This window comes from Lentzea sp. NPDC036949, assembly GCF_055608075.1.
The window spans coordinates 338798-454140 of record NZ_JBVJRA010000002.1; the positions used below are offsets into that span (position 1 = coordinate 338798).

The 115343-nt window shown below is 72.7% G+C and carries 75 protein-coding genes (1 of these 75 cut by a window edge); 40 read left to right on the forward strand and 35 right to left on the reverse strand.

Going from position 1 to position 115343, the window contains the following annotated elements; translation table 11 throughout:
* Positions 1 to 98: 98 nt before the first annotated feature.
* From ACZ7CD_RS07615 to ACZ7CD_RS07645, 7 genes are all read right to left on the reverse strand, one after another.
* Entirely contained in the window at positions 99 to 4934 is a 4836-nt protein-coding gene (locus ACZ7CD_RS07615; RefSeq protein ID WP_470378547.1) for a type I polyketide synthase, read from the reverse strand.
* Between the two features lie 83 nt (positions 4935 to 5017).
* Positions 5018 to 6064: a ketoacyl-ACP synthase III family protein gene (locus tag ACZ7CD_RS07620; protein WP_360383737.1), complete on the reverse strand. Its 1047-nt coding sequence runs from the start codon at positions 6062 to 6064 to the stop codon at positions 5018 to 5020.
* A gap of 11 nt (positions 6065 to 6075) precedes the next feature.
* Complete coding sequence (locus ACZ7CD_RS07625; protein WP_470378548.1) at positions 6076 to 11343, reverse strand: amino acid adenylation domain-containing protein; 5268 nt, start codon at positions 11341 to 11343, stop codon at positions 6076 to 6078.
* Positions 11344 to 11352: 9 nt separating this feature from the next.
* Positions 11353 to 12348 carry a 2,3-diaminopropionate biosynthesis protein SbnB gene (gene sbnB, locus ACZ7CD_RS07630; RefSeq protein ID WP_470374034.1) on the reverse strand — a complete coding sequence of 332 codons (996 nt, stop codon included), beginning with the start codon at positions 12346 to 12348 and terminating at the stop codon, positions 11353 to 11355.
* A 13-nt stretch (positions 12349 to 12361) separates the two neighbouring features.
* Positions 12362 to 13678 (reverse strand): cation:proton antiporter, encoded by a 1317-nt coding sequence (locus ACZ7CD_RS07635; RefSeq protein ID WP_360383731.1) that lies wholly within the window; start codon positions 13676 to 13678, stop codon positions 12362 to 12364.
* Between the two features lie 15 nt (positions 13679 to 13693).
* Positions 13694 to 14188: a flavin reductase family protein gene (locus ACZ7CD_RS07640; protein ID WP_470378549.1), complete on the reverse strand. Its 495-nt coding sequence runs from the start codon at positions 14186 to 14188 to the stop codon at positions 13694 to 13696.
* A gap of 3 nt (positions 14189 to 14191) precedes the next feature.
* On the reverse strand, positions 14192 to 15124 hold the full coding sequence (locus ACZ7CD_RS07645; protein WP_470369149.1) for a TauD/TfdA family dioxygenase: 933 nt from the start codon (positions 15122 to 15124) through the stop codon (positions 14192 to 14194).
* Positions 15125 to 15269: 145 nt separating this feature from the next.
* On the opposite strand from ACZ7CD_RS07645, the gene sbnA reads away from it, so the two are divergent.
* A complete protein-coding gene (sbnA, locus tag ACZ7CD_RS07650) occupies positions 15270 to 16217 on the forward strand; it encodes a 2,3-diaminopropionate biosynthesis protein SbnA (protein ID WP_360383724.1) in 948 nt (315 codons plus the stop codon).
* Positions 16218 to 16221: 4 nt separating this feature from the next.
* Here sbnA and ACZ7CD_RS07655 read toward each other — a convergent pair whose 3' ends face one another.
* From ACZ7CD_RS07655 to ACZ7CD_RS07680, 6 genes are all read right to left on the reverse strand, one after another.
* Positions 16222 to 16968, reverse strand: a complete 747-nt coding sequence (locus tag ACZ7CD_RS07655; protein ID WP_360383721.1) for a thioesterase II family protein — start codon at positions 16966 to 16968, stop codon at positions 16222 to 16224.
* Complete coding sequence (locus ACZ7CD_RS07660) at positions 16965 to 18224, reverse strand: cation:proton antiporter domain-containing protein (RefSeq protein ID WP_360383719.1); 1260 nt, start codon at positions 18222 to 18224, stop codon at positions 16965 to 16967. The genes ACZ7CD_RS07655 and ACZ7CD_RS07660 overlap by 4 nt, the downstream gene beginning before the upstream one ends.
* Positions 18225 to 18235: 11 nt before the next feature.
* Entirely contained in the window at positions 18236 to 19324 is a 1089-nt protein-coding gene (locus tag ACZ7CD_RS07665) for an acyl-CoA dehydrogenase family protein (protein ID WP_458432385.1), read from the reverse strand.
* Positions 19321 to 20793, reverse strand: coding sequence for an amino acid adenylation domain-containing protein (locus tag ACZ7CD_RS07670; RefSeq protein ID WP_470378550.1), 1473 nt, complete (start codon positions 20791 to 20793; stop codon positions 19321 to 19323). Before ACZ7CD_RS07670 ends, ACZ7CD_RS07665 begins: the two co-directional genes overlap by 4 nt.
* A gap of 188 nt (positions 20794 to 20981) precedes the next feature.
* Positions 20982 to 21242: an acyl carrier protein gene (locus tag ACZ7CD_RS07675; RefSeq protein ID WP_360383711.1), complete on the reverse strand. Its 261-nt coding sequence runs from the start codon at positions 21240 to 21242 to the stop codon at positions 20982 to 20984.
* Complete coding sequence (locus tag ACZ7CD_RS07680) at positions 21242 to 22204, reverse strand: chlorinating enzyme (protein WP_360383708.1); 963 nt, start codon at positions 22202 to 22204, stop codon at positions 21242 to 21244. The genes ACZ7CD_RS07675 and ACZ7CD_RS07680 overlap by 1 nt, the downstream gene beginning before the upstream one ends.
* A gap of 598 nt (positions 22205 to 22802) precedes the next feature.
* On the opposite strand from ACZ7CD_RS07680, the gene ACZ7CD_RS07685 reads away from it, so the two are divergent.
* Complete coding sequence (locus ACZ7CD_RS07685) at positions 22803 to 25298, forward strand: AAA family ATPase (RefSeq protein ID WP_470369154.1); 2496 nt, start codon at positions 22803 to 22805, stop codon at positions 25296 to 25298.
* Positions 25299 to 25344: 46 nt separating this feature from the next.
* Here the strand turns inward: ACZ7CD_RS07685 and ACZ7CD_RS07690 are convergent, their stop codons facing one another.
* The 10 genes from ACZ7CD_RS07690 to ACZ7CD_RS07735 all read right to left on the reverse strand — a co-directional run bounded on the left by ACZ7CD_RS07690 (position 25345) and on the right by ACZ7CD_RS07735 (position 38752).
* Positions 25345 to 26157: a [LysW]-aminoadipate kinase gene (locus ACZ7CD_RS07690; RefSeq protein WP_470378551.1), complete on the reverse strand. Its 813-nt coding sequence runs from the start codon at positions 26155 to 26157 to the stop codon at positions 25345 to 25347.
* Between the two features lie 53 nt (positions 26158 to 26210).
* The gene (gene argC / locus ACZ7CD_RS07695) at positions 26211 to 27227 is read right to left on the reverse strand and encodes an N-acetyl-gamma-glutamyl-phosphate reductase (protein WP_470378552.1); all 1017 of its coding nucleotides are present in this window, start codon (positions 27225 to 27227) and stop codon (positions 26211 to 26213) included.
* Entirely contained in the window at positions 27228 to 27401 is a 174-nt protein-coding gene (gene lysW / locus ACZ7CD_RS07700; protein ID WP_360383697.1) for a lysine biosynthesis protein LysW, read from the reverse strand.
* Positions 27402 to 27468: 67 nt separating this feature from the next.
* The gene (locus ACZ7CD_RS07705; protein WP_470378553.1) at positions 27469 to 28416 is read right to left on the reverse strand and encodes a transketolase family protein; all 948 of its coding nucleotides are present in this window, start codon (positions 28414 to 28416) and stop codon (positions 27469 to 27471) included.
* Complete coding sequence (locus ACZ7CD_RS07710) at positions 28413 to 29228, reverse strand: transketolase (protein WP_470378554.1); 816 nt, start codon at positions 29226 to 29228, stop codon at positions 28413 to 28415. The genes ACZ7CD_RS07705 and ACZ7CD_RS07710 overlap by 4 nt, the downstream gene beginning before the upstream one ends.
* Positions 29225 to 30541, reverse strand: coding sequence for a DegT/DnrJ/EryC1/StrS family aminotransferase (locus tag ACZ7CD_RS07715; protein ID WP_470378555.1), 1317 nt, complete (start codon positions 30539 to 30541; stop codon positions 29225 to 29227). Before ACZ7CD_RS07715 ends, ACZ7CD_RS07710 begins: the two co-directional genes overlap by 4 nt.
* On the reverse strand, positions 30538 to 31398 hold the full coding sequence (gene lysX, locus ACZ7CD_RS07720) for a lysine biosynthesis protein LysX (RefSeq protein ID WP_458432378.1): 861 nt from the start codon (positions 31396 to 31398) through the stop codon (positions 30538 to 30540). Before lysX ends, ACZ7CD_RS07715 begins: the two co-directional genes overlap by 4 nt.
* 15 nt (positions 31399 to 31413) lie before the next feature.
* Positions 31414 to 32505: a M20/M25/M40 family metallo-hydrolase gene (locus ACZ7CD_RS07725; protein WP_470374028.1), complete on the reverse strand. Its 1092-nt coding sequence runs from the start codon at positions 32503 to 32505 to the stop codon at positions 31414 to 31416.
* On the reverse strand, positions 32505 to 35591 hold the full coding sequence (locus ACZ7CD_RS07730; RefSeq protein ID WP_470378556.1) for a non-ribosomal peptide synthetase: 3087 nt from the start codon (positions 35589 to 35591) through the stop codon (positions 32505 to 32507). The genes ACZ7CD_RS07725 and ACZ7CD_RS07730 overlap by 1 nt, the downstream gene beginning before the upstream one ends.
* A 146-nt stretch (positions 35592 to 35737) precedes the next feature.
* Entirely contained in the window at positions 35738 to 38752 is a 3015-nt protein-coding gene (locus ACZ7CD_RS07735; RefSeq protein ID WP_470378557.1) for a non-ribosomal peptide synthetase, read from the reverse strand.
* A gap of 128 nt (positions 38753 to 38880) precedes the next feature.
* On the opposite strand from ACZ7CD_RS07735, the gene ACZ7CD_RS07740 reads away from it, so the two are divergent.
* Positions 38881 to 39588, forward strand: coding sequence for a sulfotransferase-like domain-containing protein (locus tag ACZ7CD_RS07740; protein WP_470378558.1), 708 nt, complete (start codon positions 38881 to 38883; stop codon positions 39586 to 39588).
* A 72-nt stretch (positions 39589 to 39660) separates the two neighbouring features.
* On the opposite strand, the gene ACZ7CD_RS07745 is transcribed toward ACZ7CD_RS07740, so the two are convergent.
* Genes ACZ7CD_RS07745 through ACZ7CD_RS07755 form a run of 3 tightly spaced genes read right to left on the reverse strand, consistent with a single transcriptional unit; the run spans position 39661 to position 44983 of the window.
* The gene (locus tag ACZ7CD_RS07745; RefSeq protein WP_470378559.1) at positions 39661 to 40596 is read right to left on the reverse strand and encodes an acyl-CoA dehydrogenase family protein; all 936 of its coding nucleotides are present in this window, start codon (positions 40594 to 40596) and stop codon (positions 39661 to 39663) included.
* Positions 40596 to 41708, reverse strand: coding sequence for an acyl-CoA dehydrogenase family protein (locus ACZ7CD_RS07750; RefSeq protein ID WP_458432373.1), 1113 nt, complete (start codon positions 41706 to 41708; stop codon positions 40596 to 40598). The genes ACZ7CD_RS07745 and ACZ7CD_RS07750 overlap by 1 nt, the downstream gene beginning before the upstream one ends.
* Positions 41705 to 44983 carry a non-ribosomal peptide synthetase gene (locus ACZ7CD_RS07755; protein WP_470378560.1) on the reverse strand — a complete coding sequence of 1093 codons (3279 nt, stop codon included), beginning with the start codon at positions 44981 to 44983 and terminating at the stop codon, positions 41705 to 41707. Before ACZ7CD_RS07755 ends, ACZ7CD_RS07750 begins: the two co-directional genes overlap by 4 nt.
* A gap of 144 nt (positions 44984 to 45127) precedes the next feature.
* Between ACZ7CD_RS07755 and ACZ7CD_RS07760 the strand changes: the two genes are divergently transcribed.
* From ACZ7CD_RS07760 to ACZ7CD_RS07785, 6 genes are read left to right on the forward strand one after another with little or no spacing between them, the layout of a single operon-like run.
* Positions 45128 to 45994, forward strand: coding sequence for a GNAT family N-acetyltransferase (locus ACZ7CD_RS07760; protein WP_470378561.1), 867 nt, complete (start codon positions 45128 to 45130; stop codon positions 45992 to 45994).
* Entirely contained in the window at positions 45978 to 51071 is a 5094-nt protein-coding gene (locus ACZ7CD_RS07765) for an LLM class flavin-dependent oxidoreductase (RefSeq protein WP_470378562.1), read from the forward strand. Before ACZ7CD_RS07760 ends, ACZ7CD_RS07765 begins: the two co-directional genes overlap by 17 nt.
* A complete protein-coding gene (locus ACZ7CD_RS07770) occupies positions 51064 to 51270 on the forward strand; it encodes an MbtH family protein (RefSeq protein ID WP_360383660.1) in 207 nt (68 codons plus the stop codon). Before ACZ7CD_RS07765 ends, ACZ7CD_RS07770 begins: the two co-directional genes overlap by 8 nt.
* Positions 51270 to 52178 (forward strand): sulfate adenylyltransferase subunit CysD, encoded by a 909-nt coding sequence (gene cysD / locus ACZ7CD_RS07775; RefSeq protein WP_360383657.1) that lies wholly within the window; start codon positions 51270 to 51272, stop codon positions 52176 to 52178. Before ACZ7CD_RS07770 ends, cysD begins: the two co-directional genes overlap by 1 nt.
* A complete protein-coding gene (gene cysC, locus ACZ7CD_RS07780; protein ID WP_360383655.1) occupies positions 52178 to 53980 on the forward strand; it encodes an adenylyl-sulfate kinase in 1803 nt (600 codons plus the stop codon). Before cysD ends, cysC begins: the two co-directional genes overlap by 1 nt.
* 20 nt (positions 53981 to 54000) lie before the next feature.
* The gene (locus ACZ7CD_RS07785; RefSeq protein ID WP_470378563.1) at positions 54001 to 55335 is read left to right on the forward strand and encodes a M20/M25/M40 family metallo-hydrolase; all 1335 of its coding nucleotides are present in this window, start codon (positions 54001 to 54003) and stop codon (positions 55333 to 55335) included.
* 42 nt (positions 55336 to 55377) lie between these two features.
* On the opposite strand, the gene ACZ7CD_RS07790 is transcribed toward ACZ7CD_RS07785, so the two are convergent.
* Entirely contained in the window at positions 55378 to 56610 is a 1233-nt protein-coding gene (locus ACZ7CD_RS07790; protein ID WP_470378564.1) for an MFS transporter, read from the reverse strand.
* A 97-nt stretch (positions 56611 to 56707) separates the two neighbouring features.
* Between ACZ7CD_RS07790 and ACZ7CD_RS07795 the strand changes: the two genes are divergently transcribed.
* From ACZ7CD_RS07795 to ACZ7CD_RS07850, 12 genes are all read left to right on the forward strand, one after another.
* Positions 56708 to 59269: a penicillin acylase family protein gene (locus ACZ7CD_RS07795; RefSeq protein WP_470378565.1), complete on the forward strand. Its 2562-nt coding sequence runs from the start codon at positions 56708 to 56710 to the stop codon at positions 59267 to 59269.
* Positions 59270 to 59324: 55 nt separating this feature from the next.
* Positions 59325 to 59750 (forward strand): VOC family protein, encoded by a 426-nt coding sequence (locus ACZ7CD_RS07800; protein ID WP_360383646.1) that lies wholly within the window; start codon positions 59325 to 59327, stop codon positions 59748 to 59750.
* Between the two features lie 63 nt (positions 59751 to 59813).
* Entirely contained in the window at positions 59814 to 60557 is a 744-nt protein-coding gene (locus ACZ7CD_RS07805) for a thioesterase II family protein (protein WP_360383643.1), read from the forward strand.
* Between the two features lie 95 nt (positions 60558 to 60652).
* Entirely contained in the window at positions 60653 to 61381 is a 729-nt protein-coding gene (locus ACZ7CD_RS07810) for a 2OG-Fe dioxygenase family protein (protein WP_470369167.1), read from the forward strand.
* Entirely contained in the window at positions 61378 to 61662 is a 285-nt protein-coding gene (locus ACZ7CD_RS07815) for a hypothetical protein (protein ID WP_360383638.1), read from the forward strand. The genes ACZ7CD_RS07810 and ACZ7CD_RS07815 overlap by 4 nt, the downstream gene beginning before the upstream one ends.
* Entirely contained in the window at positions 61659 to 62204 is a 546-nt protein-coding gene (locus ACZ7CD_RS07820; RefSeq protein ID WP_458432366.1) for a hypothetical protein, read from the forward strand. Before ACZ7CD_RS07815 ends, ACZ7CD_RS07820 begins: the two co-directional genes overlap by 4 nt.
* Positions 62201 to 63223 (forward strand): BtrH N-terminal domain-containing protein, encoded by a 1023-nt coding sequence (locus ACZ7CD_RS07825; RefSeq protein WP_470378566.1) that lies wholly within the window; start codon positions 62201 to 62203, stop codon positions 63221 to 63223. The genes ACZ7CD_RS07820 and ACZ7CD_RS07825 overlap by 4 nt, the downstream gene beginning before the upstream one ends.
* 62 nt (positions 63224 to 63285) lie before the next feature.
* Positions 63286 to 66690 (forward strand): non-ribosomal peptide synthetase, encoded by a 3405-nt coding sequence (locus ACZ7CD_RS07830; RefSeq protein WP_470378567.1) that lies wholly within the window; start codon positions 63286 to 63288, stop codon positions 66688 to 66690.
* Complete coding sequence (locus tag ACZ7CD_RS07835; protein ID WP_470378568.1) at positions 66690 to 67394, forward strand: thioesterase II family protein; 705 nt, start codon at positions 66690 to 66692, stop codon at positions 67392 to 67394. The genes ACZ7CD_RS07830 and ACZ7CD_RS07835 overlap by 1 nt, the downstream gene beginning before the upstream one ends.
* Before the next feature lie 116 nt (positions 67395 to 67510).
* Entirely contained in the window at positions 67511 to 69550 is a 2040-nt protein-coding gene (locus ACZ7CD_RS07840; RefSeq protein WP_470378569.1) for a condensation domain-containing protein, read from the forward strand.
* Positions 69537 to 74720: an amino acid adenylation domain-containing protein gene (locus ACZ7CD_RS07845; RefSeq protein WP_470378570.1), complete on the forward strand. Its 5184-nt coding sequence runs from the start codon at positions 69537 to 69539 to the stop codon at positions 74718 to 74720. Before ACZ7CD_RS07840 ends, ACZ7CD_RS07845 begins: the two co-directional genes overlap by 14 nt.
* Before the next feature lie 115 nt (positions 74721 to 74835).
* Positions 74836 to 78753: an amino acid adenylation domain-containing protein gene (locus ACZ7CD_RS07850; protein WP_470378571.1), complete on the forward strand. Its 3918-nt coding sequence runs from the start codon at positions 74836 to 74838 to the stop codon at positions 78751 to 78753.
* Positions 78754 to 78811: 58 nt separating this feature from the next.
* On the opposite strand, the gene ACZ7CD_RS07855 is transcribed toward ACZ7CD_RS07850, so the two are convergent.
* A complete protein-coding gene (locus ACZ7CD_RS07855) occupies positions 78812 to 79795 on the reverse strand; it encodes an ArsR/SmtB family transcription factor (RefSeq protein ID WP_470378572.1) in 984 nt (327 codons plus the stop codon).
* Positions 79796 to 79860: 65 nt separating this feature from the next.
* On the opposite strand from ACZ7CD_RS07855, the gene ACZ7CD_RS07860 reads away from it, so the two are divergent.
* The gene (locus ACZ7CD_RS07860; RefSeq protein WP_470378723.1) at positions 79861 to 81096 is read left to right on the forward strand and encodes an MFS transporter; all 1236 of its coding nucleotides are present in this window, start codon (positions 79861 to 79863) and stop codon (positions 81094 to 81096) included.
* Here the strand turns inward: ACZ7CD_RS07860 and ACZ7CD_RS07865 are convergent.
* Positions 81023 to 82225, reverse strand: a complete 1203-nt coding sequence (locus tag ACZ7CD_RS07865; protein WP_470378573.1) for a fumarylacetoacetate hydrolase family protein — start codon at positions 82223 to 82225, stop codon at positions 81023 to 81025. The genes ACZ7CD_RS07860 and ACZ7CD_RS07865 overlap by 74 nt on opposite strands.
* Positions 82226 to 82517: 292 nt before the next feature.
* On the opposite strand from ACZ7CD_RS07865, the gene ACZ7CD_RS07870 reads away from it, so the two are divergent.
* Positions 82518 to 83339: a hypothetical protein gene (locus ACZ7CD_RS07870; RefSeq protein WP_360383612.1), complete on the forward strand. Its 822-nt coding sequence runs from the start codon at positions 82518 to 82520 to the stop codon at positions 83337 to 83339.
* Between the two features lie 22 nt (positions 83340 to 83361).
* Here ACZ7CD_RS07870 and ACZ7CD_RS07875 read toward each other — a convergent pair whose 3' ends face one another.
* From ACZ7CD_RS07875 to ACZ7CD_RS07895, 5 genes are all read right to left on the reverse strand, one after another.
* Entirely contained in the window at positions 83362 to 86256 is a 2895-nt protein-coding gene (locus tag ACZ7CD_RS07875) for an ATP-binding protein (RefSeq protein ID WP_458432357.1), read from the reverse strand.
* A gap of 451 nt (positions 86257 to 86707) precedes the next feature.
* Entirely contained in the window at positions 86708 to 88174 is a 1467-nt protein-coding gene (locus ACZ7CD_RS07880) for an acyl-CoA carboxylase subunit beta (RefSeq protein WP_470378574.1), read from the reverse strand.
* 27 nt (positions 88175 to 88201) lie between these two features.
* Positions 88202 to 90043 carry an acyl-CoA dehydrogenase family protein gene (locus ACZ7CD_RS07885; protein WP_470378575.1) on the reverse strand — a complete coding sequence of 614 codons (1842 nt, stop codon included), beginning with the start codon at positions 90041 to 90043 and terminating at the stop codon, positions 88202 to 88204.
* A gap of 29 nt (positions 90044 to 90072) precedes the next feature.
* Positions 90073 to 91293: a beta-ketoacyl-[acyl-carrier-protein] synthase family protein gene (locus ACZ7CD_RS07890; protein WP_360383601.1), complete on the reverse strand. Its 1221-nt coding sequence runs from the start codon at positions 91291 to 91293 to the stop codon at positions 90073 to 90075.
* A complete protein-coding gene (locus ACZ7CD_RS07895) occupies positions 91290 to 91517 on the reverse strand; it encodes an acyl carrier protein (RefSeq protein ID WP_458434402.1) in 228 nt (75 codons plus the stop codon). The genes ACZ7CD_RS07890 and ACZ7CD_RS07895 overlap by 4 nt, the downstream gene beginning before the upstream one ends.
* 343 nt (positions 91518 to 91860) lie before the next feature.
* Between ACZ7CD_RS07895 and ACZ7CD_RS07900 the strand changes: the two genes are divergently transcribed.
* From ACZ7CD_RS07900 to ACZ7CD_RS07935, 8 genes are all read left to right on the forward strand, one after another.
* Positions 91861 to 92874, forward strand: a complete 1014-nt coding sequence (locus ACZ7CD_RS07900) for a beta-ketoacyl-ACP synthase III (protein WP_360383599.1) — start codon at positions 91861 to 91863, stop codon at positions 92872 to 92874.
* Between the two features lie 34 nt (positions 92875 to 92908).
* Positions 92909 to 93367, forward strand: coding sequence for a MaoC family dehydratase (locus ACZ7CD_RS07905; RefSeq protein WP_360383596.1), 459 nt, complete (start codon positions 92909 to 92911; stop codon positions 93365 to 93367).
* A 104-nt stretch (positions 93368 to 93471) separates the two neighbouring features.
* On the forward strand, positions 93472 to 93846 hold the full coding sequence (locus ACZ7CD_RS07910) for a response regulator transcription factor (RefSeq protein ID WP_360383593.1): 375 nt from the start codon (positions 93472 to 93474) through the stop codon (positions 93844 to 93846).
* On the forward strand, positions 93843 to 94931 hold the full coding sequence (locus tag ACZ7CD_RS07915; RefSeq protein WP_470378576.1) for a HEAT repeat domain-containing protein: 1089 nt from the start codon (positions 93843 to 93845) through the stop codon (positions 94929 to 94931). The genes ACZ7CD_RS07910 and ACZ7CD_RS07915 overlap by 4 nt, the downstream gene beginning before the upstream one ends.
* A complete protein-coding gene (locus tag ACZ7CD_RS07920) occupies positions 94928 to 96424 on the forward strand; it encodes a glycosyltransferase family 2 protein (protein ID WP_470378577.1) in 1497 nt (498 codons plus the stop codon). The genes ACZ7CD_RS07915 and ACZ7CD_RS07920 overlap by 4 nt, the downstream gene beginning before the upstream one ends.
* Positions 96414 to 97625, forward strand: a complete 1212-nt coding sequence (locus ACZ7CD_RS07925; RefSeq protein WP_470374003.1) for a sensor histidine kinase — start codon at positions 96414 to 96416, stop codon at positions 97623 to 97625. The genes ACZ7CD_RS07920 and ACZ7CD_RS07925 overlap by 11 nt, the downstream gene beginning before the upstream one ends.
* Positions 97626 to 97756: 131 nt before the next feature.
* Positions 97757 to 101167: a helicase-related protein gene (locus ACZ7CD_RS07930; protein ID WP_470378578.1), complete on the forward strand. Its 3411-nt coding sequence runs from the start codon at positions 97757 to 97759 to the stop codon at positions 101165 to 101167.
* Between the two features lie 79 nt (positions 101168 to 101246).
* Complete coding sequence (locus ACZ7CD_RS07935; RefSeq protein ID WP_470378579.1) at positions 101247 to 103889, forward strand: DEAD/DEAH box helicase; 2643 nt, start codon at positions 101247 to 101249, stop codon at positions 103887 to 103889.
* 37 nt (positions 103890 to 103926) lie between these two features.
* Here ACZ7CD_RS07935 and ACZ7CD_RS07940 read toward each other — a convergent pair whose 3' ends face one another.
* Positions 103927 to 104676, reverse strand: coding sequence for a dTMP kinase (locus ACZ7CD_RS07940; protein ID WP_470378580.1), 750 nt, complete (start codon positions 104674 to 104676; stop codon positions 103927 to 103929).
* A 336-nt stretch (positions 104677 to 105012) separates the two neighbouring features.
* On the opposite strand from ACZ7CD_RS07940, the gene ACZ7CD_RS07945 reads away from it, so the two are divergent.
* From ACZ7CD_RS07945 to ACZ7CD_RS07985, 9 genes are all read left to right on the forward strand, one after another.
* The gene (locus ACZ7CD_RS07945) at positions 105013 to 105708 is read left to right on the forward strand and encodes a class I SAM-dependent methyltransferase (protein ID WP_470378581.1); all 696 of its coding nucleotides are present in this window, start codon (positions 105013 to 105015) and stop codon (positions 105706 to 105708) included.
* Complete coding sequence (locus ACZ7CD_RS07950) at positions 105705 to 106559, forward strand: isocitrate lyase/phosphoenolpyruvate mutase family protein (protein WP_470378582.1); 855 nt, start codon at positions 105705 to 105707, stop codon at positions 106557 to 106559. Before ACZ7CD_RS07945 ends, ACZ7CD_RS07950 begins: the two co-directional genes overlap by 4 nt.
* Entirely contained in the window at positions 106556 to 107674 is a 1119-nt protein-coding gene (gene aepY / locus ACZ7CD_RS07955) for a phosphonopyruvate decarboxylase (protein WP_470378583.1), read from the forward strand. Before ACZ7CD_RS07950 ends, aepY begins: the two co-directional genes overlap by 4 nt.
* Positions 107671 to 108933, forward strand: coding sequence for an ATP-binding protein (locus ACZ7CD_RS07960; protein ID WP_470378584.1), 1263 nt, complete (start codon positions 107671 to 107673; stop codon positions 108931 to 108933). Before aepY ends, ACZ7CD_RS07960 begins: the two co-directional genes overlap by 4 nt.
* A 7-nt stretch (positions 108934 to 108940) precedes the next feature.
* Positions 108941 to 109822: a TauD/TfdA family dioxygenase gene (locus ACZ7CD_RS07965; protein ID WP_470378585.1), complete on the forward strand. Its 882-nt coding sequence runs from the start codon at positions 108941 to 108943 to the stop codon at positions 109820 to 109822.
* 222 nt (positions 109823 to 110044) lie between these two features.
* On the forward strand, positions 110045 to 110266 hold the full coding sequence (locus ACZ7CD_RS07970; protein WP_360383559.1) for a hypothetical protein: 222 nt from the start codon (positions 110045 to 110047) through the stop codon (positions 110264 to 110266).
* Positions 110267 to 110325: 59 nt separating this feature from the next.
* Positions 110326 to 111216: a hypothetical protein gene (locus ACZ7CD_RS07975; RefSeq protein WP_360383557.1), complete on the forward strand. Its 891-nt coding sequence runs from the start codon at positions 110326 to 110328 to the stop codon at positions 111214 to 111216.
* Entirely contained in the window at positions 111213 to 113483 is a 2271-nt protein-coding gene (locus ACZ7CD_RS07980) for a methyltransferase (RefSeq protein WP_470378586.1), read from the forward strand. The genes ACZ7CD_RS07975 and ACZ7CD_RS07980 overlap by 4 nt, the downstream gene beginning before the upstream one ends.
* Positions 113484 to 113661: 178 nt before the next feature.
* Positions 113662 to 115343, forward strand: partial view of an MMPL family transporter gene (locus tag ACZ7CD_RS07985; RefSeq protein WP_470378587.1) — the 5' portion only. 541 nt of this gene lie beyond the right edge of the window; only the first 1682 of its 2223 coding nucleotides appear in the window; it begins with the start codon at positions 113662 to 113664; its stop codon lies off the right edge, out of view.

Sequence of the window (115343 nt, forward strand, 5' to 3'; positions counted from 1 at the left end):
CTTGTCCGCCCCTTCCTCTCGTTGCTGCCCAGGGCGTCTGCAAGTAGAGCCAGGGGCGGGAACGCGGGGCGGCAGAGGCACGACAGCCGGCAACCTGCCTAGCTGGCTCCGAGGTGCTCTGCCAGGTGGTCGGCGATCGCGGTGACACTGGGCTGGTGCCACAGCAGCGTGGACGGCAGCTTGTGGCCGAACCGCTTCTCCAGCCGCTTGCGCACGACGATCGTCATCACCGAGTCGAGCCCCTGCTCCACCAACGACCTGCGCACGTCGAGCGAGGCCGCCGGCAGCCGCATCTCGCCGGCGATCTGCGCCCCGATCACCTCGATGAGCCGGGCCTGGAGCTGGTCGGAGCCGAGCCCCTGGAAGTCGTCCGGCGCGGTGTCCTCGGCGGCGACGGCCTCGACGGTGGCGAGCTCGCTGAGCAGCGGAGGCCGGTCGGCGTCGGCCGCGGCGACCACCCGCAGGACCGGGTAGTGGCCGGGGCCCCGCGCCGCCGCGTAGTCCCACGCGCGGAACGCCTCGGCGGCGGAGATGTCGCCCACGCCGCGTGCGGCGAGCTGGCGGTCGACGGAGGCGTTGACCGCCATGCCCTGGCCGCGCCACGACGTCCAGCCCAGGCTGGTGACGTCGGGTCGGTGGGCGGCCAGCGCGTCGAGGAACGCGTTGGCCGCACCGTACGTCGCCTGGCCGGGGAGGCCGAGCAGCTGGCCGCACGACGAGAACAGGACGAAGAAGTCGAGGCTCCCCACCGGGAACGCCTGGTGCAGGTTCCACGCACCGGTGACCTTCGGGGCCAGCACCGCCCGCATCGAGGCGAGGTCGACGTCGGCGGCCATGCGGTTGTCCAGCACACCCGCGGCGTGCACGATCCCGCTGATCGGCGGCAGGTCCAGCTCCCGCAACGACGTCACGGCCGCGGGATCGGTGATGTCCAGTGCGACGCAGTGGACGGTCACGCCGGCGCTCTCGAGCCCGCGGATCGCCTCGACCTGGCGCTGGTCGGGGTGCGCTGCCCAGTCCCGGCGCGCGGGGAACGGGGTGCGGCCCACGAGCACGAGCCGCCGCGCGCCGCGCTCGGCCAGCCACCGGGCGACCTCCAGACCCAGCACGCCCAGACCGCCGGTGACCAGGTACGTGCCGTCCGGGCGGCACGTCAGCGGGGTGTGGGAGGGTTCCCGGGTGGTCGGCAGCAGCGTGGCCGTCTCGACCCCGGACCGCAGCGAGATGACGTCCGCGGCCGGCGCCGAGCCGATCACCTCGTGCAGCCGCGCGGTGGAGCCGTCGGCGGGCAGGTCGACGACGCCGCCCCACAGCTCCTCGTACTCGCTCGCGAGCACCCGGCCCAGCCCCCACAGCACGGACTGCGCGAGTGCCTGCGGTGTCGCGCTTTCCCGCACCCCGGTCGTGACGCACCACAACCGCGGCGGGCTGTCCATCGTGGACAGCCGGTGGGCCTCCTCCAGCAGCTTCCAGGCGATGGCGGCCGGCTCCCCGTCGCTCGGGGCGAAGAACAGCTCGTCCGTGACGCCGGGCACCACCTCGCGGGAGGGGCCGAGCTCCAGGGGTCGCCAGCCGATCTCGTGCACCAGGTCCGCCGGGGCGGCCTGCTCGGTCATGCCGCCGTACCGCAGACCGGTCAGCTGCGCCCGCACGGTCCCACCGCTGTCGGCGACGAGGACGTCGACGGTGTCGGCCGACGTGACGGACACCTGGACGTCCACCGCGGCCGTCGGCGTGCCGGAGACCTGGACGGAGCCGATCCCGGCGACCATCCGCAGCTCGGCGGGACCGGGGAACGCGGCGGGGGCGATGGACAGCGCGGCGTCGAGCACCGCCGGCCACGAGCCGTCGGCCAGCACGCGTGCGCGCAGGACGGTGTCGGTGCGCAGCAGCTCCTCGACGGTCCACTCGAACGCCATGTCCGGGACGCCCACCGAACGCAGGTGGGCGCGGACGTGGCCGGGCGGCAGCGGTGCGGAGCCCCTGGGCAGCTTCGGCAGCCGGGCCGGGAGGCCGGCGACCGGGCCGAGCGCGGCGGTGCAGTGGGTGAGCCAGCTGTCCGAGGCCTTGGCGGCGATCCGCAGGCCGTTGCCGTCGCGCACGACCTGGATCTCCCCGCCGCGCACCGGCAGCCGCAGGTCGACGTCGCGGACCGCCGTCACGCCCGCTGCCAGGAAGAAGGTGTTGACCAGCACCGCGGCCGGGACGATCTCGGTGCCGTGGATGGTGTGGCTGCCGGGGTACGGGCGGTTGGCGTCGTCGAGCGCGGTGCGCCACAGCGTCAGGTCCGGGCGGCCCGCCACCGGCACGGGGGCACCGAGCAGGGCGTGGTCGGCCGGGTCGTGCTGCTGCGGTGCGCCGCTGACCGAGGACTCGTGCCAGTGCGGCGTGTGCTGCCAGGCGCGCACGGGCAGGTCGGCGAGGTCGCCGGCGGGGTGCAGGCGGTCCCAGTCGACGTCGACACCGGCGCAGAACGCGGCACCGACCGCCGTGAGCACCGAGACCTGCTCGGGCTTGTTGCGCCGCAACGTGATCCCGACGAACGCCTCCTCGTCGCCGAGCGTCTCGGTGAGCGAGTGCGCGACGACCGGGTGGGCCGAGACCTCGACGAACCGCCGGTAGCCGTCCTCGATCGCGGCACGGGTCGCGTCCAGCAGGCGCACCGGGTTGCGCAGGTTCGCGGCCCAGTAGTCGCCGTGCAGCAGCCCGGTCGACCGCGGGTCGGGCAGAGCGGTGGAGTACATGGGGATCTGCGGTTCGCGGGGCTCCAGGTCGCTCGCGGCCGCGGCGAGGCCGGCGGTGAGCGCGTCCATCTGCGGGCTGTGGAACGCCACGTCGGAGGCGACCCGCCGGACCTGGACGTCGTCCCACTCGGCGATGAGGGCGTCGATCGCGGCGGGCGAGCCGGAGACCACGGACGAGGACGGCGAGGCGGAGATGCCGGCGACGACGTCCGTGCGGCCACCGAGGCGCTCACCCGCCTCCTCGAACGACAGCGACGTCATCGCCATCGCACCCTGCCCGGCGACGCGGCGCAGCAGCGCGGAACGGCGGCAGCTCAGCCGGGCACCGTCCTGCGGGGTCAGCGCGCCGCAGGCGACCGCGGCCGCGATCTCGCCGACCGAGTGGCCGATCACCGCGTCCGGTGTGACGCCGTACGACCGCCACACCGCGGACAGGCCCACCTGGACCACGAAGATCATCGTCTGGATGCGGTCGATCGTGTCGAAGTCGCCGTCGCGCAGCACCTGGGTGGGGGAGAAGCCGATCTCCTCCAGGAAGACCGGTTCCAGCTCGGCGACGGCCGCGGCGAACTCCGGTGAGCTGTCGAGCAGTTCCCTGCCCATGCCCGGCCACTGCGCGCCGTGCCCGGAGAACACCCACACCAGCCCGGTGCCGGGGTTCGACGGGACCGGGTTCGGCAGTCGTTCACCGGCCGCGACCTCGCGCAGGCCCTCGGCCAGCTCCTCGGCGGTCTGGGCGACCACGGTGGCGCGGTGCGGGAGGTGCGACCGGCGGTGGGCGAGGGTGTGGCCGGCCGCGGTGAGGTCGCCGTGCCCGGCGAGCCGGTCGGCGAAGGCACGCAGGGCGTCCTGGGAGGCGGCGGACACGGGGAACAGCCGGGGCGCGTCGTCCGGTGCGGCCACCGCCGCACGCACGGGTGCCTCCTCCAGCACGACGTGCCCGATGGTGCCGCCGTACCCGAACCCGGAGACTCCGGCGCGGCGCACCCGGTCCCCGCGCCGCCACGGCGTGCGGGTGGTGTTGACCAGCAGTCCGGACGTGGCCCAGTCGATCGCCGGGTTGGGGGTGGCGCAGTTGAGGCTCGGCGGCAGCTCGCCGTGGTGCAGGGCGAGCGAGGCCTTGATGAGGCTCGCGATCCCGGCGCCCGCCTCCAGGTGCCCGATGTTGGGCTTGACCGACCCGATCCGCACCGGCTCGGTCCGCCCGGCCCCGTAGACGGCCGCCAGCGCGCCGGCCTCCAGCGGGTCGCCGAGCCGGGTGCCGGTGCCGTGCGCCTCGACGTAGTCCACGGAGGACGGTTCGACGCCCGCGCGGGAGCAGGCCTCCCGCAGCAGCGCCTCCTGCGCGGAACCGGACGGCGCCATGATGCCGTTGGTGCGCCCGTCCTGGTGCACGGCCGACCCGCGGATCACCGACAGGACCCGGTCGCCGTCGCGCAGCGCGTCGTCGAGCAGCTTGAGCACGAGGACGCCGCCGCCCTCGCCGCGCCCGTAACCGTTGGCGTCGGCGGAGAACGGCTTGCACCGGCCGTCGGGCGAGGTCGCCCCGGCGGCGTCGAGGGTGAGCGTCAGCCCCGGACCGATGATCAGGTTCACACCGCCGACCAGCGCGATGCCGCACTCCCCGTCGGCCAGCGCCCTGCTCGCCAGGTGCGTCGCGACCAGCGACGCCGAGCACGCGGTGTCGACGGCGAGGCTCGGCCCGTGCAGGTCGAGCGCGTAGGAGATGCGGTTGGCCGCCGCGCACAGCGCGCTGCCGATGCCGGTCCACGCCTCGATCGAGGGCAGGTCCTCCAGCATCCGGCGGCCGTAGTCGTCGGACCCGATGCCGACGAACACGCCGGTGTCGCCGCCCGCGAGCGACCGCGGCGGGATGCCGGCGTGCTCCAGCGCCTCCCACGCCACCTCCAGCAGCAGCCGCTGCTGCGGGTCCATCAGCTCGGCCTCGCGCGGGGTGAGCCCGAAGAAGCCGGAGTCGAACCCGGAGACGTCGTCCAGGAAGCCGCCGGGAACGGCGGCGCGGCGCAGCTCCGCGGGGAACGAGCCGTCGTAGGCGCGCCACCGGCCCTCCGGCAGGTCGCCGACACCGTCCCGGCCGGAGACCAGCATGTCCCAGAACGCGGCCGGGCCATCGGCGCCGCCCGCGAACCTGCAGCCGACGCCGATCACGGCCACCGGTGGTGTGCTCATGACTTTCCTCGCATTCTCGATCCCGACGGCGGAGGGCGTGACCGCGGGACCGAGCCGCCGGTCACGGCCCACCGGTGGTGTGCTCACGGTTGTTCCGGCGAGTCCAGCCAGGGGGCGGGGTGGTCGATGCCGACCACCGCGGCGGACAGCGTCACGCCGGGACCGACCCCGAGCATCAGCAGGTGGTCGCCCGGTCCGAGCTCGCCCGCGGACAGCAGGTGGTCGAGCGACACGACCTGGTCGCTCGCGCCGAGGTGGCCGACCGTGCGGCCGAACTCCCAGGTGGAGCGGGACATGCCGAGCCCGAGCGCGGCCATGCACCGCTGCTCGACGATCTCCCGCGAGTAGTTCATGTACGCCACGCGCGTGACGTCGCCGAGACCGATGCCGGCCTCGTCGAGCACGCGCTCCACGACGGACAGCGTCTGCTGGTGGATGCGGATCAGCGCGCCGGTGCCCTCCCCGGAGGAGACCATCCGGCTCTTGTACGCGGCGTTGCGCGCCACGAAGTCGAGCGGTGCGCCGACCGTCGGTCCCGGCGGGAACAGCGGCTCGTCGCCCCGGTGCATCTGCTCCGCCTCGGGCACGGCCACCGAGGCGACCGCGAGGAGCCGGGCGAAACCCGGTTCCCGCGACAGGATCACGGCCGACGCCGCGTCACCCGCGACGTAGCCGGGGCCCATCCGCCACCGGTCCATCATCGGGGTGCCGAAGTTGTCCGACGCCACCAGCAAGGCGTTCCCGCGGCCGGCCAGCACGTGCGCCGCACCCAGCTCCAGCGCGCCGAACATCCCGTTGCACCCCATGCGCACCTCGACCGCGAGCACGTCACCGCCGAGCAGGTGCCGTTGCAGGTGGTACTGCGGTTGCCAGCCGTCCGGGCCCTGGTGCCACGAGTCGGCGTACAGCAGCACACCGACGTCGTGCGGGTCGTGGCCGGTGCGCTTGAACGCGTCCTGCGCCGCGAGCAGGGCCATCTCCGGCGCGGGCACCTCACCCGCCACGGCGGCGCCGGCGAGCTGGTGCAGGTCCACCTCCTCCGCGGGGTAGAGCCCCTGCGCGACGGCCGACTCGATGCCGACCACCGGCGGCAGGTGGACGCCGATTCCCTTGATGTACACGTCGCGCACGGGGTGTCCCCTCAGTCGGCGAAGGTGCCGAGCACGTGGACCAGGCGGTCGAGCAACCGCCGTGCCTCGGCCGGGCGGAACAGGTCGGGCCGGTAGCCGAGCCGCAGGTGCAGCCGTTCACCGGGCACCGCGGCGAGCCGCAGCGGGTAGTGGGTCTCGTCCTCGACCTCGAACCCGGTCAGCCGCAGCGGGTTCGGCAGCGCGTCCGCCCACTCGGCGCGGTCGAAGGAGTAGTTGACGAACATGATCGCCGTGTCGAACAGGTCGCGGCCGATGTCGGCCAGCCCCAGGTGGTGGTGCGGGATCAGGGCCGCCTGCTCGGCCTGCAGCCGGGTCAGCAGGTCGGGGCCCAGCCGCACGCGCACGGGGACCGTGTTGGTCAGCAGCCCGACCATCCGCTCGATGCCCGGGAGGTGCGGCGGCCGGCCCGACACCGAGCAGCCGAACGCCACGTCGTCGCGCCCGGTCACCTGGCCCAGCACGGTCGCCCACGCCGCCTGCACCACCGTGTTGAGCGTGACACCGGGGATGCGGGCGAGCGCGGCCGTCGTCGTGGCGTCGAGGTCGGTCCTGACCTGTTCCTGCCGTTCGCGGGCAGGCGGTGCGCCGGGTGCCACGAGCGTCGGCGCGGAGAAGCCCTCCAGCGCCGCGACCCAGGCCCGGCGCGACTCGTCGAGGTCCTGGCCGGCCAGCCACCGCAGGTAGTCGGAGTAGGGCGGGCCGGGACGGGGTTCGGTGTCGTGCGCGTACCGCTCGAACAGCTCGCGCACGATCAGCCCGGTCGACCAGCCGTCCCACAGCACGTGGTGGGCGGTCAGCAGCAGCCGGTGGTGGTGCTCGCCGAAGCGCAGCACGTGGAACCGGACCAGCGGCGGGCGGGTGAGGTCGAACCCCTCGGCGCGCTCCCGGGCCGCGATCCGGTCGGCGTCGCCGGCCGTGCACGCGGTCTCGCGCCACGGCAGCGTGACGTCCGAGCACACGATCTGGACGTCGTCGCGGAAGGCCGCCCGCAGGTTCGGGTGCCGCCGCAGCAACGCCGTGGCCGCCGCCCGCATCCGTGCGGCGTCGAACGGGCCCTCCAGGTCGAACCGCAGCTGCGAGACGTAGGAGTCCGCGTGCTGCCCGGACACCGCGTGCAGGAACACGAACCCCGCCTGCAGCGGCGACACCGGCAGCACGTCGGTCACGTCCGGGTGCGCGGCGGTGATCGCGTCGAGCTCGGCCTGGGTGAGGCCGGTGAGCGGCACGTCCGCCGGCGTCAGCGCGGCCCGGCCCCGCAACGCGGCCAGGTCGCCGAGCGCGGCACGCCACTGGTCGGCGAACTCGTGCACGTCCGCCTCCGAGAACGCGGACTCGCGCCACGCCAGCTGTGCGCGCAGCACGCCACCGACGGAGAACGTGGTGCACGCCAGGGCGTGTCCCGGATCGGGGGTGCAGGTGAACGACTCGACCGGCAGCTCGCCGAGGTCGCGGAACGCGATCCGCGGGTGCGCGTCGGCGCCGCCGCCCCGCCGCTGTTCCTTGACCTGCCGCAACGCCTTCTCCGCCGGCGCCCACGCGCAGTGCACGGGCACTTGGGCGGCGATCCGCCCGAGGGGCCCGGTGGAGCGCGGCGCCTCGGCGAGGCACGGTTCGGTCACCGCCTGGGTGAGCCCTGCCAGCACGACGTCGGCCCGGTCCACCCGGTACCGCTCGGCCAGCGAGTCCCAGTCGGCGTCGGGCAGCGTGATCTCCACCGTCCGCACGGGACCCGCGTCCACCGGCCCGCCCGGCGTGCCCGACACGTGGTCGCGCAACGGGACGGCGGCGGGCAGCGCGGCCCCGGACCACAGCGCGTCCAGGTCGGACAGCAAGGTCCGCCACGACTCGCCGTCGGCGAGCAGGTGGTGCAGCACCAGCAGCAACCGACCGGGGTGCGCGGGACCGGAGTCGAACCACACCGCCTGGACGACCCGTCCGTCGGCTGGGGAGAGGCGCTCGGCGGCCGCCGCCCGTTCGGCGTCCACGACCTCCGGCTCGGGGTCACCGACGAGCAGCACGCGGCTCAGGCAGTCGGCAGCGGCGTCGGCGACCTCCCACGTCCCGTCCGCCAGCACGCGCATCCGCAGCGCCTCGTGGTGCGCGACGAGGGTGTCGACGACCGAGGTCACCGCCTTCAGCCGGGTGCCGAGCGGCACCGGCACGACCACCGACTGGTGCAGGCCGTCCAACCGGGTGCCCAGCCGCGCGAGCTCGGGGGTCGGAGGGAACGGGCCGGTGCCCGCCGCGGTCAGGACGTCCCTGGCCACCCGCGCGAGCCGGGCCGGCGTCGGGTGCTGGAACACCTCCCGCGCGGTGAACTCCAGTCCCGCCGCGGCCGCGTTCGCCACCAGCGGGAACACCATGATGCTGTCGCCGCCGTGGTCGAAGAACGAGTCCTGCGGACCCACGCGGGCCACCCCGAGCGCCTGCGCGAACAGCCCGCACAGCAGGGCCTCCCGCCCGTCCTCGGGGGTGGCGTCGTCGGTCGAGGAGAAGTCCGGCGCGACCAGGAGCCTGCGGTCCACCTTGCCGTTCGGGGTGACCGGCAGCTCGTCCAGCAGCACCACGGCGGCCGGCACCATGAAGTCGGGCACCAGGCGCGCGGCGTGCTCGCGCAGCTCCTCCGCGGTGACCGCACCGTCCGGCACCACGTACGCGACGAGCCGTTTGCGCCCCTCGTCCAGCCGCACCACGGCGACCGCGGACCGGACCGCGCGATGACCGAGCAGCACGGCCTCCAGCTCGCCGAGCTCGACCCGGAACCCGCGGATCTTGACCTGGTCGTCGGCGCGGACGCGGTACTCCAGGTTGCCGTCCGGCCGCCACCGCACCAGGTCGCCGGTGCGGTACATCCGCGCACCCGGCGGCCCGAACGGGCACGGCACGAACCGCTCGGCCGTCAACGCGGCCCGGCGCAGGTACCCGCGCGCCAGCCCGTCCCCGGCGAGGTACAGCTCGCCCTCGACACCGGGCAGGGCGGGTTCCAGCCGCGAGTCCAGCACGTACACCCGCGTGTTCGCGACGGGCTTGCCGATCGGCGCCCCGTCTCCCGGGGTGAGCGGGCAGGTCGTGCTGGCCACCGCGGCCTCGGTGACGCCGTAGACGTTCACCATCCGCCGGCCCGACGCCCACCGCCGCACCACGTCCTGGTCGGGCGGCTCCCCGCCGGTGATCAGCAACCGCAGGTCGGGCAGCCCGTCGGACGGCAGCTGCGCGAGCATGACCGGCGGGATGGTGGCGTGCGTGACACGCTCCGACCGCAGCAGCCCGGCGAGGTCCTGCCCGTCCGGTGCGAGCACCAGGCAGCCACCCGACACGAGCGTCGGCCAGATGTCGCCCACGGCCACGTCGAAGCTGGGCGAGACGAACTGGAGCACCCGGCTGCGTTCGGTCACGCCGAAGCGTTCGGCGTGGTCCAGCACGAAGTTGCGCATCGCGTCGTGCGGTACGACGACACCCTTCGGGGCACCGGTCGACCCGGACGTGTAGACGACGTAGGCCGCGTGTTCGCCGCGAGGGGCGGGCGGGGTCGCCGTGGAGGGACCGCTGAACCCGGGATCGTCGAACGCGGCGTCGTCGATGACCACCGCCGGCTGGAGGTCGCCGAGCAGGTACGCGACGCGTTCGGCCGGGTACTCGGGGTCGACCGGCACGTACGCGGCACCGGCCCGCAGCACCCCGAGCATCGCCACGACCAGCTCGGGTGAGCGGCGCAGCGCGACCGCCACGAGGTCCTCGGCGCCGATCCCGCGTGCGACCAGCCCGGCGGCGAGCGCCGACGCGCATGCGCTGAGCTCGCCGTAGGTGAGGGTGCGGTCGCCGAACCGCACGGCCGGTGCGCCGGGGGTGCGAGCGGCCTGGCGGGCCACGAGCTCGGGCACGGTCTCGCCCGGCAGGTCGCGCGCGGTGGCGTTGCGGTCGACGAGCAGGTCGCGTCGTTCCACGTCGGACAGCAGCGACACGGCACCGATCGGCCGCGCCGGGTCCGCGGTCACCGCACGGAGGAACGCGGACAGCCGGTCGCGGTGGGCCAGGAACCCGGACAGGCTGTGGTGCTGGGGGTTCGCCTCGAACACGAGCGACATCTGGCCGCCCACCTGACCGCGCACGCCCAGCGAGAGGTCCACGATCGGGCCCGACGCCAGGTTGTGCGTCGTGGCCGTCGCGGCACCGAACCGCAGCGTGCGGTCGTACGGCATGAAGTTGACCATCGGTCCGATGAACGCCTGCTCGCTGCCGTCGAGCCCGAGGTCGCGGCGCAGGTCCTCCGCGCGGTAGCGCTCGTGCCGCAGCGCCGCGCGCACGACCTCGGCCATGCGGGGCACCAGGTCCGTGAGGCTCTCGGCCGCGGAGACGTCCATCCGCAGCGCGACGGAGTTCGTCGCCATGCCGGGCGCACGCCGCGACACCGTGCTGCGCCGCCCCGCGACCGGCATGCCGATGACCACGTCCCTGCGGTCGGTGACGCGGTGCACGTAGGCCGCGACCGCGGCGAGCACGACCACCTGCCACGTCGACCCCGTCGCCGCGGCGGCCTGCTGCAACGCCGAGACGTGCGCGGGTGCCAGCTCCGCGACCCGGCTGAGCCGCAGCGGCAGCGACGCGGGATCGGCGCCGGGCGGCACGTCGCCGAGCACCCGCATCTGCGCGGGCTGGTCGCCGAACCGCTTCATCCAGTACTCGCGGTCCTGCTCGAACTGCGCGGAGGCCCGGTAGGCCAGGTCCTCGGTGAGGATGTGCTCGAACGACGTGCAGGGCGTCCCGCCGTCCACATCGGACACCAGTGACGTGTAGAGCTCCGCGAGCCGGGTGCCGATCAGCTGCACCCCGTACCCGTCGACGACCGCGTGGTGCATGCGGTAGTAGAAGAGGAAGCGCGAGTCGGACACCTTGAACAGCGCGAACGCCGAGATCGGCGGCACGGCCAGGTCGACCGCACCGGTCGTGTCCGCGCGCATCCACCGCAGCGCGTCGCCCTCGGGATCGGCGTGGCCGGTGTGGTCGAAGAACGGCAGCGGCGCGTCGCCGCCGGGTGCGACGAACTGCCAGAGCTCGCCGTCGGCCCGGTCGAGCGCGGTGATCCGCAGCGCGTCGGCCTCGGCGCGCAGCCGGTTCCACGCCGCGGTGAACACGCCGACGTCCAGCTGACCGTCCACGGCCAGGTACTCGGCGCAGTTGAACAGCTGCCCGGTCGGGTCCAGCTGGTGCGCGAACCACACACCCCGTTGTGCCGCCGACAGCGGCAGTCGCTCGGTCATGCCTCCCCCTCAGCCGTGGCGCTTCAGCTCGTCGAAGAACCCGTCCACGACGAGCCCGCCCGCGTGCTCGTGGACGTGCACCGCCACCGCGAGGTCCAGCACGCCCAGCCCGAACGGCGAGAAGACCACCGGCCGGTTCGCTGGCACGTCGATCTCGCCCGCCAGCAGCGCGCGCATGTCGCCCGCCATGAAGGAGCGGTCCCCGGTGCGCTGCTCGGTCAGGTGCGGTGAGGTGTTCGCCTTCATGCAGTGCTCGACGTCGTCGGCGACGTTGCAGGACGCGAGGACCACCTCGGGCGACAGGTCCCGCAGCGACAGGTGCAGCACCAGCGGGTTGTGCGCGAACCACGCCGGGTCGTGCACGTGCGGTTCGCCGGCCACCGTCGCGAACACGACGAGGTCCGACGAGCGGATGAGGTCCTCGGACCGGTCGTGCACCACGACCGGTCCGGACCGGCGCAGGTAGGCGGCGAACCCGTCGGCGTGCTCGGGGGACAGGTCGTGCACACCGGCCTCGTCGAACGCGAACCCGTTGGCCAGCAGGTAGGTGTGCACGTACCGCGCGATCAGCCCCGCGCCGACGAAACCCACGCGGGTGGGCCGGACACCGCGCGCGGCGCTGAGCCGCACGGCCGCGAGGGCGGCGGACGCGGCGGTGCGGGCGGCGCTGATGACCGACGCCTCCACGCAGGCGAACGGGTACCCGGTCTCGGCGTCGTTGAGGATCAGCACTGCGGAGGCGCGCGGAAGTCCGCCCGCGACGTTCTCCGGGAAGCTGGAGATCCACTTGATGCCGTGCACCGCGCCCAGCGACGCGGGCAGCGCGATGATCCGCGCTGACGGCCGGTCGGGGAAGCGCAGGAAGTACGAGTCCGGGTTCACCGTCCGGCCGTCGCCGTGCAGCCGGTACGCGGCCTCGACCACGTCGGTGACCTGTTTCTCGGCACCGGTCAGGACCTTGCGGACCTGCGCGCCGGAGATGACGGTGAAGGGGGGAGGCAGCACGGGGTGTCCTTCCTCAGGCGGGGTCGGCGGCGGGTTGCTGCCGCGACGGGGGCTCGTACTCGCTCAACCGCAGCCGCTCGCTCGCGGTCACCTCGATGCGGGCGGCCGCGGCACGCAGGATCGGCGGGCTCATCAGCGACGTGACGATCGCGATCAGCACGACGATCGTGTACATCTCGGTGCTGAGCACGCCCAGCCGCAGCCCGACCATCGCGACCACGACCTCGACGACACCGCGCGCGTTCATGCCGGCGCCGATCCCCAGCGCCTCCCAGCGGTTGAGGCCGCTCAGCCACGCGCCGAGGAACGCGCCGGCGAACTTGCCGAGGACCGCGATCAGCAGCAGGACCACGGCGGCGACGAGCACGGACGGCTGGACGAGGGCGGTGAGGTCCATGCGCAGCCCGGCCATCGCGAAGAAGACCGGCGCGAGGAACGTCATGACGACCGTCCGGAGCGGGAGCAGCTTCTCCAGCACGTCGCCGCCCGCGTTGCGGATCAGCATGCCGCCGACGAGCGCGCCGAGCACCGCTTCGAGGCCGAGGAGGTGGCTGGCGGCGCTCATCGTCAGCAGGACCACGACCGCGGCACCGATCGTGGCGCCGTCGCTCACCCGCCGCATCACCGCGCGCACGACCGGCCTGCCGACGACGACCGAGACCACGACGAACAGCACGAGGAACCCGACGGACCGCGCGACCGTGCCCGCGTGCAGGCCGGTCGTGGCCATCGCCGTGACCAGCGACAGGCCGAGCCAGCCGACCATGTCGTCGACCGTGCCGGAGATGAGGATCAGCTGGCCCACGTTGCGGTGCAACAGCTTCAGGTCGATCAGGGTCTTGGCGATCACCGGGATCGCGCTGACGCACATGGCGATGCCGAGGAACAACGCGAACACCGCGCGCTGGTCACCGGAGCCGGCCAGCAGCGCCGACGGCACCAGGAATCCCGCGCCGACGCCGAGGCCCAGCGGGATCACCAGACCGGGGATGCTGATCTTCGCCGCGGTGCTGCCGCGCTTGCGGATGAGCTTGAGGTCGAGCGACACCCCGGTCACGCCGACCAGCAGCAGCACCCCGATCTGCCCGAACGCGTCGAGCACGTGGAACTGCTCCGCCTGGTGCGGGAACAGCCACTCCGCCCAGCCGGGCGCCACCGCGCCGAGCAGCGACGGGCCGAGCAGGATGCCCGTGAGCAGCTCGCCGACGATCGCGGGCATCCCGAACCGCATCGCGAGCCTGCCCGTCAGCAGCGCCAGCAGGAGCAGCACCGCGACCTGGACCAGGAACAGGAACAGGGAGTGGCCGCCGAAGGGCGGTACCGGGGTCATGTCAGGTGGCTCCAGTCAGCTGAACTTGCCGTCGAGGAAGATGAGCGGCGCGCGTTCCTCGCTGACCACGCGGCTCTCGACCACCGAGCCGATGATCAGGTCGTGGTCGCCGACCGGGTGCGTGTGCGCGAACTCGCAGACGAAGTAGGCGACGCAGCCCGGCACGACCGGCGCGGGCACGCTGCCCAGCGTGCGCAGCACGAGGTGGTCGGGAGCACCGGCGCGGCCGCGGCTCGCGTAGTGCCGCGCGTACTCCTCCTGGCCGGCGTCGAGGACGCTGATGCCGAAGTAGCGGGCGCGTTCGGCGAGCAGGCGCATCCGGCCACCCGTCGTGACCGACACGCCCACGAGGGCCGGCTGCAGCGACAGCGTGACGAACGAGTTGGCGGTCAGCGCGTGGTCACGACCCTCGTCGCTCACCGCCACCACCGTCACGCCGGTGGCGAACCGGCGGGCGGCGCGGCGCAGCGACTCGGCCTGGTGCTCGTGGTGGAGCTGGGTGCTCGACACGGGTCAGTCCGACATCGCGACGAGGATGCGGCGCGGCCCGGTGAACGACCGCCTGCCGTGGCCGACCGCCACGTTGTCGATCAGCAGCACGTCGCCCGCGCGCCAGCTCACGTCGACCGCCTCGGACAGGCCGCGGTCGCGGATCTGCCGCACGTGCTCCGCCGGGATGGGGGAGCCGTCGGCGAACGTCACCGACTGCGGCAGGTCCTCTTCGGACATGATCTGGTACAGCGCCGCCGCGGTCTCGTCGCCGAGCCCGGCCGCGTGCCACTGGTCGGCCTGGTTGAACCAGACCTCGTCACCGGTCACCGGGTGCTCGACGGTCGAGGGCCGCACCTGGCTGACCCGCAGCCCGCCGTCGGCACGCCACGAGAACTCGCTGCCGGAGGTGCCGAGGAACTCCTCGACCACGTCCCGGTCGCCGGTCTCGAACGTGTCCTGCCAGCTCTTGCCGAACCCCTTGCCACCGTGCAGGTTCTGCGTGTACCGCACGCCTTTCGCGAACGCCTCGCGCACCTCGTCGTCGAGGGAACCCAGCCAGCGCACCCCGTCCACCACGGGGGTCGCGCCACCCGTTTCCGGTGCCACGTCGCAGAAGAACATCAGCCGTTCCGGCCATTGATGGGCGTACGACATCTCGTTGTGCATGGAGATGTCGAATTCCGGCGGGTATTCCGTGGACGTGTACACGTTCTGACCGACCTTCGTGCGCGGCGAGTTGCCGTGGACGTAGGCGAGCCGGTTGGGCAGCAGCAGGTCCATCACCTCGTCGAGCTCCGCGGTGGTGACCTGGAAACCGCGGAAGACCAGGGCCTTGTTCGCCGTCAGCAGTCCGGCCAGGTCGGCCCGTCCGCGCAGATGGTCGACCAGCCCGTGTGGACCTGGCTCGGCTCCGATGCCTGCCGGGTCGAGCTCGAGTGGAGCCCAGTGTCCCATCTGCCTCTCCCTCCGGTTCGTCGTGAAAACGACCCTGCGGAGAGCGCCTATATTTCATCGGTATCGCACCTATGGCCGTCCGTATAGCGGAAATATGGCGTCCCTGGAAAGGATTTGCGCGTCGGCTACGAGATGGGATTTCGGTGTGGCAGCTGTCATCACGAGTCCGCTGGAGTTCAACGTCGCGGACTTGTACGTGGACCTGCGGCCGGTCGTCGGACGGCGGCTGCTGCTCAAGTGCGAGGGCTTCAACTTCGCGGGCTCGATCAAGCTGAAGGCCGCGGTGGAGATGGTCGGGGCGATGGAACGCGACGGCCGCATCACCCCCGGCTCGACCCTGGTCGAGTCCTCCTCCGGCAACATGGGCGTCGCCCTCAGCCTCGTGGCGGCCAGCAAGGGGTACCGGTTCATCTGCGTCACCGACGTCCGCTGCACCGGTGCGGCCCGCCGCGCGATGGAGACGCTGGGCAGCGAGGTGCACGTGGTGTCCGAGCCGGACCCGTCCGGTGCGTTCCTCGGCACCCGGATCGCGCACGTGCAGGCGCTGTGCCGCGACAACCCCGGCTTCGTCTGGCTCAACCAGTACGCCAACCCCGGCAACTGGACGGGCCACTACCGCTCCACGGCGCCCGAGATCGCCAAGGAGTTCCCCGACCTGGACGTGCTGTTCATCGGCGCGGGCACCACCGGCACCCTGATGGGCTGTGCGCGGTACTTCCGCGAGACCCAGCCGGCCGTGCGCATCGTCGCCGTCGACAGCGTCGGCTCGGTCACCTTCGGCACGCCCGCGGCCACCCGGCTGATCCCGGGCCTGGGCACGAGCGTCCGCCCGCAGATCCTGGACGAGTCGCTCGTCGACGACGTCGTGCACGTCGAGGAGAGCGACACCGTCCGGACGTGCCACGAGCTGGTGCGGCACGGTTACCTGTTCGGCGGGTCGACCGGCACCGTCGTCAGCGGCGCGCTGCGGTGGCTGGAGTCCAGGGACGAGGACCTGACGTGCGTGGCGATCGCACCGGACCTGGGCAGCAACTACCTGGAGTCGCTCTACGACGACAGGTGGCTCGCGGACTCCGGTCTGCTGCCCGGCTGAGTCCTCACGCGCGCGACGACACGAGTCCGCGCACCTCGTCCCCGACCAGGCCGGTGATGCGGGGCCACTGGTCCTCCAAGAAGAAGTGGCCGCCCGGCAGCACGTGCAGCTCCGTCGTCCCGGTGGTGTGCCGCTGCCAGGCGCGGGCCTCGTCCAGCGTCACCAGCGGGTCGTCGTCGCCGACCAGCACGGTGACGGGCGCGGTGAGGTCCGGGCCCTCGGCGTACCGGTAGGTCTCCGCGGCCCGGTAGTCCGCGCGCACCGCGGGGAGCACCATGCGGAGGATCTTCTCGTGCTGCAGCAGCGCGGAGCTCGTGCCGTTCAGCGCGCGCATCTCGGCGATCAGGCCGTCGTCGTCGCGCTGGTGCACGCGTTCGTCGCGCCAGCACGACGGCGCACGCCGGCCGGACGCGAAGAGGTGCGCCGCGGTCGTCCTGCGGGCGACCTCGAACGCGAGCGTCGCGCCCATGCTGTGTCCGAAGTAGATGGTCGGGCGGTCCAGGTGCGGTGCGAGGACCTCGGCGACCCGGTCCGCCAGCACGGCGATGTCGTCGATGCACGGCTCGTGCCTGCGGTCCTGCCGGCCCGGGTACTGCACGGCCAGCACGTCGGCCACCGGGGACAGCTGCTCGGCGAACGGCACGTAGTAGCTCGCCGAACCACCGGCGTGCGGGAAGCAGACGACCCGGACCTCGCTGTCCGGGCTGGGCGAGAAGCCGCGCAGCCAGGCGTCCTGACCGGGCCGGCTCATCGACCGGCTCCTGCGCCGCGGCCGGCCAGCGGATCGGCGGTCACGAGGGGGTCCGCCAGGCGGCGCTGCAGCACGGTGATGACCGGTGCCGCCATGAACGTGGTGGCCAGCGCCATCAGGACCATGATCGTGAACAGGGAGGAGGAGACCACGCCCAGCTGCACGCCGACGGTCAGGATCACCACCTCCGTCAGCCCGCGCGTGTTCATGAGCACGCCGATCAGCAGCGACTCCGTCCACCGGTCACCGGTCAGGCGCGCGGCGATCGCCGCGCCGCCGAGCTTGCCGACCGTGGCGACCACGACGACCAGCAGCGCGGTCAGCCAGAGGGCGGCGGTGGTGAGCTGGTCGATCCGGGTGGACAGCCCCACCAGGCCGAAGAACATCGGCAGCAGCAGCACGGAGATCATGCTCTCGAGCTTCGCCTCGACGCCGCGCTGCCACTCGGGGTCGCGCGGCATCACGGCACCGGCCAGGAAACCGCCGAAGATCGCGTGGATGCCGATCTGGTCGGTCGTCCAGGCGCTCAGGATCGCCACCGCGACCATCACCCACATCGACGGGTGGCCCAGGCGCCGCAACAGGGGCCGGACCACGGCGAACATCACGACGAGGTAGCCGGTCGACAGGGCGAGCGTCAGCAGCACGTCCCCGAGGCCCGTCGACTTGGCCACGGCGACCACGACGGCCAGCATGATCCACGCGTAGACGTCGTTGATCGCCGCGCACACCAGGCTGATCACGCCCACGCGGGTGGGCATCAGGCCGGACTCCCGCAACAGCCGGGAGAGCACGGGGAACGCGGTGATCGCCATGGCCGCGGCGAAGAACAGGCAGAACGCCAGCCGGTCGGTCTGCGCACCGAACCGGGGGTACAGCCACAGCGCCAGCGGCACCGCGAGCGCGATCGGCACCAGCAGCGACGCGTGGCTGATGACCGTGACCTTGCGCCCCTGCCCGCGCAGCGACCTCAGGTCGATCTCCAGGCCGATCAGGAACATGAACATCACCAGGCCGGTCTGGGCCAGCACGTTCAGCCCCGCGATCACCTGCTGCGGGAAGAGGTGGGCCATCATCTCCGGCCACACCAGTCCCAGCACGCTGGGTCCCAGCAGGATGCCGGCGACGATCTCCCCGAGCACCCGCGGCTGGCCGATCTTGCTCACCGCCCAGCCGACGACCCGCACCGCGACCGTGAGCACGGCCATGGCGAGCAGCAGGCGGCCGCTCACCGTCGCGGCGTCCAAGTTCCCCATGTCTCCACTCCTCATCGCCCCGACTCGAAGATCAAGTCACGCATGAGCTCGCTCGCGCCGGCCGCGATGGTCCCCGCCATCGCGTCGCGGTACAGGCGGGCCGGCGCGGAGTCGTCGAGATACCCCCGCGCCCCGTGGAACTGCACGCACGCCTGTGCGGCCGCGACCGCCAGCTCGGTCGCCGTGAGCTTGAGAACGGCAGCGGCCTTGGTGTCCAGCCGCCCGGCGCAGTGCTCCTCCGCCAGCCGGTGGGCGAAGGCCCGCACGAGCTCGAACTGGGCGTCCAGGTCGGCCAGGCGGTGCCGCACCGCCTGGTTGGCGCTCAGCGCCTCACCGCGCACCCGGTGCGACCGCACGAACGACCGCAGCAGGTCGAGGCAGTGCCGGACGCCGCCGACCGCCAGCAGACCGGCGACCAGCCGTTCGAAGTCCAGCGCCGGCATCAGCTGCAGCAGCGCCCGGTCCGGCCGGCCGATCACCCCGTCCGCGACCACCCCGTCGAACGACACCCGGCACGTGCCGGCCGCGCGCCAGCCGAGCGTCCGCTGCGGGTGCCGGGTGATGCCGGGGGAGCGGCCGTCCACCACGAACAGGCTCGCCCCGGACAGCACGCGGGTGGTGCCGCCCTCACGGGTCTTGGCCAGCACGACGAAGTAGTCCGCGGTGGAACCGTTGGCCACGTAGAACTTCTCCCCGGTCAGCCGGTGACCGGCACCGTCCGGTTTGGCCACTGTGGACAGCGAGGACAGGTCCGTTCCCGCGTTCTGCTCGGTGATGGCCAGCGCGGCGATCCGGTCCGGCCTGAGCCAGGCCGCCCGCTGGGCGTCGGTGCCGAACATCCGCAGGTAGGCGGGTGCCATGTAGGCGTGGACACCGATGGCCGCGCGGACGCCGGCGTACCCGGTGCCGCCGAGCTCCTCCAGGAACACGGCGCTGCGCAGGAAGCCTGGGCCCTCGTGCGGCAGGGAGAGCAGACCGGTCTCCGCCAGCGCACGCCACCCGTCGGCCGGGATGTGCCCCTGCTCCTCCCAGCTGTCGGCGTGCGGCAGCACGACCGCGTCCAAGACGGACCGGATCTCTTGGCGGATGTCGTCGCTCATGACCCGGACCGCAGTGACGACAGGAGGGCCTCGCGGTCCACCTTCCCGTGCGCCGACAGGGGGAGCGACGCGCGGACCTCGATCACCGCGGGCACCATGTACGGCGGCAGGCGGTGCGCCAGGTGCTCCCGCAACGCCTCCGCCGGCGCGTCCGAGACGGCGAAAGCCATGAGCACCCGTTCGCCGGTGCCGGTGACGTGCACGGTGACGAAGGCCTGGCGCACGTCCGGGTGCCCGGTCAGCACGTGCTGGACCTCGCCCAGCTCGATGCGATGACCGTTGACCTTGACCTGGTCGTCGTCACGGCCCTGGAACACGAGCACGCCGTCCGCCTCGAAGTACGCGAGGTCACCGGTGCGGTACAGGCGTTCGGTGACGCCGTCGACCTCGCAGTCCACGAACCGCCGCGCGGTCTCCTCCGGCATCCCGAGGTAACCGGGGGACAGGCCGGGACCCGACAGGCACACCTCACCCGTCTCACCCGGCTCGCACAGCCTGTCGTCGCGGACGAGGTGCACGCGGGTGTTCTGGATCGGCCGCCCGATCGGCAGCGGCCGGTCCTCCGGCTGCGGCCCGGTGAGCGGGTAGTAGGTGGCGAACGTGGTGCATTCGGTGGGGCCGTAGACGCTGACGATCCGGCCCGCGCCGTAGTACGCCAGCGCCTTTTCGACGTGCGGCAACGAGTGCGCCTCACCGCCGGTGAGAACGGTGTCGACGGTGCCGAGGGCGTCGACGTCCTCGTCGACCATCGTGTTGAACAGCGCCGTGGTCAGGAAGACCGTGCTGACCACGTGCCGGCGGACCACCCGGCGCAGCTCGGACAGCCGGACGAAACCACCGGGGTAGACCACGCACGTGCCGCCGTTGAGCAGCGCTCCCCAGATCTCGAACGTGGCCGCGTCGAAGGTGACCGGCGCGAGGAACAGGGTGACGGCCCTGTCGTCGAGCCGGGTGTAGCGGGCGTCGTGGACCAGCCGGACGACCGACCGGTGCTGGATCGGCACGCCCTTGGGCCGCCCGGTCGACCCCGAGGTGAAGTTGACGTACGCGATGTCCGTGGGCAGCACGGCGACCGCGGGGTCCGCGGCACCGTCACCGTCCGAAGAGGACACATCGGTCACCTGGCACCGCGGCAGCCGCGCCGCCAGGACCTCCTGCCGGTCGGTGACCACCCGGTCGCAGTCGGCGATGCCGAACATCACGTGCAGGCGCTCGTCCGGCCAGGACGGGTCGAACGGCAGGTACACCGCCCCGCACTTGACGATCGCGAGCAGCGCGACGACGAGCTCGCACGACCGCCGCACGCACACGCCCACCACGTCACCGCGCCGGCACCCCTGTCGGACGAGGTGCCCCGCCAGCCGATTGGCCGCCGCGTTCAGCTCCGCGTAGGTCATCCGCCGGTCGCCGTGCACGAGCGCGGTCGCCTCGCCGTTCCGCCGGGCACGGTGTTCGAACAGCTCCTTCATGCTGCTGTCCGACGGAAAGGGAACCGACGTGTCCACATTGGCCAGAGCGTGCACATCGCGCGCTCTGGGTCCGGCGGTGAGCCGTTTCATGCGCTTCCCCTCGACATCTGCTCCCTGCTTCCGGGTGGACGGCGTGGAGGGGTGACCCCCGGCAGGCACACCGGGGGCCACCCCTCATCGCGGTGCGCCTACGCCGGTGACGCGTCGGCCTGCTGCCCGTTGCGGGCGATGCTCTCGGCGATCTCGCGGACGCTGCTGTTGCTGAACAGGTCGTCCGGCGGCAGCGCGTCCTCGCCGTAGGCCTCCTCGGCCCTGGCGATCAGCTTGACCGCCGTCAGCGAGGACCCGCCGGACCGGAAGAAGTCGGACTCCGCGTCCACGCTCAGCCCGAGGTCCTGACAGGTGGTCACGACCCACTTCTGGATGGTGTCGATGTCGTCGGTCGCCATCAGGCCGGCACCCCGTCCCTGACGGGGAAGCGGAAGCCGTTCACGGTGGTCTCGACGAACTTGTTGTGCCCGAAGTTGTCCCGGCCCGAGGTGAGCACGTTGCCGAACTTCTCCAGGCTGGCCGCACCGCCGAACTCGGCGAGCGCGTCGGAGTGCGGGTAGACGCGCACGGAGGTCGGCAGGTAACGCCCCGCGAAGCCGAGTCGCATCTGGTCGGTCTTGCCCGCGTGCGGGTGCGAGGCGTGCATCAGCGTGGACCAGAAGATGATGAACTGGCCCTGCCTCATCGCCTGCGAGACCGCTTTGGACTCGTCCGGGGACCAGTTGGGGTCCTTCTGCAGCTGCCGGTAGTCGTAGCCGAAGAACCCGCGGCGCACCCCGCCCTTCTCCTGGTTGTTGATCAGCTCCGGGTTGTAGTCCATGACCTTGGACTCGTCGTAGTTCATCGACTTGTGGGAGCCGGGGATGAACTGCAGGCAGCCCATGTCCACCGACGCGTCGGTGAACGCCGTCCACACCGTGATGGTGCCGCCGAAGTCCGCGTCCTCCGGCCACACGATCTGCGGGTGCTTCGAGCCGGCCACGTTGGAGAAGTTGTCGGCCTGGTGCCAGTCCGTACCCTCGTCACCGGGGTACTTGGGGAAGAACTCCGAGCGCCAGCACAGCGTGTCCGGCCCGAGGATGCTCGACACCCGGTCCACGATCTCCGGCCGGGTGATGTGCTCGGCCAGGAAGTCGACGTCCAGGTGCCGGTCGTAGTTCGACAGGTTGGTCACGCCGGAGATGGTCTTGCCGCCGCCGTACACGGCCTTTTTCGTGTTGATCAGTTTCGGCCGCAGGGCCTGCAAATGCGCGGCCATCTCCTCGGGCTCGTAGAGGTCGAATGGACCTATGTATCCGTCGCGGTGGAACTTCGCGAGTTCCTCGTCGCTCAGTGTGAACGCCTTGCTTTCGGATACCATGATTACCCCTGCCGTTCCGAAAATTTGCACGTCGAATTTGCGCGGAAGTGGTCTTGTCGGTGAACAATCAATCGAACGCGGGCAGCACGAATGGAGCCGGCCGGACGGCTCGGCGTCAACTGTCAGGTTCGTGAGATCAACGGTCGCGTGCTACCTCGCCAGCGACGATCAGGTCAGGCCTGCGCTCTGCCGGTGGAAGGCCTGCGCGGATGTCTGGTATTTCCAGTTCGCGACATGTCAACCCCCCGGTCGGCCCCCAGTGCCATTTCTGGGTCACAGCCCCCATGTCGCTGGACCCGAAGCGAACGTAACCAAATCTCCGCAGGCGTGTCAAGGTTCCCCCTGACGTGCGCCGGATTAGCCAGACTTGCCGCCGTGTGGTGTGCGGGTAATACTGACAGGCGGGTACTGGGGTCTATTCGTGCAGATTCATACACGCATGGGTGTATGCCGATGCGCACACGAGTGCGTACGGCGTGCACGCACTGGTGCGCGCCTGCGGGTGTGCGCCAACGGCGGTATGTCTCTGTCGAGGAGGGAGCCGTCGATGCTCGGGGGCGGGCTTGGCAGGACGGGAGAGTTGTCCGGGCAGTCGGTCTTGAGGGGCAGGACGCGGGAGCTCGAGTTCTTCGACCACCTGTTGGGAACCTTCGGCGGGAGCCCGGTCAGGGTGCTGGAGCTGGCCGGTGAGCCCGGCATGGGCAAGACCCGGCTGCTGGCCGCGTTCCGGGAACGGGCGGAACGCGCGGGTGTGCTGGTGGCGCACGGCGAGGCCGTGGGCAAGCCGCTGATGACGGAGTTCGCGGTGTTCGCCGACGCACTGGACGACCTGCTGGCGGCAGGCGGTGCGCGTCTGCTGTCCGGAATGGACCCGCGGGCGGCAGTCCGGTTGCCGGAGATGTTCCCCGTGCTGCACGCGTCCGGCGCCACCCGGACACAGCCGCAGGAACGGCGGTACTGGGCCTGTCAGGGCATCCGCGCGTTGCTGGGGAAGCTGAGCGAGGACGCACCGCTCGTGCTGCTGCTCGACGACGTGCACAACGCGCAGCAGAGCTCCGTCGAGATGATCCTCAACCTGGTGCGCCGCCCGCTGGCCGCACCCGTGCTGCTCGTGCTGACCCACCGTCCCCGGCAGACGCCGGTCGACCTGGTCAGCGCGCTGGGCACGGCGGCGGAGACCGGTGCGGTGCGGCGGATCGAGCTGGGACCGCTGGACCCGGCCGACTCGGCGCGGCTGCTGCCCGCCACCATGCGGCCGGGTCGCCGCAGGGTGCTGCACCGGCTCAGCGGCGGGCAGCCAGGACTGCTGAGCGCGCTGGCCGCCGGTGCGCACGACGACACGGCGGTCGTGGACGACCTGCCGTCGCCGCACCCGGTCGCGGCGGCCGTGGGCGTGGACCTGCAGGCGCTGGGACCGGAGGGGCGGTTGTTCGCCCAGGCCGCCGCCGTCGTCGGCGACGCGATCGACCCGGTGCTGGTGGCCGAGGTCGCCGAGCTCGAACACGACCGCGCGTTGGCCGGCCTGGACGAGCTGATCGCCCAGGACCTGGTGCGCACCAGGGACAACCGGCTCGGTTTCCGCGACGGCGTGGTCAGGGCGATCTGCTACCGGCAGTCGGGTGGCGGGTGGCGGATCGGTGCTCACGCCAGGGCCTACGAGGCGCTGTGGAAGCGCGGCGCACCGCTGGCCGACCAGGCGCACCACCTCGAACGGTCCGGCAAACCGGCGACCGAGCGGGACGCCGAGACGCTCCTGGCCGCGGTCAGGAGCACCGGTGACCGCATGCCCGGCGCGGTGTCGCGCTGGCTGCGGGCGTTGCTGGAGCGGCACGACCTGCACCGCGGCGAGCTGGTCACCCGGCTCGCGAGGGCCACCGCGCTGTCCGGGCGGCTGGCCGAGAGCCTGCCGGAGCACCAGCAGGCGTGGCGGCACCACGACGAGCTGGACCCGGCGACCCTCACCGGCCTGGCCGAGTCCCACGTCCGGGCGCTGCGCCTGCTCGGCAGGTTCGACGACGCGGCGGAGGTGGTCCGCACGGCCGTCCGGCACGTCGAGGTGCCGCTCGCCCTCGCCGAGATCGCACTGGACAGCGGCGGTGACGTGGCCGGTCTGCTGGACACCGTCGCACCACTGGCGCAGGCCGATCCGCGCGCGGCGGCCGTGCACAGCGCGATGCTCGCCACACTGGGCCGCGGCACCGAGGCGGCGGCAGTGGCCGACAGCACCGCCGAGGCGCTCGACCGACTGGGTGATGACGTCACGTCGACGTGTGAAGCGCTCGACTGGCTCGGCTGGGCGAACATCTGGTCCGGCCGCACCGCGCACGCGCTGACCGAGTTCACCCGCGGGCTGGAGCTCGCCGAGCGGCACCAGCAGGTCCACGTCCTCGGCCGGCTCCACCTCGGCCTGGCCACCGCACACCTGCGCGACGGCGCGCTGGGACTGGCGGTGGAACACGCGCAGGACGCGAGTGCGCTCGCCTCCTCGACCGGCTCGGCCGGGGTCGCGGTGCGGACGAAACGGCTGTGCGCCGAGATCCGGCACGTGATCGCGAGCGGCGGCACGGCGGTGCCGGGGTCGCTGTGCGCGGTGCTGGCCGGGCTCAGCTCGGCGGTGGGCAGGAACGACGAGGCGCGGTTCTGGCACGCGCTGGAGGACGAGCTGCTGTCCCGGCGCGGTCCGGCCGACCAGCTGGGGCTGACCCTGCTGGCGCTGGCGTGCCTGGAGTCGGTGACCGAGCAGAAGCAGGCGCGGCAGCTGGTGCGCGCGGCCGTCGCCGTGCTGTCCGCCCGGTCGCACCCGGTCCTGCTCGCCGTGCTGCACCTGGACGGGGCACCCGTGCGCGCGGCGGGGGAGGCCGAGGTCGAGGACTTCGAGAAGGCCGTCGTGGAGCGGCTGAGCCTGTTGAGCGTGCGGGAGAACCAGGTGGCCGAGCTCGTGGCGAGGGGACGGACCAACCAGCAGATCGCGCGGGCGTTGACGTTGAGCCACAAGACGGTGGAGACCTACCTGCGCCGGATCTTCGACAAGCTGGAGGTCTCGTCCCGCTCGGAGGTCGCGGCACTCACCGGCACCATGCGCCGGATCGCGTGACAGCGTTCTCCCCCGGTCGGTTCGCCGGCCGGGGGAGACATGTCTCTCAGGCGAGGGTGACGCGGGTGCCGGCGCCGTCGAGCGCCCGGCTCACCGGCGACTCCGCCCTGCCGTCGGAGATCAGCACCGTCCGCACGCCGCCCTGCAACGCCTCGCGCGCCCCGATCAGCTTCACCGACATGCCACCGGACACGGTGGACGCGCTGGCCGCGGTGAGCGGGTAGCTGCTCAGCAGCGACGTGGGATCGCACAGGTCCGCGAGCAGTCCGGGGGCGGCGGTGAGGAACACCAGCGTGTCCGCCTTGAGCTCGGCGGCCACCGCGGCGGCGACCCGGTCCGCGTTGACGTTCACCGGGCGGCCGTCCTCGGCGACCGCCGGCGGCGAAATCACCGGGGTGTACCCGTTGTCCAGCAGCAACTCCAGCAGCGCCCCGGACACCGAGGTGATCCGTCCGCTGTGGTCGTCGCGGACCAGGACGCGCTTGCCGTCCACCACGGCGCGGACGGCGGCGCGGCGTTCGGCCCGCAGCAGACCGGCGTCCAGCCCGGAGAGTCCGATCGCGCGGATGCCGCGCTCGCCCAGCGCACCGAGCACGGCCGGGCGGACCTGGCCGAGCAGCGCCAGTTGCAGCACCTCCAGGGTGGCCGCGTCCGTGTGCCGGGTCGTGACACCGCTGGCGGAGGTGAGGTGACGTTGGGGCACGTCGAGCCGGTCCGCCAGTGAGTCGACCGTCGCCGAGCCGCCGTGCACCAGCACGACCCGCCGACCGGCGTGGACCAGGTCCGACACGTCCGCGCAGACCCCGGTGGCGTCGACACCGGCCGCCCCGCCGACCTTGACCACGAGCACGCCGTCCATGTCTCTCCTGCCTGTGTCGGTGCCGCGCCGGCGGTCTCAGGCCGGTCGCGGTGCTAGATCGGGTGCAGCCCGACGAAGCCGAGGCCGGTGCTCTCCGCCCAGCCCATGCGGATGTTCAGGCACTGCACGGCGTTGCTCGCGCCGCCCTTGCCGAGGTTGTCCAGCGCCGCGACGGCCAGCACGCGGTCACCGTCCACGGCGAACCCGACATCGCAGAAGTTGGTCCCGGCCAGGATCTTCGGCTCCGGCAGCCGGTACAGGCCACGCCGTTGCGCGACGATCCGCACGAACGGCTCGTTCCCGTAGGCGGTGCGGTAGGCGCGGCGCAGGTCGTTCTCGGTGACACCGGAGGCCGTGGCGTGACACAGGACCTGAGCCCCGCGCACCGCCTCGACGCCGGTCGCCGTCATCCGCACCCGCAGCCCGGTCTCCTGCTCGACCTCGGCCTCGTGCCGGTGCCGGACCGCCGCGAACACCCGCATCGCCCCGCTGCGCTCGGAGTGCAGGTTCATCCCGGTCGCGGTCGCGCCGGAACCGCTGGAGCCGATCTTGGCGTCGATCGTCACGTCCTGGTCGACGATCCCGGCCAGCGGTGCCAGCGCCAGGATCGCCGCGTTCGCCATGCACCCCGGCACGCTGATCCGCGCCGCCGTCCGCAGCGCGTCCCGGTGGCGTTCCGGCAGTCCCGGCGTGAACCCGGCCAGCAGGTCCGGCGCCGGGTGCGCCGAGCCGTAGTACGTCTCGTAGACCGCGGGGTCCTTCAACCGGAAGTCCGCGGTGAGGTCGACGACGAGCGGTGCGGCCGGGCCGATCGCCTGGACCAGCTCGGCGGCCTTCCCGTGCGACACGGCGATGAACAGCACGTCGTGGGAGCCGAGCTCGTCCGGGTGCGTGAAGGTCAGCGAGGTGTGGCCGCGCAGGTTGGGGTGCAGGCTGTCGACCCGCTTGCCCTGCTGGCTCGCGGAGTAGGCGCGCGTCACCTCGACCTCGGGGTGGGCGGTGAGCAGCCGGAGCAGCTCACCGCCGATGTACCCGGCCGCGCCGACGACGCCGGCGGAGATCGAGGTCACCTACTCGCCCCAGTCCTCGTCCATCTCGGGAGCCAGCGCCAGCACCAGCGGCTCGGCGGTGACGACCTCGAGCTCGCTCATGCAGTCGGGGCACTCCACGATCTCGTTCTGCGTCACCGAGCTCGTGATCTCGATCGCGCCCTCGCACTCGGGGCACGCCGTCGCGGTGGTCATGGCTCCTCCTCTGATGTCCAGCCGAGCATGTGGTCCGTGCACTCCCCGAAGTAGTCCGGAGAGTCCCCTACAGCAGGGCCTCGGCCGCCGCGACGACGGCTTCCGCGCTGACCCCGGTCGCCGCCAGCAGTTCCAGCTCGTCGCCGACGACGTCGAAGAACGAGGTGGGGACACCGATGCGGCGAACCCGGCACGGCGCGGTCTCGGCGAGCACCTCGCAGACCGCGCTGCTCATGCCGCCCTCCAGCACGTGGTCCTCGACCGTGACGATGCCGCGGGTCTGCTCGGACGCCGCCACGATCGCGTCGCGGTCGATGGGCTTGACGGTGTGCATGTCCAGCACGCGCGCGCTGACCCCGGCCGCGGCGAGCAGGTCGTGCGCCTGCAGGGCCAGCACGGCCGGGTACGGCCCGGTGGCGATGATCGTCACGTCGTCGCCGTCGCGCAGCCGCGTGGCCTTGCCGAGCACGAAGTCGTCCGGCGACTCGTGCACGAGCGGGGTGGCCGCCCGGCCCAGCCGCAGGAACAGCGGACCGGGCAGGTCCGCGGTCGCCCACACGGCCGCCTCGGTCGACACCGAGTCCGACGGCACGACGACGGTCATGTTCGGCATGGTGCGGGCGATGGCGATGTCCTCCAGCGCGTGGTGCGTGGGACCGTAGTGCCCCGCGGAGAACCCGGCGTGCGTGACGACGATCCGCACCGGCAGGTTGTTGCCCGCGACGTCGACCTTCATCTGCTCGCACGCCCGGCACGCGGCGAACGTGCTGATGGTGTTGGCGTAGGGCAGGAAGCCCGCGGAGGCCAGTCCGGCGCTGACGCCCATCATGTTCGCCTCGGCGATGCCCACGTTGGTGTACCGGTCGGGGAACCGCTCGCCGAAACCGGTCTCCAGCCCGCCCATGTCGGAGTCCACGCAGAACACCCGCGGGTCCCGCTTGGCCAGCTCGCCGAGGACCCGGCGGTAGACCTCGCGGGTGGGCACCAGGACGCCGGGGGCTGTCTCGACGCTCATGACGTCCTCCTCGACCGCGCCCGCAGACCCGCCTGCGCCCTGGTGAGCAACGCGGGGGTCAGCGTGACGTGGTGGCTCTTCTTCTTGTCCTCGAACAGCGGAACGCCCTTGCCCTTGACCGTTCGCGCGATGACGGCCGTGGGACGACCCGGCTCCAGCGACGCGAAGACCTCGCGCAGCGCGTCCAGGTCGTGGCCGTCCACCTCCACGGCGGTCCAGCCGAAGCTGCGCCACCGGTCGGCGAGCGGTTCGAGGCCCAGGTCCTCGGTGCGGCCGGTGATCTGCCAGCCGTTGCGGTCCACGATGGCGACCAGGTTGTCCAGACCCGCCGCGGGCGCGAACTGGGCCGCCTCCCACACCGAGCCCTCCTGCAGCTCACCGTCGCCCATCAGCACGAAGGCCCGGTACGGGTGCCCCGCGCGTTTGGCGGCCAGCGCCACGCCCGCGCCGAGCGACAACCCGTGGCCCAGCGAGCCGCTGGGGAACTCGACGCCGGGCAGGCGGCGCAACGGGTGCCCCGCGAGCCGGCCACCGCTGGCGGCGTAGGTGTCCAGTTCGGACTCGGGTAGGAAGCCGTTGGCGGCCAGCACGGCGTAGAGGGCGGCGCTGGCGTGGCCCTTGCTGAGGATGAACCGGTCCCGCTGCGGCCAGTCCGGCTCGTCCGGCCGCAGGTCGAGCACCTCGTCGTAGAGCACGGTGAGCAGGTCGACGCAGGACAGGCTGCCGCCGACGTGCGTGCCGGACGGCGAGGAGCCCATCCGCAGGATCTGCTCGCGGTTGCGCAGCGCCTTGGCGGCGAGCGGGGTGGTCATACGGCCGCCTTCGACTGGTGGTCCACGCTGCGTGCGATCGGGATCAGGGTGTCGAGGTTGTCCCACACCTTGCGGATCGCCTCGGCGCACCGCAGCAGCACCGGGCCGCTGTGCGGGTTCAGGTGCCAGCGCTGCAACGTCAGCGACGACTCGATGACCGCCGTGGTCTCCGGGTACTCCCCGCCGCGGACGTCCCCGCCGAGCTTCCACGGGTACCCGCCGAACCCGGCACGGGTCTGGAACGCCTCCTGCATCGGCAGCGGCACCAGCTGGTACGGCTGCAACGGCACGCCCTCGGCGCGCAGTGCGCGGTGCAGGATCGACCGCAGTGCACCGGGACGCACGTCCGGGTGGCCCGTGGCCGCCGGGTCGAAGCGCAACCGCAGGATGTGCCAGGCGTGCGTCCGGTCGGCCGGCACCTCCGGCAGCACGAGCCCCGGCAGGCCGGCCAGCGCGGCGAGCATCGCCTCGACGTTGCGCTTGCGGGCGGCGTCGTACTCCGGCAGGCGCGCGAGCTGGGCGCGGGTGAACGCCGCCTGGATGGCGCTGAGCTTCGCGTTCCCCGCCAGCACGCGGGAGACGTAGTCCCGTTCCCGGCCGCCGCGCAGGTCCTCGCCGAACTGCCGGTGCAGCACGACCTTCCGGTGCAGCTCCGGGTCCGCGGTGGTGATCAGGCCGCCTTCGCCGCACGTGGGCAGGTTCTTGACCACGTTGAGGCTGAACGTGGCGATGTCGCCGAGCGTGCCGGTGCGCCTGCCCCGGTAGGTGGCACCGTGCGACTGCGCGGCGTCCTCGACCAGCAGCAGGTCGTGCCGGTCGGCCAGCGCGCGCAACGCGGTCATGTCGGCGGGCAGGCCGTGCAGGTGCACCACGAGGATCGCGCGGGTCCGCGGGGTGATCGCCGCCGCCGCGGCCTCCGGTGACATGTTGTACGTGACCGGGTCGATGTCTACGAACACCGGCACGAGCATCCGCTGCACGGCACCGATGGCGCTCGCGATGAAGCTCAGCGCGGGCACCAGGACCTCCGCGCCCGGCTCGATCCCGGCCGCGGCGAGCGCCAGCTCGATGGCCGCGGTCCCGTTGACCACCGCCGCGCAGTGCGGGGCACCGACGAACTCGGCCCACTCCGCCTCCAGCGCGGCCACCTCACCGCCGCCGGTGCTGTTGGACGTGAACTGCCCGCTGTCCAGCACGCGCCGGGTCGCCTCGTGCTCGGCGTCCGTGATCACCGGCCACCGGACCTGCTCGGGAGGGACGCTGCCCTTCCCGATCACCCTGGTGCCGCCGAACATCGCCAGCTTGTCGCTCATGCCGCCGCACCGATGCCGAGCTTGCGGGTCGCGAAGTCCACGTAGGCCCCGACCAGGTCCACCGACAGCACCTCGAGTGCGCCGTGGAACTCCGGCGTGTGGTTGACCTCGTTGACGAGGTAGCCGTCGTGCTCGGACTCCAGCACGTCGATGCCGAGGATGCCGTCGCCCACCGCGTCGGCCGTGGCCCGCAGGAGCTTGGTCAGCTCCTCGTCGGGGTCGCAGCGCATCGTCGTGCCACCGCGTGCGGTGTTCGTGCGCCACTCGTCGGACATCTTGTAGATCACGCCGACGACCTCACCGCCCATGACGTAGGCCTTGATGTCGCGGCCGGGTTTGTCGACGTACTCCTGCACGTAGACGACCTGGTGGTGCAGGCCGGGCAGCGCGCTGCGGTGCTCCAGCATGATCTCGGCGGAGTTGCGGTCGGTGGGCCGTGCGGCCAGGTGCCCCCACGACCCGTTCACCGGCTTGGACACCAGCGGGAACCCGAAGTCCTCCAGGTGGTCCAGCGCGTGCTCCGGCGACAGGCTCACGGCCGCCCGCGGCACCGGCAGCCCGGCGGCGTGCAGGGTGAGGGTGGTGAGCAGCTTGTCCCCGCACAGCGCGACGACGTCGGCGCTGTTGACCACGGTGAGGCCGGAGTGCTCCAGCAACCGCGCCGCGTAGACGTTGCGGGTGTGGGAGATCTCGCGGCTGATCACGCCCGCGTAGGCGGGTGTGGGCGCCTGCACCTCGAACAGCGCCCGGCGGGTGTCGATCACTTCCACCGGCACCCCGCGCCGGGCCAGCTCGGCGAGGATCAGCTTCTCCTCGAGCCGGATGCGCGATGCCAGTACGGCGACAGGCAGGTCCATCAGGTCATCCCCTGGTCAGCTCGGTGACATCAGATCGGTGGCGAGCCGGCCGACGGCGTCGGTCAGGACCGTCACCGCCAGCAGGTACTCGGACAGGTCGACGTGCTCGGTGGGCGTGTGGTCCAGGTGCGGGTCACCGGGACCGTACGTGGCGATCGGCACCTGCCACGCCGGACCCAGGACGTTCATGTCCGAGGTGCCGAGCTTCAGCTTGAACTCGGCGCCGCCGGTGTGCTCCCGCACCGCGGCGGCCAGCGCCCTGGCCACCGGGTCGGCGCGGGACCGGCGGATCGCCGGCGTCGTCTCCAGCACCCGGATCTGCGCGTCACCGGCGAGATCGCGCACCTCGGCCAGGAAGGCGGCGGTGTCGAAGTCCAGCGGTGTGCGGCAGGAGACCACCAGGTCGGCGTGGACGAGGTCGCCCGACGTGCTGACCAGGGTGGGGGACAGCTGGTCGAACACCCGGCCACCGGCCACCGCGTACCGCGCGCGCAGCGCCTCCCAGAAGGCCGCGGCGACCTCGCTCGCGTTGGGGTCCGGCGAGCTGGTGTGCGCCTGCGGCCGGTCGACGGAGCAGGTGAACCGCAGCACGCCCTTGTAGCCGACCACGACCGTGCCCACACCGCTCGGTTCGCCGATCACCACGGCGTCCGCGCGCTGGGTGACCGCGACGTAGTGCGCGCCGACGGAGTCGCGTTCCTCGTCGACCGCGCCGACGACCACGATCCGCGCACCGGCCGCCCGTGCCCGTGCCGCGGCGACGATCATCGTCGCGAGCGGTCCCTTGGCGTCCACGGAACCACGCCCGTACAGCTTGTCGCCGTCGAGCCGGACCGGTGGCCCGCCCGGCACCGTGTCCAGGTGGCCGAGCAGCATGATCGTGGGACCGTCGGCGGCGCCGATCACACCGACGGCGTTGCCGGCGTCGTCCACGTGCGCCTCGAAACCCAGCTCGGTCATGGCGCCGACGACGAACCGGGCCAGCTCGCCCTCCTGGCCGGACACCGACGGGATGGCCACCATCCGGTGCAGGAGGTCGACCGCTCTGCCGTCGGAGACCGCGGCGGTGGGCACGGTGTTCGCGGAGGTGGGGGAGGTGCGGGTCATCAGCCGCGCCCTTCCGGGGCCAGCTCGGCCAGCTCCTCGATCGTGTGCCGGCCGAGCAGCACCTGCAGGGGGAAGTCCAGGCCGAGCTCACGGGTGCGCTGCAACAGGTTCACCGCGCGCAGCGAGTCGCCGCCGAGCTCGTAGAAGTCGTCGCGGATGCCGACCTCGGGCACGCCCAGCACGTCGGCCCACAGCTTCACCAGCAGCGTCTCCACGGGCGTCCTGGGCGGCACGCGGACCGACTCCACCAGGTCCGCCGGTGGCAGCGGCAGCGCGGCGTGGTCGACCTTCCCGTTGTCGTTCACCGGGAACGACGGCACGGTCACGAACCGGCCGGGCACCATGGCGGCGGGCAGCCGGTCGGCGAGGTGGCGCCGCAGCTCGTCCACGGCCACGTCGCCGTCGGTCACGAGGTAGCCGACGAGCCGAGGGCCGCCGTGCTCGTCCGGCCGGACGACCACGACCGCGTCGGTGACCGCCGGGTGCGTGCGCATCGCACTGGCGATCTCCGCCGGTTCGACGCGCTGGCCGCGGATCTTGACCTGGTGGTCGGTGCGGCCGAGGAAGACCAGCTGCCCGTGCGAGTTCCAGTACGCCCGGTCGCCGGTCCTGTAGATCCGCGTGCCGTTCTCGTGCGGCAGGAAGGCGGCCGCGGTCGCCCGCGGCTGGCCGAGGTAGGCGCGGGCGGTCTGCACGCCCGCGATGTGCAGCTCACCGGGAACACCGACGGGCACGGGCTGCCCGTGCGCGTCGAGCAGCAGCAGCTGCACGCCCGGCAACGGGTCGCCGATCGGCACCCGGCTGCTGTCCGCCGCCGTGTCGACCCGGAAGTGCGTCACCTCGACCGCGGCCTCGGCCGGGCCGTACATGTTGTGCAGCTCGACGCCGGGGAACGCGGCGAGGAAGTCCGCCGCCAGCCTTGCCGGCAGCTCCTCGCCGCTGCACTGCACCCGCCGGAGCGAGGGCACGTCGGCGGCGGTGATGCCGTAGTCGAGGAACAGGCGCAGCATCGACGGCACGAAGTGCGTGTGCGTGACGCCGTGCCGGGTGAAGAACTCCTTGAGGTAACGAGGATCGCGGTGACCGCCCGGTGCGGCGAACACCAGCCGGGCGCCCACGAGCAACGGCCAGAGGATCTCGGGCACGGCCACGTCGAAGCCGATCGGGGTCTTCTGGGCGACCACGTCGCCGGTGCCCAGCGGCATCCGCGCCTCCGCCGCGCGCAGCCGGTTGGCCAGGCCCGCGACGGTGTTGACCGCACCCTTGGGCACGCCCGTCGAACCGGACGTGAAGACCACGTAGGACGCGCTGTCCCCGGGCACCTCCACCGGCGCCGCCGGTTCTCCCGTGACCTCGGCGACGTCCACGACGCGGGTGCCGCCGGAGACCCGGGACCGCGTCGCGGCCGAGGCGAGCACGATGCCCGGCTTCGCACCGGCCAGCACCGCCGCCAGCCGTCCATCGGGGTAGTCCGGGTCGAGCGGCAGGTACGCGCCGCCCGCCTTCAGCACCGCCAGCACCGCGACGGCCAGGTCGAGGCCGCGTTCGAGGCACACGCCGACGCAGTCGCCCACCCGGACGCCGTTGGCCCGCAACCACGACGCGACCTCCGCCGCGCGGATGTCCAGCTCGCGGTAGGTCATCGAGTCACCGGTGGCGTCCGCGACGACCGCGACCGCGTCCGGTGTGCGTGCGGCGGTCCGCCCGAACCACTCCGTGATCGACGGCAGCGGCTCGGCGAGCTCGGTCGACCCGGTCATCGCCTCGACCCGCGCCCGTTCGGCCGCGGACAGCACCGGGAGCGTCCACAGCGGAGCGTCCAGGTGCTCGGTGAACTCGGTCAGCACGGTCACGAACGCGTCCAGCACGCGTTGCGCGGACGCCTCCTCGAACAGACCGGTGGAGTACGCCACCTCGGCGGCGAGACCGTCGTCGGCCGGCGCGAGGTACAGCCCCACGTCGAACTGCGCACCGCCGCTGTGCACCGCGACCGGCTGCACCTGCACGCCGGGGAGGCTGAGGTCGCCGCTCGGGGTGTTCTGCAGGGCCAGCACGGTCTGCGGGATCTTCGGGCCGTCACCGCGCGCCTGCTTGATCCACTCGAACGGCACGTCCTGGTGGGCCAGCGCGGTCAGGCAGACCGACCGGCACCGCACCAGCGCCTGCCGCAGCGTCTCCAGCGGGTCGAGCCGCACCCGCAGCGGCAGCGTGTTGACGAAGAACCCGACCACGCCGTCGAGCTCGTCACTGGGCCGGCCGGCGACCGGTGTGCCGATGACGAGGTCGTCCTGGCCGCTCCACCGCGCCAGCACGATCGACCACGCGGCCACGAACACCATGAACTCGGTGGCGTTCTCGCTCTGCGCGGCCGTGGCCAGCCGCTTCACCAGCACGTCCGGCAGTACCGCGCGGACCGTGCCGCCCCGGTAGCCGGTGGCCGAGCCGCGCGGGTGGTCGGTCACCAGGTCGAGCGCGGTCGCACCGGCCAGGGTGGTCCGCCAGAACTCCAGCTGCCCCGCGACCTCGTCGCCAGCCAGGAAGTCCCGCTGCCACAGGGCGAAGTCGGCGTACTGCATCTCCGGTTCTGGCCACCGCGGCGGGGTGCCGCCCGCCAGTGCGGCGTACGCGGCGCCCAGCTCGGCCATCAGGATGCCCAGCGACCAGCCGTCGACCACGATGTGGTGCACGCACAGCACGAGCACCCACTGCGGCTCCGGCGCGTCGGTGATCCGCAGCAACCGCGCCCGCAGCAACGGCGGCGCGGACAGGGTGAACGGCGGCTCCACGACGGCCCGGACCGCGTCGTCCAGCCCGGCTTCGGCCGTGTCCCCGGTGCTGAACGGGACGGTCAGCTCGGAGATCGCGACCTGCGTGACCGCGCCGCCCTCGCCGATCTCGACACCGGTGCGCAGCGCCTCGTGCCGGTCGACGAGCAGCTGCAGCGCCTGGCGCAGGAAGTCCGCGTTCAGGTCGCCGGTCAGCCGCAGCGCGCCGCTGACGTGGTAGGCGCTGCCCGCGCCCATCTCGTGCAGCATCCACAGCCGTTCCTGGCCGAAGGACGCCGGGAAGACGTACGTGTCGGTCACCGGAGCCCTCCCGGGGTGGCGGGGACGCCGGGCTGCCACACCAGCCGCAGCCGGTCCGCGGTGAACGATTCCACGACACCTCCCAATCCTGATCTGCAGACGTTGCCGGTCCCGCGGTGTCCGGGACAGTCGGGGATCTCCCCGGCTCACCCCCGCGGCCGCACCCGCACGTCGTCGTCGGCAGCGGTCACGACGGCCTCGCCTGGCGGGTCCGCCCACGGCGCCGGCAGCGCGGCCCGGTCGAGCTTTCCGCTGGGCAGCAGCGGGAACCGGTCGAGCACCACGTACACCGACGGCACCATGTGCTCGGGCAGCAGCGCGGCCAGGTAGCCGCGCAGCTCGGCGGTGGACGGGCGGTGGTTGCCGCGCAGCAGCACGTACGCGGCCAGCCTGCGTTCGCCGCCGGCGTCGTCGAAGGCGATCACCACCGGTTCGCGCACCGCCGGGTGCGTCGCCAGCTCCGCCTCGACCTCGCCGGGCTCCACCAGGAACCCGCGGACCTTGATCTGCTGGTCCAGCCGGCCGAGGAACTCGACGTCACCGTTGGACAGGAACCGCGCGTGGTCACCGGTGGCGTACATCCGGCCGCCGGGCTCCTGGCCGTACGGGTCGGGCCGGAACCGGTCCGCGGTCAGCCCCGGCCGCCGCCAGTAGCCGCGGCCGGGACCCGCTCCGCCGATGAACAGCTCACCCGGCACGCCGACGGGTGCGGGCCGGCCGTGCCGGTCGAGGATGTAGATGCGGTGGTTCGCGAACGGCCTGCCCCACGGCACGCCGCCCGCGTAGCTGCGGCGGGTCAGCCGGTGGGCGAGGCTGCAGTACGACGTCTCGGTCATGCCGGCCAGGTTGAGCAGCCGGATGCCGGGGAGCAGGTCCGTGAGCTGGCGGGGCAGCGTGGGCGGCATCCGGTCACCGCCCAGGCCGACCGCGCGCAACACGACACCGGGCATGCCGCCGCGCCGGCCGGCGTGACCGACCAGAGCGTCCAGCAGCGCCGGCGCCGAGCTCCACGCCGTGACCTCCTGGCGCACCAGCAGGTCCAACAGCCGGTCGAGGTCCGCGGTCTCCTCGTCGCTCGGCACGACGACGGTCGCGCCCGCCGCGAGCGTGCCGAAGACCTCGTAGACCGACATGTCGTAGTTCAGCGACGAGACCGCCAGCACGCGGTCTTCCTGCGTGAGGTCGTAGGCGTTGTTGACGCCGTGCAGCGTGTTCACCACACGGGCGTGCTCGTTGGCCGAGCCCTTCGGCTGGCCGGTCGAACCGGACGTGTAGATCACGTAGGCGAGCCCCGCGCCGTGCACGGGGACGTCCGGCCGGGAGACGGGCTCGTCCGCGGGCCACTCGGTGTCCAGGCGGAGGAACCGGACCGGGCCGTCGAGGTCCCCGGTCTCGACCGAGGAGTGCGTCAGGACCACCGGCGCGGCCGCGTCCTGCACCATGTGCGCCACCCGCGACCGCGGGTAGCCGGGGTCCAGCGGCAGGTAGGCCGCACCGGCCTTCAGGATGCCGAGCACCGCGACGACCACCAGCTCCGACCGCGGCAGCGAGACGCCGACGAGCTGCTCGGACGTCAGCCCCAGCGCCCGCAGCCGGTGCGCGAGCTGGTTGGCGCGCGCGTCCAGCTCGGCGTAGGTGAGCGTGCGGTCCCCGAAGACGACGGCGGGTGCGTCCGGAGTCCGCTCCACCCACTGCTCGACCACGCCGTGCACGGTCAGCGGGCCCTCGAACGGCGCGGCGGAGCTGTGACCGCTGAGCTCGCCGGTGATCCGGGTGCTCTCGGCCGGCGCGATCAGCGGCAGCGCCGACACGGCCTCGTCCGGCCGGGACACGCCGTGCCGCAGCAGCCGCACGAAGGCGTCGGCCATCCGGGCCGCGGTGTCGCGGGTGAACAGGTCCGCGCTGAACTCCAGGCGCCCGTCCACACCGCCGTCCGCGCTGGGCACGAGGTCGAGCGCCACGTCGAACTTCGTGGCCACCGACCGGACCGGGAGCTCCTCGACGACCAGCCCGCCGAGCCGCACCGGCGCGGGCGGTGCGTCGCGCAGCGCCAGCACCACCTGGACCAGCGGCGCCAGCCCGTCCGTGCGGCCGGCGCCGACGTCGGTGACCACGAGGTCGAACGGGTAGTCCTGGTTGGCCAGGGCCGCGCGGTGCTCCTCACCGGCCGCGGCGACCAGGTCGGCGAACGCCGGGTCGCCGGACAGGTCCAGGCGCAGCGGGAGGGTGTTGGCGAGGAGCCCGACCACCGGCTCGGTCTCGGCCGCGCACCGGCCGGCGACGGGGGAGCCGACCACCACCTCGTCCTGGCCGCTCCACCGCGACAGCACGGCCGTGAACGCGGCCAGCAGCACCGCGAACCGGGTCGTCCCCGCCGTGGCCGCCACGGCGCCGACGGACGTGACGAGGTCCGGTGACAACCGGAACGCCATGGTGTCACCGCGTGCGGTCCGGGCGGCGGACCGCGAGCCGTCCGCCGGCAGCAGCAGCTCACCCGCACCGGCCAGCGCCGTCCGCCAGTGCTCCCGCTGGGCGTCCAGCTCGCCGCGGCGGAGCCGGTCGCGCTGCCACACCACGACGTCGCCGTACTGCACCGGCAGCTCCGGCAGCGGGGACGGCCGGCCGTCGCGGAACGCCTCGTACAACGCGGTCAGCTCCGCGCGGAGCACGCCGATCGACCAGCCGTCGCACGCGACGTGGTGGATGCTCAGCAGCAGCACGTGCACGCGATCGTCGACGCGCAGCAGACTCGCCCGCAGCATCGGCGCCGTCGCCAGGTCGAACGCGGTCGCGGCCTCGCGCAGCACCGCCCGTTCGACGTCGGGCGCGTCCCTGATGTCCCGCACCGGCAACGGCACCGGCGCCGGCGGGCTCACCACCTGGTACGGCACGCCGGCGCGCTCGACGATGTTGGTGCGCAGCACCTCGTGCCGCCGCACGACCTCGTCCAGGCACCGGCTCAGCACGGGCACGTCGAGGTCGCCGGTGAACCGCACCGCGACCGGGACGACGTGCGCCGGCGAGCCTGGGTCCACCTGTTCGAGGAACCACAGCCGTTCCTGCGCCGGTGAGCAGGGCAGCCGTCCGTCACCGCGACCGGCGCGCGGCACCCGGCGCGGTGGGGCCGGCGCCCATCCGTCTGCTGTGGACTCAAGTCGCATGCGGCCGCCCTTCGCCAATCGGTCCCGAGAATCGCGGCCGGCGCACGGGACCCTCAAGTCGGGGACATACCTGGCTTGTCCCGCCCGCGCGGCCTGGGGGACCGTGAGCACCCCAGGAAGGAAGCCACATGATCATCGCCTTGTGGGCGGCCCCGCGCTCCCGGTCGACCGCGCTCTTCCGCTCGATGGTCGAGCACGACGGGCTCCTCGCGCTGCACGAGCCGTTCTGCAACATCTCCGACTACGGCTCGACCACCGTCGGGTCCTGCGAGGTGCACACCCACACCGACCTGATCGCGGCGATCCGGGAGGAGTCGGCTACCCGCACGGTGTTCTTCAAGGACACCACGGACCTCCGTTACGACGCGGTCCTGGCCGACCGCCGGTTCCTGGCCGAGGTGCGGCACACGTTCCTGATCCGCCGCCCCGACGAGATCGCGGCGTCGTTCTACGCGCTCAAGCCGGACATGGTGTGCTCGGACATCGGCATCGAGGGCCAGTACGAGATCTACCGGGCCGTGCTCGACGCGGGCGGGCAGGTGCCCGTCGTGCTCGACGCCGCGGACCTGGTCAGCGCGCCGTCGGAGGTGCTGCGCGCGTACTGCGACCGCGTGGGGATCACCTACCGCGCCGAGGCGACGACGTGGTCCTCCGGCGACCGCTCCGAATGGTCCCGTTCCGCGCGGTGGCACACGGCGGTCAGCAACAGCACCGGGTTCACCGCCACGTCGACCGCGTACGCGGACACGGTGGACAACAACGAGGCGCTCGCGGCGTTCAGCAAGCACCACGAGCCGTTCTACGACCTGCTGTCCACCCACCGCCTGCTTCCCTGACGCGTCTGCAAGTACTGCCAACACCTGTGTTGGCAGTACTTGCAGACGCCGTGGGCACGGCAGGGGAGCAGGTCAGGCGCTCAGCGCCGCGAGCAGTTCGGCGCGGAGGGCGGTTGCCGTCCCGTACCACTGGGCGTCGACCGCCGCGCGCCGGTAGAACAGCTGCGCGTCGCTGTACTCGGTCATGCCGCGCGCGCCGTGCAGGTGCACCGCCTCCTCCGCGCTCTGCCGGGCGACCGCGCCGGCCAGCAGCACCGCCTGCGCTCCCGTCCGCGGGCTCGGTTCCGTGCCGACCAGCGCACGGACGGCCTCGGCTTCCGCGTGCAACGCCGCCAAGCGGTACGCCAGGGCCGTGGACTTGGCCAGGGGCTGACCGAAGACCTTGCGCTCCCGCAGGTGGTCCGCGGTCAGCCGGATCGCCGCCTGCGCCGCGCCGACCAGGTACGCGGCGTGCCGCAGCCGGGCCCTGGCCAGCACCGCCGGGTAGTCGGCCGTCACGTCCCGCACCTGCGCCACCGCGTCCTGGAGCTCGACGGTGTGCAGGTCGCCACGGCCGACATCGTCCTGCCGGCGGGTCCGCACACCGGGCTGCTCGACGGGAACCAGCGCGGCCGCGGTGCCACCGACGACGAGCAGGTCGTCCACATCGGACGCGAACGCCACGAACCGCCGCACGGCCGTGACCCTGCCGTCCCGCAGCACGAACGGCGCGGGCGTGGCGGGGTTGTCGGTGCCGTTCTCCCGCAACGCCAGCGCGACGGTGCGGCCGGGGGAGAGCGGGAACAGCTCCGCGGCCGCGACGGTGTCCAGGAACGGGCTCTGGTACAGCGCGGCGCCCATCAGCTCGGCGGCCCGCAGCACCTCCGCCGGGGACTGCTCGGAGTCCGCGAGCGCGGCCAGCACCTGCCGGCGCGTCTCCTCGTCCTGCGGTGCCCCGCCGCCCCGCGGCCGTTCGCCCAGCCTGCGCAGCAGCGGGGTGGTGTCGTCGTCGAACAGGTCGGTCAGCATCACAGCAGTCCCAGTTCCCCGGTCGCGATGAGGTACAGCATGACTTCGGAGGTGCCGGAGGCCAGGCGCAGGCTCGGCCCGGTCCGGTAGGCCGACTCGACGCTCCCGTGCGCGGGTGCGCCGCCGTCCCACGAGGTGAGCACGGAGTCCAGGCCGTCGACCTCCGCCGCGGCCCGCAGGATCGGCCGGAAGTGCTCGGAGGCGTACCACTTGGCCATGGCCGACCCGCCCGGTGACGGCCGGTCCGCCGCGAGGTTGTGCACCTGCTGCCACGCCAGCGCGTGCGCCGCGGCCAGCCGTGCGTCCAGCTCGGCCAGCTCCGGTGATAGGCGGCCGGTGGCGCGGGCGCGGTCGAGGACGGTGTCCAGCAGGACCCGCGCCTTGGCGTGGAAGTCGATGCCGGTGCGTTCCAGCAGCAGCAACGAGTTCATCAACGTCCAGCCGTCGTGCACCGAGCCGACGACGGCGTCCTCGGTGAGCAGCAGCCCGTCGATGACGACCTGGGTGAACCGGTCGTTGCCCATCGACGCGACGGTGGACACGTGCACGCCCGCGGAGTCGAGGGGCACGAGGAACAGCGTGATGCCGTCCATGCCGACACCGCTGTCCCTGGTGCGGGCCGCGCACAGGGCCATCTCGGCGAACTGCGACTTCTGGTTGTAGATCTTCGTGCCGTGCAGGCGCCAGCCGGCACCGTCGGGGCGTGCCTCGGTGCGCAGGGCGGCCAGGTCGGAGCCGCACGACGGTTCGGTGAACAGCACGGTGGCCATCCGGTCACCGCGCGCCAGTGCGGGCAGGTGCTCCTGCTTCTGCGCCTCCGTCCCGCTGTGCAGCAGGAACGTGCCCACGATGCCGATGCTCAACGTGTGCAGGTCGTCCGGGACGCCCGCGTACAGCATCTCCTCGGTGAGCGCCGCCGCCTCCGCCACACCGAGGCCGAGGCCGCCGTAGCGCTCCGGCCAGTGCGGGGCGAGCCAGCCGCGTTCACCCAGCCACGAGTAGACGGCGAGCCGCCCTGTCTCCGCCTCCGGTGGCAGGGCGCGGATCGCGGCGACCTCGTCCTGAACGCGCCGGGAGGCGAAGAACGCGCGGATCTCCTCGCGGAAGTTCACGACGACCGCCCGTCGACGGCGTCCAGCAACGCGGCCAGCTCGTCGGGGGAGACGTCCGCCAGCTCCCGTTCCTCCACGAGCGCCGCGAGCCCGCCGAGGGTGGCGTGCAGGAAGAGGTCCCGCAGCTCCAGCCGGACCCCGAAGCGCTCCTGGACCCTGGTGGCCACCTGGGTGATCTTCAACGACGTGCCGCCGATGGCGAAGAAGTTGTCCTGCACCGAGATCGACTCGGTACCGAGCAGCTCCTGCCAGATCTCGGCGAGCGCCACCTCGGTCGCCGTCGTGGGCGGGGAGGTCTCCGGCACGTGCGCCGCGCCCGGCCTGGGCAGCTGGGCGCGGTCGAGCTTGCCGCTCGCCGCACGGGGCAGCGACGGCAGCACGACGAAGGTCGACGGCACCAGGTAGACCGGCAGCGACTCGCTCAGCTCGGACCGCAGCACCGCCGTGTCCACGGTCGCACCGGCCGCGGGCGCGACGTACGCCACGAGCTGGGCGTCACCGCCACTGCCGGACACCACCACGGCCGCGTCCTCGACCTGGCGCAACGCCATCACGGCGTGCTCGATCTCGGCGGGCTCCACCCGCAGGCCGCGGATCTTGACCTGGTTGTCGATCCGGCCGACGAACTCCAGGTTGCCGTCCGCGCGCCGGCGCACCAGGTCGCCCGTGCGGTACAGCCGGCCGCCGGGTGCGCCGAACGGGTCCGGCACGAACTTCTCCGCGGTCAGGTCCGGCCGCCCCGCGTACCCGCGCGCCACGCCCACCCCGCCGATCAGCAGCTCACCCGGCACGCCCACCGGCACCGGCTCGCCGAACCGGTCGACGACATAGGCCTGGTAGTTGGCCATCGGCACGCCGATCGGCGGCATCGCGTCGTGGTGCTCGTGCGGGCAGAGGTAGTCGACGCACGCCACCGTCGCCTCGGTGGGGCCGTAGCCGTTGTGGAACATCCGGTTGCCGGTGTTCCAGGCGTTGACCAGCTCACCGGGGAACGACTCCAGGCCGACGAACAACGCCCGCAGGTCCGGCAGGGCCGCCGGGTCGAGCAGCCGCAGCACCGCCGGTGGCAGGTCGGTGACGGTGACCCGCTCGGACCGCATCAGCTCGGTCAGCCGCACCGGGTCCAGCAGGTCCGCGCGGGGTGCCTGCACGAGGGTCGCGCCGCTGCACAGCGCGCCGAAGAAGTCGAAGAGGCTCACGTCGAACGCCGGGTTGGCGAACTGGAGCACGCGGTCGCCGACCTCCAGTCCGAACAGCTCGATCACCGCCGGGGTGAAGCCCGCGATCGACCGGTGGGAGACCTGCACGCCCTTCGGCCGCCCGGTCGAGCCGGAGGTGAAGATCACGTACGCCAGGTTGTCCTGATGCACGGGGAGGTTGGGCCGCGCGGTGTCCTGCGCCGCGACCGCCGGGTCGTCCAGGCACACCGCCCGCACGCCCTCGGGCACGCCCCCGGCCAGGTCGGTGGTCGTCACGACCACGGCCGCGCCCGCGTCGCCGAGCACCAGCTCCCGCCGGGCCACGGGGTGGTCGGGGTCCAGCGGCAGGTACGCGCCGCCCGCCTTCAGCACACCCAGGAACGCCGTCGGCAGCGCGGGCCCGCGCTCCAGCAGGACGCCGACCACCGACTCCGGCCCCACCCCGAGCGAGGACAGGTGCCGGGCCAGTTGGTTGGCCCGCTCGTCGAGCTCCCGGTAGGTCAGCGACGCGCCCGCGAACCGGCTGGCGACCGCGTCCGGCGCCGTGTCCACAACGGACTCGAACAGGTGGTGCAGGCAGCGCTCCTGCGGGCCGTACGACCGCTCCGTCCGGTTGGCCTCGACCACCACCGAGTCGTACTCGTCGTCGGTGAGCAGCCGCACCCGGCCCAGTGGCGTCTCGGGGGCGTCGAGCACGAGTTCGAGCACGCGCCGGTAGTGCGCGAACAGCCGCCGGATCCGGTCGGCGTCGAACAGCTCCGTGGAGTACTCCGCCCACAGCCGCAGCCCGCTCCCGGCCACCTGGGTGACCTGGAACGCGAGGTCGAAGCGGGCGGTTCCGATGTCGGGCGAGTACACCTCGGCGGTCAGGTCGCCGACGGTCGCGGACTCCACCGACGCGTGCTGCAGGGTGAACGACACCTGGAACAGCGGGTTGCGGCTCGGGTCGCGCTCGGGGCTCAGCTCGTCGACCAGCCGGCCGAACGGCAGGTCCTGGTTGAGGTGCGCGTCGATCACGGTCTTGCCGGTGCGCGCCACCAGCTCCCGGAACGTCGGGTTGCCCGCGGTGGAGGTGCGCAGCACCAGGGTGTTGGCGAAGAACCCGATCAGCGGCTCGATCTCGGGCCGGGTGCGGCCGGAGAAGATCGACCCCACCACGATGTCGTCCTGGCCGCTGTAGCGCGCCATCACGACGTTGAACGCGGCCAGCGCGACGGTCAGCACGGTGGCCCGTTCGGCGATGGCGAACGCGGACAGCTTCTCCGCGAGCGGGCCCGGCAGCATGACCTCCTCGATCGACCCCGCCTGCGTGCGGTGCGCCGGCCGCGGCCGGTCCGTCGGCAGGTCGAGCGTCGGCAGGTCGCGCAGCTGCTCCCGCCAGTACCGCAGCTGGTCCTGCGGTGCCTCGCCGGCCAGCCAGTCCCGTTGCCACACCGCGTAGTCGGCGAACTGCACGGCCAGCGGCACGGCGTCGACGGGCGCGCCGATCGCGCGCTGGTAGCTCGTGATCAGCTCGCGCAGCATGATCTCGACGGACCAGCCGTCGGTGGCGATGTGGTGCATGGCGAGCACCAGGACGTACTCCGTGGCGCTCACCCGGCCCAGCGCCGGCCGGAACACCGGGCCGGTGCCCAGGTCGAACGGCTCCCGCACGAGGTCGCCGACGAACGCGTCCACGTCCCCGGCGGCGATGTCGGTGACCGGCAGCGGAACCCGGTCCGGTGCGGGCTCGACCTGCTGGTACGGCACGCCGTTCTCGCTCGGGTAGCGCGTGCGCAGGACCTCGTGCCTCGTGAGGACCTCGGTGAGCGCGCGTTGCAACGCGTCCACGTCGAGGTCGGCCTTGAGCCGCAGCACCATCGGCGCGTTGTAGACCGGCTGGCCCTGCGACCACTGGTCGAGGAACCACAGCCGTTGCTGGGCGAACGACAACGGCAGCCGCCGGTCCCGCGCGGCGGGTTCGATCCGGGTGCCGCCGCCGTGGCTCGCGGTGTGCTGCCGGGTGCGCAGCGCCAGTACCGCTTTGCGCGCTTCGGCGAGTCCACTCGCGGCCGGTCGGGATGGCGGGTTCGGCATGCTCGGCTCCTCGACTGCGCGTCCTCGGCTGCCCGTGGGCGAGCCTCCACCCTGTCCAGACCGCGGGAGCCGGACGAGTCCGGCAATACCCCTACAGGTCCGGCACGGTCCCGGCGTGCCACTCTGCGGCGGGGGAGGTGCCGTGTGTCCACATCAGACACTCTGACCGTCGCGGAGGCCCTGCGACCGGCCGACCGGCTGGCCGATGAGGTCGCCGCCGTGACCAGGGCCGCCTACTGGGCGGGAGACCTGGTGCCGGGCCTGCCGGTCGCGGACGGCGCCCGGGAGACGGCGGACGACGTGCGCGCCGACCTGGCCGCCGGGTACCACCTGTGGACCGCGACGGCCGGTGGCCGGGTCGTCGGCGCGGTGCGGGCGCACAGCCGGGACTGGTGCGTGCGCCGGCTCGCCGTGTCACCCGAAGCCCGCGGGCTCGGCGTGGGCAGGCGGCTGCTGCGGGCGCTCGAAGCCGGTGCGCGCGCCGAGGGGGCGGCGCGAGTGGTGCTCGACGCCGTGGTCGAACGCGGCAACCCGGCGTTCTACGCCCGCGCGGGCTACCGGACGGTCCACCACTTCCCCGCCGACGACAAGCCGTTGTCCGAAGTGCACATGGAGCTGCTGCTCGGCGAACCGGTGAGGGCGCAGGACTACCCGGAACCCGACCACACGCCCGGAACCGTCCGGTCCTGGTGGTCGGTGGCCGGCGGCACGGTGTGCGTCACGGCGCCGGCGCCCGACGGGATCTCCGTCGAGGTGGACAGGAACCGCCACCTGGGGGTGCTGCGGGGCGCTGACTGGGCCCCGCTCGCCGACGTCGCGCCGGTGCGGCGGAGCTGGTCGGAGCCCGCCGCGGTGATCGGCTCGTTCGCCCAGCCCAGGCTGGACCGGCCGGAGTTCCTGGCCTGGTGGCGGGTAGGGGAATCCCCGGACTGGCCGGGGTGTCCGCCCGCAGGACAGTCTGCCTGGGCAGGGCGGCCGAGCTGTGAGGAGCGCGATGCACGAGAGCACTGAAGAGCGGCTGGGAAACCTCACGGCCCAGCAGCGCGCCGCACTCGTGGCCGAGCTCCGCGCCCAGCGCGCCGCCGCCCGCGAGGCCGACCGGATTCCCGCCGTCGGACGGGACGAGCCGCTGCCGCTGTCGTTCGCGCAGCAGCGGCTGTGGTTCCTGCACCAGTGGGCGGACGGGAAGCCGATCTACAACACGCCGCTGGCCATGCGCCTGCGCGGCGAGCTCGACGTGCCGCTGCTGCGGAACGCGGTCGCCGAGCTGGTCGCCCGGCACGAGAGCCTGCGCACCCGGTACGTCAACACGTCCGACGGCCCGCGCCAGCTCGTCGGCCCACCCGGAACCGGCCTGTTCACCGCGACGGACCTGCGGGAGTTCGAGGACCGCGAACGCCGGGCGGCCGACCTGCTGGCCGCGGCCGGGCGCCGCCGGTTCGACCTGGAGCGCGACCCGCTGCTGCGTGCCGACCTCGTGCGGCTGGCGGCCGACGACCACCTGCTCGTCCTCGCCCTGCACCACATCGCCACCGACGCGTGGTCCACCGAGATCCTCACCAGGGAGCTGATCGAGCTCTACAGCGCCGCCCGCGCGGGCCGGCCCGCCGTGCTGGCGGAGCTGCCGATCCAGTACGCCGACTTCGCCGCCTGGCAGCACGGCCAGGAGGCCACTGCGCGGCGCGCCGCGTCGCTGGAGTACTGGCGCACGGCCCTGGCGGACCTGGACACCCTGCGGTTCCCGGCCGACCGGCCGCGACCGGCGGCCCCGACCTGGGCGGGCGACACCGTCCACCACGTCCTGCCCGCACGGCTGCACCGCGAGCTGCAAGCCCTGGGCGGCCCCGAACCGACCAGGGTGCTGCCGCTGATGCTCGCCGCGCTGGCGGCGGTGTCCTCCCGGTACACCGGCCAGCACGACATCGTCGCCGGAACCGCGTTCTCCGGTCGCACCAGGCCGGAGCTGGAGCGGCTGATCGGCTACTTCGCGAACACGGTGGTGCTGCGGGTGTCCACCGCGGGCGACCCGAACTTCCGCGAGCTGCTGGCGCGCGCCCAGGAGACCGTCTACTCCGCGCACCCGCACCAGGACATGCCGTTCGACCAGCTGGTCAACGAGCTGCGGCCGGACCGCGACGCGGGCGCCAACCCGCTGTTCCAGGTGGCGTTGCTGCAGGTCGACGAGCACCTCAAGTCCGTGCGGATGGGCGACGTCGAGGTCGAGGGCGTCGCCCTGCACACCGGCACCGCGCGCTTCGACCTCACCCTCAGCGTCGCCGAGCGGTCCGCGGGCGGCGTCGAGCTGGGCCTGGAGTACGCCACCGAGCTGTTCGACCGCGACCGGATGGACCGGTTCCTGCAGCACACCCGCCAGCTCCTGGAGTCCGCGGTCTCCCGCCCGGACGCCCGGCTGTCCGAGCTGGAGCTCCTGCCGCTGTCGGAACGCGTCCGGCTGACCGTGCACTGGAACGACACGAGCGCACCCGTCCCCGCGGGCACCGTGCACGAGGCCTTCGACGCCCAGGCCGAGCGCACCCCGGACGCGACCGCCGTGGTGAGCGGGGAGGACTCGCTGACCTACGCGCAGCTGCGGTGCCGGGCGAACCAGGTCGCGCACCGGCTGCTCGCCGCCGGCGCCGGACCGGGCAGCCTGGTCGGGGTCGCCGTGGGCCGGTCGGTCGACACCACCGCCGCGCTGCTCGGCGTGCTCAAGGCCGGTGCGGCGTACGTGCCGCTGGACCCGAGGTACCCGGCCGCCCGGCTCGGGTTCGTCCTCCAGGACGCGGCCCCCGTCGCCGTCCTCGTCGACGAGCAGAGCAAGACCGCGATGTCCGAGCACGGCGTCCCGCTGGTCGACGTGGCCGAGGTCAGCGGCGAACCCGACACGGCGCCGGAGACCGCGGTGGCGCCGGAGATGCTGGCGTACGTCTGCTACACCTCAGGCTCGACCGGTCAGCCCAAGGGCGTGATGGTCGACCACCGCGAGGTCATGACCCTGTACGGGGAGCTGGACCGGCGGCTGGGCACCCGCGATCCGGGCGTGTGGCTCGCGGTCAGCAGCATCTCGTTCGACATCTCCGTGGTCGAGCTGCTGTGGACGCTGGCCAGGGGCTACACCGTCGTGGTCGCCGAGGCGAACACCGACACCATGCTGGGCGGGCAGACCGCGCGGCCCACGCGCAAGCTCGACTTCGGCCTGTTCTACTTCGCGAGCGACGACTCCAGCACGCCCGGCAGCGAGCGCTACCGGCTGCTGCTGGAAGGCGCGAAGTACGCGGACCGCAACGGGTTCAGCTCGGTCTGGACGCCCGAACGGCACTTCCACGCCTTCGGCGGGCTCTACCCGGCGCCGTCGGTCATGGCGGCGGCGCTGGCCGTGGCGACCGACCGGATCTCGATCCGCGCGGGCAGCGTGGTGCTGCCGCTGCACAACCCGGTGCGGGTGGCCGAGGAGTGGTCCGTCGTCGACAACCTGTCCGACGGCCGCGTGGGCATCTCGGTGGCGTCCGGCTGGCACCGCAACGACTTCGTGTTCGCGCCGGAGAACTACGGCGAACGCAAGAAGATCATGCTCGACGGCGTCGAGACCGTGCGGTCGCTGTGGCGCGGGGAGAGCGTGCGCATGCCCGCCGGCGAGGGTGCCGAGGTCGACGTCCGCATCCGGCCCGCGCCCGTGCAGGCCGAGCTGCCGATGTGGCTGAGCGCCGCGGGCAGCCCGGAGACGTTCCGCGCGGCGGGGCACGCCGGACTCGGCCTGCTCACCCACATGCTCGGCCAGGACCTCGACGCGCTCGCCGGGAAGATCGCCGTCTACCGCGAAGCCTGGCGGGAACGCCACGGCACCGACGGCGGGCACGTGGCGCTGATGCTGCACACGTTCATCGACCCGGACCGAGACCGCGCGCTGGACGTGGCCCGCGGCCCGTTCACCCGGTACCTGAGCACCTCGCTGGACCTGCTGCGCGGCCTGGCCAAGCAGATGGGCCTGGAGTTCGACACGCTCAGCGAGGACGACCGGCTGGCGTTGCTCGAACACGCCGCCGACCGGTACATGGAGTCCGGTGGCCTGTTCGGCACCCCGGAGGAGTGCGTGCGGTTCGCCGAGCGGCTCGCGGAGCTGGGCGTCGACGAGATCGCGTGCCTGGTCGACTTCGGCATCGCGACCGACGACGTCCTCGCGGCCCTGCCGCACGTCGACACCGTCCGCCGCGCCTTCACCGGTGCCCGGCGCGACGACAGCCTCGCCTCGCTGATCCGCGCGCACGACGTGACCCACCTGCAGTGCACGCCGACGCTGGCGGGGCTGCTCGCCGGTGCGCAGGACGCGGCCGAGGCCCTGGCGTCGCTGAAGGTGCTGTTCGTCGGCGGTGAGGCGCTGACCGCCGACCTGGCCCGCAGGCTGCGCGAGATCACCCCCGCCGAGCTGCACAACATGTACGGCCCGACGGAGACGACGGTGTGGTCGACCGCGGACCGCGTCGTGGACGAGGTGACCATCGGGACGCCGCTGGCGAACGAGGCCGCCTACGTGCTGGACCACCGGTTGCAGCCGCAGCCCATCGGCGTGGCGGGGGAGCTGTTCCTCGGCGGCGACGGCGTCACGGCCGGGTACCACCGCCGGCCCGGTCTCACCGCGGAGCGGTTCGTCCCCGACCCCTTCGCCGGGGGCGGCCGGCGCCTCTACCGCACGGGTGACCTGGCCCGCCGCCGTGCCGACGGCAAGCTGGAGTTCCTCGGCCGGGCCGACGACCAGGTCAAGATCCGCGGCCACCGGCTGGAGCTCGGCGAGGTCGAGGCCGCGCTGCTCGACCACCCCGCGGTCCGCTCGGCCGCCGTCGCCGCCAGGGGCGAGGCAGGACGCCAGTACCTCGCGGCCTACCTGGTGCCCGAGAACGGCACGCGGCCGACGGACGCCCAGGTGCGGCGCCACCTGAGGGACCTGCTGCCCGAGCACATGGTCCCGGCCCGGTTCACCTGGCTCGACGCGTTCCCCCTGACGCCCAACGGGAAGGTCGACCGCAAGCGGCTGCCCGACCCCGGCGCGGCCGGACCGGACGTGACCTACGAGCCGCCCGCCACCGCGACGGAGCGGGTGCTCGCCGAGATCTGGCAGGAGGTGCTCGGCGGGGGACCGGTCGGTGTCCTGACGGGCTTCTTCGACCTCGGCGGCAACTCGATCTCCGTGGTGCTGGTGGTGGACAAGGCGAACCGGCGAGGCGTGCCGATCACCGCGCGCCAGCTGTTCCAGCACCAGACCGTCCGCGAGCTCGCCGGCGTCGCCGCGGGCACCGCCGAGGACGGTGGCGCGATCGTGCCCCTGAACGAGTCCGGCACCCGCAGGCCGTTGATCTGCCTGCACGCGAGCACCGGGTCGTCCCTGCCGTACGTGCCGGTGAGCAAGCACCTGGGCGACCGGCCGTGCTACGCGATCGAGCTGCCCGAGGGCGCCTCGCCCGACGTGGCGGAGCTGGCCCGCGGCTACGCGTCGGCGATCCGGCAGCGGTGGCCGGAGGGCCCGTACCACCTCGTCGGCTGGTCACTGGGCGGCAGCCTCGCGGTGGCCGTGGCGGCCGAGCTCGGCGACGTCGGACTGCTGGCCCTGCTCGACACGGTCGCCCCCGCGGACACCGGTGTCGCCGTTCCGCTGCCGTTCGCGGTCGACGGGTTCGTGCGCAGCGTGGCGGCGGCCTCGGGCGCCGAGGTGACCCTGGACGTCGCCGAGCTCAGCGCACTCGAACCCGATGCCCAGTACGCCAGGGCGTTGGACGCCCTGGCGGAGGCCGGGTTGCTGCCGGACGGGCAGCGCGCCGAGATGCTGGCCAGGGCGAAGACCTTCACCGACCTGACCACGGCCGTGTCGGTGTGGCGACCGGAACGCCACCGCGGCGTCGTGGACCTCCTGGTGCCGCACGGCTCCGGCACCACCGCGGCGGGCTGGGAGTCCGTTGTGGACGGCGAGGTCCGGACCACGGCCGTGCGGGGCGACCACTTCAGCATGATGCAGACCGCTCACGCCGCCGAGCTGGCGGCGGTCCTGCGGTCGCTGGCTGACCAGCGGGAAACCGAGATGGAGGATGGACATGCGTGACGAGGACGAGGACGGCACCCGCTTCACCGTGGTGGTCAACCACGAGGAGCAGTACTCGATCTGGCCGACGTACCGCGAGGTGCCGTCCGGGTGGCGCGAGGTCGGCGTCACCGGCACCAAGAGCGAGTGCCTCGCGCACGTCGAGACCGTCTGGACGGACATGCGGCCGCTGAGCCTGCGCCGCGCGATGGGGGTGTAGTGGCCGTCGCGGAGGACTACGTGCTGTCGCACCTGGACGCGGTCGAGGCCGAGGCGGTGCACGTGCTGCGCGAGGTGGTCGCGACCGTCGAGCGGCCTGCGCTGCTGTTCTCCGGCGGCAAGGACTCCATGGTGATGCTGCACGTGGCGGTCAAGGCGTTCTGGCCGGCGCCGCCACCGTTCCCCCTGGTCCACATCGACACCGGGCACAACTTCGACGAGGTGGTCGAGTTCCGCGACGAGGTGGTGCGCCGGACCGGCGTGCGGCTGGTGGTGGGCCGCGTGCAGGACGACATCGACGCGGGCCGGGTGGTGGAGGGCTCCGGCGGGCGCAACCGCCTGCAGACCACGACCCTGCTGCGGACCACCGCCGAACACCGGTTCGGCGCGTTGTTCGGCGGTGCCCGCCGTGACGAGGAGAAGGCCCGCGCCAAGGAACGCGTCTTCAGCCTGCGCGACGACCACGGCCAGTGGGACCCCCGCAACCAGCGGCCCGAGCTGTGGAACCTCTACAACGCCCGCCACCGCAGGGGCGAGCACCTGCGGGTGTTCCCGCTGTCGAACTGGACCGAGCTCGACATCTGGTCCTACATCGCCCGCGAGGGCATCGACCTGCCGTCGCTGTACTACTCCCACCGCCGCGAGGTGGTCGAACGCGACGGGATGCTGCTGGCGCACACCCGGTTCCTGCGGCTGGAGGCGGGGGAGCGGCCGTACGAGGCCACGGTCCGGTTCCGCACGGTCGGCGACGCCACCTGCACCGGCTGCGTGGAGTCCACAGCGGACACACCGGCCGCGGTGGTCGCGGAGACCGAGGTCACCCGCGTGACCGAACGCGGCGCGACCCGCGCCGACGACCGGATCTCCGAAGCCGGCATGGAGGATCGCAAACGGGAGGGGTACTTCTGATGGACCCCCAGCTGTTGCGCCTGGCCACGGCAGGCAGCGTGGACGACGGCAAGTCGACCCTCATCGGGCGGCTGCTCTACGACGTGAAGGCGATCTTCACCGACCAGCTGGCGTCGATCGAGCGCGCCAGCGAGGCCCGCGGCACGGCGATGGACCTGGCGCTGCTCACCGACGGCCTGCGCGCCGAACGCGAGCAGGGCATCACCATCGACGTCGCCTACCGGCACTTCGCCACGCCCCGGCGCCGGTTCATCATCGCCGACACCCCGGGTCACCTGCAGTACACCCGCAACATGGTCACGGGCGCGTCCACGGCGGACCTCGCGCTGGTCCTGGTGGACGCCCGCAAGGGGCTGCTGGACCAGTCCCGCAGGCACGCGTTCGTCGCGAGCCTGCTGGGCATCCCGCACCTGGTCGTGTGCGTGAACAAGATGGACCTGGTGGACTTCTCCGCCGCCCGGTTCGCCGAGATCCGCGCGGAGTTCGAGCAGTTCGCGTCCCGGCTCGACGTCGCGGACGTCACGTTCATCCCGGTCTCGGCGCTGCACGGCGACAACGTGGTGCAGCGGAGCACGCAGATGCCCTGGTACGAGGGCACCCCGCTGCTGCACCACCTGGAGAACGTGCACATCGCGTCCGACCGCAACCTCGTCGACGCCCGGCTGCCCGTGCAGTACGTGGTGCGCCACGGCGACTTCCGCGGTTACGCGGGCACCGTCGGCGGCGGCACGTTCCGCGAGGGTGACGAGGTCGTCGTGCTGCCCTCCGGCGTGACCTCGACGATCTCGGCCATCCACCGGCCCGGCGGTGGAGCGCTGCCGTACGCGTTCGCGCCCCAGGCGGTCACCGTGCGGCTGGCCGACGACGTGGACGTGCGGCGCGGCGACATGATCTGCAAGCCCGGCAACCGGCCCGAGGTCGGCAGGGACGTCGAGGCCATGGTCTGCTGGCTCGGCGACCGGTCCGCGCTCTCACCCGGTTCGCGGCTGCTCGTCCAGCACACCACGCAGGAGGTCCGCGCCACGGTGCAGGCCCTGCGCTACCGGCTCGACATCACCACCCTGCACCGCGACGAGTCCGCGGAGTCGTTGTCGCTCAACGAGATCGGCCGCGTCACGCTGCACACGCACGCCCCGCTGGCCTACGACGTGTACCGGCGCAACCGGGCGACCGGCAGCTTCGTGCTCATCGACGAGGCCACCAACGACACCGTCGGCGCCGGCATGGTCCTGCGGCCCGCCGCACCCACCGTCGTCTGGCACCGCACCGACGTGGCCCGCACGACGCCGGGGTGCACGGTGTGGCTGACCGGTCTGTCGGCCGCGGGCAAGTCCACGATCGCCGCGGAGGTCGAGCGCCTGCTGGTCGCGGCCGGCCGGCCCGCCTACCTGCTCGACGGCGACAACCTGCGCCACGGCCTGAACTCGGACCTGGGCTTCAGCGCGCAGGACCGCGCGGAGAACGTCCGCCGGGTCGGCGAGGTCGCCCGGTTGTTCGCCGACGCGGGCGTGGTCGCGATCGTCGCGCTGATCAGCCCGTACCGAGCCGACCGCGACCAGGTGCGGTCCCGGCACGCCGACACCGGTCTGGCGTTCCGGGAAGTGCACGTCGACACCCCCGTCGAAGTGTGCGAGTCCCGCGACCCCAAGGGCATGTACGCGCGCGCTCGCCGTGGCGAGATCACGGGGTTCACCGGCGTGGACGACCCGTACGAACCGCCGGAGCACCCCGAGCTGGTGCTGCGGCCCGACGACGGCGACGTCCAGGAACTGGCCGCACGCGTGGTCGCCCTGCTCACCTGACGAAGAAGGACGGACCTCCCATGTCGTTCGCCGACGAACCGGTGCCGCTGCTGCGGGACCTGATCAGGATCGACACCACCAACCCGCCCGGCAGGGAGACCGCCGTCGTCGACCACCTGCGGCGGCTGCTCGCCGGCGTGGACGTGGACCTGAAGGTGCTCGGCCCGGACCCCGAGCGGTTGAACCTCGTCGCGCGGTTCCCCGGCCGCGGCGAGGCACCGCCGTTGCTGCTGCACGCGCACTCCGACGTCGTGCCGGTGGACGGCCAGCAGTGGACGCACCCGCCGTTCGAGGCGCGGATCGTCGACGGGCACGTCTGGGGCCGGGGCGCGATCGACATGAAGGGCGGCCTGGCGATGATGCTGTCCGCCCTGTCCCGCCTGACGGCCGCGGGCGAGCGCCCCGCCGGTGACGTCCTGCTGGCCGTGGTGGCCGACGAGGAGGCGGGCAGCGCGGTCGGCGCCCGCTACCTCGTGAACGAGCACCCGGAGCTGTTCGACGGCGTGGAGTACGCGATCGGCGAGGAGGGCGGTGCCGGCATCGACCTCCCCGGCCACCGGTTCCACCCGATCGTGGTGGCCGAGAAGCGGGCCTGCTGGTTGCGCCTGACGTTGCGCGGTCCGGGCGGGCACGGTTCCCGGCTGGCACCGCCGGACTCGCCGATGGCACGCCTGGGCCGGCTGCTCGCCACGCTGACCGGGACCCGGATGCCGCGGCACCAGACCTCGGCCGCGGACCGCATGCTGGAGGTGCTCGCGGGCGCGCTGCCGTCACCGCTGTCGGAGCAGGTGGCCCGGTACCGCGCGGACCAGACCGGCGACCCCCGCCCGGAGGGCCTGCCGTTGCGGGAGGCGCTGCGGCTGGACTCGGTGCTGCGGCACACCGCGAACCCCACGATCGTCCGCACGACCGAGAAGATCAACGTCGTGCCCAGCGAGATCACCGTCGACCTGGACGGCCGGATCCTGCCCGGCAACTTCACCGTCGAGGACTTCGTCGGTGAGCTGCGCGAGCTCGCCGTCGAGGACTTCGAGCACGAGCTGCTGCTGGAGGGTTCGATGGTCCGGCCGGAACGGATCCGGCAACCCGAGTTCGGCGGCTTCTACGACACGATGGCCGAGATCCTCGCCAAGGCCGACCCGGACGCCGTGCCGTTGCCCATGGTCTCGCCGGCCTCGACCGACGCCCGCCTGTTCGCCCAGCTCGGCATCCGCTGCTACGGCTGGCTCCCGTTGCGGCTCCCGGCGGGCACCGACTACCGCGGCCTGCTGCACACGGTCGACGAGCGCGTTCCCGTGGACGCACTGGAGTTCGGCACGACCTGCCTCACCGACCTCCTGCGCTCCTACCGCTGATCGTGACGTGAGGGCGGCCCGGTGCGCCGGGCCGCCCTCACGTCAGTCCAGGTGGCGGATCGTGCGGATCGGCCGGCTGGCCGCGGGGATGGCGGACAACAGCAGCAGGATCGGCGCGATGACCAGAGTGGTGCGCGCGCCAACCCCGTCGACCAGGAAACCCGCGACCACCGAACCCAGCGACAGCATGCCGAACGCGAACAGCCGGTAGCTGGCGTTCATCCGTGCGAGCAGCTCGGGCGGCGTGGTCTTCTGCCGCACGGTCAACGCGACCACGGTCCCGCCCGCGGCACCGGCCGAGCCGAGGAAGTAGGCCAGGCCGCACAGCACCGAGTCCAGACGGCCGCCGTCGGCCAGCGGCAGCAGGAAGTACGACGACGTGGAGAACACGAGCACGACCAGCATCGAACGCCCGTAGCCGAGCCGCCTGATCAACGCGGGCGTGGTCAGCGCGCCGCAGATGCCGCCGAGCCCGCCGCACAGCATGATCAGCCCGTACGCGGCGGAGCTGTGCCCGAGCTCGCGCACGAAGTAGATCAGGAACGCCACGGTCGTCATCGCGGTGGCGGCGTTGTAGATCCCGGCGTGGACGGCGAACGCCCGGACCGGCGGGTTGTGCAGCACCGCGCGGAGCCCTTCGGTCACCTCACGCCGGAGGTTGCGCGGGGACGGCGGCGGGACCTGCTCGCGGTGGCGGATCAGCAGCAACGCGTTCGCCGAGGTCAGGTACGACAACGCGTCGAACACGAGGGTCGCTGCCGGGCCGAACAGGGCGCTGAGCCAGCCCGCGAGACCGGGTCCGCCGGTCGCACCGGCGGCTTGGCCTGCCAGGACCCTGCTGTTGGCCGACGCGAGCGCACCGCCCCGCACGAGCAGGGGCAGGTAGCTGGTCGCCGCGATGTCGTAGAGCACCGTCATCGTGCCGCCGACCACCGCGATCACGTACAGCAGCGGCAGCGTCAGCAGGCCGAGCAGGGCCAGCACCGGCACGGACAGCACGACCACGAACCGGACGAGGTCCGCGGCGATCATGACCGGCCGCTTCGCGCGCCGCTCCAGCCAGACGCCAGCGAGCAGCGGCAGCAGGAAGAACGGGCACAGGTACAGGCCCTGCAACAGGCCGACCTGCGTGCCCGATCCGTCCAGGGTGGTCACGACGAGCAGCGGCAGCACGAACTCGGTGATCCGGGAACCGAACTGGGAGACCACGTCACCGGCCCAGAACCGCCGGAAGTCGCGGCCGGGTCCGGTGCGCACGGCGGTGTCGGTAGCCACGCCGCGAGCCTTCCACCCGCGCGGACACCGGTTAAGTCAGGAGAACCCCTCACTTTGCCCCGCACGCGGGCGCGGCGATGCTCCACGGGTGGTAGATGTGGCGAGCACCCCGGACACCGCGGCCGAGACCGTCCCGCCGGCGCGACCGAGATCGACGTGGCTGCGACGGCTGCGGATCACCGCCTGGTGCCTCGTGGTGGTCCTGGTCGTGGTGGCGTCCGCGGCGGGCCTCTTCGTCACCTGGACCGTGCGGAACTCGTTCCCGACGACGGACGGCGAGCTGGCCGTGCCCGGTCTGCGCGCACCGGTCGAGGTGCTGCGCGACCAGTACGGCGTGCCGCAGGTCTACGCGGACAACCCCTACGACCTGTTCCTCGCGCAGGGCTACACGCACGCGCAGGACCGGTTCTGGGAGATGGACGTCCGCCGCCACATCACCGCGGGGCGGCTCTCCGAGCTGTTCGGCGCCGACCAGGTGACCGTGGACGCGACCGTGCGGACGATGGGCTGGCGCCGGGTCGCCGAGCAGGAGTACGGCATGCTCTCGGCGAGCACGCGCGAGCACCTGCAGGCCTACGCCGACGGCGTGAACGCCTACCTCGCCGAGCACTCCGGGTCCGAGCTGAGCGTGGAGTACGCGGTCCTCGGGGTGATCACGCCGGGGTACGTGCCGGAGCAGTGGACCCCGGTGGACTCGGTGGCCTGGCTCAAGGCCATGGCCTGGGACCTCAGCGGCACGGTCACCTACCAGACCAGGCGCGCGATGCTGTCCGCGAGCCTGCCCGCGGACACCGTGGCGCGGCTGTTCCCCGAGTACGACTACAGCCGCTGGGAGCCCAGCGTGCCCGCCGCCTCCGACGCGACCGTGCCGCAGGGCGCCGGACGTGCCGAGAAGGCGGCCTTCACGGCGGCGCTGGACAACGCGGCCGACGCCGCGAGCTCGCTCGACGGCGTCCTCGGGCCGCGCGGCCAGGGCATCGGGTCCAACGCCTGGGTGGTGTCGGGCAAGCTCACCAAGTCCGGCAAACCGCTGCTGGCCAACGATCCCCACCTCGGACCGGCGATGCCGAGCATCTGGTACCAGATGGGCCTGCACTGCCGTTCGGTCGGCCAGGAGTGCCCGTTCGACGTCAGCGGCTTCACGTTCTCCGGCATGCCCGGTGTGGTCATCGGCCACAACCGGGACGTCTCGTGGGGCCTGACGAACCTCGACCCCGCGGTCACGGACCTGTACCTGGAACGCGTCACCGGCTCGACCTACGAGTACGACGGCGTGCAGAAGCCCCTGGAGACCAGGCAGGAGGTCATCAAGGTCGCGGGGGCCCAACCCCGGACGATCACGGTCCGGTCCACCGGGCACGGCCCGCTGCTGTCCGACGTGGTGGACCGGCTGAAGAACGCCGGCGCGCAGGGCAGGGTGCCCGGCGTCGAGGCCGGTGAGCACGCCGTCGCGATCAAGTGGACCGCGCTGCAACCGGCCAGGACCCTGGACGCGGTGTTCCAGCTGGCGCTCGCCCGCAACTGGACCTCGTTCCGCGAGGCCGCGTCGCTGTTCGCGGCACCGGCGCAGAACATGCTCTACGCCGACCGTGAGGGCCACATCGGCTACCAGGTGCCCGGGCTCATCCCGGTTCGCAAGCAGGGCGACGGGCGGTTCCCGGTGCCCGGCTGGACCAGCGCCACCGAGTGGGCCGGGTACCTGCCGTTCGAGCAGCTGCCCAGCGCGCTCGACCCCGCGGGCGGGTACTTCGTGAACGCCAACAACGCCGTGACCGACCCGTCCTACCCGCACCTGATCACCAAGGACTGGGGTGACGGCAACCGCAGCCAGCGGATCACCGACCTGATCAAGCAGGGCGGCAAGCTGGACGCGGCCGCGATGCAGCGGATCCAGCTCGACACCCGCAACGCCAATGCCGCGAACCTGACCCCGCACCTGTTGCGGGTGCCCGTCGAGGGTGACACGGCGAAGGCGCGGGACCTGTTGCGCGGCTGGGACTTCACCCAGCCCGCCGACTCCGCCGCGGCCGCCTACTTCAACGCCGTCTGGCGCAACCTGCTGCAGCTGATGTTCGTGGACAAGCTCACCAACGGCGCGCCCAAGGTCGACGTGGACGGCGGCGGCCAGTGGTTCGAGGTCGTCCGCGACCTGCTGAACCGCCCCGACGACGACTTCTGGCACAACACCAAGCGCGCCCTCACCGGCCGGGACGCCGTGCTGCGCGCGGCCATGGACGACGCGAACGCCGAGCTGCGCGACCGGCTCGGCGCCGACCCGGCCGCGTGGAGGTGGGGCGACCTGCACCAGCTGACGGTGCGCAACCAGACGCTGGGCACCGGCCCCGCGCCGGTCCAGTGGCTGCTCAACCGCGAACCGGGCGGTGTCGCGGGCGGACCCGCCACGGTGAACGCGACCGGCTGGAACGCGAAGAAGACCTACCAGGTGAACTGGGTGCCGTCCATGCGGATGGTCGTGGACTGGGCCGACCTGGACGCCTCCCGGTGGGTCAACCTCACCGGCGCCTCCGGCCACGCGTTCGACGACCACTACGACGACCAGCTGCCGCTGTGGCAGCGCGGGGAGACCACCGCGTGGCCGTTCAGCCGCGACGCCGTGACGGCGGCGGCACGGCAGCACCTCACCCTGAAGCCGGCCTGAGCCCTGTGGGACAGTGTTCGAGCTCAAAGGACATCGACGGACAAGGGCGTTGTACATGACGAGCAGGCTGGAATGGACGACGATCGACAGCGTGGACCCGCGGCGGCTGGCCGAGTTCTGGTGCGGCGTCCTGGGTTACGTCGTCTACGAGGACAAGAACGGCACCGTGGTCGAGATCGGCCCCGACCCCGAGGCGCCGGACGCGGAACGGCTCGCTGACCTGCGCCGCGCGCCCGCCGTGCCGAGCATGTCCTTCGTCCAGGTGCCCGAGGGCAAGGACGGCGGCAAGAACAGGGTGCACTTCGAGATCACCCCGATCGACAGCGACCAGCGGACCGAGCTGGACCGGCTGCTCGCGCTCGGTGCGTCCACTGTGGATGTCGGCCAGGGCGACGGCCGCTCCTGGGTCGTGCTGGCCGACCCGGAGGGCAACGAGTTCTGCCTGGCCCGCAGCCTCGCGCCGGGGGAGTTCGACCTGTAACACCGGGCCTGTCGGGAACGTCACCGACTTGTCCGGACATCCGGACCGGATGAACCTCGACACGTGACGGAATGGCTGCAGCGCTTCTCGCCACCTGGGCGGGCAAAGGCGAGGTTGGTGTGCTTACCGCCCGGTGGCGGGTCCGCTCAGCTCTACCACCGGTGGCCCGCGGTCCTGGGCCCCGAGGTCGAGGTCGTCGCGGTGGAGCTGCCCGGCCGCGGCGCGCGGAGCCTGCAGCCACCGCTGACGGACATGGGCGCCCTGGTACCGGTCCTGGTCGCCGAGCTCGGGCGGCTCGACGACCTGCCGCTGGTGGTGTTCGGCCACAGCATGGGCGGCATCGTCGGCTGGGAGCTCTGCCGCAGGCTGCCGCGGGAACCGCGGGGCCTGGTCGTGGCAGCGGCCGCGGCGCCGACCCGCCTGCGTTCACCGCGGTGGTACAGCGAGACCACGGATGAGGGCCTGCACGAGCTGATCACCCGCTCCGAGGGCCTCCCGGCGCAGACCGCGCTCGACCCGCTGTTCCTCGAGTACTTCCTGCCGATGCTGCGCGCGGACCTCACGCTGGTCAACACCTTCGAACCGGAACCGCTGCCACCGCTGCGCTGCCCGCTGCGGGTGTACCGCGGCGCGGCGGACCCGCTGGTGGGCGACGACGAAGCGGACGCGTGGCTGGCGGAGACCGAGGGCGACGCGCGCGTCCACACCTTCGACGGCGGCCACTTCTTCCCCCGCGACCTCCCCGACGTGGTGCTCGCCCAGCTGCGCGCCGACGTGCTGGCGGCCGTGGAGGTGCCGTCGCTGTGACGTCCCCAGCGCCGCCGGCGGCAGCGAGGTACCCGGCAGCACCGTCCGACGAGTCCCACCGCGCCCGCATCCGGGTCGACCACTGAGGAGGGCCAGTGCCCGAGAACGTTCGCACAACCGGGCCGGCCACGGCGGAGCTCGTCGCGGGCCTGGCCGCCGAGGGCTTCGTCCGCCTGTCCGGCACGGACTTCCCGGTCGACACCGGCGGCGCCGAGTTCGCCGAGTTCCGCGCCGGCTGGGAGGACCTGATCCGGGACGACGCGCTGGTCGACGGCGGCAGCTACCGGTACCGCCGGTACGGCCGGCTCGCGGCAGCGCCGGTGGGCGAGGGCTTCGAGCTGACCCCGTTGCCGCACCGGGCGTTCCGCCAGGACAGCATCCCGATGTGGCGGTCGAACGAGCGCCTGTTCGCCCCGATCGAGCCCGCTTTCCTCACCAACCCGTGCCTGCACGACCTGATCTCGACCGACCTCGCCCTCGCGGCTCTGGTCCGGTCTTGTCCGGAGTGGACGGTGGGCCTGCACATGATCCGGATCGTGGCCGTGCCGGGTGAACCCGGCCTGCCCACGCCGGAGGGACGGCACCGCGACGGGCACTCGTTCGTCGGCATGCACCTGGTGCGCAGGGAGAACAGCGCGGGCGGGGAGTCGACGATCTACCGGGACGGCCTGCCGGAGGTCCGCTTCACCCTGCGCGACCCGCTGGAGTCGGTGCTGGTCGACGACACGGCCATCTGGCACGAGGCGTCGCCGATCTCGATCCTCGACCCGGCCGGTGGGCGCACCGTGCGGGACATGCTCCTCGTCGACGTGAACCCGGCATGACCGCCGCACAGCTCACGTTCAGCCCGTGCGACCTGCCGCTCGACGGCAGGCTGGTCGAGGTCGGACCCGGCCGGTACGACTGGGTGCACCTCCACCTGTCGGCACCGGTCGGGGAGGCCGCGGTGTGGCTGCACTACCGCGACGCCGTCGACCCCGAGTTCCTGCGCTCGCTGCCCGGCACGCCGGTCGCCCGCATCGGGGTGCCCCGGCGCGCCGAGCTGCTCGCCGTGGAACTGCCGGTGCTGCCGGGCGTCCGCCTGCTGGGGACGGCCCTGTCATGATGCGACCGCTTTCCCTTGCACCGCACCTGAACAACACCGGGCTGACCGGCGAGGACAGGCTCGACGGCGGCGGCTTCAACATCTGGGGCAACACCTTCCCTGCGGCCGAGCTCCCACCCGCCGGTGGCACGGCGGTGGTCGGCGAGGTGCCGTTCCTGTTCCCGGTCGCGGGTGCGGACAACGTCCGCTGCCGCGGCCAGCGCGTCGACGTCCCCGCCGGCGACTGGGACTGGGTGCACGTGCTCGGTGCCGCGGAACGCCGGACCGAGGACCTCGTCGAGGTCCACTACGCGGACGGCTCGGTGCGCGGCCAGTGGCTGCGGATGTCGGACTTCTGGCCGCAGACCGAACCCCGCTTCGGCGAGGTGCTCGCGTTCCGCTGCCGGCACATGCACTACCCCCGGCACGTGCAGCGCACGACGTCGCCCGCCATCTGGGCCCAGCGCGTCCCGCTGACGGTCCCGTCGGGCGTCGTCGCGCTCGTCCTGCCGGACAACCCCGCGTTGCACGTCTTCGCCCTCACCCTGCAGGCGGTCGGATGAAAGCCTCGTTGCCGGGCATCGCGCACTGGCGCCACGACCTCGGTCATTGCCTGCACGCCACCGCGGGCGTGCTGCTGGGCTTCCACGGCGCGGACCCGCTGGACCTGCTGGGCGCGGCCTGGGGGTTCGACTACACCGCGGGTGACATGCGCCGCGAGGAGTACTACTTCCCCTGCGGGCAGCGGTCGTTGTTCGCGAGCCTCGCGCCGTTCCACGACGTGACGTCCACCTGGCACGCACCGTCCTCGCCCGAGCAGGGCTGGGACGAGGTGCGGGCCAGGGTGCTGGCGGGCACACCGGTCGCGGTGGCCGCGGACAACTACTTCCTCCCGTTCCGCCCGGCCTACCAGGACGTCCACACCAACCACCTGCTCGTGGTGCACGGCTTCGACGAGGAGCGCGGCACGGTGTCGGTGTGCGACCCGGTGCCGCCCAGGTTCCTGGGGGAGATCCGGATCGAGGAGCTGACCGCGGCACGTGACTCGGCCAACCCGGTCCGGCACAGCCGCGACATGTTCTTCACCGCCAACCCGATCGGCAACCGCTGGCTGGACGTGACCGTCAGCGGCCACACCGGTCCCGCGTCCCGCGAGCGCCTCCGCGAGATCATGACGGCGAACCTGGAGGGCCTGCGAGGCGCGGACGACGGGTCGTCGGACCACCGCGGTCTGCCCGGTCAGGAACGCTTCCTGCGCGAGGCGGCCGCACGTCTGTCCGGCGGTGACGCGTCCGTCGTGGACGAGGTGTTCGTCGTGGCCGGTGTCGCCCTCGCGGTGACCGGCCTGCACGGCGACTACCTCGCTGCGGCCGGTCGCCGGCTCGGTGAGCGACCGCTGCTCACGCTCGCCCGCGAGGTCGACCGGATCGCCCACCACTGGTCCGCCGTCCGCATCATGGTCGCCACCGGCCGCGACGACCCGGCCACCGCGGGCAGGGCGCTGGCCGGGCGGACGACCGCGCTGCTGGCGGACCAACTGGCCACAGTGGACCGGATGGCCGCCGTCGCCGCGGCGCTCTGACCCCGGCAGTCGGGAGAATCCCCGTCTTCCCGGAAGGGTCGCGCGAACCCGATCCTGCGTGAATGGCAGATGTGGTGGGCGAGTACGACGCGGCGGACATCGACCTGGAGGAGGTGCTGCGCGGCCTGTCACCGGAGAAGCGGTTGCTGGTCGGTGCGGAGCTGGCGCGCAGGGCCGCGTCGGCGGCGGGCATCCCGGCTATCCCGCGGACCGGTGACCCGCTGCCGTGCTCGTTCGCGCAGGAACGGCTGTGGTACCTCGACCAGGCCGATCCCGGGTCCGTGGCCTACGTGGTGCCGGCGGCGGTGCGGTTCACCGGACGGCTGGACGTCGGCGCGCTGCGCCGGTCGCTCGACGAGATCGTGCGCAGGCACGAGGTGCTGCGGACGGTGTTCGTCGAACGGGACGGCCTGCCGCACCAGGTGGTGCTGCCCGCCGAACCGCTGAGCATCCCCCTGGTGGAGCTGGGCGGGGAGGCCGCGGAAGCCGAGGTGCGCGAGCGCTACCAGCAGGAGGTCCGGCTGCCGTTCGACCTCGCGCGCGGACCGCTGATCAGGGCCAGCGTCCTGCGGGTCGCCGACGACGAGCACGTGCTGCTGCTGAGCCTGCACCACATCGTGTCCGACGGCTGGTCGCTCGGCGTCCTGCAGCACGAGCTGACGACGCTCTACCGGGCGTTCGCGGCCGGCGAGCCGTCGCCGCTGCCGGAGCTGGCCGTGCAGTACGCGGACTTCGCGGTCTGGCAGCGCAACCGGCCCGGCGCCGGTCAGCTGGAGTACTGGCGGGACCTCCTCGCGGGGGCACCCGTCCTGGAGCTGCCCGCGGACAAACCCCGTCCCGCACAACGGACCTCGCACGGCGCCTCGGTCCCCCTGCACCTGACCGCGGACACCGTCCGCGCCGTGGACCGGCTGGCCGAGACCGAGCAGGCCACCCAGTACATGGTGCTGCTCGCCGCGTACGCCCTGCTGCTGCGGCGGTGGAGCGGCCAGCCGGAGATGATCATCGGCTCCCCGGTGGCCAACCGCGTGCACGTGGACGTCGAGCCGCTGGTCGGGTTCTTCGTGAACACCCTGCCGCTGCGCGTGGACACGTCCGGGGACCCGACCTTCCGCGAACTGGTCCGCACGGCCCGCGAGATCTGCCTCGCCGCGTACGCCAACCAGGACCTGCCGTTCGAGCGGATGGTCGCCGAGACCGTCGCCGACCGGTCCGCGGGCACCGTCCCCCTGGTGCAGACGCTGCTGGTGCTGCGGAACGTGCCGATGTCCGCGCTGGAGCTGCCCGGCGTCCGGGTGGAGGTGCTGGACCTGCACACCGAGTCGACCAAGTTCGACCTGTCCCTCGACCTCGTGCCGGACGCGGACGGCGGCATCGCCGGTCGCGCCGAGTTCAGCCTCGACCTGTTCGAGGCCGGCACCGTGCGGCGCATGATGACGGCGTTCGACCTGCTGCTGGCGGCCGGGCTGCGCGCTCCGGACACCCGGATCTCGCGGTTGCCGATCGCCACCGAGCAGGAACGCGCCCGCGTGGTGGCGGAGTTCAGCGGTGGCGGCTCGGCGGCACCGGCGCGGACCGCGGGCACCCTGCACGGGCTCTTCGAGCAGCAGGCCGACCGCGCGCCCGACGCTCCGGCGGTGGTCTTCGGCGACCGGACGCTGTCCTACCGCGAGCTGGACGAGCGGGCGAACCAGCTCGCCCGGTTCCTGCGCGCCGAGGGCGTCGGACCGGAGCAGCTGGTCGGCGTCTCCCTGCCGCGCTCGGAGCTGATGATCGTCGCGGTGCTCGGCATCCTGAAGGCCGGTGCGGGCTACGTGCCCCTCGACCCGTTCTACCCCCGCCAGCGGGTCGCCTACATGGCCGAGGACGCCCGGGCGGAGCTCGTGCTCACCCACGCCTCGGTGGCCGACCCCGACCGCATGCGGGTCGGCGACGACACCGCCGGACCCCGGCTGGTGTGCCTCGACACCGAGGCCACCCGCATCGAGGAGCTGTCGCGGGAACGACCCGAGCCCGTCGTCACCGAGGCGAACCTCGCCTACGTCATCTACACCTCGGGCTCCACCGGCCGCCCCAAGGGTTCGGCGAACGAGCACGGCCGGGTGGCCAACACCCTGCACGGCGTCAACGGGGCCTACGGGCTCCAGCCCGCTGACCGGATGCTGGCGATCTCCTCGCTGAACTACGACATGTCCGTCTACGAGGTCTTCGGCACGCTGGCCGCGGGCGCGACGATCGTCGTGCCCGGTGACATCGAGACCACCGACCCGGAGCAGCTGCTGGAGCTGTTGCAGCGGCAGCGGGTGACCGCGTGGAGCTCGGCGCCGGCGTTGCTGGACATGCTGGTCAACCACACCTACGGGCGCGGCGGCATGCCCGGTGTCGTGTTGCGGGCGGTCGGTCTGGGCGGTGACCGGATGCCGCCCGCGCTGCCCGCCCGGCTGGCCGAGCTCGTCCCCGGTGTGCGCCTGCTCAACCTCGCGGGCATGACCGAGGTGTCCTACTGCAGCACGTCCCACCCGGTGACCGGGCGCAGTCCGGCCGGTGTGCCCTGGGGCAGGCCGTTGCCCAACCACCGGCTCTACGTCCTCGACGAGCACGGCGAACCGGTCCCGGTCGGGGTGGCGGGGGAGCTGTTCGTCGGCGGAGCCGGTCCCGGCCGCGGGTACTGGCGGCGGCCGGGGCTGACCGCCGAGCGGTTCGTGCCCGACCCGTTCAGCCCGGAGCCGGGCGGCCGGATGTACGGCACCGGCGACCACGCGCGGTTCCTCCCCAACGGGGACCTCGACTTCCTCGGCCGGCTGGACCTCCAGGTGAAGATCCGCGGGTTCCGGATCGAGCTGGGGGAGATCGAGAACGCGCTCGCCGGCCACCCCGGGGTGAACGAGCCGGTGGTGCTGGCCTACACCGACTCCGTCGGCGAGCGGAGGCTCGCGGCCTACGTGACGCCGCGCGGTGATGAGCGGCCGGAGGCGAACGCGTTGCGCGACTACCTCTCCGAACGCCTGCCGGACCACATGGTGCCGTCGGCCTACGTCGTGCTCGACCGGCTTCCCCTGCTGCCCAGCGGGAAGCTGAACCGCGCGGCGCTGCCGGTGCCCGGTGCGGGCGCCGCGCGGAGCGACTACACCCCGCCCGAGGGGAACCTGGAGCAGGTGCTCGCCGACCTGTGGTCGGGACTGCTCGCGGCACCGCGGATCGGCGCGGTGGACGACTTCTTCGAGCTGGGCGGTCACTCCCTGCTGGCCACCCAGGCGGTGTCGCGGATCAGGGAGCTGTTCCGCATCAAGCTGGACATCCCCGGCTTCCTCGCGGCGCGGACGGTGCGCGCGCTCGCCGCCTACATGCGCCAGCTCGGCGCGACCGAAGGCATCGACGTGGACGCGGTCGCCGAGCTCGTCGTCGAGGTGAGCGCCCTGTCCGACGAGCAGGCGCGCACCGAGGTGCAGAACGGAACGAGGACCTGATGAGCAGCATTCCGCTGGTGTGCCTGCCGTTCGCCGGCAGCGGCAGCGCGTTCTTCCGGCAGTGGCGCGCGGTGGCCCCGGCCGGCCTGGAGATCGTCCCGGTGCGGCTGCCCGGCCGCGAGCGGCTGGTCAGGCAGGAGCCGTACCGCGACGTCCACGTGGCGGCGCGCGGTGTGCTGCCCGACGTGCTGGCCGACATCGGGGGCGGCGGCCCGGTCGCGCTCTTCGGCCACAGCCTGGGCGCCGTCCTGGCCTACGAGCTGGCCCACCTGCTCGCGGACACCACGCCCGCCGAGGTCGTGAGCCTGGTCGTCAGCGGCTCACCGGGACCGTGGACGCAGCGCACGCGGCGGGCGACCGGGTTGCCCGACGACGAGTTCGCCGACCGGGTCGCCGAGCTCGCCGGGCACCGCGACGACGCGCTCGGCAACCCCGACGTGCGCCGCATGGTGCTGCCGACGTTGCGGGCGGACGTGGAGATGCACGAGGACTACCGGCCCAGCACCGACGTGCCGCTCGCGGCACCGATCACCGCGGTGCGGGGCGAGCACGACGCCCTGGTGTCCGCCGAGCTGGCCAGCGAGTGGGAAAAGGCGACCAGCCGCGGGTTCACGCTGCGGGAGCTGCCCGGTGAGCACATGTACCTCCTGACCTCCGCCGACCGGGTGCTGCGCGTGGTCGAGGAGTCGCTCGGCGGGCGGTGACGCCGTGCACTGTCGGGGGACTCACCGACTTGTTGGCGGTGCCGGGCAGGGCAAACGTGATGACGTGACTGCTCGGCTGCGGCGTTCGTCGCCACCACAGGGGAGGTGCCGGCGTTTTGGCTCCAGGACCACTCTCGGCTGACCAGCTGCGACTGCTCCAGCGGCGACTGGACGAGGCGGGTGTCGGCGCGGCGCCCGCACCGATCCCGCGCCGCCCCGCCGGGGAGACGCGGAGCCCGGCATCCCCTGCCCAGGAACGGCTTTTCTTCTTCGAGCGGATGAACCCCGGCAGCCCGCTCTACGTCGTGGCCGGTGCGCTCAGGATGCACGGCGAGCTCGACCTCGCCGTGCTGCGGGAGACGGTGCGCCGGCTGGTCGACCGGCACGAGGCCCTGCGCACGGGCCTTGAGGTCGACACCGACGGCGCTGTCGTCCAGGTCGTGCACCCGCCGGAGGCAGTTCCGGTCGAGCTGCCGGTCCGCGAGGTGACCGCGGACGAGCTGTGGGACGAGGTCGGCCACACCTGCCGCCGGCCCTTCGACCTCGCCGGGCCGAGCCTGCTGCGGCCGGCGCTGTTCCGGGTAGGACCGGCCGAGTGGTACCTGGTGCTGTGCGTGCACCACATCGTCGTGGACGGCTGGTCCCTCGGCGTCCTCGCGGAGGAGTTCGCCGTCGTGTACGGCGCGCTGCGCGGCGGACAGCTCCCGGTGCTGCGGCCGCTGCCGATCCGGTACGCGGACTTCGCCGCCTGGCATCGCGACCACGTGTCCGGTGACGCGCTCGCCGGGCAGGTCGAGTACTGGCGCGAGCAACTCGCCGGTGTGCGGCCCTTCGCTCTGCCGGCCGACGTCACGTCCGGCCCAGGACGGCCGTTCTCCGGCGGAGACGTGCCGATGTCGCTGCCCGCGGACCTCGTGGACGGCATGCGGCGGCTCGGTGAGGCCGAGGGCGCCACGCTCTACATGGTGCTGGCCACGGCCTGGGCGGTCGTGCTGTCGCGGTGGGCGGACCGCTCGGACGTGGTGTGGGGCACCGCCATCGCCGCGCGCACCAGGACGGAGCTCGAAGGGCTCGTCGGGTTCTTCGTGAACACGCTGGCGCTGCGGGTGGACGTGCGGGCCCCGCTGACGTTCCGGGAGCTGCTCGGCCGGGTGCGCCGGACGTGCCTCGACGCCTACGCGCACCAGGACCTGCCGTTCGACCAGCTCGTCAAGGTGGTCCGGCCGGACAGGGACGCCACGGGCCGCTCGCCGGTCGTGCGGCACCTGCTGGTGCTGCACAACACCCCGCCCGCCACGGCGCAGCTGCCCGGTATCAGCATGGACGTGGTCCCGGTGCACACCGGCACCGCCAAGTTCGAGCTGGAGATCGAGCTGTCCCCGGCTGCCGACGGCGGGCTGACCGGGTTCGTGGAGTTCGCCGCGGACGTCCTGGCGGAGTCCTCGGTCCGGCGGCTGGTGGGCGCGCTGACCGAGGTGCTGCGCGCCGGCGTGGCCGACGCCGGGTGTCCGGTGTGGAGACTGCCGCTGGCCCCGGTGGAACGGCACGCCCAGGCCGGTCGCATGCACCTGCTCGACCGGTCGCTGACCGAGGTGCCAGCGGGTGTGGTCGGCCAGGTGTTCGTCAGCGCGGCCGAGGCGGGCGAGGGGTTCGCGGGACGTCCCGGCCGCACGGCCGAGCGGTTCGTGCCGGACCCGACCGGGTCGGGCACCCGGTTGTACGCGACCGGGCTGCGGGCCCGGCGCACCGCGGCGGGAGCACTGGAGTTCCTGGCACCCGCCGTGGACGACGAGCCGCGGCGGGCGGTGGAACACCCGGTCGAGCCGCGTCAGGAGAAGGTCGCCACCCGCACCGAGACCGAGCGCGTGGTCGCGGGCATCTGGGCGGAGCTGCTGGACGCCGACGACTTCGGCGTGCACGACGACTTCTTCGACCTCGGCGGACATTCGCTGCTCGCCGTGCGGATCCTGCACCGGATCCACGCGGCCTGCCACGTGGAGCTGGAGCTCGTCGACTTCTTCGAAGCGGGCACCGTCGCGAACGTGGCGGCCCTGGTGGAGAAGGCGACCCCGGCCAGGCCCACGAGATCCATTCCCAAGCTGGACCGCGCGCGGTTCCGGGCGGATGACGACAGGAGCGACCATGGGGCTGAGTGACCCCGCAGATCTCGTCGAGCTGCTGCTCGCGCGGGCGACCGGGCGACCGGACGCCGTCGGCTACGTGTTCACCGACGGCGACGGCTCCGAGCTCGCGCTGACCTACCGCGAACTGGACGCCGCCGCGCGGGGCGCCGCCGCCGCGCTGCAGTCCGCCGGGGTGGCACCCGGCGACCGGGTGATGCTGCTGCACCCGCCCGGCGCGAGCTACGTCACCGCCTTCTTCGGCTGCCTGTACGCCGGGGCGGTCGCGGTCCCCGTGTACCCGCCGACGAACCGCGCGGGCATCGCGCGGGTGCTCGCCGTGGCCGAGGACTGCGCCGCGACCGTCGCCACGACCGACGAGGCGATCCTGCCCGCGGTGCGGGAGCGCCTGGGCGACCTGCCGTTGCGCTGGCTGGTGCCCACCGGCGAGCCGGCGGGCTGGTCCAGGCCCGCGCTCACCCCGGACACCGTCGCCTTCCTCCAGTACACCTCGGGCTCCACGGCGACGCCGAAGGGCGTGCTGCTGAGCCACGGCAACCTGCTGCACAACTCGGCGGTGATCTCCGGCGTGCTCGAACCGGACGAGCACACCCGCAGCGTCAGCTGGTTGCCGCCCTACCACGACATGGGCCTGATCGGCGGAATCCTGCAGCCGCTCCACAGTGGATTCCCGGGCATGCTCATGTCCCCCATGGCCTTCCTGCACCACCCCGTCCGGTGGTTGCGCGCCATCAGCGAGTTCGGCGCCTCGGCCAGTGCCGCACCGGACTTCGCGTACGCGGAGTGCGTGCGCCGGGTCAGCGACGAGGACCTGGCCGGGCTCGACCTGAGCGCCTGGCGGCTGGCCCTGGTCGGCGCGGAACCCGTGCGCGCCCCGACGTTGCGCGCGTTCGCCGAGCGCTTCGGGCCGGCCGGCTTCCGCGCGGAGGCGTTCCTGCCCTGCTACGGCCTCGCGGAGGCGACGCTGTTCGTGGCCGGTGCCGCCGCGTCGGCGCTGCCGGTGGAGCTCACCGTGGACCGTGCCGAACTGGCCAGGGGCAGCGTCGTGCCGGCCGGGTCCGGGGCGACGCTGGTGGGCTGCGGCACCGCCAGGGGCACGGACCTCGTCGCCGTGGTGGACCCGGCCACCGGCCGGGAACGCGCGGCCGGTGAGGTCGGTGAGATCTGGGTCAGCGGTCCCACGGTCGGCGCGGGCTACTGGGCCAACGAGGACGAGACGCAGCGCGTCTTCCGCGCCCGCCTCGACGGGTCCGACCGGGACTGGCTGCGCACCGGCGACCTCGGGTTCCGGCGCGACGGCGAGCTGTTCGTGACCGGGCGGCTCAAGGAGCTGATCGTCATCCGGGGCGCCAACCACTACCCGGCCGACATCGAGCAGTCCGCCGCCACCGCCGGTCCCGGTCTGGCCGCCGGCCGGGCCGCCGCGTTCGCCGTGGACGACGGCGAGACCGAACGCGTCGTCCTGGTGCACGAGGTGGCCAGGGGGTTCACGACCGACCAGCCGGCCGAGGTGGCGGCGTTGAGCCGCGCGGTGCGCGAGGCCGTCACCCGCGACCACCTGCTCGAACTGGCCGATGTGGTGCTGGTGCGACCGGGTTCGGTGCCCAGGACCTCCAGCGGCAAGGTCCGCCGGACCGCGTGCCGCGAGCAGTACCTCGCCGGGACGCTGGCGGCCCTCGCCGCGGAACCCGCCGGACCGGCCCAGCCGAGCGAGCCCGCGCCCGGCGCCGCGGACCCGATCACCCGGCTCGTCGCCGAGGCGCTCCAGCTCGACCACGCGTCGCTGGACCCCGACCGGCCGCTCGTCGGCCAGGGCCTGGACTCCCTGCGCGCGATCCGGCTGCGGTCCGCGCTGTTGTCCGGCCACGACACCGATGTCGAGCTGGAGTGGCTGCTGAGCGAGGCGACCCCCGCGGCGGTCGCCTCCGCGTCCCGCGGCCTGCGGGAAAACACCCCCGTTTCCCGGCTCGCCGACGGCGTGGTGGCACCGGCGTCGTTCGGGCAGGAGCGCCTGTGGCTGCTCGACCAGATCGGCGCCGGGGCCGCGTACCACATCGCCGGCCGGGTCGACTGGGACGACGAACCCGATGTCGAGGCCGTGCGTTCCGCGCTGCGTGCACTCGTGGCCCGGCACGACGCCCTGCGCACCGGGTTCCGCCTGACGTCGGAAGGCCGCCTGGAACAGGTCGTGCACGCCGACGTCGAGTTCGACGTGGCGGTCCGGCAGGTGCCGGACGAGACGGCGCTCGACGAGGAGTGCCGGCGGGTGGCCGAGGAGGAGTTCGACCTCGCCGCACCCCCGTTGGTGCGGGCGACGTTGGTCCAGGTCACCGCGACCGGTCGGTGGGTGCTCGCGCTCTGCGTGCACCACACGGTCGCCGACGGCGAGTCGGCCGGTGTTCTGGCGCGCGAGCTGAACACCCTCCTCGCCGCCGGCCCGTCGGCGTTGCCGGAGCTGCCGGTCCGGTACGCGGACTTCGCGGCCTGGCAACGGGACCAGGTCTCAGGTGACGCGGTGGCCGGGCAGGTGGCGCACTGGCGGGAACGACTGGCCGGTGCCGTGCCGCTGGAGCTGCCGTCCGACGCCGCGGCGGGTGCCGACCGCTCGTTCGAGGGCAGCGCGCTGCCCCTCATCGTTCCCGCCGGGCTGATGGCACAGGTGCGGCAGCTGGCCGCCGCCGAGCAGGTGACGCCGTTCATGGTGCTCGCCGCGGCCTGGGCGGCGGTGCTGTCGCGGTGGGCTGACCAGAAGGACGTGGTCATCGGCACGGTCACCGCCGGTCGCTCGCGCCCCGAACTGGCCGGGGTCGTCGGTTTCTTCGCCAACACCGTGCCGCTGCGCGTGGACCTGGGCGGCGAGCCGACGTTCCGGGAGCTGCTCGGCCGCGTCCGCGAGACGTGCCTGGCCGCCTACGCGCACCAGGACCTGCCGTTCGACCAGATCGTCCGCGCTGCCCGCCAGGACCAGGACTTCTCCGACCGGCTGTCGATCGTGCGCACCATGCTCGTGCTGCGGGAGGAGCTGCCGCCGGTGGTCCCGGCGGGCCGGATCTCCCAGCTGCACACCGGGACGGCGCAGTTCGACGTGCGGATCGAGCTGGCGGCGGCCCCCGGCGGTGACCTGAGCGGCCGGCTGGAGTACTCCACCGACGTGCTGGGCGAGCTGACCGCGACCGGCCTCGGAGAGGCACTGGTGGAGCTGCTGCGCGCCGGGACCGCCGACGCCGGGCAGCCCGTGTCACGACTGCCGGTCATGTCGGCTGCGGCGTTGTCCCGCACCACCTCGCTGGGCGACGGCGGTCCGTTGCGGCCCGAGTTCGACACGGCCGTCAGCTGGTTCGAGGCGGTGGTGGACCGGTGGGGCGACGGCATCGCCGTCGTCGAGGACGGCGGTGACCAGCTGTCGTTCCTGGACGTGGAGCGGCGCGCGAACCAGCTGGCCCGGTGGCTGGGCGACCACGGCGTCGGGCGCGGCTCCCGCGTCGGCGTCTGCCTGGAACGCGGGCAGCACCTCGTGATCGGGGTGTGGGCCATCTGGAAGGCCGGGGGCGTCTACCTGCCCCTGGACCCGGACAGCCCGGCCGAGCGGCTGGCGGGCATGATCGCCGACGCCCGCCCGGCCGTCGTGCTGACCTCCTCGGCGGCGCGGAAGGTGGTGCCGCCGGACATCCGCTCGGTGTGCCTGGACGACCCGGCGGTGAGTGCCGAGGTGGCCGCACGGCCCACCACCCCGCCCGGGGTGGTGATCGGCCCGCTCGACGTGGCGTACGTGCTGTTCACGTCCGGCTCGACCGGGAAGCCCAAGGGCGCCACCAACACCCACGGCGCACTGGTGAACCGGCTGGAGTCCTACCGGCACCGGCTCGGACTGGACTCCAGCCAGGTGCTGGCGACCAAGACCCCGATCGGGTTCGACGTCTCGGTGCCCGAGCTGGTGTGGCCGCTGCTGCACGGGGCGCGGCTGGTGCTGGTCCAGCCGGGCGGGCACCGCGACGCGGCGCACCTGCACGAGGTCTTCGACCGCCACGGCGTGACGATGTCCAACTTCGTCCCGTCGATGCTGCGGCCGTTCCTGGAGCACGAGCACCCCGGCGGGCACCCGGCGCTGCGGCTGGTGGTGTCCTGCGGCGAGGAGCTGCCCACCGCGCTGGCCACCGACTTCCTCCGCACGTTCCCCGGTGTGCGGCTCCTGAACACCTACGGGCCCGCCGAGGCCGCGGTCGAGGTGATCACGCACGAGGCCACCGGACCGTTCGGCGCGCGCGTGCCGCTGGGCCGTCCGCTGGCGGGCGTCACGCTGTTCGTGCTCGACCGGTCGATGTCGCCGGTGCCGCAGGGCATGGTGGGCGAGCTGTACGTCGGCGGCGTGCAGGTCGGGCACGGCTACGAGGGCCGGCCGGACCTGACGGCGGCGCGGTACGTGCCGAGCCCGTTCGGCGACGGCGAGCGGCTGTACGCGACGGGCGACCGCGCGCGGTGGACCGACGGCGGGCTGCTGGAGTACTGGGGGCGCAACGACTTCCAGGTGAAGGTGCACGGCCAGCGGGTGGAGCTGGGCGAGATCGAGGTGGTGCTGCGGGAGTGCGAGGGCGTCGCCGACGCCGTCGTCGTCGCGGTGCCCGACCAGTACGGCGACCGGTTCCTCGCGGCCTACCTCGTCGCGAAGGCCGAACGCCCTGCCACCGAGCAGCTGCGCGCGGTCCTCGGTGAGACCCTGCCCAAGCACATGGTGCCGGCCGTGTTCACGTGGCTGGACGCGATCCCGTTGTCGCCCAACGAGAAGGTCGACCGGGCCGCGCTGCCGCCGGTCAGCCTGGAACGCAGCGCCGAGACCGCCTACGTCGAGCCGAGGGACGCCCTGGAGGGCCAGCTGGCCGAGATCTGGGCGGAGGTCCTGGGCGTCCCGCGCATCGGCGTGCGGGACAGCTTCTTCGACCTCGGCGGGCACTCGCTGCTCGCGACCAGGGTCGTCACCCGGATCAGGTCGGCCCTGCGGGTGGAGCTGCCGCTGGCGGACCTGCTCACGACCGACCCCACGGTGGAGCGCCTCGCCGACCGCATCCGCGAACGCCGGGTGCAGCAGGCGTCCAGGGACGACCTGCGCGAGGTCCTCGCCATGGTCGCCACGCTGTCGGACGAGGAAGTGGCCGCGCGGCTGGCCGAGGAGCAGGGGAGCGTCGGATGAGCCCCGGACGGTGGCGGGTGGACGGTGGTGTCGGGAGCGTGCCGGACTTGTGGGGTGCCTCCGGGCGCGATGACGATGCCGTGAGCACATCGGACCGGCCTGTCTGGGGTGAGCGATGACCGGGCGATCACGTGAGGTGGCGGCCGAACCCGCCACGACGTTCCAACGTGGACTGTGGTTCCTCGCGCGGATGGACCCGGGCAGTCCCGCCCACAGCTTCTCGGCCGGCTGGCGGCTGAACGGGGCCCTCGACGTCGAGGCGCTGCGGAAAGCGTTTTCCGCGCTGCGGTCGCGGCACCGGGCGCTGCGCACGCGGTTCGCCGAGGTGGCCGGTGCGCCGATGCAGGTCGTCGACGAACCCGCCGCGGACTTCGCGCTCACGCACGAGGTGGTGGACTCGGAGGACGAGGCCGCCGAGGTGCTGCGGGCGTTCGCCCGGCAGCCGGTCGACCTCGCCGACGGCCCGGTCCTGCGGGCCGCCGTGGTGCGGTGCGGTCCGGACACCCACCTCCTCGCTGTCGTGGTCCACCGGATCGCCTTCGACCAGTGGTCCGAGCACCTGCTGACCCGCGACCTCGCCGCGCTGTACGCGGCGGAGGTGACCGGTGCGGCACCGGCGCTGCCACCGATCGCGGAACGCGGGCACGAGGAGCCCGGTGACCACGAGGAGGCGCGGCGGTACTGGGAGGACCGGCTGGCCGAGTGCCCCGTGGGGCTCGACCTGCCGCGGCTGAGCCAGGAGAGCGGCGACCGCGCGGCCACCCACGGCATCGACGTCCCCGCCGTGGTCGTGGCCGCGGTGGCCCGCCAGGCCGGATGCCCGGCGAGCAGCGCACTCCTGGCCGTGTGGGCGTTGCTGTTGCGCCGCTACAGCAGGCAGACCGACATCATGGTCGGCACGAGCTCACCGGACCGCGACGGCACCGACGACATCGGCTGCCACCAGCACGTCCTCGCGCTGCGCCTCGACGTCACCGGCGACCCGGTGTTCCGCGACCTGGCCGAGCGGGTGCACGGCACGCTGGGCGAGGCCGCCGCCCACCGCGCGCTCGGGTTCGACGAGGTGGTCAAGGTGGCCAGGCCGAGCCGCCGCGGCCGCCGCGACTCCCTGTTCGAGGTGTGGTTCGAGGCCACCGGCGAGGACTCGGCCCTGGCACTGCCGGGGGTGCGGGCCGAGCGGCTCGCGCTCGACCCGGCCGCCGTCAGGTACCCGCTGGCACTGACCGCCCGCCGCGAGGGTGACGTGTGGCGGCTGACGTTCGACTACGCGGCGGGGGAGTTCTCCGCCGGCACGATCACGGCGATGGCGAGGCACCTCGACCGGCAGCTCGCACAGATCGCGGCGGGCGCGCAGGTGCCGGTGACGCGCATCCCGTTGCTGACCGGCGAGGAGCGCGCCGCGCTGATCGCAGGCCGCAGCGCCGGACCCGTCCAGCCGGAGCCGGGCACCACGCTGCTCGACCTGTTCGAGGCGCAGGTGGTGGCCGCACCGGACCGGGTCGCGGTGCGCCTCGGCGAGACCGCCCTGACCTACGCCGGGCTCGACGCGAGCGCCAACCTGCTGGCCCACCGCCTGCGCGCGGCGGGCGTGCGGCCCGACGTCCGCGTCGCCCTGTACCTGGAACGCGGCCTGGAGATGGTCGTGGCCGTGCTGGGGGTGCTCAAGGCCGGCGGCGCCTACGTGGCCATCGACCAGCGCAACCCGGCGGACCGGATCGGCACCGTGCTGTCCGAGGTGGCCGCCCCGGTCGTGCTGACGACGCTGCGGTCGCAACACCGGCTGCCCGCGACCACCGCCGAGGTCTGGCCGTTGGACGGCATCCACGCCGAGGCGGGCAAGCCGACCGGCCCCGGCAGCGGCCTCGACCCGCAGGACGTGGCCTACGTGACGTACACGTCGGGCTCGACCGGGGGGCCGAAGGGGATCGCCATGCCCCACCGGGCCGTGGTCAACCTGCTGGCCTGGCAGGCCGGCCACTACCGGATGACCACGGACGACCCGCCGCGGACGCTGCAGTTCGCGTCACTGGCCTTCGACGTCTCGGTGCAGGACATGTTCTCGACCTGGCTGGTGGGCGGCGAGGTCGTCCTGATCACCGACGACGAACGGCTCGACCTCGCACGGCTGCACGGCGTCCTGGACGCCCAGGGCGTCCGGCGCCTGTTCATCCCGGCACCCGCCCTGCACCAGGTGGCGGCGGGCTACCGGGAGGCCGGCACGACACCGGCCGCGCTGCGCACCGTCATCTCCGGGTCGGAGCAGTTCATGGCCACCCCGGACGTCCGGCAGCTGAGCACCGTCCCCGGCATGTCCCTGCACAACGAGTACGGGCCGTCCGAGACCCACGTCGTCACGTGCTACGACCTGCCGCGGGACCACGAGCAGTGGCCCACGCCCGTACCGGTCGGCACACCGATCGCCAACGCGAGCGTGTACCTCCTCGACGAGCACGGCGAGGTCGTCCCGGACGGCGTGATCGGCGAGATCCACATCGGCGGCGCCGGCCTGGCCCGCGGCTACGTCGGCAAGCCCGGCGTCACGGCCGAGAAGTTCGTGCCCGACCCGTTCGCCCGTGAACCCGGCCGCCGCATGTACCGCACCGGCGACCTGGGCCGCTGGCGGCCGGGCGGCGAGCTGGAGTTCCTCGGCAGGGCCGACTTCCAGGTCAAGGTCCGCGGCTTCCGCGTGGAGCTCGCCGAGGTCGAGAGCGCCCTGGAGACCCATCCCCAGGTCGGTGAGGCGGTGGTGCTGGTGCGCACCGCCCCGGCCGGTGACGCCCGCCTGGTCGGCTACGTGAGCCGCGTCGGCCCCGGCACCCCGGACCTCGCCCGGCTGCTGCGGACCCACGCCGCGACCAAGGTCCCGGACTACATGGTGCCCTCCAGCGTGGTGGTGCTGGAACGGCTGCCGCTCACGGCGAACGGCAAGGTCGACCGCCGCGCCCTGCCCGACCCCGACTGGGACGCACCGCAACGCCCCGCGCGCGCACCGCTGAGCACCCCGACCCAGCGACGGGTGGCCGAGATCTGGTCGGCGGCGCTCGGCGTGGCGGAGATCGGCGCCGACGAGGACTTCTTCGACCTCGGCGGCCACTCCCTGCTCGCCGCGCAGGTGCTCGCGCAGGTGTGCTCGTCGTTCGCCGTCGACATCCCGCTGCACGCGCTCTTCGAACACCCCACCACCGCCGAGTTCGCCGAGGTGGTGGAGACAGCCGCTGCGAGCCAACGACAAGGAGGCGTGTCCGTGACCCTGTCAACCGAGGTGTCCAGGCAGTACGCCGAGGACGGGTACTTCCTGCGCGAACGCCTCTTCACGGTGGACGAACTCGCGGTGCTGCGCGACCAGGCCGAGGCGGAGTTCGGCCGTCCCGGCCCGCACCGGACGATGGAGGAGGCCTCCGGAAGGGTCCGCGCGGTGCACGGCGTGCACCTGACGAACGAGGTGTTCCACGACCTCGTCCGCGACCCCCGCCTGCTCGGCCCGGCGAGCGAGCTGCTCGGCGACGACGTCTACGTCCACCAGTTCAAGATCAACGCGAAACACGGCCTCGGCGGCGGCATCTGGGAGTGGCACCAGGACTTCATGTTCTGGCAGCGCGAGGACGGCATGCCCCGCCCCGACGCGCTCAGCGCCGTGGTGTTCCTCGACCCCGTGACGGAGTTCAACGGCCCCCTCTACCTCGTCCCCGGCTCGCACCAGGGCCTCCTGCCGGTCACCTTCGACGAGGAGGAGGACTGGGCGTCCACGCTGTCGGCGTCGCTGAAGTACCAGATCGACCCAGTGGCCCTCGGCAAGAGCATGAACGACAACGGCATCGTCGCCCCGCTCGGCGACATGGGCTCTGTCCTGTTCTTCCACGGGCAGCTGCTGCACGGCTCGCCGCCCAACATGTCCGCGACCGACCGCAGGCTGCTGATCATCACGTTCAACTCGGTCCGCAACGCCCCGCGCCCGCAGGACCAGACCCGGCCGGAGTTCCTCTCCGCACGGGACGCGACACCGCTGCGCCCGGTCGTGCCGGTCTCGTCCTAGCCCGTCCCGCCGCTGGAGCGGGGGAGCGGCCACCGCCGTTCCCCGTTCCAGCGGTGTTCTACGCGTCGCGGTCCCCGAGGAGGTCCAGCAGGCCGCTGCCCCGCTCGGTCAGCCGGTAGACGACGTGCCGCCCGGACCGCGTCCGGCTCACCACGCCCGCCTGGCGCAGCACCGCCAGATGCGCGCTCACGGTGCCGAGCGAGAGGTCCAGCACCGCCGCCAGCTGAGTGCTCGTCGCGGGCGTCCTGAGCTCCACGGCCACCCGTGCCCGACCGGCTCCCAGCAGCACGGACACCGGGTCCGAGTGGGCGCGCTCGGGCTGGACAGCGGCCCCGCGCGCGGGGTACACCAGCGCGTACCGGCCGGGACGCTCACAGGTCCACGAGCCCTGCCGGGCCGTGTACGGGACGAAGACCAGGCCGTGGTCGCCGATGTCCCGATCGCTCCAGCTCTGGTTGCTGAACCGGATCGCGTCGGGCTCGACCCACACCGAACGCCGGGTCATGCCCTTCACCGCGCGCTGCCAGCCGTGCGCGGCGACGAGCTCTGCGCGGTAGGTGATCTCCCGTTCGATCACCGCGTGCCTGCGCGGCCAGTCGCGTTCGACGAACCGGTGCCAGCCCTCCTCCAGCACCGCGGCGATCCGGGACCCGGCACCGCCGGCCGGCAGCCACGCGCCGGTCGTGGAGCAGCCCGTGGAGGCCGCGGCGTCCTCGATCGTGGCCAGCACCTCGGCGTCGGACTGAGCGGCCACCTCGGCGAGCTCGTCGGCCAGGCGGGTGTCCACACCGCCGGACGGCGGGACCGAGACCACGTCGGGGAACCACTTCGTGGCGGAGACCAGGCCCAGGAGCCCCGCGGCGACCGCGTTGCCCGCGAGCCACGAGCGGTAGGCGGGCAGGTTCTCCGAGTGCCACCGCGCGAGCCACGGCCAGGCGCAGGGCCGGTGCAGCGCGATCAGCGACCCCACGGTCTCCGCGAGCGGCGACACGGCGAAGTGCGAGCGCGCCAAGCCGGTGGCGCTGAGGCGCAGGAGCGTCAACGTTGCGCCTTTCGTCGCAGAGCTGGAGATCCCGGAACCGGCACTGCGAGCCTCGCCCGGTGAAGATGATCGACTCTACCGTCCTCCGGCCACCGTTCAGGGGGTTCCTCGCCGCCCGCACCGTCTCCCTCCTGGGCTCCTCGATGTCGTCCGTCGCGCTGGCGCTCGGCGTTCTCGGGGCCACCGGACGCGCCACCGACCTCGGCATCGTGCTGGCGGCCGGGATCGGTCCTCAGCTCGTGCTCCTGCTCGTCGGCGGTGCCGTGGCCGACCGGTTCTCGCGCAGGACCCTGCTGGTCCACGCCAACCTCGGGGCCGGACTGACGCAGGCGGGCGTCGCCGCGATCCTGCTGTCCGGCACGTTCGACCTGCTCCCCGTGTCCCTGCTCGCGGTGGCGCACGGCGCACTCGAGGCGTTCGCGTCGCCCGCCCTGCGCGGCATCGTCCCCGAGCTCGTCGCACCGGAGGACCTGCACCGCGCCAACTCCGCGCTGTCCCTGAGCCGCAACGTCAGCCGGGTCGCGGGCCCCGCCCTCGCCGGCGTCATCACGGCCGTCGCCGGCGGCGGCTGGGCCGTGGCCGCCGACGCGCTGAGCTTCCTCATCGCGGCCGCGCTGCTGTCCCGGTTGCCGAGGTCCGGACGGGTCAGCGGCGCGCGCGGCAGCCTGCTGCCCGACATCCGGGCGGGCTGGCGGGAGTTCAGGTCGACCACCTGGGTGTGGGTCACGTCGCTGGCGTTCTTCGTCGTCAACCTCGCGAACGTCGGCCCCTGGCAGGTGCTCGGCCCGACGCTCACCAGGGAGGACGGCGGCGACGCGGCGTGGGGTCTGGTGCTGAGCGTGCGCGCGGCCGGCCTCGTCGCCATGAGCCTGCTGATGTACCGCCTCGTGCTGCGCAGGCCGTTGCGTGCGGGAATGGTCGCGGCGGCCTTCGGCGCGCTCCCGCTGTTCGCGCTGGGCGCGGACGCCGGTCTGCCGGTGCTGCTGGTCTGCGTCTTCGTCGGCGCGATGGGGTTCACGGTGTCCGGGGTCACCTGGGACACCGCGTTGCAGCAGAACGTGCGCCCCGAAGTCCTCTCCAGGGTGTCTTCCTACGACGACCTGCTGTCCTTCGGCGCGATTCCGATCGGGCTGCTCGTGGTGGGACGAGCAGCGGCCGAGTGGGGTGCGCGGACGGTGGCGCTCGCCGGCGGGGTCGCGTTCGTGGCCGCGGCGCTCGTTCCCCTGCTCAGCCGGTCGGTCCGCGACCTGCGCGCGACCCCAGCAGACCGCGGCCGGCGAGGTTTTCCATCAGCGCGGTGATGCCGAACGCCCAGTCCTCCGCGTCCTCGGCCGTGTTCACGACGTTCGTCAACGCCCCCAGCCGTGGCGAGGAGATGCGCACGACGTCCCCGACCTTGTGCGTGAACCCCTCACCGGGCTGGTCCCGGTCCTCGGTCGGGGCGAACATCGTGCCGGTGAACAGCACGAACCCGTCGGGGTAGCGGTGATGGGCACCGAAGGCGTGGGACACGAGGTCCTCCAGCTCCCGGCTGATCTCGGAGACCGGGTTCACGCCGTGCAGCTCGAACCCGTCGGGCCCGGTGATGTCCAGGGCGATCTCGGTGGCCTTGGCGTCCGCGAGCGTGAACCCGTCGTCGAACAGCCGGAGGAACGGCCCGACGGCGCAGGAGCCGTTGTTGTCCTTCGCCTCGGTGAGCAGCAGGGCACTGCGCCCCTCGAAGTCGCGCAGGTTGACGTCGTTGCCGAGCGTCGCGCCGACCGGCTTCCCGCGCGAGTCCACGACCAGGACGAGCTCGGGCTCGGGGTTGTTCCACTCCGAGCGGGCGAGAACGCCGACGTCGGCGCCCAGCCCCACCGCCGAGAGCACCGGCGCCTTGGTGAAGATCTCGGGGTCGGGCCCGATGCCGACCTCCAGGTACTGCGACCACAGCCCCTCCGCCTGCAGCACCCCCTTCACCTCCGCGGCCTGGGCGGACCCCGGCCGCAGGTGGGAGATGTGGCCCCGCACGGCCGCACCCACCTTCGCGCGCACCTCCTCGGCCCGCGCCGGGTCCCCGTCGGCGCGCTCCTCGATGACCCGTTCGAGCATGCTGCGCACGAACGTCACGCCGGCGGCCTTGAGCACCTGCAGGTCGACCGGCGCCAGGAACCGGGGGACGGCACCGGCGGCCCGGCTCGCCGTGGCCGCCAGCACCTCCGCGAGCGGCCACGACGTGCCACCGGGGTGCGTCCTGACGACCTCCACCGCGTCCGGCCGTTCGAGCAGCGCCGACACGGTCGGCGCCACCGGCGACAGGTCGACGACCTCCTCACCGCGGACCGCCACGACCGAAGGGCCGCTCACGGACGGGTCGAAGACCCTCCCGGCCAGCGTGGCGTCCGCTGCGTCGCCGGGGAGGACGTCGGCTGCGGTGAGCGAGATCCCCATGGGAACCCTTCCTGCTGCGGTGGCCGGGTCTCTGCCGTCGTGACGGCGTGATCGCGGGTGTGGCGCTGCGACTGTTGTACCCCATCGCTGACCGGTCAGGTGGCCGCTGCGCTGTTCACCGCCGCACCGGACCCCCTGACCCGTGCCCCGGGGGACTGGGTCGGGACCGCACTGGCCCGGGGAGGTTGAAAGCACCGCGCACACCGGCTGACACAATGGACGAATGGCTCTGGGTTACGTCCTCGCTGTGTTGGCGACCCTGGCGTCAGGCAGTGGTTCGATCTTGGAGTCGATGGGTGTCCGGCGTGTCGCCGCGCACGGCGGATCGTCTCGCGATCTCATCGCTCTCTGGCGCCAGTGGCGGTACTTCCTCGGTCTCGGCGTGAACCTGCTGGGGTTCGCGTGCGCGTCCGCGGCCCTGCACCGCCTGCCGCTGTTCCTCGTCCAGTCGATGCTCGCGTTCAGCGTCGGCGTGACCGCCATGATCAGCGCCTTCATGGGCACCCGCCTGCGCAGGTCGGGGTGGGTGGCACTGGCCGTCGGCGCGATCGGCCTGGTCCTGTTGGGCGTCTCCGCGGAGCCGGGCAGGGCCCAGGCCCTGCCGCCGCAGTGGCGGTGGGTCCTCGTGGCCGTGGCACTCCCGGTGGCGGCGATCGCCGTCTACGCCCGCCGCCACAACCACGTCTGGGCCACCGTCGCACTGGCCTTCGGCTCCGGCATCGCCTACAGCGTCGTCGGCATCTCGGCCAGGACCCTCCACCTCCCCGACACCGCGTGGCGACTGGTCCTCGAACCGGCGGCCTGGGCCATCGTCCTCAACGGCCTCGTCGCGGCAGTGCTGTTCGCGATGGCCCTGCAGAAGGGCGGCCCGACCGGTGTCACCGCGATCATGTTCACCACGAACACGGCGCTCTCGTCGTTCGTCGGCCTGGTCTACCTCGGTGACACCGTCCGCGACGGGTACCTGACCGCCGCGACCATCGGGTTCGTGCTGGCGTTCGCCGGGGCCATCGCCGTCGCCCACTACTCGGCGAACACCCAGCAGAAGGAAGGCACAGCGCCCGCCGGCCGTGCGCCGGCGAAGCACACGATCTCCTCGCTGGACCAGCGGTAGCGCCCGGCGCGCTCCGGCGACGTCACCTCCGTGAGACGAAGCCGCCGAGTGCGGAGGACAGCTGGGTCCGGCGGCGCACACCGAGCTTGCGGTAGATGCTCGTGAGGTGGAACTCGACGGTGCGCCGGGTGACGTTGAGCTTGTGCGCGACCTCGTCGTTCGACCTCCCCTCCAGCACCAGGCTCGCCACGCGGTACTCGTGCGGCGTCAGCAGCGCGGTGGACGAGGGGCCCGGTGGCGGCACGCTCGCCGGCTCGGCACGAGGCCGCACCAGCTCACTCCCCGCGGCGCCGACCCCCAGACCCGCGAGCCGCTGTCCTGGCTCCACGACGACGCCGCACTGCTCGCCCAGCATCCGCGCCTCCGCGAGGTGGCGCCGTGCCGCGTCGCGGTGGCCCTTCTCCCACTGGGTGACGGCGAGCTCGAGCAGCACCCTGGCGTGCAGCATCCGCGCGGGCGACCCCCTCAGCAGCGCGTCGGCCTCGGACAGCCAGGGCGCGGCGGCGGCACCGCCGGTCACGATGCCCACGGTCAGCAACGCGCGGGCCACGACGGTCGGCGCGCCCCACTTCCGTGCCAGCGTCAGCTCTTCGAGCGCCAGGTCCAGTGCCTGCCTGCGCTGCCCCAGTCGGAGCCTGGCCAGCGCCGCGTAGGAGCGCCAGGGGCGCACGGCCGGACTGCCCATGCCCCAGGACACCAGGCGCTCACCGCATTCGAGCTGGTCGGCGAGCGCTCCTGCGGCGTCACCGCGCTCCATGCGCAACGCACCCCTCGCGTGCAGGAGCGCGGTGTGCGGCCAGGTCTGCGGCAGCGTCCGCGTCCTGCCGAGGAGCAGGAGGGCCTCCTCCGCGTCGTCGAGGGCGCCGAGCTCCATGTGTGCGCGCATCAGCGCTTCGACGGCGTAGACGTTCCCGAAGTGGTCGGGCGGCAGCTCCGCCTTCCTCGCCGCGGACAACGCGAGCCTGGCGTCCGCGACCGCTTCGGTGAAGGACCCGCAGTGGTAGTGCGCCCGGGAACGGACGGTGTGGCCGAGCAGCTCGATCAGCGACAACCCCTCCCGGTGCGCTTCGAGCAGGACGTCGTTGCAGTAGCGCATCACCAGTTCGAGGTCATCGGTGCGGATGAAGGCGTTGAGCACGCCGAGGAGCCGCTGCGGGTGCTGCAGCATGGCGGCCGCGCCGTTCTGCATCGCCGCGACGGCCGCCTCGCGGCACAGGTGCAGGTCGGTTCCCCGGTTGCCGGCGTCCTCGGCGATCAGCGCCGCGAGCCTGCGACCACGTGCGTCGCGACTGCGCCACTCCCGCTCGTCGAAGCGGGTGAGGTCCACCTGGCCGGTCGAGGGGTCCCGCGACGGCACCGTGAGCTTTCTCAGCAGCTGCAGCATGTCGACCGCCGCGGGGATCTTGGGCCCGATCTCGTCCACGGCGCGGCTCAGCACCTCGTCCGCCTTGTCGTAGGCACCGTCGAGGTACAGGACCTGGGCGAGCCGGCAGACGACCGCGAGGGTCCTCTCCGGGTCGTCCAGCTCGCCGATGCCCTCCTCGAGGTGCACGACCGCCATCCGCGGGTCGACGTAGGTCTCGGCGAACCCCAGCCGCAGCACCAGGTCTCGCCTCTGTGCGGCGGAGACGTCCTCCTGCAGGGCCCTGTTCAGCAGTTTCGCACCGGACTGGGGATCGCCCTCGGTGATCAGCGTCTCGGCGGCGGCCCGGAGCGCGTCCACGGCCCAGGAACCCAGACGGGAGGACGTCCGCAGGACGTGCCGTGCGATGAGGAGGGAGGACGCGCGCGTCCGGTGCAGGAACCGCGCGGCTCTGGCGTGCAGCTCCTCCTGGTCACCGTAGGCGACGGCCTCCTCGATCCCGCTCCTGAGCGCCGAGTGGGCGAAGGTGAGCTCGCCCTCCGGAGCGAGCACCCCCATCCCCTCGAGCTGGCGCACCTGGTCCGCGGCCGCGCCGCTGCTCATGCCGGTGACCGCGGCCAGGAGCTCCAGGTGAGGTGGCACCACGACGGCGATCGCCTTGGCGACCTCGACCAGCTCGCGTGACTGCCGGTTGAGCCGCGCGAGCACGGACCGCCCCAGTTCCTCGGGCTGCGGGGTGATCAGGTTGGCCGCGGCCTGCTCGTCCGGTGCCACCGACTGCTCCCTCATCAGGGAGAGGATCTGGGTGGACACCATGGGGCAGCCGTTGGTGGCCCGCAGGAGGGAGGCGGTGAACTTCTCGTGCGGTGCGCGTCCGAGCACCTGCTCGGTGAGGGCCGCGACGTCCGGCGCGGTGAGAACGCCCAGCCGCAGCCGCTCCGAGTAGATCTCGAGCTCGGCGAGGAGGATCGGATCGGTCGGCCGGATGCCGGACGTGCGGCCCAGCAGGATCGTGACCGGGAGCCGGGCCACCCGGTGGACCAGGTAGTTCAGCCAGCGCAGGGACGGCACGTCCGTCCACTGCACGTCGTCGATGACGAGGCAGAGGGGCGCGTGCTGCGCGAGACCGGTCGTGATGCGGTAGAGGTCGCGGATCGCCCGGTGGACGTGGACCTCCTCGAAGTCGCCCAGGTCGCCCGCGGGGTGCCCGGCGATGACCGCGTGCCCGTGCGGTGCGGCTTCCTCGTCCCAACCGCTGGTCCGCTCCAGGCGCAGGTGCTCGAAGAGCTGCTGGACCACGGCGAACGGCATCTCCCGCTCCATCGGCGACGCCACGGCCCTGCAGATGACGAATCCGCGTTCACGTGCCATCGAGCACGCGGCGTCCAGCAGTGCCGTCTTGCCGATGCCGGTCGCTCCTTCGAACAGGAGCGTGGAGGGCATGGCGGCCTCCGCTGCGTCCAGGGCCTCCGTGATGCGTTGCAACTCGGCCCCGCGGCCGACGAGGGCGGTCCGGCTGTTGAGATTCCGGCGTCGACTTGCGTCGGCTTTCATCGTGAACGCTCCGTAGTCAGCAGCTGGTCCGTTCGGGTAATAATCGTATTAGTCCACGGGTGTTAAATTTGCTCTTTCAATTCCACGCGAGGGTACCCTGCTGGTCACGGGCGTAAATGAGGCATTCGGGGGACGCTTCTCCCGGGGTGCGACGAGATTTATCACATCCGCACGAGGATGTCGTTTGGGGCGATAAGGAAAAAAGAGAAAAATGAATTCGGTCACACCTCCGCCGTGTGCGCTGCCTCTTGATCGAAGTCGCCTCTCGATTGAAGGCAGTCGTGACCGGCGGGGCAAACCGGTGTTCCAGTCCCTGGCACAGGACGAGCCCCTCCGGCTGACGGCTCCGCGAGATCAGCTCAGGCACCGCACCGCGCGCAGCAGAATGCCGCCCTCGCGGTAGCGGAAGGCGGCATCCTGGGTGAGGCGGAGATGGAGTTCTGAGCTGTCGTCACTGCGGCATGTTGCCGTGCCGGTGCTCCGGGCGCCGGGCACGCATCAACGGACGGATGACCTTGATGATCGCGTCGCGGGTCTGCGTCGGCGTGATGAGCGCGTCGACGGCTTGGCGTGCGGTCGCCAGTGCCGGCGACAGTGCTTCCGCGCGGTAGTTCTCCAGCAGCTCCTGGCGCTTGCCGGGGTTCGCGGCGAGCTCGCGGCGGAACACGACCTCCACCGCGCCCTCGGCTCCCATGACGCCGATCTCCGCCGTGGGCCAGGCGAACACGCGGTCGGCGCCGAGCTGCTTGGAGTTCATCACGATGTACGCGCCGCCGTAGGCCTTGCGCAGGATCACGGTCACCCTGGGCACGGTCGCTTCCGCGAAGGCGTACAACAACTTGGCGCCGCGGCGGATGACGCCGTCGGTCTCCTGGGACCGGCCGGGCAGGAAACCCGGGGTGTCGACGAGCGTGACCAGGGGGAGGCCGAAGGCGTCGCACATCCGCACGAACCGTGCGCCCTTCTCGGCCGCCTGGGCGTTGAGCGTGCCCGCCAGCGTGTTCGGCTGGTTCGCCACGACCCCCACCGGCATGCCGTCCACCCGCGCGAAGCCGATGACGATGTTCGCGGCGTAGTGCGGCTGGAGCTCGAGGAAGCTGTCCCCGTCGACCAGCCCGCGCACGACTCGCCGCACGTCGTAGGTCTTGCGCTGTTCGGACGGCACCTCGGGGTCGGTCTCCGGCTCGCGGGCCAGGTGCAGCGGCAGCTCGTCCCAGCACGAGCTGGGCAGGTAGGACAAGATCCGGCGCACCAGCGGGAACGCGTCCTCGGGGCGTTCGGTCACGAGGTGTGCGAGGCCGGACATGGCGGAGTGGACGGGCGCACCGCCGAGGTCCGCGGCGGTGACGTCCTCACCGGTCACGCTGCGCACGACCTTGGGACCGGTCAGGAACATGTGCGCCTGGCGGTCCATCACGATCAGGTCGGTCAGCGCGGGGGAGTAGGCGGCACCGCCCGCGCAGGCACCGAGGATCACGCTGATCTGCGGCACCCGCCCGGACAGGGCCACGTTGCGGCGGAAGATCGACGCGTACCCGTCGAGAGCGGAGACCCCCTCCTGGATGCGCGCTCCGCCGGAGTCCAGCACGCCCACCACCGGGCACCGCGCCCGCTCCGCCTGGTCGAGGACCTGCGCGATCTTCTGCGCGTGGGTGGCGCCCAGGGTCCCGCCCAGCACGGAGACGTCCTGGGCGAACACGGCGGCGGGCCGCGCGTCGATCTCGGCCGTGCCCGTGATCACCGCATCTCCAGCGGGTGTCTTGGCCTGCATGCCGAAGGCGGTGCACTGGTGCTTCGCCTCCGCGCCGAACTCCACCAGGCTGCCGGCGTCGACGAGCGCGTTCAGCGCGTCGCGGGCACCGGGCTTGGCCGGCTTCACCGGCGCGGGGGTCGCGGCCGGGTTAATCGTCGTGGTCACGGGTTCTGTCTCCGTCGGCTCTCGTGGTCAGACCAGCGGCAGATCGGGTACGGGCAGCAGTTCGGCGTAGGCCTCGACGTAGTCCGCGGAGGCGATGGGAGCGCGCAGCACGTCGTTGGAGATGCCGAAGGCGTCGACGACGTCCTCGACCCGGGGCAGGAGCCGTTCGTCGACCGCAGCGACCAGCGAGGGCAGCTCTCGGGCCTGAGCGGGTTCGAGGGTGCCGTCGCACAGGTGCCAGGCCGCGTCCCGGCCCAGTTCGGCGAGGGCGAACCGCAGGAACAGCGCCCGGAGGACCTCACCGACCTCGGCGGAGGTGGCTCGCTGCGCCAGCGCGTGGAGTTCTTCGAGGGCACGCCGCACGCCGTGCACCCTGCCGAGCTCCGAGGCCGGCAACGCGGCGCTGTTGGCTCGCTCGAACGGGTCGTCACCGGTCCTGCGTGCCGCGCGTGCTTCCTCGTAGACCCTGTTCTCGCGGTGCGAGAACAGGCGGAGCAGGAACTCCGGGTCGTCCAGCGCGCCGTGACCGGGTGCCGAGACCGGTGGCTCGTAGCCGCGGCCGAGCAGCATCTCGTTGGCGGCGTCCAGGAGCACGACCTGGTTGTCGCCCTCGGCGGTGATCGATCCCTGGACCAGTGCCACGTAGGGCGAGATCCTGTTGTGCGCGAACATGCCCCGCGCTCCGCACCGTTCGATGCAGGTGGTCACCACGTCCTGCGCCGTCCACGTGACCAGCGCCTTGGTCACGGCGAGCGCGCGTTTGACCTCGACCGAGGCGAGAGAGCTCCGCGCCGCCTGCCGCCTGGTCCCGTTCAACAGCACGCTGACGGCGCACGTCCTGGCCAGGGCGTCGAGCAGCTGGGCCTGGTGGGTCCGGAAGGTCATGACGGGAACGGACCGGCCACCGGAGACGGTGACGTGCCGGCCGTGCGCGTGCCGGACGGCGATGAAGACGCTGGCGCGGGCGGCGGCCGCGGTCGCGGAGGTGAGGCAGAGCTTGCCGGTCTGCACCCTGGTCATCGCCCTGGTGAACCTGCGGCGCAACGACCTGACCGCACCCGTGCGGCTCCCGTCCGCAGCGATGACCGGCTCTGCGGCGTCCAGCAGCAACGCTCGCGGAACGCGCACGCCCCGGAAGGTGGTGACGGCGTTGTCGAGCGCCAGCCCCGGCTTGTCGCCCAGCGGCTTGACGTCGACTCCCCGGCACGGGCCGTTCTCGTCGCGGATGCGCACCACGAAGGGGAACACGCCCTCGTCGGCACCGTCGATCTCCAGCCGGGCCAGCACCACGGCGATCTTCGGCACGCCGTCCAGGCCGGTGTTGGGCATGAACTTGCGCGCCTCGTGGCTCGGCGTGGTGAGCACGAACTCGTCGGTCGAACGGTCGTAGACCGCCCGTGTGCGCAGTTCGGCGACGTTGTTGCCATAACCCAGCTCGGTCGCGAGGAAGACGCCGACCGAGTCCATCCTGGCCAGCTCGTCGACCACGGCGGCCAGCTCCGGCCGGTCACCGCCGAGCTCCAGGACGGCGCCGAGGCACAGGTTGTAGTGGATGGTCAGCACCGACACCAGGGTCGGGTCGAGCACACCGGCCCACTCGTGCAGGACGAGGAAGCGCTCCAGGTCACCGCTGACGAACTCGCGAACGGGTCCGAGCTCGGCGTTGACCTGCCGCAGTCGGCGGTAGGCGAGAGCGGCGTTCTCGGCGGGCGAGCGGCCTTCCACCTGGTCGAAGGCCGCAGTGGAGAAGAGCTTGGCGTACCGGTCGTGCTCCTCGTCGGCGCCGTACCGCAGCAGTCCGCGCAACTCCGCCACCTGGTCCGCGGTGAGACGCGCGAGCGCCTCCGATCGAGCGTCGTGCGCAACCACTTGCTTGCTCCTTCTTCTCTGGGTGCCGGTCAGGGCGCGCCGACGAGCAGCGCGGCGTTCTGCCCGCCGAACCCGAACGAGGTGCTCATGGCGATCTCGATCGCCTGCCGCCTCGCCACCGGGGCGAGGTCGAGGTCGATCTCCGGGTCGAGGTTCTCGAGGTTGGCCGTGGGCGGGACCAGCCCGTGTTCGATGCTGAGGGAGGCGTAGACGGTCTCGGCCGCCCCGGCCGCCGCGAGCAGGTGGCCGGTGACGCCCTTGGTCGAGGCCACCGAGATCCCGTCGCCGAAGACCTCGCGCACCGCTTTCGCCTCTGCCTGGTCGTTGAGCTTGGTCGACGTGCCGTGCGCGTTGAGGTGGTCGACGTCCGCACCGGTGAGGCCCGCGTCCAGCAGCGCCGCGGTGATCGCCGCGCGTGCGCCCACGCCGTCGGGGTGCGGGCTGGTCACGTGGTGGGCGTCGGCGGAGGCGCCGTAGCCGAGCACCCGGCCCCGGACCGTCGCGCCGCGGGCACGGGCGTCCGCCTCCCGTTCGAGGACGACGATGGCCGCGCCCTCCGCCGCCACGAACCCGTCCCGGTCGCGGTCGAACGGGCGAGAGGCCCTGCTCGGGTCCGCTGACCGCTTGGTGAGCGCCCCCATCCTGGCGAACGCGGAGAGCACGAGCGGCACGAGCGAGGCATCGGCGGCACCCGCGACCGCGACGTCGCACGCACCGGACTGCAGCAGCATCCGCGCCGTGCCGATCGCGGTGGCACCGGAGGCGCACGCGGTCGACACCGTCAGGTTGGGACCGGTCGCCGACAGGTGGATGGCGAGCTGACCGGCCACCATGTTCACCAGCGACATCGGCATCGTGAGCGGTGAGGTCGCGGCCGGGCCGCGGTTCAGCATCGCCACGTGCTGCGTGGTCAGCGTCTCCATGCCGCCGACCGACACCCCGATGACGATCGCGACGCGGGCGCCGTCCCAGTCGCTGGTCCGCAGTCCCGCGTCCTGGACCGCCTCGCCGGCGGCGACGATGCCGAGCTGGCTGTAGCGGTCGAGCCGCCGAGCACCGTGACCGAGCAGCATCCGCGCGTCGAAGTCCGTGACCGGGCACACGACCTGGGTCCCCAGCACACCGAGGTCGGGACCGAGCACGGCCGTCGGTTCGCCGGCGCTGACGCGCTTCCAGTTCTCGTCGACGCCGACGCCCGCCGAGGTCACCATCCCCCGGCCGGTGATGACGACCTCGGGACGCGAGGTCATGCCGCGACCTTGCCGCTCAGCAGCCCGGCGACGTCGGCGATCGTGGTGACCGTCTCGAGCTCCTCGTCGGAGATCAGGACGTTGTAGTGCTCGCCCATGACGACGCCGAACTCGACCACGTCCAGGGAGTCGGTCAGCACCTCTTCGAGCGCGGTGTCCGCGGTGATCGTGTCGGCCGGAACCGCGAACTTGGTCGTCAGGACCTCGGCGATCGTGTTGTACACGCTGGACAAGACGTTTCCTCCTGCGATGGGCGGCTCGGCGGCGCGTCGGCAACCGTTGGCAGCACCAACTCTGCGACAGGTGGGGGAGGTCCGTGCTGTGGAGAACCACAGTCGGTTGTGTGACCTGATCGGACCGTGCGGCCACCTCGCCATCCCGTCCACTTAGGACCCGAGGACGACGGACCCGCTGGTGTGCCGATGACATCGGTGCGGTTCGGCTTGGCGGTGATGCGGCCGGGAACGCGCCGCTGTGGACTTCCACAGTCGATTCCGGCTCGCGCTGGTTAGCGTCGATGACGTCGTACCGGCGTCGACGCGCCACGCGAGATCAACGGGAGAACGTATGACAGCGGATCAACGCCGTGCCGCGGTGCTGTGCGGGATCGGCACGTGGTTGCCGTCGAGGGTGGTGACGAACGACGAGCTCGCTCGTCAGCTGGACACCTCGGACGAGTGGATCCGGAAGCGGACCGGCATCCGGGAGCGCCGGGTGCTCGAACCCGGCATGTCGACCTCGGTCCTCGCGGTGGAGGCGGGTGCCCGTGCGCTGAAGTCGGCCGGTGGCGCGGACGTCGACCTGGTGATCGTGGCCACGACGACACCGGACCACCCCTGCCCGTCCACCGCGCCCGAGGTCGCCAGCAGGCTCGGGCTGAGCGGGGTGCCCGCCTTCGACCTCAACGCCGTGTGCGCGGGCTTCGTGTACGCGCTCGCGACGGCCGCGGGCCACATCGCCGCGGGCATCGCCGAACGCGTGCTGGTGATCGGCGCCGACACCTTCACCACGGTGCTGAACCCGCAGGACCGCACCACCGCGGCCATCTTCGGCGACGGCGCCGGCGCGGTGGTGCTCCGCGCGGGCACCGCGGACGAACCGGGCGCCTTCGGCCCGTTCGACCTGGGATCGGACGGCACCGGCTCGGACCTGTTGATCGTGCCCGCCGGTGGTTCCGAGCAGCGCGGTTCCGGAGAGCCGCTCGACCCCGCCGACGTCCACTTCCGGATGGACGGCCAGCCGGTGTACCGCCACGCCGTGGCGCGCATGAGCGAGTCGGCGGGCAAGGTGCTCGACAACGCCGGCTGGCGCCTCGAGGACGTGGACCGCTTCGCGTGCCACCAGGCGAACGCCCGGATCATCAGCGCGGTGGCACGCAACCTCCGGGTGCCGGAAGAGCGCTTCCTCCTGAACGTCGACCGCGTGGGCAACACGGTCGCCGCCTCCATCCCGCTGGTCCTCGGCGATGCCGCCGCCGCAGGGGAGCTGGTCGCAGGCAACCGCGTACTGGTCACCTCGTTCGGCGCGGGCCTCAGCTGGGGTTCCACCGTGCTGACCTGGCCGGAACTGGTCATCGAGTGACCGCCTCCCCGGAACCGCTCACCACCACCGCCTCATGACGGCCCGGATCTTCGCCACACCGGCCGACCTGCTCGACGCCGTCGGCGACCGGCTCGGCACGAGCTCGTGGCGCACCGTCGACCAGCGCACGGTGGACGGCTTCGCCGACGTCACCGGCGACCACCAGTGGATCCACCGTGCGGGTCCCGCGGCCGACGCGGGTCCGTTCGGAGGACCGGTGGCGCACGGCTTCCTCACCCTGTCGCTGGTGGTCCCGATGCTCGACGAGGTGCTCCGCGTCGACGGGGCCTCGTCGGTCGTCAACAGGGGCGTCGACGCGCTGCGCTTCACCACACCGGTTCCGGCCGGAGGACGCATCCGGCTGACCGCCGAGCTCACGTCGGCGAAGTCGCGGGCGCGTGACTTCGTGGAGGCCGTGGTGTCGGTCGTCGTCGAGGTCGAGGGGAAGCCCCGTCCCGCCTGCAAGGCCGACCTGGTCATGCTCTACCGGTGAGACGGCGTTCTTCCGGCGGCGGTTGCGCCATCCAGATGACGTGAAGGACTGAATGGTCTAATCAGGGGTACCTCGAACGGGAGACCGAGAGTTCGGGAGTTCCCATGACCACCGTGCTCGTCGCCGATGACGATGCTGACGTCCGGGACGTCGTGGTGTTCAAGCTCGAGCAGTCGGGCTACGACGTGCTCGTCGCCGAAGACGGCGCCACGGCGTTGACCCTGGCCCGCGACGCCCTGCCGGACATCGCCGTCCTGGACGTGATGATGCCCCGGATGACCGGCCTGGACGTCTGCCGGGAACTGCGCGCGGCCGAGGCCACCGCCGGCATCCCGGTGATCCTGCTGACCGCCCGTGCCCGGGAGAGCGACGTCGAAGGCGGCTTCGACTGGGGAGCGGACGACTACCTCACCAAACCGTTCAGCCCCCGTGAGCTGGCCAGCCGGGTCCGCGCCGTCCTGGCCCGCAGCCGGCGATGACCTCACCGGTGTCCCCGTCGATCGACCGCGACGTGCTGGTCGTCGCGGTGGGATGCCTCGCCGTGCTGCTCGTCGCCCTCTCCCTGGCGGTGTTGGCCGGCCGGTGGTGGCTGCGGGTCACCGACGCACGCCGCGCGGGCCTGGTGGCTTCCGCTCGCCCGTGGCTGGTCCGGCTGGTCGCAGGAGAAGACGACGATGCCGTGTCCGTGGAACGGCTCGCCGCGGTGGATGCGCGCACGTGGCGCGCACTGGAGCCGGTCGCGGTCGCCATGCTCGGCAAGGTGCGCGGCGAGGCGCGAACCGCCGTGGTCGGCCTGCTCGAACGGCGGGGTTCGGTGGAGCGGGCGATGCGCGGCGCACATCGGCGCAGCGCCGTGGTGCGTGCCCGGTCGGCCCACCTGCTCGGCGCGGTGGGCGGACCGGGGGCGACGGCGCAGCTCGCACGACTCCTGGGGGACCGAGACCTGGAAGTGCGGGCCGTGGCCGTGCGGGCCCTCGGCCGGCTGGCCGACCCGAGCGCGGCGGTCGCACTCGTGCACGGCCTGCGGCGCACACCCCCGCTACCGCACCACCTGGTCATGACCGCGCTGCGGCAGGTCGGCCCAGCGGCGGTCCCACCGTTGCTCGCCGCGGCGGACCACGCCGACGACCTCGTTCGCGCCCAGGTCGCCGAAGCCCTCGGCCTGATCGGCGCGGTGGCGGCGGCACCCGTGCTCGTGGCGATGCTGCGCACCGACCGCTCCACCGAGGTCCGCCTGCGTGCGGTCCGTGCTCTCGGCCTGATCGGCGCTCCCATCCCGGTCGACGACGTCATCGCCGCCACCTCCGCCCGCGAGCCGCTCGTGCTGCGGGTGACGGCGGCCGAGGCCCTGGGCGTGCTGGGCGCGCGGCGCGCGGTCCCGGTGCTGACCGAGCTGGTCGACGATCCCGTGCATTGGGTCGCGCACACGGCCGCCGCGTCTCTCGCCGCGATCCGCCCTGACGGAGTGGCCGCTCTCGCGCGGCTGGCTGACCGTTCGGGGCACGCCCGGGAGGCTCTGGCGGCGGCGAACGCCAGGGGGTTGTCGGCGACGGTGCGGCCATGACCGCGTTGGGCGTCGTCAGCGTCGTCGTCGTTCTGGCCAACTGGTTCGTGCTGGCCTACTTCCTGCTGCTGAACACGAGCTACCTCGGCCTGATCCTGCTCGCGGTGCGCGAGTTCCGCCGCCACCTCCGGCGCCGCCCGTACGCGGGCTTCGAAGAGACGTACACCGACCCGTTGGCGCTCGGGGTCTCGGTCGTGATGCCGGCGCACAACGAGGAAGCGACGATCGTCGAGAGCGTCAACGCCATGCTGGCCCTGCGGCACCCGCTCTTCGAGGTCGTGGTCGTCGACGACGGCTCCACCGACGGCACCTTCGACGTGCTGCGCTCCCACTTCGGTCTGGTGGAGGTCCCGCGGGTGGTGCCGGAGGACGTCCTCACCCGCGGCGCCATCACCTCGGTGCACGCCCCGCCGGGAGCGGTGCCGCTGGTCGTGGTCCGCAAGGAGAACGGCGGCAAGGCCTCGGCGAACAACACCGGCATCAACGTCTCGGTCCAACCGCTGGTGTGCATGGTCGACGCCGACTCGCTCCTCGACCCGGACGCCCTGCTCGTCGTGGCCAGGCCCTTCGGCGACGACCCTGAACACGTGGTCGCCACCGGCGGCGTCGTGCGCGCGGTCAACGACAGCACCGTCACGGCCGGACGCGTGACCGAGCTGCGCATGCCGAGGACCTGGTTGGCACGCACGCAGGTCGTGGAGTACCTGCGTGCGTTCCTGCTGGGACGCTCCGGCTGGTCGGCCCTCAACGCGCTCGTCGTCGTCTCCGGGGCGTTCGGCCTGTTCCGGCGCGACGTCCTGGTGGAGGTCGGTGGGCTGGACGTCGACACGATCGGGGAGGACGCCGAACTGGTCGTCCGCCTGCACCGCTGGATGCGCGAGCACCGGCGGCGCGCCAGGGTCGTGTTCGTCCCCGAGCCGGTGGCCTGGACCGAGGTGCCGGAGTCGCTGCGGGTGCTCGGCCGCCAGCGGCGCCGCTGGTCCCGAGGCCTTGCGGAGGTCCTGTGGAAGCACCGCAGGATGCTCGGGAACCCGGCGTACGGCGCGGTCGGCACGCTGGCACTGCCGTTCTACGCGCTGTTCGAGCTGCTCGCGCCGGTGGTCGAGCTGTTCGGGCTCGTCGCACTCGCCGCCGGGCTGCTGATGGGGGCCGTCGACTGGGCCTTCGCCGTGCTGTTCTTCCTGGTGGCGTTCGGCTACGGCGTCGCGCTCTCCCTCGTCGCCCTCGTGGTGGAGGAGTACTCGTTCCACCGCTACCGCGGCTGGCGTGACCTGGCGGTGGCCCTCGTGGTGGCGGTCGTCGAGAACGTCGGCTACCGGCAGCTGACGGCGGTGTGGCGGCTGCGCGGCCTGGTGGACGCCCTGCGGGGCGGGAAGGCCGAGTGGGGCCGGATGACGCGGGTGGGGTTCGCCAGCGCCGAGCCCGCGGGCGGTCCCGTGCCCGCGTCCGGACCGGTGGCACATCCGGGAGAGGCGGTGCCCGATGCCCGTTGACCTGCGTGACCGCGACTCCGTGCTGGCCGAGTACGGCATCGAGGACCTGGGGCGCCATCCCGACCTGGAAGCTCTCGCGGAGCTGGCCGCGCAGGTCTGCGGGGCACCCCACGGCGCGGTCAACCTGATCAGCGAGCACCTGCAGCACCAGGTCGCGGCGGTGGGGATCTCACCCTCGGTCTGCTCGCGGGAGGACTCGATGTGCGCGGTCTCGATCGTCACCCCGGAGCCGGTCGAGGTGTTCGACGCACGGGAGGACCCCCGCTTCGCCGCCAACCCCTTCGTCACGGGCCGGATCGCATCGGTCCGGTTCTACGCCGCCAGCAGGCTGCAGGCGCCCTCCGGCGCCGTGCTCGGCACCCTGTGCGTCTTCGACGACGTCCCCCGCCGGCTGGACCCGCGACAGCGGCGCAGCCTGGACCTGCTCGCCCACCAGGCCGTCGACGTGCTGGAGCTGCGACGGTCCGGCCTGGCGCTCACCCGCACCGTCGCGGAACTGTCCGCGGCCCGCGCCGAGCTGCTGCGCTCCAACAGCGAGCTCGCCGACTTCGCCGGACGGGTCAGCCACGACCTGCGCAACCCGCTCGCGGGCATCACGGGATTCCTCGAACTGCTGTCGGACCACCCTGCCGTCGTGGCCGCCCCGACCGCCGGGCGACTGGTCGAACGCGGCAGGGGCGCCGCGAACCGCATGCACGCCCTGGTCGACGAACTGCTGGAGTACGCGAAGCTCGGCGGACAGCTGAGGTGCCGGTCCGTGGACCTCGGCACCCTCCTCGCCGACCTCGTCGACGACCGCTCCACCGGCGCGGGAACCGAGCCGGTGGAGCTGGACCTCGAACCGCTGCCGGCAGTCCGCGGCGACGAGACACACCTGCGAGCGCTGCTGCAGAACGTCATCAGCAACGCGGTCCGCTTCGCACGCCCCGACCGGCGGCTCCGCGTGCGGATCCGGGCGAAGCACAGTGGCGAGTTCGTGCGCGTCGAGATCGCCGACAACGGCAGGGGCATCCCACCCGCACGCCGCGAAGAGGCCTTCGCGCTGCTGAGCCAGGTGCACCAGCACGGCACGGTCGAAGGCGGCACGGGCATCGGACTGGCCACCTGCCGACGCGTCGTCACCGCCCACGGCGGCACGATCGGAATGGCCGACGGCATCGACGGCGGCTTGACCGTCTGGTTCACCCTGCCCGCCGCCTGATCGAGCCGAAGCGATCTTGCGGAGACGTTCGCCAGGGCGTGACGTGATGGCACGCCGGCCGGTAACACCGCGTGCCGGGGCCACGACATGCCGTGGGGAACGTCGTGGTGCGGTCGACAGGAGCTTTGCGCGTGCGGTTGGAGTCGTTGACGTCCAGTGTCCGGTTGAACGGGGTGGAGCCGGGCGAGACGGTCACCGTCCTCTTCGCTCAGCCGCACGGTGCCGACACCGTCGAGCTGACCTACAAGCGCGTCAACGGCTCCTTGGGGCAGCGCCTCGTCTACCGCGACGACGAGGACTCGCTCACCGTCGCCGACAGCGGGGCGCGTGCGTTCGACGCTCCCGCGGAGGACTTCAAGCTGGCCGCCGAGGCCAAGCGGATCCAGCTGGCCGGCCTCTTCGACCCCATGCTCGCGGTGGCGACCAGCAACGTCCGCCCGTTGCCGCACCAGATCTCCGCCGTGTACCGGGAGCTGTTGCCGCGCACACCGCTGCGGTTCCTCCTGGCGGACGACCCCGGCGCGGGCAAGACGATCATGGCGGGTCTCTACGTCAAGGAGCTCGTGCTCCGCGACGACGTGCAGCGGTGTCTCGTCGTGGCTCCCGGTGGGCTGGTCGAGCAGTGGCAGGACGAGCTCTTCTTCAAGTTCGGCCTCAGCTTCGACCTGCTCACCAACCAGCTGATCGACGCGAACGTCAACGTCAACGTCTTCGATGCGAAGAACCTCGTGATCGCGCGGATGGACCAGCTCGCCCGCAACGAGGAGCTCCAGCGCAAGCTGCTGGAGAGCCGGTGGGACCTCGTCGTCGTCGACGAGGCGCACCGCATGGGCGCCAACTGGTTCGGCGGCGAGCTGCGCAAGACGAAGCGGTTCCTGCTGGGGGAGAAGCTCGGTGAGATCGCCCGGCACCTGCTGCTGATGACCGCCACCCCGCACTCGGGCAAGGAGGAGGACTTCCAGGCCTTCCTCACCCTGCTCGACCGGGACCGGTTCGCGGGCAGGAAGAAGACCACGGTCGACACCGCGGGGCTCATGCGCCGCGTGGTCAAGGAGGACCTCCTCACCTTCGAGGGGAAGCGGCTGTTCCCCGAACGCGTCGCCGAGACGGTCCCGTACCAGCTGACCCCGCTGGAGCAGGAGCTGTACGAGGACGTCACCGAGTACGTGCGCACCGGGATGAACCGGGCCGAGCGCCTGGACGGGAAGCGGCGGAACACCGTCGGGTTCGCGATGACCGTTCTCCAGCGGCGGCTGGCTTCGAGCCCCGAGGCGATCCACCGGTCACTGGGCCGCCGCGCCGAGCGGCTCGAACGCAAGAAGCGCGAGATCGAGGCGGGCTCGTTCGCCGAGTCCTTTCCGAACGCCGACCTCGCTGTCCTCGACGACGACGAGCTGAGCGCCGAGGAGCTGGAGTCCCTCGAAGAGGAGGTCGTGGACGCCGCGACGGCCGCCCAGACCGTCGCCGAGCTCAGCGCCGAGCTCAAGGAGCTCGACGTGCTCATCGCGGCCGCGTCCCGGGTCCGCGCGTCCGGCACGGACCGCAAGTGGTCGGAGCTGTCCCGCATCCTCCACGACCACACGCTCACGACCGATGGCAGGGGCGTGCCGCGCAAGCTGATCGTCTTCACCGAACACAGGGACACGCTGGACTACCTGCGCGGACGCATCACCACCCTGCTGGGGCGGCCCGAGGCGGTGGTGGCGATCCACGGCGGGGTGCGGCGACTGGACCGGCGCAGGACCACCGAGGAGTTCACCCAGAACCCGGGGTGCCAGGTGCTGCTGGCCACGGACGCCGCGGGCGAGGGCCTGAACCTCCAGGCCGCGCACCTGGTGGTCAACTACGACCTGCCGTGGAACCCGAACCGCATCGAGCAGCGGTTCGGGCGCGTGCACCGCATCGGCCAGACCGAGGTGTGCCGGCTGTGGAACCTGGTGGCCACCGACACCCGTGAGGGCGAGGTCTTCGCCACCCTGCTCCGGAAGCTGGAGCAGATGAGCGAGTCCTACGGCGGGAAGGTCTTCGACGTCCTCGGCGAGGCGTTCGCGGAAACACCCCTGCGCGACCTGTTGCTGCGCGCCATCCAATACGGCGAGCAGCCCGAAGTACGGGCGCGCATGCACGAGGTCATCGACGAGGCAGCCGGGAAGAGGGTGCGGCACCTGCTCACCGAGCGGGCGCTGGCCGCGACCGGCTTCTCGGACGACGACCTCCAGACGATGCGGGCGGCGATGGACGAAGCCAGGGCGAAGCGCCTGCAGCCGCACTACGTCGAGATGGCGTTCAAGGTCGCGTTCGCCCGGCTGGGCGGCAAGGTCGTCCGGCGGGAGAAGGGGCGCTTCGAGATCCCCCACGTCCCACCGGCGGTCCGCGCCCACGCGCACGCCCCGGTCGCGTCGCGGTATGAGCGGGTGTGCTTCGCGCTCGACCACATCGGGGACGAGGAAGCCGTCCGGGCCGACCTGCTCGCGCCGGGCCACCCGCTGCACGACGCGGTGGTGGACCTGGCGATCGAGCGGTTCTCCGGTTCCCTCGCCGCCGGCACGGTCCTGGTGTCGGCGACGCTGGAGAAACCCCATCTCCTGGTCGGCGTCGAGGAGACCGTGAACGACGCCACCGGCGCGTCCGTGGCACGCCGCTTCGGGTACGTGTTCGTGGACGAGCACGGCACCGTCACCTCCGCGGGCCCGGCGCCGTACCTGGACTGCGTGGCCGCTCCTCGCGGCCACGGGGTGGACCAGGCCAAGACCGCCGCGTGGCTCGCCGACGCCGAGACCAAGGCGCTCAGCTGGATCAGCGCCCACCGGCTCCGCGAGTACCTCGACGAGGTCCGCCCGGCCCGTGCCGCCGAGCTGGAACGGGCGCGCCACCAGGTCCGGGAACGCCTGGTCGCCGAGCGGGAGCGCCTGCTCCGGGACGCCTCCGCCGCCCAGGAGAAGCAGCGGCGCGGGGAGAAGGTGAAGGAGACGGCCACCAGCCTCGCCGGCAAGGCCGCCGAGCTCGACGTCCGGCTCGCCAGGCGCATGGAGCTGCTGGACCGGCAGAGCCACATGTCGACGCAGCCACCGCGGTTCGTCACCGCCGCACTGGTCCTCCCGCTCTCACTGGTCGCCGACGAGATCGACCGGAACGCGCCCCTGCACGCCAAGGAGACCAAGGAGGTCGAGCGGCGCGGGATCGACCTCGTCCTGGCGGCCGAGCGGAAGCTCGGCCGCGCACCCGAGGAGCAGGCCTTCACCAACCCCGGCTTCGACGTGCTCTCCGCCGCCCCGGACGGCACCGCCATCCGGATCGAGGTGAAGGCGCGCACAGCGGGTGCCGAGGACTTCTTCGTGACCCACAACGAGGTCATGACGGGCAAGAACGCCGCACCCCACTACCGCCTCGCCCTCGTCTCCGTCGACCCGCGCGGTCCCGAGCACGACCAGGTGCGCTACCTCGCCGATCCCTTCAGGACCACCGACCTGGGAGGCTTCGCGGCGACGGGCGTCCGCGGGGACTGGGCCCAGTCGTGGTCGAAGGGGACAGCGCCCTTCTGACCAGGACACGCTCGCGAGGGGACAGCAGACCGCAGCTCCCGCCGGTCGACGCCGGCAGGCAGGGTGACGAGAGAGAACGATGGACAAGGTCGAACGCGAGCGCGCCAAGGAGATCGCGGCCAGCCTCCAGCAGTGGTCCCACCGGGCGGCGACTGTGCGCGCGACCAGGAAGGCCGTCGCGGACGAGGCCGCGGCCGCCGCCAGTGAGATCGAGCGCCACGTGCACCGGTGCGGGGTCGGCCAGACCGTTCTGTGGCAGACCATCAGCCTGCGCCCCGACGACCGAGCCCGCGTCACCGCGCTGCGGCGGGCGCACGAGCTGCCGCAGGTCTCCGAGCAGGCGCACGAGGCTCTGACCGGTCTCCTGAACGACCGCGTCCGCACGGCGCTGGCCGACAGCAGATCGGCGTTCGGCGCCCGGCGCCTGTTCGCCTCCAAGGCCCGCAAGGAGAAGGCAGCGGGCAGCGTGCAGCACCTCGCCGAGCTCGACGGCCGGCTGACCGGCTCGGGTGCCCTGACCGCACTGGCGCAGCTGGAGCGGTGGGACCCGGCGCTGACGCGTGACGTCCCCGAGAACATGCTGCTGGCGCCCGAGGTCGGCTTCGCCCACCGGCTCCCGGCCGGTTCCCAGGTGGTCGACGTGCGGTTCCTGGCACCGGCACGGGCGGCCCTGGCGGCGATCGACCGGTCGCTGCGCGAGGTGCACCAGGTCCAGGCCGTCGTCGCCACCGCCGCCGAAGCGCTGCGCCAGGACGAGACCATGGCGATGGTCGCCGAGATGCCGGTCGAACGCCTGCGGGAGGCCACGAGCGGACAGCTCCGGCTCGGCGCGCTCCGCGAAGCCGGGATCACCACCGTCGGCGCGGTGCTGCGGCACGAACACGCGATCCCCGCGCTTCCCGGCGTGGGCGAGGTGACCGGCAAGCGGATGATCGGGGCCGCGCGCACCATCTGGCAGACCACCCTGGACGAGATGCCGGTCCGCATCGACATCGCCAAGCGGACGCCCGCGGCCACCGAGCTGCTCCGCGCCCTGCGCGCCTGGTCCGCGGTCCGGTCCATCGGCGCGGCCGCCGCCGAGCTGGCGGCCGTGGAAGAGCTGCGCGCCATCGCGAACACCGTCGCCAACGGCGCCACCCACCTGGTGGTGATCCCCGCCGAACGGCAGGTCGCGGACCTTCGCGCGGTCTGCGACAGGGTCACGAACTGGGCGGGGGCGCTCGGGCACCACGACGGCGGCGGCACGTCCCGCGGCGCGGCCGACCCGTGGGAGGACTTCTTCGCGCGTCCCGCCGACTACTACGCGATGCTCTCCGAGCTGGGTTTCCTCAGCGGTGACGAGGAAGGCACCGGCGGCGACCTCCCGGACGAGATCCTCGACGCGATCCGCGACCTCAAGCTGGAGACGTCCCACCTGCGCGCCTCGCTGCGCGGCTACCAGTCGTTCGGCGCGCGGTTCGCGATCGTGCAGCGCAAGGTCATCATCGGCGACGAGATGGGCCTCGGGAAGACCGTCGAGGCGATCGCCGTGCTCACGCACCTGCGCGCCAAGGGCTCCCACCACTTCCTGGTCGTCTGCCCCGCGGCCGTGGTGACGAACTGGGTCCGCGAAGTCCGGTCGAAGTCGGACCTGGGGGCGTTCCGGCTGCACGGCCAGGGCCGCGACGACGCGCTCAGGCAGTGGGTCAGAGACGGCGGCGTCGCCGTCACGACGTACGACAGCCTGGCGTGGCTGGAGGGACGGGTTCCCGCGAAGGCCGCCCCCGCCTGCCTGGTGTTCGACGAGGCGCACTACATCAAGAACCCCGAGGCCAAGCGGACGGCGAGGTCGCGGGCGCTCATCGGCGGCGCCCCGCGCGCGGTCCTGCTGACCGGCACGCCCCTGGAGAACCGGATCGAGGAGTTCCGCAACCTCGTCGACTACCTGCGCCCCGACCTCGCGGTCGACGCGGGGGAGCACGCCCCGCGCCAGTTCCGCAAGCAGGTCGCCCCCGTCTACCTGCGGCGCAACCAGGAGGACGTGCTCACCGAGCTGCCGGAGCTGGTCGAGGTGGAGGAGTGGCTGCCGCTCTCGGACGAGGACCAGCGGGCCTACCGCGCGTCCGTGTCCGAGTCGAACTTCATGGCGATGCGCCAGGCCGCGCTGCGGGCGGGCCACAGGTCCGAGAAGGTCCGCAGGCTCCTCGACATCGTGGAGGAGGCCGAGGAGAACCAGCGCAAGGTGCTGGTCTTCTCCCACTTCCGGGGCGTCCTGGACGACGTCGCCCGCATCCTGCCCGGCAAGGTGTTCGGGCCGCTCACCGGATCGGTCCCCGCTGCCCGGCGCCAGGCGATGGTCGACGAGTTCTCCGAGGCAGCCGGCGGCGCGGTCCTGGTCGCCCAGATCGTGGCCGGCGGTGTCGGTCTCAACATCCAGTCCGCTTCGGTGGTCGTCATCTGCGAGCCGCAGCTCAAGCCCACCACGGAGTGGCAGGCGATCGCACGGGCGCGCCGGATGGGCCAGCTCGAGACGGTCCAGGTCCACCGGCTGCTGTCCGAGGAGGGCGTCGACCGCCGGATCACCGACATCCTCGGGCGCAAGCGCGAGCTCTTCGACGAGTTCGCACGCACCTCGGCGACGGCGGACAGCGCGCCAGAGGCGTTCGACATCTCCGACGCCGAGATCGCCCGCGAGATCGTGGCCGCCGAACGGAAACGACTGCTCGGCGGCCCGGCCTCGTAGACCCCGAGCGCCCCGCGCCACTCGGCCGGCCGCCGGATCACCGGCTTCGGATCGGACTCCCGGTCGCGGTCGGGCTGATGTCCGCCGAGGCCGTGGTGGCTGCGCGGAGCGGGCGTGATCCGGTTGACCAGTCGATCACCGCCGTCGTACCGCGATGAGGGGCGGAGAGCAGTGCGGCGACGTGGTCGCGCAGGGCGTGTTGGACGTTCTGCCGGGAGTCGCTGGGGATCACCGTCCATCCTCGCGTGCGCGCCCAGTCGAGCAGGACCCGGCGGACGGCCGTCTGGTGGGTCAGGAAGCGCGCGGGGGAGCACCCGGCGTCCCGGCCGCACTCGTAGGGGGCGAGGTCGGTGCCCTTGCGGCGCAGGGCCTCCTCCGGCGTGACGTCGAGGTAGACGACCGAGTCGACGGGCGCCATCGCGGCGTTGATCGTGTGCACGAGGTCGGGTGGGCAGTCGGCGAGCAGTTCGGCTGCCGCGTGCTTCGCCCAGTAGCCGTCCAGGACCACGAGGTCCTCGGTGCGTTCGAGTGCGAGTGTGGCCGCGGTGGCGTTCATCCACCCCAGGAACAGCATCCGTGCCGGGGTGGGCATCTCCGCGATGCAGGTGCGCAGGTCCACCTGGTCCGTGCCCCGCAGGAACCGCGCGTGCGGCACCACGTCGTGGCGGAAGACGTCCCATTTGCCGACGACGGCGGCGGAGTGGCCCTCCGCCCGTGCCCATGCGACCAGGTCGCGGACTTGAGTGCTCTTGCCCGCGCCATCGGGCCCGTCCAAAGCGATGATCATTGTTCGATCGTCCTCCCCGGCCCGAACGGCGATCCCTCTCCAGGAATTGCGTAGGCCTTTCACGTTGCATTCGAATCAAGGTGATATTCCCACCACATGAGTGTCGGGTCGGATTTCGACACGCCGGGCGGAGTCGATGTCGGTACAGTCACCTCGGACAGGCCGGGAGGATTTCATGTTCAAAGTTTCTCACGTTGTCCGAATGGATGACGGAATCGGTGTGCGTCACCGTGCGCAATTCTCGTCACTCGGTCAGGTAGGTGATCTCGTGCCCCGAACGCGCGTTGTTCGATCGGATGTCGCAATCTCCGGTCGAGAACCCGGTGGGGCGGCGAGATGACCGCGCACCTCTACTGGGACCGGATGTGGCGCACCCGGCAGGGCCGCAGCGGCTGGGTCGCGCCGCACCCCTGGGTGACGGACACCGTCCACCGCTTGCGCGAGCGCGGCGTGCGCGACGTGCTGGACCTCGGCTGCGGCATCGGACGGCACACGTTCCTGCTGGCGGAGGAGGGCTTCACCGTCCACGCGATCGACCGCAGTGCCGCCGCGGTGGAGTTCGTCCGCGGTGAGGCGGCCGACCGGCGAATGCTTCTGACGGCGGACGTCGCCGACATCACGTCCCTGCCCTGTCCGGCCGGCGCCTTCGACTTCGTGCTGGCCTTCAACGTGGTCTACCACGCCGACGAGGACGTTCTGGCGCGGGTGCTGGGGGAGGTGCGCCGCGTCCTCCGCCCCGGTGGCCTCTACCAGGCCACGATGCTGTCCAAGCGCAACGCGCAGTACGGCCGGGGCGTCGAGGTCGCGCCGAACACGTTCGTCCAGCCCCGTGCGACCGACGACAAGGTCCATCCGCACCTCTACGCCGACGAGGCCGACCTGGTGCGGCTGCACCGGGGGTTCAGACTGCTCGACGCCTTCGACGCCGAGCACGGGACGCCCGGCTCGTACCACTGGCACTGCCTGTTCGAGGTGGAGCGCGCGACGCCGCGGCACCGCGGCCCCGGGCACGTCGGGGGGCGGCACGCATGACCAAGGCCGCTGAGCTGCGCGAACTGCTGACGCGACCGGTTGTCTCGCGCATCGTCGGGGCGAGGGACCCGCTCACCGCGCGGATGGTCGAGGAGGCGGGCTTCGACGGCGTGTGGGTGTCCAGCTTCGAGCTGTCGGCCACCCGTGCGCTGCCCGACCTCGGCCTGCTGACGATGACCGAGTGCCTCGACGCCGCCGCGCTCATCGACGGTGCGACGGTCCTGCCCTCGCTGGTCGACTGCGACACCGGGTTCGGCACCGCGATCAACCTCGTCCGCGTGGTGCGGCTGTGCGAGGCGGCGGGCATCGCCGGGATCTGCGTCGAGGACAAGGTGTTCCCCAAGCGCAACAGCTATCTCGACGGAGGACAGGTCCTGGAGGACCCGGACGCGTTCGCCCAGCGCGTCGAGGCGGCCGTGCGCAGCAGGCGTGACCAGGACTTCACCGTGGTGGCCCGCTGCGAGGCCCTGATCGCCGGCGCGGGCATGGACGAGGCGGTGCGCAGGGCGCACCACTACGTCGACGCCGGCGCGGACGCCGTGCTGGTCCACTCGAAGCGGCGCGAACCCGACGAGATCGTCGAGTTCCTCCACCGGTGGCGCCGCCGCGCGCCGGTGGTCGTGGTGCCGACGACCTACTACCGGTGGAGCCTGGCCGAGGCGCAGGACGCCGGGGTCTCGCTGGTCATCTACGCCAACCAGGCCCTGCGGGCCTCCGTGCTGGCCGTGCGCACGGTGCTGAGCGAGATCCACCTGCGTGGCGACGCGGCCACCGCCGAGGACTCGATCGCGCCGGTGAAGGAGGTCTTCGCCCTGACCAGGACCGCCGAGTGGGAGGAGTGGGGAGCGTGATCGAGGCGGAGGTGTTCTGCAGCGCGCTGGAGACGCGCGGGTTCGACTTCTTCACCGGTGTTCCCTGCTCCTACCTGCAGGGCGCGTTCACCGTCCTGGAACGCCGCGGCGCCTACGTCCCCGCGCCCAACGAGGGGGTGGCGATGGCGATGGCGGCCGGCGCGCAGCTCGCCGGCCGCCGCGCCGCACTGCTGGTGCAGAACTCCGGGCTGGGCAACCTGCTCGACCCGCTGACCTCCCTGCTGATGTCCTACGACATCCCGCTGCTGGTCGTGATGAGCCTGCGCGGGTGGCCGGACGCACGCGACGACGAGCCGCACCACGAGGTCATGGGTCGCGCCACGGCCGCGCTGCTGGACGCCGTGGGGGTCGCGCACGCGGTGCTCGGACCGTCGGTGGACTCCCTCGACGCCGCGCTCGACCGGGCGAAGCGGGAGTACCGGCACGACCGCTGCTTCGCCCTGCTCGTGCCGAAGGCGACGCTGGCCTCGTGCCCCCTCCCGGACACGGCCGCGGACGCGGTGATGCGTCGCGCGGACGCGGTCGCCGCGATCTGCGCGCACCTGGGTGACGCGCTGGTCTACAGCACCACCGGCATGATCAGCCGCGAGCTGTTCGGGCTGGACGACCGCCCCGGCAACTTCTACGTGCAGGGCAGCATGGGCCACGCGATCGGCCTGGGCCTGGGCACGGCGGTCGCCCGGCCCGATCGGCGGGTCGTCGTGGTGGACGGCGACGGCTCCGCGTTGATGCACCTCGGTGGCCTGGCGCTGGTGGGTGACAGGAAGCCGCCCAACCTGACCCACCTGGTGCTGGACAACGGTGCCTACGACTCCACGGGTGGACAGCGGACCCGCGCCCACCCGGTCGCCTGGGACCGCCTCGCGCTCTCCGTCGGCTACCGCACCGCCGCGGTCTGCCGGACCGTCGAGCAGGTGCACGCCTGCCTGGAGCGCGTCGCGGGCGCACCGGGCCCGCACCTGGTCGCGGTGCGGATCGCGGCCGGCGCCGGGGTGACCCCGCCACGCGTCACGTCCGTCCTCGACAACCGCGGCATCCGGGAGAGGTTCCGGTTCGCCGCGTGTGCCACCAGCGGGCTCGGGGTGGACCGGTGAGATCGGTGCTGGTCGCCGCGCGTGGAGCACCGGCGGTGCGCGCGGCCGCGGTGTGCCGCGCCCTCGGCATCGCCCCGGTGACCGTCGTGACGCCGTCGGACCCGCAGCGGCGGCACGTCCTCGCCGGTCACGTGGTGCTCGACGCAGCCGGCTGCGCCGCCACCACCCGCGCCGGTGCCGGCTGCGGCGGTTACGACTGCGCCGACTGCGTCGTCCGCGCGGCGGTCGCGGCCGGGGTGGACGCCGTGCACCCCGGCTGGGGAGCCGTCGCGGAGGACCCGGCACTGGCCCGCGGGCTCGCGGAGCGGGGCATCCGGTTCGTCGGCTCACCGGAGGCGGCGCTCGCGGTGGCCGGTGACACGGCCTGGGCGGTCGAGACGGCCGAGCGCGCCGGCGTGCCCGTGCTGCCCCACGCCGTCGGCAGGCGGATGATCCGCGCGCTCGTCGCCCGCCACGGCCTGCCCGTCGTGCTCAAGCGGTCGCGCTGCCGGCAGGGTGAGGGGGTCCGCGTGGTCCGGTGTCCGGCGGAACTGTCCGCCGCGCTGGCCGACCACCCGGACTGGTACGCCGAGCGGTACGTGGAACCCGCGCGCGTGGTCGGAGTGGTGGTGGCGGTCGACGACCAGGGCAACGCCGCACACCTGTGCGAGCGGGAATCGCTGCTGGTGGCGGGCAACCGCAAGCTGCTGGAGGCCGCGCCCGTCCACGGCGTGCCCGAGGTGCTCCTGGCGGCGATGCGAGCCGACGCCCAGCGGGTGGCGCGCGCGTTCGGCCTGTTCAACGTGGTGACGGTCGAGTTCCTCGTCCACGCGGGCGGCTACACGTTCCAGGAGGTCAACCCGCGCCTCACCGGCGCCTACCGGATCGCCGAAGCGGTGACCGGGACCGACGTGATCGCCCTGCAGCTCGGGCTGGCCGCCGGGGCGCGGTCGTTCCCCGTCGACCCGCCCGCCGGCACGCACGCCGTGCAAGGCCACCTGTTCCTCCGCCCAGGGACGCCCGCAAACCGGGTGCTCAGGCGGGTGAGCCTGCCCGCCGAGCGGCCGGGGGTGGTCGTCGACTGCACGCTCGACGTGGGGCAGCCGGTCGTGCTCGACACCATCGCGGCGCAGGTGCTGGCCACCGGCACCAGCCGCGCCCAGGCGTACGACCGCGTGGCGCGCGCAGTCGGCGATCTGCACCTCGCCGGTGTCCGGCACCACGGCGCGGACATCGCGCAGTGGTGCCTCCGGCGATCCCGAGCGCTCACGGAGGTGTGACGACGACATGGACGACAGCGAACAAACCACCCCGATCCACCACCTCGACCAGCGGCTGGTGGACGGGGTGGTCGGAGACGACCCCTCCTCCCGCGCCGCCTTGGCGAGGGCGGCGCGCGACTGCGAGGAACGGCACCTGGTGACCGGGCCCGGCTACTTCCTGCTGTCCGGCCTCGGTCACCTCGACGAGTCCGCGGCACGCCGCTTCCTGCTCGCGCTGTCGGTGGCGCTGGGCAGGCCACTGCCCCAGACCTTCGACGGCGAGGTGGTCCGCGAGGTGCGCGACCGGGGCGTCCGGCTGGAGAGCGGACCCACCGTCCGGTACTCCGACACCCGGCAGGGCGGGCACCTGCACACCGACGGCATCCACCGGCCCGGCGAGGTGCCCGCCTACTTCGCGCTGCACTGCGTCCGGCAGGCGGCGGCAGGCGGGGCCCTGGTCCTGGTGCACGTGGCCGACCTGGTCCGCGAACTGCTCGCGTCGGAGCCGGAGTCGGTGGCCGCGTTGCGGCAACCGGTGCACTTCGACACGCGGGACGACCGCCCCGGCCACCCGGTCACCGTGCCGCGCCCCGTCCTGGAGCTCGACCGCGGGGAAGCGCGGATCGCCTACCTGCGCGAGTACATCGAAAGCGCGCACCGCCGACCGGGAGTCCCCCCGCTGTCCGCGCCCCAGACGCGGGCCATGAACCGGTTGGACGCGCTGCTGTCCCGCCCGGACCTGCGCACCTGCCACCGCCTGGAACCCGGCCAGGTGGTCGTCGTCAACAACAGGGCGGTCGTGCACGGCAGGACCGCGTTCCAGGACCGGCCCGGCGCGGGTGCGGGCCGGCTGATGTTGCGGACGTGGATCGGGGTCCGGCCGGCTGTCCTGCAACCACCTCTGTGAGTTACCCCCGGGTGGTGCCGGCGACATCACCGGCGGTAACGCCACTCCCCACCACTCGGGTGCCATCCGCCGAAATAGTACTTCGAAATCACCGAATCGGATGTAAAAACGCCCGGCTGCGAATAATGGGCCACGTGCCCTTGTCGGCCCGGATTGGCCGCAGTACGCTCGGGAAACCGGGCAATTAACATTTCGACGTTCTGTTGATGAAAGGCGATCCCGATGGCTAACCAGGAACGCGCGGCCGATGTGGAACAACTCGCGAGCGCGGCGAGCACCATTCAGGAGAACCGCACCGGTTTGGTCCTGACCGGTCGGATCAAGAACGGTGAGCTCCAGCTCGACCAGTCGACGCTCGACCAGATCCGTGAGAAGTACCCGGACGCCGACATGGCGTTCGTCGCGATGAACTCACCGTTCGACGCCGAGCCCCAGGCCGTCTGACCGCCACACCGTCTGGCCGAACGTGGCCCCAGCACCGATCGCGAGGATGTGAGGTTCGGATGTCCCAGGACGTTGTTCTCGCGCACACTCTGCTCGGGCGTGAACCCTCCACGGACCTCATCCGGTCCATCGCCGAGGTGGCGGTTCGAACCCACTACCCGGACGCCGGGTGCCCGCGCTACTTCGAGGCGCTGGACCAAGCCCTGCGGGACGAACCGCCACCGTTCGGCACAGCGGAGTACGGCCTCATCTACCGCAGCCTGTCGGTCGAACCGAGGTGGATGGGCATCTCCCTGATCACCAACGCGGAGCGCGAGGGCGACGGCTCCCGGCGGCTGTGGTCGCTCGCGGCCTGCGCGGTCGACCCGCGCCACCAGCGCCTGCTCAAGCGCCACGCCTGCGACGAGTCCAGGCACTCCCTGATCTACCTGTCGCTGCTCGACCTGACCTTCCCCGGGGCGGTGTCGCCGGAGTTCCGCGCCGAGCTCCGGCAGCTGTCACCGGGGTTCACCATGCGGCGGGAGCTGTTCCCGGTCCCGGGGTCCCCGTACGCCAGGGTGCCCACGATCGACGACTTCCTCCAGATGAACATCGCCGAGATCCGCACGACGGTCCACCACGCCATGCAGCGCCCGGTCCTGGCGGTCCACTGCCCGCCAGAGAACCAGGACAAGATCACCAGGCTGCACGACGCGCTGCTGACCGACGAGCTCAGCCACATCGCCTACACCGCCGTGCTCGTCGAGGAGATCGGCCGGAACGCCGACCCCGGCCGGTTCGCGGCGCTGTTCCGCAAGCGGCTGCACGACTTCAACACCATCACCACCGAGGAGCTGGGCGGGAACGTGTTCGACTGCTCGGTCGCGTGCTGCGCCCGCCGGCCGACCTGCCGCGCGAGAGCGGGCGACCCGGAACCCGTCCTGCACCAGATCGGGATCGGCCGGTCGTGAGCAGCGCCACGGAGACGTCACCGGCGCTCACGGCGTGCCTGGCCCGGTGCGGCACCGACCAGGCGGCCCTGCTGGCCGGCATCGACGACGTCGTCGGCCTGCGCCCCGGCGACCTGGTCCTCGCCGTCGGCTCCCTGGTGGAAGGGCTGGGCAACGACAAGTCCGACCTCGACCTGATCCTCGTCCCCGGCGAAGGTGACACCGACCGCGCGGAGGACGAGCTGTGCTGGGCCGTCGGGCACAGCATGGTCGACCTGCGGATCCTCCACCGGGCCGGAGTCGAGTCGTTGATCCACCGCCTGCGCGACTGGGCGTGCCTGCCGTGGAACCTGGTCGAGCTGGCCCCGTTCGACGACGGCGAGCGGCTGCTGCTGCACCGCCTGCTCGAAGGGCTCGTGGTCCGCCCGCCCGGCCCCGGTCCGGCGCCGTGGTCCTGGCGGCCGGACCGCGCCTCGGTGGCGAGGCTGAAACTCCAGGTCGCGCGCCACCTCGCGCGCACCGTCCAGGTCGACCTGGTCGGCTACCGCGGCCAGGGTGACGACGCCACGTGCGTGCTGGCAGCGCAAGACCTCCTCGGTCACGCCGTCGACGGCCTGCTCGCGGCCCACCACCTCACCAACCCGAACCCCAAGTGGCGCACCCGGCTGCTGGCCCGGCTGCCCGGCGACTGGGACCGTCCTCTGTGGACGCGCAGCACCGGTCTGCCCGCCGACCGCCTCTTCTGGGACCTCCACCGGGCGCCGGCCAGACCCGAGCCCCGGTCGGCCGCGGCCCACGCCACCCGCTGCGTCGCCTTCGCGCGGGCGGTGTTCGCCTGGGCGGAGCACCACCTCATCGGACGCCCCGCACCCGCGAGGGTGCCGCTGGTCCCGGTGCGCGACGACGACCGCGCCACCGGTGCGGTGCTGCCCGCCCTGGAGTTCGACGTCGACTTCTTCTTCTCCGACCGGGGGATCGCCGTCGCCCGGCTCAACGAGTTCGCGGCCTCGCTGCACCTGTCGGAACAGGAGTTCGCGCACCTGCTGCTGTGCGACGGCAGGACCACGGCCGCCGCCGCACAGGCGGCCGTCGGACAGCGGGACGGCGAGGCGGCGCCGAACGTCGAGAGCCTGGTCCAGCGGATCACCGACCGCGGCCTCGTCCTGCGCACGCCGGCCCAGGCCGGCACCTCCCCGTCGGAGGACACCGCCATCGCAGCGGTGGAGCGGTTGAGCGAGGTGCTCACCGGAACCGGGTACGGCGAGTTCCTGACCTGCTTCACCCCGTCCGTCCTCGACCCGCGGGCATGGCGGGCCGCACGCGACCACGCGGCACCGGGTCTGCGTGCCGTCGTGGACCTGTTGCTGCTGGGCCGCGCTGTGCACCCGGACGCGCTGCCGCCGGACCTCGCCGCGTCGGTGGCGGGCTTGACGGCAGCGGGAGTGCTCGTCGAGCGGCAGGACGGGTGCGTCGACACCGACGGCCTCGCCGTCCTGCTCGTCGCCGGCAGCTGGTTGATCTGCCACCGTCCGCAGCCGGACCCGCTGTGCTACCTCGGTGACGACTCCCTGGCACTGCTGAGCCGGCTGACGCCGCAGGGAACCCGAGCGTGCCTCGACCTCTGCGCCGGCCCTGGGCTGCACGCGCTGCACTGCGCCCGCTTCGCACCGCAGGTGACCGCGGTGGAGCTCGACCCCCGAGTCGCCCGCGTGACCCGGCTCAACGCCGCGCTGAACGGGCTGACCGACCGCGTCGAAGTCCTCTCCGGCGACCTGTACCAGCCCGTCGCCGGGCGGCGCTTCGACCTGGTGGTCGCCAACCCGCCGACCCTGCCCTACCCGGTGGCGGACCTGCCGGCGCCCCGTGTCGGCCACGGCGGTGAGGACGGCCTGCTGGTGACCTCACGGGTGCTCGCCGGCCTCCCGGACGCCCTGACCGGTCGCGGCCGGGCGCACCTGGTCGGGATGACGCTGACCGACGGCGGACCGGGGCGCTTCGGTGACTGGCTGTCCGCGGCAGCACGCGAGCACGACCTGGACATCCGCTGCACGGTGGTCTCCCACTCGCCGCTGACCACCGGCACGGACACCTGCGAACGGCTCATCGCGGCGGTCGCCGCCGCCACGCACACCCAGCCGGACCGGGTCCGCGAGTCCTACGCCCGGCTGGTCGAGAGCCAGCGCGCGACTCATCTGAGCGCCTACTTCCTCCAGGTGTCGACCGGTTCGGGCGAGGTCGCCCTGGCCGATGTGTCACCGGCCGGCCGCGGCGGCACGTGGTTCGTCTGAGCACCACAGTCCACGCCGACCGTGACACGGTCACGCTCTCGGTTGATCTTCTGCGTTCGCACCCTCTGGAGGGACGCTCGATCGGGCGGCACGAAGAGCGCGCGGAACCCGGTGGCAATAGCTTCCCGATGCGACAGCCAAGCGGTCCACCGGCATCCGACGCAGAGGGAGTCCTTGCGTGTTCAGAGGTATCGGCCGGTTCGTCACCAGGCACGCACGCGCCGTCCTCGTGGCAGGTGTGTCGGTGGTGATCTGTGCCGGGGCACTCGGTCTCACCGCCTCCGGTGCGTTGACGACCTCCGGTTTCGGTGATCCGGATTCGGAGTCCTGGCGGGCGCAGACCCTCATCGAGGAGCGGTTCGGCGGGCACGTCAACGCCCTGGTCCTGATCACCGCCCGCACCGGCACGGTCGACGACGCGGCGGTCAGGCAAGCCGGCGGCGAGCTGACCGCGCGCCTGAAGACCGACCCGGTGCTGTCCGACGTGACCTCCTACTTCGCCACCGCGACGCCGCAGCTGCGTTCGGACGACGGCCGGCACGCGCTCGCCCTCGGCCAGTTCTCCGGTGACTTCGCGGACAACCAGAACACCGTCGAGCGGCTGCGTGAGCGCTATGCCGGCGACCGGGGCCCGATCACCGTCCACATCGGCGGCTCGGCGGCGGCCGAGCTGGACGCCGACCAGCAGTTGGCCGCCGATCTGCTGCTGGCCGAGCTGATCGCCGTTCCGGTGATCCTGCTCCTGCTCGTGCTCGCCTTCCGCACGGTCGTGGCCGCGACGCTGCCGTTGCTCATGGGTGGTGCCGCGATCGTGTGCACCATCGCCGGGTTGTCGGTCATCGGGTCGGTGACCGACGTGTCGATCTACTCGGTCAACATGGCCGTCGGGCTGGGCCTCGGGCTGGCCGTGGACTACGCGCTGTTGATGACGAGCCGGTTCCGCGAGGAGCTGGCCGCCGGGCTCGACCCCTCCGCCGCGGTGATCCGCACCGTGCAGACCGCCGGCCGGACGATCGTGTTCAGCGCCGTCACGGTGGCCGTCGTGCTCTCCGTGCTGCTGTTGTTCCCCATGTACTTCCTGCGTTCGTTCGCCTATGCCGGGATCGGCGTGGTCACCGCGTCCATGATCAGCGCGGTGCTCGTGCTGCCCGCGGTGCTGACCGTGCTCGGACCGAAGGTCAACGCCGGCCGCCTGCCGTGGGCGCACCGCTACCCCCTCGGCTCCGGGTCGGCCCTGTGGGGAAGGCTCGCCGACACGGCCATGCGGCGGCCGCTGCTCACCGGGGTGCCGGTGATCGTCCTGCTGCTGCTGGCAGCCATGCCGCTCGCGCGGGCCGAGATCGGCATGCCCGACGACCGGGTGCTCCCGAGCTCCGCACACAGCCGGGTCGTGGGCGAGGTGGTGCGCGGGCACTTCCGCACCGAGGACGGCAGGGCGATCCAGGTCGTCGTGCAGGGCACTGCCACACCGGCCGCGGTGGCCGGCCACGCACGCCGGATCTCCGAGCTCCCCGGCGTGGCGCAGGTGACCTCCAGCGCGGGAGCGTTCGTCCGCGGTCACGACAGCGGACCGGTCCCCGCCGGAGCCACGCTCGTCCGGGCCGACAGCCAGCGCCTCCTCGTCGCAGCCCAACTCGAACCCAGCTCGGCGCGGGCGCGCGAGCTGATCAGCGCGATCCGCGCGCTGCCGGCACCGCCCGGCACCTCGGTCGCGGTCGGCGGCGAGGCAGCGCTCCTGGCGGACAGTCAGGACGCCATCGGAAGCCGGCTGCCACTGGCGCTCGCGTTGATCGCGATCACCACGTTCGCCCTGCTGTTCCTGTTCACCGGCAGCCTCCTGCAACCGCTGCGGGCGGTGGC

Excerpts from the sequence above, each read along its gene's own strand:
- ACZ7CD_RS07920 (WP_470378577.1), top strand. The coding sequence starts at position 94,928 with ATGACCGCGTTGGGCGTCGTCAGCGTCGTCGTCGTTCTGGCCAACTGG.
- ACZ7CD_RS07830 (WP_470378567.1), top strand. The coding sequence starts at position 63,286 with ATGGCAGATGTGGTGGGCGAGTACGACGCGGCGGACATCGACCTGGAG.
- ACZ7CD_RS07850 (WP_470378571.1), top strand. The coding sequence starts at position 74,836 with ATGACCGGGCGATCACGTGAGGTGGCGGCCGAACCCGCCACGACGTTC.
- ACZ7CD_RS07965 (WP_470378585.1), top strand. The coding sequence starts at position 108,941 with ATGGACGACAGCGAACAAACCACCCCGATCCACCACCTCGACCAGCGG.
- ACZ7CD_RS07860 (WP_470378723.1), top strand. The coding sequence starts at position 79,861 with ATGATCGACTCTACCGTCCTCCGGCCACCGTTCAGGGGGTTCCTCGCC.
- ACZ7CD_RS07765 (WP_470378562.1), top strand. The coding sequence starts at position 45,978 with ATGCACGAGAGCACTGAAGAGCGGCTGGGAAACCTCACGGCCCAGCAG.
- ACZ7CD_RS07710 (WP_470378554.1), bottom strand. The coding sequence starts at position 29,228 with ATGACCACCCCGCTCGCCGCCAAGGCGCTGCGCAACCGCGAGCAGATC.
- ACZ7CD_RS07890 (WP_360383601.1), bottom strand. The coding sequence starts at position 91,293 with ATGACCTCGCGTCCCGAGGTCGTCATCACCGGCCGGGGGATGGTGACC.
- ACZ7CD_RS07690 (WP_470378551.1), bottom strand. The coding sequence starts at position 26,157 with ATGGACGGCGTGCTCGTGGTCAAGGTCGGCGGGGCGGCCGGTGTCGAC.
- ACZ7CD_RS07940 (WP_470378580.1), bottom strand. The coding sequence starts at position 104,676 with ATGATCATCGCTTTGGACGGGCCCGATGGCGCGGGCAAGAGCACTCAA.
- ACZ7CD_RS07945 (WP_470378581.1), top strand. The coding sequence starts at position 105,013 with ATGACCGCGCACCTCTACTGGGACCGGATGTGGCGCACCCGGCAGGGC.
- ACZ7CD_RS07745 (WP_470378559.1), bottom strand. The coding sequence starts at position 40,596 with ATGCTGACCGACCTGTTCGACGACGACACCACCCCGCTGCTGCGCAGG.
- ACZ7CD_RS07975 (WP_360383557.1), top strand. The coding sequence starts at position 110,326 with ATGTCCCAGGACGTTGTTCTCGCGCACACTCTGCTCGGGCGTGAACCC.
- ACZ7CD_RS07970 (WP_360383559.1), top strand. The coding sequence starts at position 110,045 with ATGGCTAACCAGGAACGCGCGGCCGATGTGGAACAACTCGCGAGCGCG.
- ACZ7CD_RS07770 (WP_360383660.1), top strand. The coding sequence starts at position 51,064 with ATGCGTGACGAGGACGAGGACGGCACCCGCTTCACCGTGGTGGTCAAC.
- ACZ7CD_RS07635 (WP_360383731.1), bottom strand. The coding sequence starts at position 13,678 with ATGACCCCGGTACCGCCCTTCGGCGGCCACTCCCTGTTCCTGTTCCTG.
- ACZ7CD_RS07835 (WP_470378568.1), top strand. The coding sequence starts at position 66,690 with ATGAGCAGCATTCCGCTGGTGTGCCTGCCGTTCGCCGGCAGCGGCAGC.
- ACZ7CD_RS07915 (WP_470378576.1), top strand. The coding sequence starts at position 93,843 with ATGACCTCACCGGTGTCCCCGTCGATCGACCGCGACGTGCTGGTCGTC.
- ACZ7CD_RS07935 (WP_470378579.1), top strand. The coding sequence starts at position 101,247 with ATGGACAAGGTCGAACGCGAGCGCGCCAAGGAGATCGCGGCCAGCCTC.
- ACZ7CD_RS07735 (WP_470378557.1), bottom strand. The coding sequence starts at position 38,752 with ATGCGACTTGAGTCCACAGCAGACGGATGGGCGCCGGCCCCACCGCGC.
- ACZ7CD_RS07645 (WP_470369149.1), bottom strand. The coding sequence starts at position 15,124 with ATGGGACACTGGGCTCCACTCGAGCTCGACCCGGCAGGCATCGGAGCC.
- ACZ7CD_RS07815 (WP_360383638.1), top strand. The coding sequence starts at position 61,378 with ATGACCGCCGCACAGCTCACGTTCAGCCCGTGCGACCTGCCGCTCGAC.
- ACZ7CD_RS07825 (WP_470378566.1), top strand. The coding sequence starts at position 62,201 with ATGAAAGCCTCGTTGCCGGGCATCGCGCACTGGCGCCACGACCTCGGT.
- ACZ7CD_RS07950 (WP_470378582.1), top strand. The coding sequence starts at position 105,705 with ATGACCAAGGCCGCTGAGCTGCGCGAACTGCTGACGCGACCGGTTGTC.
- cysC (WP_360383655.1), top strand. The coding sequence starts at position 52,178 with ATGGACCCCCAGCTGTTGCGCCTGGCCACGGCAGGCAGCGTGGACGAC.
- ACZ7CD_RS07870 (WP_360383612.1), top strand. The coding sequence starts at position 82,518 with ATGGGTGTCCGGCGTGTCGCCGCGCACGGCGGATCGTCTCGCGATCTC.
- ACZ7CD_RS07820 (WP_458432366.1), top strand. The coding sequence starts at position 61,659 with ATGATGCGACCGCTTTCCCTTGCACCGCACCTGAACAACACCGGGCTG.
- ACZ7CD_RS07705 (WP_470378553.1), bottom strand. The coding sequence starts at position 28,416 with ATGAGCGTCGAGACAGCCCCCGGCGTCCTGGTGCCCACCCGCGAGGTC.
- lysX (WP_458432378.1), bottom strand. The coding sequence starts at position 31,398 with ATGGACCTGCCTGTCGCCGTACTGGCATCGCGCATCCGGCTCGAGGAG.
- ACZ7CD_RS07715 (WP_470378555.1), bottom strand. The coding sequence starts at position 30,541 with ATGAGCGACAAGCTGGCGATGTTCGGCGGCACCAGGGTGATCGGGAAG.
- ACZ7CD_RS07755 (WP_470378560.1), bottom strand. The coding sequence starts at position 44,983 with ATGCCGAACCCGCCATCCCGACCGGCCGCGAGTGGACTCGCCGAAGCG.
- ACZ7CD_RS07725 (WP_470374028.1), bottom strand. The coding sequence starts at position 32,505 with ATGACCCGCACCTCCCCCACCTCCGCGAACACCGTGCCCACCGCCGCG.
- ACZ7CD_RS07665 (WP_458432385.1), bottom strand. The coding sequence starts at position 19,324 with ATGAGCGACGACATCCGCCAAGAGATCCGGTCCGTCTTGGACGCGGTC.
- ACZ7CD_RS07680 (WP_360383708.1), bottom strand. The coding sequence starts at position 22,204 with ATGGTATCCGAAAGCAAGGCGTTCACACTGAGCGACGAGGAACTCGCG.
- ACZ7CD_RS07675 (WP_360383711.1), bottom strand. The coding sequence starts at position 21,242 with ATGGCGACCGACGACATCGACACCATCCAGAAGTGGGTCGTGACCACC.
- ACZ7CD_RS07845 (WP_470378570.1), top strand. The coding sequence starts at position 69,537 with ATGGGGCTGAGTGACCCCGCAGATCTCGTCGAGCTGCTGCTCGCGCGG.
- ACZ7CD_RS07905 (WP_360383596.1), top strand. The coding sequence starts at position 92,909 with ATGACGGCCCGGATCTTCGCCACACCGGCCGACCTGCTCGACGCCGTC.
- ACZ7CD_RS07925 (WP_470374003.1), top strand. The coding sequence starts at position 96,414 with ATGCCCGTTGACCTGCGTGACCGCGACTCCGTGCTGGCCGAGTACGGC.
- ACZ7CD_RS07800 (WP_360383646.1), top strand. The coding sequence starts at position 59,325 with ATGACGAGCAGGCTGGAATGGACGACGATCGACAGCGTGGACCCGCGG.
- lysW (WP_360383697.1), bottom strand. The coding sequence starts at position 27,401 with ATGACCACCGCGACGGCGTGCCCCGAGTGCGAGGGCGCGATCGAGATC.
- ACZ7CD_RS07660 (WP_360383719.1), bottom strand. The coding sequence starts at position 18,224 with ATGGGGAACTTGGACGCCGCGACGGTGAGCGGCCGCCTGCTGCTCGCC.
- ACZ7CD_RS07655 (WP_360383721.1), bottom strand. The coding sequence starts at position 16,968 with ATGAGCCGGCCCGGTCAGGACGCCTGGCTGCGCGGCTTCTCGCCCAGC.
- ACZ7CD_RS07740 (WP_470378558.1), top strand. The coding sequence starts at position 38,881 with ATGATCATCGCCTTGTGGGCGGCCCCGCGCTCCCGGTCGACCGCGCTC.
- ACZ7CD_RS07875 (WP_458432357.1), bottom strand. The coding sequence starts at position 86,256 with ATGAAAGCCGACGCAAGTCGACGCCGGAATCTCAACAGCCGGACCGCC.
- ACZ7CD_RS07625 (WP_470378548.1), bottom strand. The coding sequence starts at position 11,343 with ATGACCGAGCGACTGCCGCTGTCGGCGGCACAACGGGGTGTGTGGTTC.
- ACZ7CD_RS07865 (WP_470378573.1), bottom strand. The coding sequence starts at position 82,225 with ATGGGGATCTCGCTCACCGCAGCCGACGTCCTCCCCGGCGACGCAGCG.
- ACZ7CD_RS07910 (WP_360383593.1), top strand. The coding sequence starts at position 93,472 with ATGACCACCGTGCTCGTCGCCGATGACGATGCTGACGTCCGGGACGTC.
- ACZ7CD_RS07670 (WP_470378550.1), bottom strand. The coding sequence starts at position 20,793 with ATGAAGGAGCTGTTCGAACACCGTGCCCGGCGGAACGGCGAGGCGACC.
- ACZ7CD_RS07900 (WP_360383599.1), top strand. The coding sequence starts at position 91,861 with ATGACAGCGGATCAACGCCGTGCCGCGGTGCTGTGCGGGATCGGCACG.
- ACZ7CD_RS07785 (WP_470378563.1), top strand. The coding sequence starts at position 54,001 with ATGTCGTTCGCCGACGAACCGGTGCCGCTGCTGCGGGACCTGATCAGG.
- ACZ7CD_RS07615 (WP_470378547.1), bottom strand. The coding sequence starts at position 4,934 with ATGAGCACACCACCGGTGGCCGTGATCGGCGTCGGCTGCAGGTTCGCG.